Origin of the sequence: Mesorhizobium quangtriensis (assembly GCF_040081925.1) — a bacterium.
Classification (GTDB): Bacteria; Pseudomonadota; Alphaproteobacteria; order Rhizobiales; family Rhizobiaceae; genus Mesorhizobium_K; species Mesorhizobium_K quangtriensis.
In genome coordinates, this window is record NZ_JBEBMF010000001.1 from 779849 (window position 1) to 894456 (window position 114608).

At 62.8% G+C, this 114608-nt stretch carries 107 protein-coding genes and 1 pseudogene (2 of these 108 running past the window's edge); 43 read left to right on the forward strand and 65 right to left on the reverse strand.

Going from position 1 to position 114608, the window contains the following annotated elements; all coding sequences use genetic code 11:
• The 6 genes from ABMA32_RS03970 to ABMA32_RS03995 form a co-directional block, all read right to left on the reverse strand.
• Positions 1 to 113: the start of an HTD2 family dehydratase gene (locus tag ABMA32_RS03970; protein ID WP_349012420.1), read on the reverse strand. The gene continues 733 nt to the left of window position 1, outside the view; 113 of the gene's 846 nt are visible here — the first part of the coding sequence; its start codon is at positions 111 to 113; the stop codon falls past the left edge of the window.
• 14 nt (positions 114 to 127) lie between these two features.
• Positions 128 to 1573, reverse strand: a complete 1446-nt coding sequence (locus ABMA32_RS03975; RefSeq protein WP_349012421.1) for an aldehyde dehydrogenase family protein — start codon at positions 1571 to 1573, stop codon at positions 128 to 130.
• A 119-nt stretch (positions 1574 to 1692) separates the two neighbouring features.
• Positions 1693 to 2634 (reverse strand): LysR substrate-binding domain-containing protein, encoded by a 942-nt coding sequence (locus ABMA32_RS03980; protein ID WP_349012422.1) that lies wholly within the window; start codon positions 2632 to 2634, stop codon positions 1693 to 1695.
• A 329-nt stretch (positions 2635 to 2963) separates the two neighbouring features.
• Positions 2964 to 3884, reverse strand: a complete 921-nt coding sequence (gene rbsK / locus ABMA32_RS03985) for a ribokinase (RefSeq protein WP_349012423.1) — start codon at positions 3882 to 3884, stop codon at positions 2964 to 2966.
• Positions 3885 to 3887: 3 nt separating this feature from the next.
• Complete coding sequence (locus ABMA32_RS03990) at positions 3888 to 4343, reverse strand: RbsD/FucU family protein (RefSeq protein ID WP_349012424.1); 456 nt, start codon at positions 4341 to 4343, stop codon at positions 3888 to 3890.
• 39 nt (positions 4344 to 4382) lie between these two features.
• On the reverse strand, positions 4383 to 5435 hold the full coding sequence (locus tag ABMA32_RS03995; RefSeq protein WP_349012425.1) for an ABC transporter ATP-binding protein: 1053 nt from the start codon (positions 5433 to 5435) through the stop codon (positions 4383 to 4385).
• A 271-nt stretch (positions 5436 to 5706) separates the two neighbouring features.
• Between ABMA32_RS03995 and ABMA32_RS04000 the strand changes: the two genes are divergently transcribed.
• From ABMA32_RS04000 to ABMA32_RS04010, 3 genes are all read left to right on the forward strand, one after another.
• Positions 5707 to 7365, forward strand: a complete 1659-nt coding sequence (locus ABMA32_RS04000; RefSeq protein ID WP_349012426.1) for an extracellular solute-binding protein — start codon at positions 5707 to 5709, stop codon at positions 7363 to 7365.
• Positions 7366 to 7471: 106 nt separating this feature from the next.
• Positions 7472 to 8575: a carbohydrate ABC transporter permease gene (locus ABMA32_RS04005; protein ID WP_349012427.1), complete on the forward strand. Its 1104-nt coding sequence runs from the start codon at positions 7472 to 7474 to the stop codon at positions 8573 to 8575.
• Positions 8572 to 9489 (forward strand): carbohydrate ABC transporter permease, encoded by a 918-nt coding sequence (locus tag ABMA32_RS04010; RefSeq protein ID WP_349012428.1) that lies wholly within the window; start codon positions 8572 to 8574, stop codon positions 9487 to 9489. Before ABMA32_RS04005 ends, ABMA32_RS04010 begins: the two co-directional genes overlap by 4 nt.
• A gap of 23 nt (positions 9490 to 9512) precedes the next feature.
• On the opposite strand, the gene ABMA32_RS04015 is transcribed toward ABMA32_RS04010, so the two are convergent.
• The 4 genes from ABMA32_RS04015 to ABMA32_RS04030 are packed head-to-tail and all read right to left on the reverse strand — an operon-like array spanning position 9513 to position 13502.
• Complete coding sequence (locus ABMA32_RS04015) at positions 9513 to 10079, reverse strand: SIS domain-containing protein (protein ID WP_349012429.1); 567 nt, start codon at positions 10077 to 10079, stop codon at positions 9513 to 9515.
• Positions 10076 to 11569, reverse strand: coding sequence for an FGGY-family carbohydrate kinase (locus ABMA32_RS04020; protein WP_349012430.1), 1494 nt, complete (start codon positions 11567 to 11569; stop codon positions 10076 to 10078). The genes ABMA32_RS04015 and ABMA32_RS04020 overlap by 4 nt, the downstream gene beginning before the upstream one ends.
• The gene (locus ABMA32_RS04025; RefSeq protein ID WP_349012431.1) at positions 11566 to 12693 is read right to left on the reverse strand and encodes a M42 family metallopeptidase; all 1128 of its coding nucleotides are present in this window, start codon (positions 12691 to 12693) and stop codon (positions 11566 to 11568) included. The genes ABMA32_RS04020 and ABMA32_RS04025 overlap by 4 nt, the downstream gene beginning before the upstream one ends.
• The gene (locus tag ABMA32_RS04030; RefSeq protein ID WP_349012432.1) at positions 12690 to 13502 is read right to left on the reverse strand and encodes a BtpA/SgcQ family protein; all 813 of its coding nucleotides are present in this window, start codon (positions 13500 to 13502) and stop codon (positions 12690 to 12692) included. The genes ABMA32_RS04025 and ABMA32_RS04030 overlap by 4 nt, the downstream gene beginning before the upstream one ends.
• A gap of 203 nt (positions 13503 to 13705) precedes the next feature.
• Here ABMA32_RS04030 and ABMA32_RS04035 point away from each other — a divergent pair, with 203 nt between their 5' ends.
• From ABMA32_RS04035 to ABMA32_RS04060, 6 genes are read left to right on the forward strand one after another with little or no spacing between them, the layout of a single operon-like run.
• Positions 13706 to 14824: a sugar ABC transporter substrate-binding protein gene (locus ABMA32_RS04035; RefSeq protein WP_349012433.1), complete on the forward strand. Its 1119-nt coding sequence runs from the start codon at positions 13706 to 13708 to the stop codon at positions 14822 to 14824.
• A 56-nt stretch (positions 14825 to 14880) separates the two neighbouring features.
• The gene (locus ABMA32_RS04040; RefSeq protein ID WP_349012435.1) at positions 14881 to 16446 is read left to right on the forward strand and encodes a sugar ABC transporter ATP-binding protein; all 1566 of its coding nucleotides are present in this window, start codon (positions 14881 to 14883) and stop codon (positions 16444 to 16446) included.
• 3 nt (positions 16447 to 16449) lie between these two features.
• On the forward strand, positions 16450 to 17412 hold the full coding sequence (locus tag ABMA32_RS04045; protein WP_349012436.1) for an ABC transporter permease: 963 nt from the start codon (positions 16450 to 16452) through the stop codon (positions 17410 to 17412).
• Positions 17413 to 17424: 12 nt separating this feature from the next.
• Positions 17425 to 18957, forward strand: a complete 1533-nt coding sequence (locus tag ABMA32_RS04050) for an FGGY-family carbohydrate kinase (RefSeq protein ID WP_349012437.1) — start codon at positions 17425 to 17427, stop codon at positions 18955 to 18957.
• Positions 18958 to 19734 (forward strand): DeoR/GlpR family DNA-binding transcription regulator, encoded by a 777-nt coding sequence (locus ABMA32_RS04055; RefSeq protein WP_349012438.1) that lies wholly within the window; start codon positions 18958 to 18960, stop codon positions 19732 to 19734.
• A 38-nt stretch (positions 19735 to 19772) separates the two neighbouring features.
• Positions 19773 to 21479, forward strand: a complete 1707-nt coding sequence (locus ABMA32_RS04060) for a glycerol-3-phosphate dehydrogenase/oxidase (RefSeq protein ID WP_349013320.1) — start codon at positions 19773 to 19775, stop codon at positions 21477 to 21479.
• Between the two features lie 74 nt (positions 21480 to 21553).
• Here the strand turns inward: ABMA32_RS04060 and ABMA32_RS04065 are convergent, their stop codons facing one another.
• From ABMA32_RS04065 to ABMA32_RS04110, 10 genes are all read right to left on the reverse strand, one after another.
• Entirely contained in the window at positions 21554 to 22384 is an 831-nt protein-coding gene (locus ABMA32_RS04065; RefSeq protein WP_349012439.1) for an amidohydrolase family protein, read from the reverse strand.
• A complete protein-coding gene (locus ABMA32_RS04070; protein ID WP_349012440.1) occupies positions 22381 to 23307 on the reverse strand; it encodes a Gfo/Idh/MocA family protein in 927 nt (308 codons plus the stop codon). The genes ABMA32_RS04065 and ABMA32_RS04070 overlap by 4 nt, the downstream gene beginning before the upstream one ends.
• Positions 23304 to 24248 carry a threonine ammonia-lyase gene (locus ABMA32_RS04075; protein WP_349012441.1) on the reverse strand — a complete coding sequence of 315 codons (945 nt, stop codon included), beginning with the start codon at positions 24246 to 24248 and terminating at the stop codon, positions 23304 to 23306. Before ABMA32_RS04075 ends, ABMA32_RS04070 begins: the two co-directional genes overlap by 4 nt.
• A complete protein-coding gene (locus tag ABMA32_RS04080; RefSeq protein WP_349012442.1) occupies positions 24245 to 25267 on the reverse strand; it encodes a succinylglutamate desuccinylase/aspartoacylase family protein in 1023 nt (340 codons plus the stop codon). The genes ABMA32_RS04075 and ABMA32_RS04080 overlap by 4 nt, the downstream gene beginning before the upstream one ends.
• A gap of 29 nt (positions 25268 to 25296) precedes the next feature.
• Entirely contained in the window at positions 25297 to 26385 is a 1089-nt protein-coding gene (locus ABMA32_RS04085; RefSeq protein ID WP_349012443.1) for a DUF4432 family protein, read from the reverse strand.
• Between the two features lie 9 nt (positions 26386 to 26394).
• A complete protein-coding gene (locus ABMA32_RS04090) occupies positions 26395 to 27879 on the reverse strand; it encodes an amidohydrolase family protein (protein WP_349012444.1) in 1485 nt (494 codons plus the stop codon).
• Complete coding sequence (locus ABMA32_RS04095; RefSeq protein ID WP_349012445.1) at positions 27876 to 28946, reverse strand: ABC transporter ATP-binding protein; 1071 nt, start codon at positions 28944 to 28946, stop codon at positions 27876 to 27878. Before ABMA32_RS04095 ends, ABMA32_RS04090 begins: the two co-directional genes overlap by 4 nt.
• A complete protein-coding gene (locus tag ABMA32_RS04100; RefSeq protein ID WP_349012446.1) occupies positions 28943 to 29725 on the reverse strand; it encodes an ABC transporter permease in 783 nt (260 codons plus the stop codon). Before ABMA32_RS04100 ends, ABMA32_RS04095 begins: the two co-directional genes overlap by 4 nt.
• A complete protein-coding gene (locus ABMA32_RS04105) occupies positions 29719 to 30528 on the reverse strand; it encodes an ABC transporter permease (protein ID WP_349012447.1) in 810 nt (269 codons plus the stop codon). Before ABMA32_RS04105 ends, ABMA32_RS04100 begins: the two co-directional genes overlap by 7 nt.
• Positions 30529 to 30667: 139 nt before the next feature.
• A complete protein-coding gene (locus tag ABMA32_RS04110) occupies positions 30668 to 31831 on the reverse strand; it encodes an ABC transporter substrate-binding protein (protein WP_349012448.1) in 1164 nt (387 codons plus the stop codon).
• 136 nt (positions 31832 to 31967) lie between these two features.
• Between ABMA32_RS04110 and ABMA32_RS04115 the strand changes: the two genes are divergently transcribed.
• Positions 31968 to 32732, forward strand: coding sequence for an IclR family transcriptional regulator (locus ABMA32_RS04115; RefSeq protein WP_349012449.1), 765 nt, complete (start codon positions 31968 to 31970; stop codon positions 32730 to 32732).
• A 329-nt stretch (positions 32733 to 33061) separates the two neighbouring features.
• On the opposite strand, the gene ABMA32_RS04120 is transcribed toward ABMA32_RS04115, so the two are convergent.
• The 7 genes from ABMA32_RS04120 to ABMA32_RS04150 form a co-directional block, all read right to left on the reverse strand.
• A complete protein-coding gene (locus ABMA32_RS04120; protein ID WP_349012450.1) occupies positions 33062 to 34120 on the reverse strand; it encodes an ABC transporter ATP-binding protein in 1059 nt (352 codons plus the stop codon).
• Entirely contained in the window at positions 34110 to 34742 is a 633-nt protein-coding gene (locus tag ABMA32_RS04125) for a cupin domain-containing protein (protein WP_349012451.1), read from the reverse strand. The genes ABMA32_RS04120 and ABMA32_RS04125 overlap by 11 nt, the downstream gene beginning before the upstream one ends.
• A 79-nt stretch (positions 34743 to 34821) precedes the next feature.
• Positions 34822 to 35850, reverse strand: a complete 1029-nt coding sequence (locus tag ABMA32_RS04130; RefSeq protein ID WP_425475494.1) for an ABC transporter substrate-binding protein — start codon at positions 35848 to 35850, stop codon at positions 34822 to 34824.
• 62 nt (positions 35851 to 35912) lie between these two features.
• Positions 35913 to 36743 carry an ABC transporter permease gene (locus ABMA32_RS04135; protein ID WP_349012453.1) on the reverse strand — a complete coding sequence of 277 codons (831 nt, stop codon included), beginning with the start codon at positions 36741 to 36743 and terminating at the stop codon, positions 35913 to 35915.
• The gene (locus ABMA32_RS04140) at positions 36740 to 37621 is read right to left on the reverse strand and encodes an ABC transporter permease (protein ID WP_349012454.1); all 882 of its coding nucleotides are present in this window, start codon (positions 37619 to 37621) and stop codon (positions 36740 to 36742) included. Before ABMA32_RS04140 ends, ABMA32_RS04135 begins: the two co-directional genes overlap by 4 nt.
• Positions 37622 to 37688: 67 nt before the next feature.
• Entirely contained in the window at positions 37689 to 38966 is a 1278-nt protein-coding gene (locus tag ABMA32_RS04145) for an NAD(P)/FAD-dependent oxidoreductase (RefSeq protein ID WP_349012455.1), read from the reverse strand.
• A gap of 88 nt (positions 38967 to 39054) precedes the next feature.
• The gene (locus ABMA32_RS04150) at positions 39055 to 40260 is read right to left on the reverse strand and encodes a M20/M25/M40 family metallo-hydrolase (protein WP_349012456.1); all 1206 of its coding nucleotides are present in this window, start codon (positions 40258 to 40260) and stop codon (positions 39055 to 39057) included.
• A gap of 438 nt (positions 40261 to 40698) precedes the next feature.
• Between ABMA32_RS04150 and ABMA32_RS04155 the strand changes: the two genes are divergently transcribed.
• From ABMA32_RS04155 to ABMA32_RS04165, 3 genes are all read left to right on the forward strand, one after another.
• Positions 40699 to 40950, forward strand: a complete 252-nt coding sequence (locus tag ABMA32_RS04155) for a hypothetical protein (RefSeq protein WP_349012457.1) — start codon at positions 40699 to 40701, stop codon at positions 40948 to 40950.
• A 254-nt stretch (positions 40951 to 41204) separates the two neighbouring features.
• Positions 41205 to 41582, forward strand: coding sequence for an SHOCT domain-containing protein (locus ABMA32_RS04160; RefSeq protein ID WP_349012458.1), 378 nt, complete (start codon positions 41205 to 41207; stop codon positions 41580 to 41582).
• A 156-nt stretch (positions 41583 to 41738) separates the two neighbouring features.
• Positions 41739 to 42065 (forward strand): BLUF domain-containing protein, encoded by a 327-nt coding sequence (locus tag ABMA32_RS04165; protein WP_349012459.1) that lies wholly within the window; start codon positions 41739 to 41741, stop codon positions 42063 to 42065.
• Between the two features lie 100 nt (positions 42066 to 42165).
• On the opposite strand, the gene ABMA32_RS04170 is transcribed toward ABMA32_RS04165, so the two are convergent.
• The 3 genes from ABMA32_RS04170 to ABMA32_RS04180 all read right to left on the reverse strand — a co-directional run bounded on the left by ABMA32_RS04170 (position 42166) and on the right by ABMA32_RS04180 (position 44634).
• The gene (locus ABMA32_RS04170) at positions 42166 to 42468 is read right to left on the reverse strand and encodes an SHOCT domain-containing protein (protein WP_349012460.1); all 303 of its coding nucleotides are present in this window, start codon (positions 42466 to 42468) and stop codon (positions 42166 to 42168) included.
• A 15-nt stretch (positions 42469 to 42483) separates the two neighbouring features.
• Positions 42484 to 42948, reverse strand: coding sequence for a DUF6325 family protein (locus ABMA32_RS04175; protein WP_349012461.1), 465 nt, complete (start codon positions 42946 to 42948; stop codon positions 42484 to 42486).
• Between the two features lie 141 nt (positions 42949 to 43089).
• Complete coding sequence (locus tag ABMA32_RS04180) at positions 43090 to 44634, reverse strand: AbgT family transporter (RefSeq protein ID WP_349012462.1); 1545 nt, start codon at positions 44632 to 44634, stop codon at positions 43090 to 43092.
• A 180-nt stretch (positions 44635 to 44814) separates the two neighbouring features.
• On the opposite strand from ABMA32_RS04180, the pseudogene ABMA32_RS04185 reads away from it, so the two are divergent.
• A pseudogene (locus tag ABMA32_RS04185) lies at positions 44815 to 46609 on the forward strand (SLC13 family permease).
• Positions 46610 to 46717: 108 nt separating this feature from the next.
• Positions 46718 to 48424 (forward strand): hypothetical protein, encoded by a 1707-nt coding sequence (locus ABMA32_RS04190; RefSeq protein WP_349012463.1) that lies wholly within the window; start codon positions 46718 to 46720, stop codon positions 48422 to 48424.
• Positions 48425 to 48443: 19 nt separating this feature from the next.
• On the opposite strand, the gene ABMA32_RS04195 is transcribed toward ABMA32_RS04190, so the two are convergent.
• The 6 genes from ABMA32_RS04195 to ABMA32_RS04220 form a co-directional block, all read right to left on the reverse strand.
• On the reverse strand, positions 48444 to 49136 hold the full coding sequence (locus tag ABMA32_RS04195) for a GntR family transcriptional regulator (protein ID WP_349012464.1): 693 nt from the start codon (positions 49134 to 49136) through the stop codon (positions 48444 to 48446).
• Between the two features lie 84 nt (positions 49137 to 49220).
• A complete protein-coding gene (locus tag ABMA32_RS04200) occupies positions 49221 to 50093 on the reverse strand; it encodes an SMP-30/gluconolactonase/LRE family protein (RefSeq protein WP_349012465.1) in 873 nt (290 codons plus the stop codon).
• Between the two features lie 28 nt (positions 50094 to 50121).
• Positions 50122 to 51057: an ABC transporter permease gene (locus ABMA32_RS04205; RefSeq protein ID WP_349012466.1), complete on the reverse strand. Its 936-nt coding sequence runs from the start codon at positions 51055 to 51057 to the stop codon at positions 50122 to 50124.
• Complete coding sequence (locus tag ABMA32_RS04210) at positions 51054 to 52541, reverse strand: sugar ABC transporter ATP-binding protein (RefSeq protein WP_349012467.1); 1488 nt, start codon at positions 52539 to 52541, stop codon at positions 51054 to 51056. The genes ABMA32_RS04205 and ABMA32_RS04210 overlap by 4 nt, the downstream gene beginning before the upstream one ends.
• Before the next feature lie 15 nt (positions 52542 to 52556).
• The gene (locus tag ABMA32_RS04215) at positions 52557 to 53618 is read right to left on the reverse strand and encodes an ABC transporter substrate-binding protein (RefSeq protein ID WP_349012468.1); all 1062 of its coding nucleotides are present in this window, start codon (positions 53616 to 53618) and stop codon (positions 52557 to 52559) included.
• A 79-nt stretch (positions 53619 to 53697) separates the two neighbouring features.
• Positions 53698 to 54672: an ABC transporter permease gene (locus ABMA32_RS04220; RefSeq protein WP_349012469.1), complete on the reverse strand. Its 975-nt coding sequence runs from the start codon at positions 54670 to 54672 to the stop codon at positions 53698 to 53700.
• 181 nt (positions 54673 to 54853) lie between these two features.
• Here ABMA32_RS04220 and ABMA32_RS04225 point away from each other — a divergent pair, with 181 nt between their 5' ends.
• Positions 54854 to 55732 (forward strand): sugar phosphate isomerase/epimerase family protein, encoded by an 879-nt coding sequence (locus ABMA32_RS04225; RefSeq protein WP_349012470.1) that lies wholly within the window; start codon positions 54854 to 54856, stop codon positions 55730 to 55732.
• On the opposite strand, the gene ABMA32_RS04230 is transcribed toward ABMA32_RS04225, so the two are convergent.
• The 4 genes from ABMA32_RS04230 to ABMA32_RS04245 are packed head-to-tail and all read right to left on the reverse strand — an operon-like array spanning position 55716 to position 58519.
• On the reverse strand, positions 55716 to 56156 hold the full coding sequence (locus ABMA32_RS04230; protein WP_349012471.1) for a GNAT family N-acetyltransferase: 441 nt from the start codon (positions 56154 to 56156) through the stop codon (positions 55716 to 55718). The two genes, ABMA32_RS04225 and ABMA32_RS04230, sit on opposite strands and share 17 nt — an antisense overlap.
• The gene (locus ABMA32_RS04235; protein ID WP_349012472.1) at positions 56156 to 56920 is read right to left on the reverse strand and encodes an N-formylglutamate amidohydrolase; all 765 of its coding nucleotides are present in this window, start codon (positions 56918 to 56920) and stop codon (positions 56156 to 56158) included. Before ABMA32_RS04235 ends, ABMA32_RS04230 begins: the two co-directional genes overlap by 1 nt.
• A gap of 22 nt (positions 56921 to 56942) precedes the next feature.
• Positions 56943 to 57587, reverse strand: a complete 645-nt coding sequence (locus ABMA32_RS04240; RefSeq protein ID WP_349012473.1) for a cysteine hydrolase family protein — start codon at positions 57585 to 57587, stop codon at positions 56943 to 56945.
• Entirely contained in the window at positions 57584 to 58519 is a 936-nt protein-coding gene (locus ABMA32_RS04245) for a MurR/RpiR family transcriptional regulator (RefSeq protein ID WP_349012474.1), read from the reverse strand. Before ABMA32_RS04245 ends, ABMA32_RS04240 begins: the two co-directional genes overlap by 4 nt.
• 231 nt (positions 58520 to 58750) lie before the next feature.
• Here ABMA32_RS04245 and ABMA32_RS04250 point away from each other — a divergent pair, with 231 nt between their 5' ends.
• From ABMA32_RS04250 to ABMA32_RS04265, 4 genes are read left to right on the forward strand one after another with little or no spacing between them, the layout of a single operon-like run.
• Positions 58751 to 60613 carry a branched-chain amino acid ABC transporter ATP-binding protein/permease gene (locus tag ABMA32_RS04250; protein ID WP_349012475.1) on the forward strand — a complete coding sequence of 621 codons (1863 nt, stop codon included), beginning with the start codon at positions 58751 to 58753 and terminating at the stop codon, positions 60611 to 60613.
• A 52-nt stretch (positions 60614 to 60665) separates the two neighbouring features.
• Positions 60666 to 61838, forward strand: coding sequence for an ABC transporter substrate-binding protein (locus tag ABMA32_RS04255; RefSeq protein ID WP_349012476.1), 1173 nt, complete (start codon positions 60666 to 60668; stop codon positions 61836 to 61838).
• A gap of 4 nt (positions 61839 to 61842) precedes the next feature.
• Positions 61843 to 62547, forward strand: a complete 705-nt coding sequence (locus ABMA32_RS04260; protein ID WP_349012477.1) for an ABC transporter ATP-binding protein — start codon at positions 61843 to 61845, stop codon at positions 62545 to 62547.
• A 6-nt stretch (positions 62548 to 62553) separates the two neighbouring features.
• Positions 62554 to 63435 carry a branched-chain amino acid ABC transporter permease gene (locus tag ABMA32_RS04265; protein ID WP_349012478.1) on the forward strand — a complete coding sequence of 294 codons (882 nt, stop codon included), beginning with the start codon at positions 62554 to 62556 and terminating at the stop codon, positions 63433 to 63435.
• Positions 63436 to 63480: 45 nt separating this feature from the next.
• Here the strand turns inward: ABMA32_RS04265 and ABMA32_RS04270 are convergent, their stop codons facing one another.
• Genes ABMA32_RS04270 through ABMA32_RS04280 form a run of 3 tightly spaced genes read right to left on the reverse strand, consistent with a single transcriptional unit; the run spans position 63481 to position 66819 of the window.
• Positions 63481 to 64602: an amidohydrolase family protein gene (locus ABMA32_RS04270; RefSeq protein ID WP_349012479.1), complete on the reverse strand. Its 1122-nt coding sequence runs from the start codon at positions 64600 to 64602 to the stop codon at positions 63481 to 63483.
• A 7-nt stretch (positions 64603 to 64609) separates the two neighbouring features.
• Positions 64610 to 65920, reverse strand: a complete 1311-nt coding sequence (locus ABMA32_RS04275; protein ID WP_349012480.1) for a glutamine synthetase family protein — start codon at positions 65918 to 65920, stop codon at positions 64610 to 64612.
• Positions 65917 to 66819: a MurR/RpiR family transcriptional regulator gene (locus ABMA32_RS04280; RefSeq protein ID WP_349012481.1), complete on the reverse strand. Its 903-nt coding sequence runs from the start codon at positions 66817 to 66819 to the stop codon at positions 65917 to 65919. Before ABMA32_RS04280 ends, ABMA32_RS04275 begins: the two co-directional genes overlap by 4 nt.
• A gap of 276 nt (positions 66820 to 67095) precedes the next feature.
• On the opposite strand from ABMA32_RS04280, the gene ABMA32_RS04285 reads away from it, so the two are divergent.
• Positions 67096 to 69156 (forward strand): oxidoreductase, encoded by a 2061-nt coding sequence (locus tag ABMA32_RS04285; RefSeq protein WP_349012482.1) that lies wholly within the window; start codon positions 67096 to 67098, stop codon positions 69154 to 69156.
• An 18-nt stretch (positions 69157 to 69174) separates the two neighbouring features.
• Here the strand turns inward: ABMA32_RS04285 and ABMA32_RS04290 are convergent, their stop codons facing one another.
• Positions 69175 to 70689 (reverse strand): HAL/PAL/TAL family ammonia-lyase, encoded by a 1515-nt coding sequence (locus ABMA32_RS04290; RefSeq protein WP_349012483.1) that lies wholly within the window; start codon positions 70687 to 70689, stop codon positions 69175 to 69177.
• 281 nt (positions 70690 to 70970) lie between these two features.
• Here ABMA32_RS04290 and ABMA32_RS04295 point away from each other — a divergent pair, with 281 nt between their 5' ends.
• The gene (locus ABMA32_RS04295) at positions 70971 to 72014 is read left to right on the forward strand and encodes a proline racemase family protein (RefSeq protein ID WP_349012484.1); all 1044 of its coding nucleotides are present in this window, start codon (positions 70971 to 70973) and stop codon (positions 72012 to 72014) included.
• Between the two features lie 27 nt (positions 72015 to 72041).
• Here ABMA32_RS04295 and ABMA32_RS04300 read toward each other — a convergent pair whose 3' ends face one another.
• On the reverse strand, positions 72042 to 73829 hold the full coding sequence (locus ABMA32_RS04300; protein WP_349012485.1) for a hypothetical protein: 1788 nt from the start codon (positions 73827 to 73829) through the stop codon (positions 72042 to 72044).
• A gap of 184 nt (positions 73830 to 74013) precedes the next feature.
• Here ABMA32_RS04300 and ABMA32_RS04305 point away from each other — a divergent pair, with 184 nt between their 5' ends.
• The 6 genes from ABMA32_RS04305 to ABMA32_RS04330 all read left to right on the forward strand — a co-directional run bounded on the left by ABMA32_RS04305 (position 74014) and on the right by ABMA32_RS04330 (position 78912).
• Positions 74014 to 75441 (forward strand): DUF1254 domain-containing protein, encoded by a 1428-nt coding sequence (locus ABMA32_RS04305; RefSeq protein WP_349012486.1) that lies wholly within the window; start codon positions 74014 to 74016, stop codon positions 75439 to 75441.
• Positions 75442 to 75561: 120 nt separating this feature from the next.
• The gene (locus tag ABMA32_RS04310) at positions 75562 to 76335 is read left to right on the forward strand and encodes a transporter (protein ID WP_349013321.1); all 774 of its coding nucleotides are present in this window, start codon (positions 75562 to 75564) and stop codon (positions 76333 to 76335) included.
• 23 nt (positions 76336 to 76358) lie between these two features.
• Positions 76359 to 77030, forward strand: coding sequence for a hypothetical protein (locus ABMA32_RS04315; protein ID WP_349012487.1), 672 nt, complete (start codon positions 76359 to 76361; stop codon positions 77028 to 77030).
• A 40-nt stretch (positions 77031 to 77070) separates the two neighbouring features.
• Positions 77071 to 77856 (forward strand): hypothetical protein, encoded by a 786-nt coding sequence (locus ABMA32_RS04320; RefSeq protein ID WP_349012488.1) that lies wholly within the window; start codon positions 77071 to 77073, stop codon positions 77854 to 77856.
• Between the two features lie 41 nt (positions 77857 to 77897).
• Positions 77898 to 78323: a hypothetical protein gene (locus tag ABMA32_RS04325; RefSeq protein WP_425475465.1), complete on the forward strand. Its 426-nt coding sequence runs from the start codon at positions 77898 to 77900 to the stop codon at positions 78321 to 78323.
• 22 nt (positions 78324 to 78345) lie between these two features.
• Positions 78346 to 78912, forward strand: a complete 567-nt coding sequence (locus ABMA32_RS04330) for an OmpA family protein (protein ID WP_349012490.1) — start codon at positions 78346 to 78348, stop codon at positions 78910 to 78912.
• Between the two features lie 5 nt (positions 78913 to 78917).
• On the opposite strand, the gene ABMA32_RS04335 is transcribed toward ABMA32_RS04330, so the two are convergent.
• From ABMA32_RS04335 to ABMA32_RS04365, 7 genes are all read right to left on the reverse strand, one after another.
• Positions 78918 to 81083: an oxidoreductase gene (locus tag ABMA32_RS04335; RefSeq protein ID WP_349012491.1), complete on the reverse strand. Its 2166-nt coding sequence runs from the start codon at positions 81081 to 81083 to the stop codon at positions 78918 to 78920.
• Between the two features lie 4 nt (positions 81084 to 81087).
• The gene (locus ABMA32_RS04340) at positions 81088 to 81897 is read right to left on the reverse strand and encodes an SDR family NAD(P)-dependent oxidoreductase (protein ID WP_349012492.1); all 810 of its coding nucleotides are present in this window, start codon (positions 81895 to 81897) and stop codon (positions 81088 to 81090) included.
• 4 nt (positions 81898 to 81901) lie between these two features.
• Positions 81902 to 82678, reverse strand: a complete 777-nt coding sequence (locus ABMA32_RS04345) for an ABC transporter permease (RefSeq protein ID WP_349012493.1) — start codon at positions 82676 to 82678, stop codon at positions 81902 to 81904.
• Positions 82675 to 83508, reverse strand: a complete 834-nt coding sequence (locus ABMA32_RS04350) for an ABC transporter permease (RefSeq protein WP_349012494.1) — start codon at positions 83506 to 83508, stop codon at positions 82675 to 82677. The genes ABMA32_RS04345 and ABMA32_RS04350 overlap by 4 nt, the downstream gene beginning before the upstream one ends.
• A gap of 57 nt (positions 83509 to 83565) precedes the next feature.
• On the reverse strand, positions 83566 to 84681 hold the full coding sequence (locus tag ABMA32_RS04355) for an ABC transporter substrate-binding protein (RefSeq protein WP_349012495.1): 1116 nt from the start codon (positions 84679 to 84681) through the stop codon (positions 83566 to 83568).
• A 61-nt stretch (positions 84682 to 84742) separates the two neighbouring features.
• Entirely contained in the window at positions 84743 to 85828 is a 1086-nt protein-coding gene (locus ABMA32_RS04360; protein ID WP_349012496.1) for an ABC transporter ATP-binding protein, read from the reverse strand.
• Between the two features lie 20 nt (positions 85829 to 85848).
• The gene (locus ABMA32_RS04365) at positions 85849 to 87003 is read right to left on the reverse strand and encodes a mandelate racemase/muconate lactonizing enzyme family protein (protein WP_349012497.1); all 1155 of its coding nucleotides are present in this window, start codon (positions 87001 to 87003) and stop codon (positions 85849 to 85851) included.
• A 103-nt stretch (positions 87004 to 87106) separates the two neighbouring features.
• Between ABMA32_RS04365 and ABMA32_RS04370 the strand changes: the two genes are divergently transcribed.
• The 4 genes from ABMA32_RS04370 (at position 87107) to ABMA32_RS04385 (ending at position 90723) form a co-directional block, all read left to right on the forward strand.
• Entirely contained in the window at positions 87107 to 87892 is a 786-nt protein-coding gene (locus tag ABMA32_RS04370) for a FadR/GntR family transcriptional regulator (protein ID WP_349012498.1), read from the forward strand.
• Positions 87889 to 88812 carry an SMP-30/gluconolactonase/LRE family protein gene (locus ABMA32_RS04375; protein WP_349012499.1) on the forward strand — a complete coding sequence of 308 codons (924 nt, stop codon included), beginning with the start codon at positions 87889 to 87891 and terminating at the stop codon, positions 88810 to 88812. The genes ABMA32_RS04370 and ABMA32_RS04375 overlap by 4 nt, the downstream gene beginning before the upstream one ends.
• Positions 88813 to 88891: 79 nt before the next feature.
• Positions 88892 to 89812, forward strand: a complete 921-nt coding sequence (locus ABMA32_RS04380) for an ROK family protein (RefSeq protein WP_349012500.1) — start codon at positions 88892 to 88894, stop codon at positions 89810 to 89812.
• 23 nt (positions 89813 to 89835) lie between these two features.
• Entirely contained in the window at positions 89836 to 90723 is an 888-nt protein-coding gene (locus tag ABMA32_RS04385) for a cupin domain-containing protein (protein ID WP_349012501.1), read from the forward strand.
• An 8-nt stretch (positions 90724 to 90731) separates the two neighbouring features.
• On the opposite strand, the gene ABMA32_RS04390 is transcribed toward ABMA32_RS04385, so the two are convergent.
• Positions 90732 to 91733 (reverse strand): L,D-transpeptidase family protein, encoded by a 1002-nt coding sequence (locus tag ABMA32_RS04390; RefSeq protein ID WP_349012502.1) that lies wholly within the window; start codon positions 91731 to 91733, stop codon positions 90732 to 90734.
• Positions 91734 to 91950: 217 nt separating this feature from the next.
• On the opposite strand from ABMA32_RS04390, the gene ABMA32_RS04395 reads away from it, so the two are divergent.
• From ABMA32_RS04395 to ABMA32_RS04405, 3 genes are read left to right on the forward strand one after another with little or no spacing between them, the layout of a single operon-like run.
• The gene (locus tag ABMA32_RS04395) at positions 91951 to 92481 is read left to right on the forward strand and encodes a 2,4'-dihydroxyacetophenone dioxygenase family protein (protein ID WP_349012503.1); all 531 of its coding nucleotides are present in this window, start codon (positions 91951 to 91953) and stop codon (positions 92479 to 92481) included.
• Positions 92482 to 92504: 23 nt separating this feature from the next.
• On the forward strand, positions 92505 to 93284 hold the full coding sequence (locus ABMA32_RS04400; protein ID WP_349012504.1) for an SDR family oxidoreductase: 780 nt from the start codon (positions 92505 to 92507) through the stop codon (positions 93282 to 93284).
• A gap of 11 nt (positions 93285 to 93295) precedes the next feature.
• On the forward strand, positions 93296 to 94420 hold the full coding sequence (locus ABMA32_RS04405; RefSeq protein WP_349012505.1) for an iron-containing alcohol dehydrogenase: 1125 nt from the start codon (positions 93296 to 93298) through the stop codon (positions 94418 to 94420).
• An 18-nt stretch (positions 94421 to 94438) separates the two neighbouring features.
• Here ABMA32_RS04405 and ABMA32_RS04410 read toward each other — a convergent pair whose 3' ends face one another.
• Genes ABMA32_RS04410 through ABMA32_RS04430 form a run of 5 tightly spaced genes read right to left on the reverse strand, consistent with a single transcriptional unit; the run spans position 94439 to position 100641 of the window.
• Entirely contained in the window at positions 94439 to 95263 is an 825-nt protein-coding gene (locus tag ABMA32_RS04410) for a sulfite exporter TauE/SafE family protein (protein ID WP_349012506.1), read from the reverse strand.
• Between the two features lie 56 nt (positions 95264 to 95319).
• Entirely contained in the window at positions 95320 to 96942 is a 1623-nt protein-coding gene (locus ABMA32_RS04415) for an ABC transporter ATP-binding protein (RefSeq protein ID WP_425475466.1), read from the reverse strand.
• 1 nt (position 96943) lies between these two features.
• Positions 96944 to 98083, reverse strand: coding sequence for an ABC transporter permease (locus ABMA32_RS04420; protein ID WP_349012508.1), 1140 nt, complete (start codon positions 98081 to 98083; stop codon positions 96944 to 96946).
• An 8-nt stretch (positions 98084 to 98091) separates the two neighbouring features.
• Positions 98092 to 99009: an ABC transporter permease subunit gene (locus ABMA32_RS04425; RefSeq protein WP_349012509.1), complete on the reverse strand. Its 918-nt coding sequence runs from the start codon at positions 99007 to 99009 to the stop codon at positions 98092 to 98094.
• A 51-nt stretch (positions 99010 to 99060) separates the two neighbouring features.
• Complete coding sequence (locus tag ABMA32_RS04430; RefSeq protein ID WP_349013322.1) at positions 99061 to 100641, reverse strand: peptide ABC transporter substrate-binding protein; 1581 nt, start codon at positions 100639 to 100641, stop codon at positions 99061 to 99063.
• Between the two features lie 370 nt (positions 100642 to 101011).
• On the opposite strand from ABMA32_RS04430, the gene ABMA32_RS04435 reads away from it, so the two are divergent.
• From ABMA32_RS04435 to ABMA32_RS04470, 8 genes are all read left to right on the forward strand, one after another.
• Positions 101012 to 103924: a monovalent cation/H+ antiporter subunit A gene (locus ABMA32_RS04435; protein WP_349012510.1), complete on the forward strand. Its 2913-nt coding sequence runs from the start codon at positions 101012 to 101014 to the stop codon at positions 103922 to 103924.
• On the forward strand, positions 103924 to 104262 hold the full coding sequence (locus tag ABMA32_RS04440) for a Na+/H+ antiporter subunit C (RefSeq protein WP_349012511.1): 339 nt from the start codon (positions 103924 to 103926) through the stop codon (positions 104260 to 104262). Before ABMA32_RS04435 ends, ABMA32_RS04440 begins: the two co-directional genes overlap by 1 nt.
• A 3-nt stretch (positions 104263 to 104265) precedes the next feature.
• Entirely contained in the window at positions 104266 to 105882 is a 1617-nt protein-coding gene (locus ABMA32_RS04445; RefSeq protein ID WP_349012512.1) for a monovalent cation/H+ antiporter subunit D, read from the forward strand.
• On the forward strand, positions 105879 to 106364 hold the full coding sequence (locus tag ABMA32_RS04450; RefSeq protein ID WP_349012513.1) for a Na+/H+ antiporter subunit E: 486 nt from the start codon (positions 105879 to 105881) through the stop codon (positions 106362 to 106364). The genes ABMA32_RS04445 and ABMA32_RS04450 overlap by 4 nt, the downstream gene beginning before the upstream one ends.
• Positions 106361 to 106642, forward strand: coding sequence for a K+/H+ antiporter subunit F (locus tag ABMA32_RS04455; RefSeq protein ID WP_349012514.1), 282 nt, complete (start codon positions 106361 to 106363; stop codon positions 106640 to 106642). The genes ABMA32_RS04450 and ABMA32_RS04455 overlap by 4 nt, the downstream gene beginning before the upstream one ends.
• A complete protein-coding gene (gene mnhG, locus ABMA32_RS04460) occupies positions 106639 to 107034 on the forward strand; it encodes a monovalent cation/H(+) antiporter subunit G (RefSeq protein ID WP_349012515.1) in 396 nt (131 codons plus the stop codon). Before ABMA32_RS04455 ends, mnhG begins: the two co-directional genes overlap by 4 nt.
• A 360-nt stretch (positions 107035 to 107394) precedes the next feature.
• The gene (locus ABMA32_RS04465) at positions 107395 to 107823 is read left to right on the forward strand and encodes a Ros/MucR family transcriptional regulator (protein ID WP_349012517.1); all 429 of its coding nucleotides are present in this window, start codon (positions 107395 to 107397) and stop codon (positions 107821 to 107823) included.
• A gap of 103 nt (positions 107824 to 107926) precedes the next feature.
• Positions 107927 to 108832, forward strand: a complete 906-nt coding sequence (locus ABMA32_RS04470) for an EamA family transporter (protein WP_349012518.1) — start codon at positions 107927 to 107929, stop codon at positions 108830 to 108832.
• Positions 108833 to 108842: 10 nt separating this feature from the next.
• Here the strand turns inward: ABMA32_RS04470 and argB are convergent, their stop codons facing one another.
• From argB to phnC, 7 genes are all read right to left on the reverse strand, one after another.
• Positions 108843 to 109739: an acetylglutamate kinase gene (gene argB, locus ABMA32_RS04475; protein WP_349012519.1), complete on the reverse strand. Its 897-nt coding sequence runs from the start codon at positions 109737 to 109739 to the stop codon at positions 108843 to 108845.
• Positions 109740 to 109828: 89 nt separating this feature from the next.
• Complete coding sequence (yihA, locus tag ABMA32_RS04480) at positions 109829 to 110488, reverse strand: ribosome biogenesis GTP-binding protein YihA/YsxC (RefSeq protein WP_349012520.1); 660 nt, start codon at positions 110486 to 110488, stop codon at positions 109829 to 109831.
• Positions 110485 to 111123: a CatB-related O-acetyltransferase gene (locus ABMA32_RS04485; RefSeq protein ID WP_349012521.1), complete on the reverse strand. Its 639-nt coding sequence runs from the start codon at positions 111121 to 111123 to the stop codon at positions 110485 to 110487. The genes yihA and ABMA32_RS04485 overlap by 4 nt, the downstream gene beginning before the upstream one ends.
• Before the next feature lie 90 nt (positions 111124 to 111213).
• Positions 111214 to 112569, reverse strand: coding sequence for a phosphonate ABC transporter, permease protein PhnE (phnE, locus tag ABMA32_RS04490; protein WP_349012522.1), 1356 nt, complete (start codon positions 112567 to 112569; stop codon positions 111214 to 111216).
• The gene (gene phnE, locus ABMA32_RS04495) at positions 112569 to 113426 is read right to left on the reverse strand and encodes a phosphonate ABC transporter, permease protein PhnE (RefSeq protein ID WP_349012523.1); all 858 of its coding nucleotides are present in this window, start codon (positions 113424 to 113426) and stop codon (positions 112569 to 112571) included. Before phnE (ABMA32_RS04495) ends, phnE (ABMA32_RS04490) begins: the two co-directional genes overlap by 1 nt.
• 62 nt (positions 113427 to 113488) lie before the next feature.
• Positions 113489 to 114394 carry a phosphonate ABC transporter substrate-binding protein gene (gene phnD, locus ABMA32_RS04500; RefSeq protein ID WP_349012524.1) on the reverse strand — a complete coding sequence of 302 codons (906 nt, stop codon included), beginning with the start codon at positions 114392 to 114394 and terminating at the stop codon, positions 113489 to 113491.
• Between the two features lie 55 nt (positions 114395 to 114449).
• On the reverse strand, positions 114450 to 114608 hold the final stretch of the coding sequence (gene phnC, locus ABMA32_RS04505; RefSeq protein WP_349012525.1) for a phosphonate ABC transporter ATP-binding protein. Its footprint extends 669 nt past the window's final position; the window shows 159 of its 828 coding nt (coding positions 670–828); the start codon falls outside the window, past its right edge — the gene reads right to left on this strand; it ends in the stop codon at positions 114450 to 114452.

The following is a 114608-nucleotide window of genomic DNA, read 5'->3' on the forward strand; positions in this document are numbered from 1 at the left end:
TTGTCAGCAGCTTCCGGGGCGAGCGTATCCTCGATTTCCCGGCAGTTGCCGACAAACGCCTCGCATCCGGCACGCACGTCGGCAGAGATGTCCATCTTCGCTTGATCCGACATGATGGTCGATCACCTCAGCCGTGGTTGTGAACGATCGTCTTGATTGTCGAGAACTCGTGAAGGGCAGCGAAGCCTTTCTCGCGGCCGTGTCCGGACTTGCGCCTGCCACCGAACGGCAGTTCGATGCCGCCCCCCGCGCCATATCCGTTGATGAAGACCTGCCCACAGCGCAGCGCCTTCGCAACACGCTGCTGCCGGTTTCCGTCCAGCGTCCATACTCCCGCGACCAGACCGAATTCGGTGCCGTTTGCAATCCGGATTGCTTCTTTCTCGTCGTCGAACGGAATAGCGGCGAGAACCGGACCGAAGACTTCGACCTGCGCTAGGGTGGATTGTGGATCGCAGGGCCCGAAGAGCGCAGGCGCAACGTAAAACCCGTCTTCCGGTGAGCCAGTTGCTACCTTGCCGCGTGCAATCAAGGGAGAGTCCGTTCCGGAAATGAACGCCTGCACCCTGTCGCGTTGTTTGCCCGAGATAAGCGCGCCGAGCTCGCGATCCTGTTCCGAAGGTGCTGCCGTCAGTTCCTTGAAGCGTTCGGCCAGGCGTCCGACAACCTTGTCCCATATGGAGCGCTGGATGAGAGCACGGCTGCCCGCCGAACAGGTCTGCCCTCCGTTCTGGACGATGGCTCCCGCCAACACGGGCAGGACCCGATCCAGATCGGCATCCTCGAAGACGATCTGCGGGCTCTTGCCGCCGAGTTCGAGCGTACAGCCGATGAAATTCTTCGCCGCATTCGTCTGGATGATCACGCCGACTTCGGGCGACCCGGTGAAGGAGATGAAATCGATTCCGGGATGCTCGGACAGTGCCGCGCCAGCCACATGACCTTCGCCCGTGACGATGTTTATCGCGCCCGCCGGCATGCCGGCTTCCATCGCAAGCTTGCCGATCATGAGAACGGTAAGACAAGCCTCCTCGGCCGGCTTCATGATGGTCGCATTGCCCATTGCCAGGGCAGGAGCGAGCGTGCGTCCCACCATCTGCGCGGGATAGTTCCAGGGGATTATGTGCCCGGTTACGCCATGCGGCTCGCGGACCACCTTCACGTCATAACCCTGCATGAAAGGAATGTGTTCGCCATGCACCTTGTCGGCTGCCGCGCCGTAGAATTCGAAATAGCGCGCTGCGGCAACCATGTCCGCGCGCGCCTGGGAAATCGGCTTGCCCGTGTCGAGACTTTCGACCTGCGCGAGTTCTTCGGCGTCCCGGGTGATCAGTTCGGATATCCGGATCATGATGCGCCCGCGCTGCACTGCGCTCATCCGCCCCCACGCGCCTTCCTCGAAAGCGTGGCGCGCAGACGACACGGCAGCATCGATATCGCTGGCTCCGCTGGCGGCTATCGTTGTGAAGACCTTGCCGGTTGACGGCGCTACGACATCCAGCGTCCTACCGCTTTGTGCCGGAACCCAACTTCCACCGATCAGGTTCAGAGGTTCCGGTAGCTGGACGGTCATATCTGCGTTCCTCAAGCGGATCGGGACTCCGGCTAGCCTTCCTCCCCTATCGGAACGACAATAGGTCGGCTGGGCCGACACATCCAATAAGCGCTGCAACGAAGGGGTATAAGAAGGGTCTATGCTTTGTCTGGAAGCTGCGCCTGCCAGATACCACGCGCGACCAGGTTTGCCACGACCTCGCGGCAGGTCTCCTCGGTGCGCCTGCACGCCAGCGTGACCCCGGCGTTGGACGAGCGGACGAGAAAAACGTTACGCCTCAGATGCGGGTTGATGATGGGACTTCCCACCAGCGTGCCGTCAGAGACGAGGTCGTGCATGGAAGCCGGTGACAGGATGGTGTAGCCGCTGCCGCGCGCGACCAGCGCCTTGATCTGGGTGAGGGAATCCATCTCGATGGAAACCTTCGGCTCGAGTTGGTGCGCTTGCGCGATCCGTTCGATGAAGGTGCGCAGTCCGTGCCGCTCTGACGGCAGGACAAGTTCCGTGGCAAGGACGGCCTTCAGGTCCACGGGCTCCAGTGGCGGCGTGCTGAACGGCCAGTCCTCCGCGGCCGAATAGAACCAGAGGTCTTCAGTCAACAGTAGCGAGTTCGAACAGTCGCCGATGTTGGTGTTGTCGTAGAGCAGGGCGAGGTCGAGTTCGCCCCTGATGAGCCATTCGCGCAGATGCCCGGTCATGGCCTCGATAGCGCCGAACTTCACCTTCGGCATCTCGATGCGGATCGTTTCCGCCATTGGAATCGAGAGGGCCATCGAGATGGTTGGCGGCATTCCGAAGACAACTCTGCCGGATGGCTCGGAGCCGACGTTTACCACGTCCTCGCGCGCAGTCTCGATATAATTCTCGATCTGCCGTGCGTGATGGTAAAGGCGCTGCCCCGCCTCGGTCGGCACGATCCCGCGAGCGGTGCGGATCAGGAGCTCGACACCCAGTGTCTCCTCAAGATTGCGCACCAGTTGCGACAGCGACGGCTGCGCGATGCCGAGATTGCGCGCCGCGCCGCTCATGGAGCCGTTTTCCACGATCTCACGGAAGTATTTGAGCTGACGGGAGTCCAACGTTTGTCTTTCTTAAGCCTTGTCCATTGCCATGAAAGAGCGCTTTCAGTGGAGCCAGATGACATAAGACCTTGTGCGTTGTCTGTCACGCTACGTTAGAGGGAATGTCGCGTAGCGGCGCCACACAATGTTCCCCGCGCCGGCAAGGCGAAAGATTAAGCCACCGGGGGCAATGTCTTATGGCGAGCCTTCGCGGTGGAGCCACTAGACCATGAACGCCAGAGAGTAGCCAGTGCATGGACTTGTGCTACTGAAGGCCGATTACCAGCCGGCCTGACGGCAAGGCAAGGATACGGAACGCCCGTTGGCGAACCGCCAAGTTGCCGACTTCACAGCAGCCGTTCGACCTCGTCCCGCGTCGGCATGGAGGGCGCCGTGCCGGGGCGAGTTACCGAAATGCCTGCCACGGCGCAGGCAAAGCGCACGGCCTCCAGGGGGGCGACGCCACGGGCAAGCGCCGCTGCAAAGCCGCCGTTGAACGCATCGCCCGCGCCGGTCGTCTCCACGACGGGGCCGGCCGATATTGCAGGCACGTGCTCCGACTGCCGTGCGGTGTGGAGAAGCGCGCCCTTGTCTCCAAGCGTGATGACCGCCGCGCCCACACCGAGCGAAAGCAGCCTGTCACCAGCGCGCCGGGCGTCGTCGACACTTTCGACCTTCATTCCGGTCAGTTCTTCCGTCTCGGTCTCGTTGGGCGTAAGGTAGTCGCTGAGCTTGTAGATGCGGTCAGGCAGTTTCGCCGCCGGAGCCGGATTGAGGATCGTTGTGACTCCAGCCTCCCTTGCGATCTCCAATGCGCGCTCCGCCGCGTCGATAGGCTGCTCGAGTTGCGTGACAAATACGCCGGCCGAGCGGATAAGCGCGGCGTTTGCGTCGATGTCGGCGGAAGAGATCAGCGATGCCGCGCCCGGCGCGACGATGATGGCGTTGTTGCCGGTGGTTTCCTCGACGAAAATGTAGGCCGCGCCTGTATAGCTTTCGGGTGTCTCGATCACGGCGGCCTTGACGCCGGCATCCTTCCACGTCGCCAGTGCCATATCCGCGAAGGGATCACGGCCGAGCCGTGTGATGAACGTGACGTCCGCGCCGAGGCGACCGGCTGCGACCGCCTGGTTCGAACCCTTGCCGCCAGGGCCAAGCTTGAAGCCGGATCCGAGGATCGTTTCGCCCATGCGCGGCGCGCGGGCGGCACGATAGGCGGTGTCCGCGACGAAAACGCCGAGAATGACGACAGGTTTCTGCACGGCCATGGCTTAAGCGGCGTCCGGCGGAATCACGCCCTTGCGGAAGGCGAAGCAGCCATAGAAGCGACGTTCGCCTGTCTGGATGACGCAATAGGCCTGCTTGGCGCGCTCGTAGAAAGCATAGCGTTCGATCGAGATCATCGGCCAGCGCTTGCCCTCGGCCTTGTCGATCACCTTCTGGACTTCCTTCTGGACCGGCGGGACTTCCTTCGGCTTGCCGACAATCTCCATGCGGGCGGCCGCGTCATCCACGAAGCTGTCGAGGGGATAGACAGAAAGGATCGCTTCCGCTGCCTGCGCGGCGGTCGTGTTGTCCAGCCTCAACAGCTTTCCGAGCCTCGTCTGCCGGGCGACCGAGTCGGCGGGAAAATTAGTATCGCAGATGATCAGGTCGTCGCCATGTCCCATTGCGCGCAGAGCGTAAAGCACGTCCGCATTCAGCAGCGGATGAACACCTTTAAGCATGTGTCGAATTCCTCCCGGATAGATTCTGTTTGCGGGTCTTCAGACCCTCTGCCCGCTTTGCGGGTCGAAGAGATGGACCAGTTCCTCGCGCGGCCGCAGGTGAAGCGTGTCACCGGGCTTGAAATCGTGCCGTTCACGGAAGAGGGCAACGATCTCGCTCTCGCCGAAACGTAGGACGACCGTCGTCTCGGACCCTGTCGGTTCGACCACCGAAATGCGCGCAGCGATACCGTCCTCACCGACGATGTCGAAATGTTCGGGGCGCACGCCGTAGAGAATATCCTGTCCTTCGGAGAGGTTGTGCTCTCCCGTGAAGGGAAGGAGTGCACCGTCTATAAGAACGCCGTTACCCTGAACCTTGCCTTTCAGTATATTCATGGCGGGCGAGCCTATGAAGCCTGCAACGAAGGTGTTGGCTGGCCGGTCGAAAAGTTCGAGCGGCGCACCCATCTGCTCGATCCTGCCGGCCTGCATGACGACGATCTTGTCAGCCATGGTCATCGCTTCGACCTGGTCGTGGGTGACATAGACGGTCGTGGTCTTCAGGCGCTGGTGCAGTTCCTTGATTTCCGTGCGCATCTGCACACGCAGTTTTGCGTCGAGGTTGGAAAGCGGTTCGTCGAAGAGGAAGACCTGCGGGTCACGCACGATGGCTCGACCCATCGCGACGCGCTGACGCTGTCCGCCAGACAATTGGCGCGGATAACGATTCAGATAGGGCAGCAGATCGAGAATCTCGGCCGCCTTGCGCACTCTCTCGTCTATGGTTGCTCGGTCGGCGCCGCGCAATTTGAGCGCGAACCCCATATTCTGCGCGACAGTCTTGTGCGGATAGAGCGCATAGTTCTGAAAGACCATGGCGATGTCGCGCTTGCTCGGGGGCAACTGATTGACGACGCGATCACCGATGGCGATGGTTCCGCCCGTCACTTCCTCGAGGCCGGCGATCATGCGTAGCAAGGTTGACTTGCCGCAGCCCGACGGCCCAACGAGCGCCACGAATTCTCCGTCGGCGATGCCGATGGAGACGCCGTGCAGGACCTTCACTGCGCCGAAGGCCTTTGCCACATTCTGGATTGCGACCTGCGCCATCGTCCCCCCGGGCTGTGTTTCTGGCGGCAGAAGCTAGCCAACACCAAAGACCGAGTCCATCGCCCGTTTTCATTGACAAATCAACTTTGCCAATCGCGTTGACTCCAATCGGGCTTCATCCATAGTGTCGTTCGATTGCCTGCGATGCGTTCGCGGACTTTTCAGGGCCGAGGATGACCGAGGCCAAATAGCAAGGCCGCGTGTTGGGAGTACAAAGGTCTGCCTTGGTGCAATGGACTGAAATCCGATTCAAGCTTGGGAGGTTAGCTAGATGAAAGTGAGTCACTACGAGTATCTGATGCGTGCCGGCGCGACCCGGCGTGCGTTGCTCAAGGGCGCGGCGAGCATGGCGGCGGTTGCTGCGGCCTCGACGGGCACACTTGGTGCGTTGACCCGCCAGGTGTCGGCGCAGGACAATCTGCGCGCCGAGCTTTTGAAAATCCCCGGCGTCGGCGCCGGATCGCCTACTGACGCGGACTGGCAGAAGGTCGGCGAACTGACGCTCGCCGCCACCAAGGCCAATGTCGCCGAAGGCGAGTTCGCCGGCGTCGAACTGACCTTCATGGGTCTGAACAACCAGAACCTGCACAACTTCCTCTTCCGCGGTTTCCTGAAACCGTGGGAGGCCTATACCGGCGCCAAGATCAACTGGATCGACCTTGCGCAGGCCGACTACAACGCCCGCCTTCAGCAGTCGATTGCGACTGGAACGGTCGATTTCGACATCATCGAGATGGGCGCGCCTTTCGAAGGCGATACGGCGAGCAAGGGCCTGCTCGACGAGATGCCGGAATGGGTTGCGAAACAGATCGAAGCGGACGATCTGGTCGGCTATCTGAAGCCGCCGGTCGGCACCTGGGACGGCAAGACCTATCGCATTACCATCGATGGCGACTGCCACACCTTCGCCTATCGCAAGGATTATCTGACCGATCCGGCGATCTCCGGCGCGACGGGCGTTACCGAGATGCCGACGACGTGGCAGCAGGTCAATGAATGGTCGAAGAAGATCAAGGGCCAGAAAGACCCGCTGACCGGTCTCGATGCTTACGGCTTCCTCGATCCGCTCAAGGGGTGGGGTGGCTTCGGCTTCTACTTCCTTGAAGATCGCGCGTCGGCCTACGCGAAGCATCCCGACGACAAGGCCTGGCTGTTCGACCCGGATACGATGAAGCCGCGCGTCAACAACCCTGCCTTCGTGCAGGCCATCCAGGACGTGATGGACCTGATCGCGGCTGGCGCCTACCCGTCGGACCAGATCAACGCCGACCCGGGCACCACGGCCTTCCAGCAATTCCTCGCGGGTACCGGCGCGGGACTGACCTGGTGGGGCGACGTGGGTTCGATGGCGCGGACGTCGGATACTTCCGTGGTCGGCGATGTCGTGGGCTTCTCGATCAACCCTGGCTCGGACAAGGTCTACAACTCCAAGACAAGCGAGTGGGAGACTCCTGACGGCGGCAACTTCGCGCCGAACATGGCCTATATCGGCTGGGGCATTTACGTGACCAGCCGCGTTTCCGGCGATGAAAAGAAGCGAAAGGCCGCGTGGTCCGCTGCCGCCCATCTTGGCGGCAAGGACATCAGCCTCTGGACGTCGGCGTATCCGTCGGGCTTCCAGCCTTACCGCCAATCGCACTTCAACTACGACGAGTGGGAAGCTGCCGGCTACGATCGCGCCTATATCGAAGACTATCTCGGCTCGAACGCGGACAGCTACAACCATCCGAACGCCGCAATCGAACCGCGCATCCCCGGCATCTTCCAGTACTACTCGGTCGCCGAGGACGAACTGGCGAAAGGCTTCGCCGGCCAGTACAAGTCCGCGCAGGAGACGGCGGACGCGATCGCGGCCGCCTGGGAGAAGATCACGGACCAGATCGGACGCGAAAACCAGATCAAGCTCTACAAGGCTTCGCTCGGTCTTTAAGCAAATCGAGGGAGCGCGCAAAAATTTGCGCGCTCCCTCTTTCTCCTAGCAGTTTTCCAGCGACGGTCGTTCCGTCGTGGCGCATGAAGGTGACAGTGGGGACGCATTGAGCCAGGGTGACCTTCTTCACGTCGTCACCGCCGACGATATCTCCGACAGACGAAGGCTCTTCGGCCACGCCATCGTCTGGGGCTCGGCTCTTGTCGTCGCGCTCGTCGCGGCGCTCCAGACCGCCCAGCACATGGGTTATGGCGACTTCGGCTTTCAGACGTGGCGACCGGTGCTCTACGCCTACATCCTGTGGGCGGCATGTCTATGCTGGAGTCAGGTTCTGATCCGCGGAGAACACGGCAAGCGCACGCTGTTCGTGCTGCCGGCAGCCTTGTTCGTCGTTTCGCTGACGGTCTTTCCGCTGCTGTTCGGGCTGGTCATCGCCTTTTCTAGCTGGAACCTGTCCTCGCCGCTTGGCCGACAGTTCAACGGGCTAGACAACGTCCGCCAGATGTGGAGCGACCCGTTCTACTGGAACGCACTGCGAAACATGGTCTGGTATACTCTCGCGATCCTGGTGGAATACGTCATCGCCTTCGGCCTCGCATTGCTGCTGAATTCCGAGATCCGCGCGCGGAAATTTTTTCGTGTCGCTTTCCTGCTGCCCCTGATGCTTTCGCCCGTCGCCGTAAGCTGGATGATCGGCAAGTCGATGCTGGAGATACGCTTCGGGCCGGTGGCCCGCTTCGCGCGCTGGCTCGGATGGGACAATCCGTCCTTCTTCGGCTCGCCGGAGGTCGCGCGGATGACCATCATGCTGCTGGACGCCTGGACCTTCATCCCGTTCATGATGATCATGATCCTGGCTGGGCTGCAGGCCATCCCGAAGGAACTGACGGAGGCGGCAAAGGTTGACGGCGCAAGCCCGTGGAAGAGCTTCTGGGAGGTGACGTTCCCGCTGATGCTGCCGGTGTCGATCACGGCCATCCTCATCCGTCTCATCTTCAAGCTGAAGCTTGCCGATATCGTCATCAACCTGACGGCAGGCGGTCCCGGCGGCGCGACGGACACCGTGACATCGTTCATCTTCCGTGAGTATCGCGACCGCTCGAATGTCGGCTACGGAACGCTGCTGGCGATGGTCTATCTCGTCATCATCATCATCGCCATGACAATCCTGATGAAGCTGGCGGACAGGTTCGCGAGGCCAAAGACATGAGCGAGGCGATCTTTCGCGACGGCGAGACTGACCGCGCCTTCCAGACAAGGCGCATTGCCGGCAAGACGCTCATCTACCTGCTGCTGATCGCCTGGGCGATCGTCTGCCTGTTCCCGATCTACTGGACGATCACCACGAGCTTCAAGACCGCGCCGAATGTCATGCAGGGCGCGCTCATTCCTTGGGTGGACTACAAGCCCGCCTGGCTCGGCTGGCGTTCGCTCGGCCTGTCGCCGGAAACGATCGGAGCCGAAAGCACGGTGCGCGATCAGTTCATGCAGCGTTTCATCAATTCGGCGATCACCGCGATCTCCGCATCCACTATCGCCGTCATCCTCGGCTCGCTCGCTGCATATGGCCTGTCGCGGTTCTCTTACCGGTTCGGCTTCATGCGGAACTCCGACATATCCTTCTTCTTCCTGTCGCAACTGATCCTGCCGCCGGTCGTGCTCGCGCTGCCTTTCCTTGTGCTCTACAAGCAGCTTGCGCTGCTCGACACGCGGATCGGCCTGATCCTGCTCTATACGCTGACGGTGCTGCCGATCGTTATCTGGATCATGCGCGACCAGTTCGAGTCGATCCCGACCGAACTGGAAGAGGCGGCATTGGTTGACGGCCTGTCGATCTGGGGCGCCTTCTTCAGTGTGATCCTGCCGATCGCGCTGCCGGGGATGATTGCTGCCTTTATCCTCAGCCTCGTGCTGACATGGAACGAGTATTTCTTCGCGGCGCTGCTCACGTCGACCCATGCAAATACGCTGCCGGTCATGGTCGCGTCGCAGACGGGCAGCCAGGGCATAAGCTGGTGGTCGATGGCAGCGCTTTCCTTCGCTGCGATCATACCGCTGATCATCATCGGCGTTGTGCTCGAGCGTTACCTGATCAAGGGCATGACTGCAGGTGCGGTGAAGTAGAGCTGCCGCCGCGCGACGGACGGTCATTCCATGTTGGTGTGACGGCCGCGCATGGCTTCTGGCGTGACGTCGAGAATGTCCTTCAGCCTGAGGATCATGATCTCGAAAAGAAGGAACAGCGCGCCTTCGAATACCGAGCCCATCGGCAGGACGGACGTGCGTTTGGCGCCTTGGTCGTCGGCCATTGTCTGAGCCGGAATGAGCACCACATCGTCGGCAAGCGCCGCCGCGCTTGATTTGGGCTGGGCGGTCACGAGCAGGTTCCATGCGCCTGCTTCGCGCGCGACCTTCATCAGGGTCAGCACGGTCGTCGTTTCTCCCGGGCCCGAGCTGGCAAAGAACACGTCGCTTTCGCCGAGCGCCGGCATCGTCACGTCGCCAACCACCGAGACCGGCAGGTCGAGATGAAAAAGGCGCATCGCGAAGCCTTTCATCTGCAGGGCTTCGCGACCACAGCCGTAAATTCCGATGCGCCGCGCATTGGCAAGCGCAAGGCAGGCGCGCTCGATTGCGTCCGCATCGACGCGCGAGAGGACGGCATCAAGCTCGCCGAGCGCCCGGCCGAAAAGAGCATTGGTCGAATCGGTCATGACGGTTCGGCCATCAGGTCGCGGTTGCGGGAATAGAGTTCACGGAAGATGTGGTACTGGCGCGCATATGTGACGCGATGCGAGCGCGATGGGACAATGCGACGCGCCTCCGGGTTCCAGGCGGCGATATCTTTCTTCCTGACGTCACCGACAGCAAGCGCTGCCAGGAAAGCGTCGCCATAGCTCGCCCCGACCGTCTTTGCGCAAACGGTCTGCGCCATGCCGGAAATGTCTGACGTCGCCTGCGACCAGACCTTGTTCTTCGTGCCGCCGCCGACGGCGAGCAGTTTCTTCGGCACCTCGTCGATTTCACGATACGTATCGATGATGTGTGTCGTGCCGCAGGCGATACCTTCGAGCAGGGCGCGATAGAGGTCGCCGCGTGTGTGTGTGAGGTTGAGCCCGAATATCATACCCTTCGCATCGGGATCATGGATAGGCGTCCGCTCGCCGGAGAAGTACGGGAGCATCACCAGTCCCTTCGCTCCCGCCGGCGATGCTTCCGCTTCGCGGGAGAGTTTTGCGAAAGCCTTACCGCGATCAATCTCGCGCGCCGCGATGTCGCGAAACCAGTGGGTCAGCGTCCCGCTTGTGGCTAGCCCCGCCATTGAGGCATGCTCGCCAGGAAAGAGCCACGGCGCGTACCAGAGCCGCCCGTCGGCGATGCGCTCTTTCGACAGCATGATGGTGAAGATCGTTGAGCCGTACATCACCATCATGTCCCCCGGCCGGGTGACGCCGACGCTCAGCGCTTCGGAGGCTGCGTCGATTGTGCCTGCGATCACGGGTGTACCCTTCGCCAGACCGGTCGCGCGGGCCGCCGCCGCGGTAACGTGGCCTGCGATATCCGTTGTCCAGACGATTTTCGGAAGCCGTTCCTGCTCGATAATGTCAGGTGCGAGTTCGCTGCTCCACGCCTGCTTGTCTATCAGGTAGAGCGGCGAAAAATTGGCGGCCGAATAATGATCGATCACGCATTCGCCTGTCAGTTTCTGCACGAGGTAAGTGGTGGAGGTGACGATCTTCGCCGCCTTGGCGAAAATGTCGGGCCGGTTCCTTTTCAGCCACAGGATTTTCGGGCCGACCGATTGCGACGTCAGCGCATTGCCGCAGAGGCTGAGGATACGCTCAGGGCCGATTGCCGCGTTCAGTTCCTCGATTTCCTTGGTAGCACGCGTATCGACGCCGTAAAGCGCCGCGTTGGACAGCGCCTCGCCATTCTCGTCCACCGGCAGCATGCATGGGCCGATTGCACTCGTTCCGACCGCCCGGATCGTCTCGGGCGCGATCGCACTCTCGGCCAGCATCCGGCGGCAGATGTAGGTGAAATCTCCCCACCAATCCTGCTTCGGGCGATGTTCCGCCCAACCCGGTTGCGGAACCAGCATCTTGTGCGGACGGGAAGCGTTGGCGACGACTCGACCTTTTTCGTCGACGATGACCCCCTTCGATTCGAAGGTGCCGATGTCTATGCCGAGATAGTGCCTCATTCGTAGTCGTCCCGATCGAGGCTGAAACTGTCGTCGATCCTGCTGATCGCTTCGACGAGAAGCGTGGTGAGTCCTTCCAGGTCGGACAAGTCGCAGACCTCGAGCGACGAGTGCGAATAGCGCATCGGGAAACCGACATCGACTGAGGCGACGCCTCCGCCGACAAGCTGGACGTAGGATGAGTCCGTCAGCGCACCAACATGCGCGCTTCGCTGCAGTGGGACGCCGATGCTTTGCGCCGACTGGTCGAACAGGGCCACAAGCGCCGGATGCGGGATCGTGCCGTTCAAGGTGCCGCGGCCATGGAAGGAATACATGCTCATAGCGGGCCCGCCACCAAGCTTAATGTCGCCGCGATAACCCATGTCGGGCGTATCGGTCGCCAGCAGCAGGTCGAGCTGGATCGCGATGTCGGGTTGCAGAACCTGTGCCGCCGTGAGTGCGCCGCGCAGGTTGAACTCCTCCTGCACCGAAAACACGAAGTGAACCGTCGGCCGGTCGGGCTGCTCGATGATCTGCCGGGCGGCCTCGATGACGACCGCGCATCCGGCGCGATCGTCGACCGAAGTGCCGGCGATACGCTGGTCCGAAAGCCCCAGCCAGTACGGCCGGTAGACGACAGGCGACCCGATATCGACACCGGCCTCAAGCGCCTCGTCGGCGCTGGCAAATCCGGCGTCGATGTAGAGGTCCTGATAGGGGACGATCTTGTATTTCTCCTCGGGTGTCGTGGCGTGATGGCTCTTGTTGGCAATGATGCCGGGCCGGTCGCGCCCGGGCGCCACGCAGATCAGCACTTCCTGCGAGGGCAGGGCACGTTCCGGTACGCCGCCCAGCCGCTCGATGCGCAAAAAGCCATTCGGCTCAATCTTGCGCACAATGAAGCCGAGCTGATCCATATGCGTAAAGAGCATGACCGATGGCGCGTCGGAGTCGCCGTCGAGCGTGGCGATCAGGTTGCCGAGCCCGTCGGTGCGCGTCACCAACCCGAGTTCCTGCAGACGGCCTGCAAGATATTTCCGCACGCGCCCTTCATAGCCGGACAGGCCGGGGATGAGCATGAGGTCGCAGAGCAGCGTCTTGAGACGCTCTCCGACCTTGCCGAGCCGGACCGTCCCGCTCATGCGCTGCGCGCCGCCCGCGCCAGCCGCATGAATTCGGCGGCACGATCAGGGTCCACTGCGTTCCATGTGTTGCCATCGACCTTGAGCGACGAGCCGACGATGCAGCCATCGGCAATAAGAAGCACGTCGCCGACCGTTGCGTGCTTGACGCCGGTATTGGCGAGAACCGGCGTGTCGGGCAGCACCTTCTTAACGGCTTCAAGGTCAACCATCTTCGCCGCCTCGCCAGTGATCTGGCCGGACACGAGAATGGCATCGGGAATGCTTGAGAACACGGCGCTGCGGGCGCGGTCGGGCAGGCTGCGCTGGTCGAGAGAATGCGCGAACTCCGCCGAGACATTGTAGAGCAGCGCCAGGTCCTGCCGGTGCAGCCGATCGCGGTAGCGCATCGCCTTTCCCGCATCCGGCGTCCAGGGTCCCATGTCGGAAGCATACGTGCCGGTGAAGATCTCGCGGACGAACGCCGCGCCCGTGCCTGCCGCCAGCGCGATCGACGACATCGGATCCCACAGAACATTGACGCCGAAGGGTACGGTGATTTTGTCGCGGACGCGACCGATCGCATAGGCCATCGTCGCGGTCGAGGCCGTATCGACGGCGAATTCGTAAGGACGATCGTTTTCGTTGCCGAACATGATCGCGTCAAAGCCCGCCTGTTGCAGCGCGTCGATATCCCGGCTTATTCCGTCAATGATCCCGTCTAGCCCCCGGTCGGCGTCATACAAGGGCGAGCCCGGCAAGGCGCCAAAATGCACCATGCCGATCACTGGCTTGCCCGCCCCGAATACGCGCTTGAACTTATCAGTCATGAACTCTCCTTGTGTTCCGCGAATGCTAGCAAGCGACTGAATCCATGTCCAACCGTCAACCCTTCCCGGCACGCATGCCCACAACTCGAGCAGCCTTTATTGCGATTTAGGACAAAGAAAATGTAACGCATGTTGACGATATAATATCATCGATATACGTTACATTCGCGCTTAGGGAAGAGACGCGCGTTTGGAGGATCACCATGAAGAAGAGAGCTTTGCTGGCAGCTTTGCCAGCCATGTCGCTTGCGCTGGCCATGTCGGGCGTGGCGATGGCGAAGGATACCTATCGTGTCGCGGTTATCCGCTGGGAACCGAATGACATCTATTTCAACGGCGTCCAGCTCGGCCAGGAAATGGAGAGGAAGAGCATCGAGAACCGCGATGGCGTGAAGATCGAATTTACCGTCTTCGGCGCGAATGATGTGAGCGCCCAGCGCAACGCGCTGGATGCACAGATAGCCCGCGGCGTTGACGGCGTCCTGCTTGTGCCATGGCGCGGCGAGGCAATGATCAAGACCGTTGAGGATCTCGCCGCAAAAAACATACCGGTAGTTGTCTCGAACGCCTTCGTGCCTAAGGCAAAGTCGACGTTCGTGGCCTTCGATAACGAAACGGCCGGTCGCAAGGGCGGTGAGGCAATCGTCGGTTGGCTGGACAAGCATCGCGGTGAAGATTGGCGCAAGCAGGAAGGCGTCATCATCGAACTTCGTTGCATCATCACGGCCTCGTTCGATATTGGGCGCAGCGCCGGCTATCACTCCGCGTTCGAGCCCATCATCAAGGACAATCCCAACATCAAGATCGAAACCCGGGAAGCCGGTTGCGATGGCTCCAAGGCTCGAAAGGCGGTGGACGACCTGATTTCCCGCTACGGCAAGGACAAGATTCTGGCTGTCGCCAGCATCGACGGAACCATGGGTATCGGTGGCGCGATCCCGGCTTTCTCCGCGCAGGGCATGCTGAAGAAGTCCGACGATCCGGCCCATATCCCGGTCGCCACCATCGACGGCACGCAGCCGGAACTCGCCGCGCTGGAGAAGGGCGACCTTACGCACATCTCCGTCCAGCCGGCGACCGGCGAAGGCATCATCACGATGCGTCTGCTCTACGACATGATGAAGAGCGGGAAGCTGCTGGACAGGTCGGCGTCGGCCGGAACCCTGCCGATCGAGGGCGAAGAACTCTGGGCGCCAGTGGAGATCATCCCGTCTTCCGACTTCGACGGTGATTGGTATAAGATTCAGGCGTATTCGATTCCTGAAGATGTTCCCGCAAACGATCCGCGCAATTGGGCCAATCAGATCAAGGCTGCTAACTGATCCAGACGAGACGGCGGCACAGAACGCCGCCGTCTCTCCCCTGCGAGTACATGCCGATGAGCGCGAGCATTCCCCATTCCGCCGGCTCCAAGCGGGCGGCCGAGACGCATTCTTATCGCCTCGCGGGCCTTACCAAGATATTCCCAGGCCTCACGGCCGTCGCCGATGTCGACCTTTCGGTCAGGCGAGGGGAGATTCACGGCATCATCGGCCGCAACGGCGCCGGCAAGTCCGTGCTGATGAGTCTGATTTCCGGCGCCTTGAGAGCGACCTCGGGAACGATCGACATCGGCGGAAAGCTTGTCGGCATCGAAGAATACAATCCCGTGCGCGCACATGCCTTGGGCGTGTCGCTCGTGCCGCAGGAGCCCAAGTTCGCGCCACGATTGTCCATCGTCGACAATATGTTCATGGGCAGGCCGCTGGCTCGTGGCATGGGTTTTCTGCGCAAAGAGGAGATGAAGCGCAGGGCGCGGGAGGTCGGCGAGGCAGTCGGACTTTCGATTGACCCCGACGCCTCGATGTTCACGCTGCCCATCGAGAGCCAGCAACTGCTGGCCTTTGGAAAGGCGCAGTTCATTGACGAAGCGCAGGTGATCCTGCTGGACGAGATCACGGCCTCTCTGTCGCGCGAACGCAAGACCATGCTGCTTGGTCTCCTGCGTGATCTGGTTCGCCGCAATCCCGACCGCTCCTATACGTTGATCTCGCACCATGTGTCCGAGATCATGGAATTCTGCGACCGGGTCACGGTCATGCGCGACGCGCGAGCGGTGGCGACCATCGACGTGGCTGCCACGACGGGTGCGGAGCTTGCCGACTGGATCGTCGGCGATACGCAGGTGATGAGCCTTGACGGCCTTAAGCGAGCGGTCTCCGAAGAGGCTTCCAGGCCGATTGCCAGGATTTCGGGTCTGACGCGTCGGCGCGTTTTCCAGGATGTCGATCTCTCGCTCGGGACCGGTGATGTCGTGGGCTTTGCGGGCCTGGACGGATCGGGCAAGGACGAAGCCGCCGAGGCGCTCTTTGGCCTTGGAGCCATCGACGCTGGCAGCTTCGAAATGGAGGGCAAGGAACTGCATCTGACCTCTCCCAGCGAAGCGATGAAGCGCGGCATCGCCCTGCTTCCAAAGCATCGCGAGCGTCAGGCGGTTATCCAGGGTCGGTCTATCATCGAGAACACGCTCATATCCAGCTATCGCCAGTTTTCCACCGCGCTTGGTCTGATCGACGGAAAGCGTGCAAGGGCCGTCACCGGGGACAAGATCGCCGAGTTCAAGATCAAGGCCAGGGGACCTGATGTAAACATGAGCGGGCTGTCCGGTGGCAACAAGCAGAAGGTGCTGATTGCCCGCCTGACCCTCAATGCACCAAAGCTGCTCATCCTCAACGAGCCGACGCGTGGCGTGGATCTGGCGACGAAGCCGGAGATCTTGAAGGCGATCCGCACCGATCTTTCGCGGGAAAGCGCCGTGATCATGCTCACCGAAAGCGAGGAGGAAATGATAACGGTTTGCGACCGGATCTATGTTTTCTTCCGAGGAAGAATCGTTTCTCTGCTTCGGCGCGGTGATGAGAACTTCAACGTATCTTCGCTCTACAAGGCTATCCAGGGAGTCTGATCCATGCCCAGCACCGTCAGGAACTTATTGGAGCGCCACCTGATCTGGGTTCTTTTGAGCGTCCTCGTCGCTTTCGGGCTGACGGTGCCCGGATTCTCTTCGGTCCAGAACCTGACGAATGTCCTGTGGGCGGCAGCGCCTCTGGGATGCATGGTGCTCGGCCTGTTTCTTGTCCTCTTGATCAAGGAAGTCGATCTTTCGCTCGAATCGACCTTCGCCTTCGCGCCGACAGTCGCCATCATGCTGATGACGGTCTGGGCTCCAGGTCTCGTTCACCCCGTCTTGGCGGTGATCCTCACGCCCTTCATCGGTCTGGCAGTCGGCCTTGCCTCGGGCGCCTTTGCCGTGACCCTGCGCGTCAATGCGTTCCTGGTCACGCTTGCGACACTCCTTGTCATGCGCGGGGCAGTTATTTTCCTGATCCCCGAAGGTGTCTACTACCTGCCATCCGAATATACCTATCTTGGCGAGCAGCGATGGTTCGGCATCCCTGTTGCAATCTTTGTCTGGCTGCTTCTTTACGGTGTCGCCTACATCTTCATGGAGCGCCATCGCATCGGCAAGGAAGTCTACGCAATTGGGAACAACGAAGAGGCCGCATTCCTTGCCGGCGTGATGGTCCACAGGACGAAGATTTTCTGTTTCGGGATCGCCGGCCTTGCCGCAGCCGTTGGGGGACTTCTCGAGGTCGGCCGCCTTCAGTCGGTTGTCGCTGATCTTGGCGAGGGCGATATCCTTATGGTCTTTGCCGGCACCATTCTCGGCGGCACGAGCCTCAATGGCGGAATTGGCCGGCTCTCCGGCGTGTTTGGGGCTGTGATCGTTATCGCCATCATCGAAAACCTGATGAACCTGACCGGGATCGAACCCTCAATCCGCCAGATGGTCTTCGGCAGCGTTCTGCTCATCGCAATTTACCTCGCAAGTCTGCAGGATCGTTTCGCGTCGAAAGCCAGCCGTAGCTGATGGAGGAAGTTGATGGCCTTGCTGCTTGGCATCGACAGCGGTCTCACCGTCACGAAGGCGGTGGTGTTCGAGGAGGACGGAACGCCTGTCGCGGTTGCCCGGCGTCGGGTCCCGCAATCATTTCCTCGTCCACGGCATGTCGAACGCGACATGGGCGCGCTGTGGGAAGCGACTGCGGAAGCCATCCGCGAGGCAATATCGGCAAGTGGACGTTCGTCGGCCGAAATCAAGGGCGTGGCAGCCACGGCGCATGGTGACGGCCTCTATCTTCTTGATCGTCGCGGCGATCCGCTGGGCGCGGGAATCCTGTCGCTGGATAGCCGTGCAGCCTACATAGTCGAGGAATGGGACGCCGAAGGAATTTCTGGCAAGGCCATCGAACTGACCGGCCAACCGGCTCATGCGTCTGCGCCGTCGGCGGTGCTAACCTACATCAAACGGCACGATCCTGAGCGATATCGCAACATCGGCCATATCCTGTCGTGCAAGGACTGGCTACGCTATCGTCTCACCGGAGAGATCGGCACCGACCTCACGGAAGCAAGCACCAGCTTTACGAACGTCCGGACCCAAGAGTACGACGATGCTGCGCTGGAGATCTTCGGACTGGCTGAGTTGCGCCCTGCGCTGATCCCTGTCGCAAGGCCGGACGAGATCGTCGGTGTCGTCACGAGGGCCGCGGTGGAGGCAACCGGCCTTGCCGAGGGCACCCCGGTTGCGGCAGGCCTGCATGATGTGACGGCTTCAGCTCTGGGAATAGGCGGCCACGTCCCCGGAGCGCTCGCTGTCGTTGCAGGCACTTACTCGATCAACGAGGTTGTGACGGAGAAGCCGCTTCCCGACCCCCGTTGGTTTTGCCGAAACGGAATCCGCAAGGGATGGTGGAATTCGATGGCCATTTCGCCCGCCTCTACCGCCAATTATGATTGGTTTCTCGACAATTTTTGCCGCGATCTGAAAGAACGAGCAGTTCGGGAGGGGACTGATATCCACGCCCTCATGCGACCCGAAATCGATGCCGCGATGGAGCAGCCTTCGGACATAATCTTCCATCCTTTCCTGTTTGGTTCGCCGTTCGGCAGTCAGGCGAGCGCGGGATTCTTTGGCGTTCATGGATGGCATGGGCGAGGCGACCTCCTGAAGGCGGTGCTTGAGGGGATCGTGTTCAATCACAAGCTTCACATCGACGATCTCCGCTCCGCCGTCGCGATCGAACGCCTGCGGATAACGGGCGGAGTGTCGCGGAACCCGGTGCTGGCCCAGATGTTTGCGGACGCAACCGGGCTGCCCGTCGATGTGTCGTCGGCCGACGAGGCAGCCGCCTGGGGGACCGCATTGACAGCCGGCGCCGCCATCGGTGTCTTCGGAACTCCGGTTGAGGGGGCGCAACTCACGACCAGGGTTCTTCGATCACACGTGCCCGACAAGGACGGTGGCAAGGCGCTTGCCGACCGCTATGACCTCTACAGACAGATTGCCACTTCGATGATTCCACAGTGGCAGGCGATCGAGCGACTGGCGAAGCGGTCGAGGGAGGGGGCATAGGTGGGGGCTGAGGACCGTCGCGAGAAAATCGCGGACTACATCATGCAGGCCGGGCAGGCCCGGATCGACGATCTGGTTGAGCACTTCGGCGTATCGCGCATGACCATCCACCGGCACATAGATCAACTCGCGCATCAGGGTGTACTGCGCAAGCTGCATGGCATGGTCACCGTTCAGCCTTCCGGCCTCTATGAGAGTGCGTTCCGGTATCGCGAAACCGTCAACAAGGCGGAAAAGGAAGCACTGGCACGCGCCGCCATGGCTTACGTCGAACCGGGGCAGGCGGTGATGCTGGACGATTCTTCCACGGTCTGCACGCTTGCGGAACTCCTGCCCGAAGAGCGCCCGCTTACCATCATCACCAACAGCTATGTTTCCGCAGAAAAGCTGATCGACCTCGACGAGATCGAATTGATCAGCCTCGGCGGCAAATATCACCGGACATACAATGCCTATATCGGCATCGTCTGCGAAAAGGCGATTGCAAGCCTTCGCGCCAATGTCCTGTTCTGTTCGGCTTCCGCCATCGATGGCATCACGGCCTTTATTCAGGACGCGCAGGTTACCAAGGTGAAGCAGGCGATGATGGCCTCTTCCAGCCGGAAGGTGCTCCTTGCCGACTCGTCCAAGTTCGGCAAGGTCGCCCTGAATGCACTCGGCGACCTCACATCCTTCGACGTGGTCCTTGTAACCGATCAGGTCGAGGAACGGCATCTCGCGCATCTCAGGAAGGCGGGAGTGAATCTCGAAATCGTGAGAATGGGCAAGAACACATGACCGCAGTCGGCGCAAATGCGGCTGACTTTCCCGGTGGTATGGGCAAGCGGGCCTCGGCCATGGAGGATCGGGGGGAGATCGACGTCCTCATCATCGGCGCAGGGGTGAACGGGGCAGGCCTGTTTCGGGACCTCGCCAGCCAGGGCCTCGACTGCCTCATCATCGACAAGAATGACTTCGCTTCGGGAACGAGCGCTGCGCCGTCGCGTCTGATCCACGGAGGTTTGAAATATCTCGAGACGGGTGAATTCCGCCTGGTCGCGCAATCGACTTTGGAGCGCAATCTGCTGCTCGCGAATGCTCCCCATTATGTACAACCCCTGCCGACGCTCATCCCGATCTTTTCGTGGACGAAGGGCGTCGGTGCGGCGTTGAGAACGCTTTTCGGATCGAAAAGCGCGCCGCGCAGCCGTGGCGCATTCTTGATCAAGATTGGCCTCATGCTCTATGACTTCTACGGCTCCCGTCATCGCGTTATGCCGCGACATGCCATGGGCAGCCGCAGCGCCTCGTTGAAGGACCTGCCCGCGCTGACACCTGATATCGTTGCGACCGGAACCTACTACGACGCCACGATCACTCACCCGGAACGCCTCGTTCTGGAACTGATCCTCGACGGTCTTTCCAACAGTCCACGATCGGTGTCCCTGAACCATGCCCACGCCGAGCGGTCGGACAATGGCGCGCTGATCGTTCGCAGCCAGATAACCGATGCGACGATGCGGGTTCGGCCGAAACTGGTGGTCAACGCCGCCGGACCATGGATCGACGCGGTGAATGCGACGCTAGGCGAAACCTCGCGGATGATCGGTGGAACCAAGGGCTCACATATTCTTCTCGACCATCCGGAGCTTTTGAAGGAACTTGACGGTCGGATGATCTATTTCGAGGCGGACGACGGTCGCATCTGTCTCGCATTCGGATATCTCGGTCGAGTGCTCGCCGGCTCGACCGACATCAAGGCCAGCAATCCCGATGAGGTTCGCTGCGAGTCGCAGGAGGTAGAATATCTGCTCGAAAGCCTGCGCAAGCTTTTGCCCAAGCTCCGGTTTTCCCGTGAGCAGATCGTCTACGCCTATAGTGGCATTCGTCCGCTGCCTGCCTCGGATGCAAAGGACCCTGGCCTCATCACGCGCGATCATGTGACGCCGGTTCTGGAGTCGACCGAAACCCGACCCTACCCGATCTATTCGCTGGTAGGGGGAAAATGGACGACCTTTCGGGGCTATGCGGAGGAGGTCGCGGAGACCCTGCTGGAGCGCCTGTCGATCAAGCGGGTCGTCTCCACGCGTGAACTCGCGATAGGCGGAGGTCGCGACTATCCGAAAAGCGATGCTGCGCGCCAGGCCTATGTCGCGAATCTCGCGCGCACGACCGGTTTCTCCCCGAAACGGATTGAAGACCTCTTGTTCCGCTATGGAACCAGGGCCGCGGCCATAGCCGCCCATATCGCCGGATATGGCGGCGACCGGGAACTTCCCGACGCTCCCGACTACAGCTCAGGCGAAATCGACTACATCCTTCGTAATGAGCAGGTTGGACGGCTTGCCGACCTTATGTTTCGCCGGACGACCCTCGCCGTCACGGGAAGGCTGACGGCACGGCTTGTCGACGTGCTGGCCGTCCAAGCTGCGCAGACCTTGAACTGGGATGGCTCGCGGCGGCAGAAGGAAATCCAACTTGCGAGCGAGCTTTTGAAGACGTTCCACGGCGTCGATCTGGAACGCACCCGACTCGCTTCCTGAACTTGCGATCTTGAACGATTTCTGCCGGCAGCCCGCCGATCAGCTTTTCCTCGTCGCAGCCAGCGAATGGGAGTTTACAGCCTGACAATCCCGAGCTTCGACGCCAGGCTTTCTCCCATGATCAGGTCGCGCGCGGGAGCCGGAAGGGCTGACAGAAATTCCAGATCAATCGTCTCGGTAAAGCTGAGATAATCGAGGGCAGGACTGAAGTCGGACCCCCAATGCAGGTTAGAGAATTCAAAATGCTCAAGCAGAAGCTCGATGAACGGCTGCGCCGTGACATGCGGCGCGACAGGGTCAACGGCATAAAGGCCGGAAATCTTGACCGCGACATTCTGGCATGTTGCCAGATTCAGGAGCGGCGACAGCCGTTCCGCGGCCTGTTTGCTGGAGGGCAACGTATCATGCCGACCGGGCAGTCCGAGGTGCGAAAACAGAAACTGGCAGGTGTCGGCTTGGCGAACAAGCTGCCCTAGATGACGCGTTGCCTCCGGGCGGGCGTTCAAGGAAACGATGGCGTTCGCGTCCGACAACACACGCCAGCTTTCCGATGGCCAGCCGTACAACGCCTGTGCGGATGCCTCATCGGGAAGATAGAGCGCGATCCCGCTATGTCCGGCCCCAAGCAGTCCTTCAACGCCTTCCGCGCCGAGTGCAGGCGACGGGGATAGATAGGCTACGCTGTGAATCCACGGACGGCTGTCGGCGAGGACGCGCACATAGGCGTTGTTGGAAGGATCAATGCCCTCGGCTTCGTAGCAGACGACCAGTGCCGCCCCGATGCCGTGCTGCTCGCGCAGGCGTTCGTAGGCCCCGATATCCGATTGATCGCCAAGCGGTGACGGCTGTGCGGCAAAGTGGCCATATCCGTCGCGGAACAAATGCAGGTGGGAATCGACGATCATGATCGCAGCGAGCCGACAATCGCCTCCGCAACGACTAGCCCGTCTAGCGCATCTTCCGGCGTCACCGGCGGCTTGAGGACGCCTGAACGAATGCAATCCAGAAAACACTCCAGTTCCGTCCGCAGCGGGTCGTCCTTCGTGTCGACGGGGATGCGTTCGTGGTCTCTGCCGAAGATCTCGATATGGCTTCCAGCGGTAAGTTCCGCGCTTCCATCCGAGCCGACAATCTCCACGATATCGGGCGAGCAGTCCATGCCGGGATGAAGCCATGCCGTCGACAGGCGCCAACCAACTCCCGATGTCGTTTCGAGGCAGGCAGCGGTCAGCGAACGCGGCGTTCCGGCAGGACGTCGCGCGACGCTTATCGGGCGCGCCGGCTCACCGCTGAACCACAGCGCGAGATCGATGTCATGGATCATCGTCATCAGCACCGGATCAATGTCGCGATAGCGGTCCGCGTGGCTGGCATCGCGATAGCGGCGCGAGGTGAACTGGAGAAGTTTGCCGATCCTTCCACTGGCCAGTACCTCTCGCAACTGCCTGTGTTCCGCCGAGAAGCGCAGGATATGGCCGGGCAGCAGAAACGCGCGGCTGGCCTTTACGGCGTCGCAAAGCCCCCGCATCGTCTTGGCATCCGGAGCGACAGGCTTCTCGACCAGCACTGGTATCGGCTTTTCCAGGGCAGCCAGCCCCAGCGGCGCATGGACGTCCGCCGGCGTCGCGATCACGATGCCGTCGGGCCGGAAGCGATCGACCAGCGCGAAGGCGTCGGCATCGGTGTCGGCGAGTGCGAAGTCGGCGTGCAGCTTCTCGCGCGTGTCTTCGCGAGGTTCGGCGACGGCAAGCTCAAGGCCGCCGATTGCCGTGAGCGTTTTCAGATGCTCCCTGCCGAACAGGCCTCCACCCGCCACCAATATCTTCACGGCGCAGCGCCCTCCGCACCAGCGCCGCAGACGATCGCGCAGATCCGCCTGCTGCCTTCAAAGATCGGATCACCGCTGCGCAGCGCCGCTATGGAAGCCGCGCCCGAGAGATCGGCGGCGATCCCGAACTCGAACCACAGCCATTGCGAGGCCTCGAGCATTGCCTCGTCCGAGACCAGCACTACGTGCTCGATGTTCTGCCGCGCGATTTCGAAGATGCGCTCGTCGGTGCGCCGGCAGGACATCGTCGCCACGCGGCTCGTCACCTCCGGCAGTGACACGACATGGCCGGCGTCCAGGCTTGCCTTTATGGTCGGCGAACCGATCGGCTCGACCGCGACCACGCGCACATCGGGACGCCGCGCCTTGATGGCGGTGGAGAGGCCGGCCACCAGCCCGCCGCCGCCGATGGCGACGACGATCGTATCGAAGTCCCAAGTCTGGTCGAGTATCTCCAGGCCGAGCGTGCCCTGTCCGGCAACCACCAGCGGATCGGCGAAAGGATGGAAATAGGACGCGCCGCTGGAGCGCGCGTAGTCATGCGCAGCTTCGTTCGACCCGGACCATTCCGCGCCGACGATGCGCACGTCGGCACCCCAGGCGCGCATCTTCTCGACCTTGGCCGGGGAAACGGTCTCGGGAACGAAGACGACCGCCGGAACGCCTGCGACCTTCGCCGTACGCGCGACCGCGAGCCCATGGTTGCCACCCGATGCCGTCACGATGCCGGCCTTTATCTGGTCGGCCGGCGTGCCGAGCAGCCGGTTCATCGCGCCGCGCGCCTTGAACGAACCCGTGACCTGTTCGAGTTCGAGCTTCATGACGACACTGGCCGATACGGGCAGCGGGTCGCGCGCGTGCAAAGCCTCCATAATCGGCGTGCGGCGGATGTAGGGCGAAATCCGCTCTCGTGCGATCTCGATGTCTTCGATCGTTATCATGCGCGCTGCCCATATGGAGAGGCGACGACGACGCAGCAATTGCCGGGTGCCACGCGCCCCGGATGCCTCTTTCCATAGACGATGCCGTCGATGCCGTAGTGCAGCGTCACGGGCTCCGCGGTGATGTCCCACGTCTGATGGATGCGACCGGCCGGCTGACCCGCCGATACAGCCTCGCCATTCGCATGGAACGGCTCGAATATCCCGTCCACCGGCGCATAGACATAGGCCGAAGGGCCTGCGAGTTCGAGCACTGGCCGGTCGTTCCGTTGCGCGCTGCCTCCCTCCATGACGCCAAGATGGGCGAGCACGTTGCGAACGCCCTTGCGGCACACGTCGAGCGCATCCAGTGAGACAGTCCCGCCCCCGCGCATCTCCGTTCCGATCGTGACGAGGCCTGCGCGGCAGGCGGTCGCTGTTGCGGTGCGCTGGTCTCCGAGATTGGCGACCACGACCGAATAGGGCGCATCGAAAGCCTGAACGGCCGCGACGTTGCGGCGGTGCAGGTCGGGGTCCGTGGTGGGTTCGATGATGGCGCTCGGAAGAATGTCCAGCGACGAGCCACCGGAATGCAGGTCGAGGAAAGCATCCGCCATCGGAAAAATGCATTGCGAGACATAGGCGGCGATCTGCTGTGTGATCGTACCCATCCCGTCGCCGGGCCAGACGCGGTTGAAGTTCAAGCCATCGACAGGCGAGGTCCGCTTCGCGGCGCGCACCGCATGAACGTTGTTGGCCGGCATAAGGATGAGCCGCCCCTGTATGGCGCCGGGGTCGAGCTCACGGGCGAGTTCGCCGATGACGATTGGCCCCTCGTACTCGTCGCCGTGATTGCCGCCTTCGAGGACCACCGTCGGGCCGGTGCCGTTCGCGACAACCGCGATCGGAACCTGCGTCACGCCCCATGCATCGTCATGCGGCGAATGCGGGAAACTGACGAAGCCGAGCTGTCGCCCCTGCTTCTCGAAGTCGATATTGGTGAAGGCGTTTCCCGTGTAGTTCTGCGGAGTGTCTAGCATGGCATCCGTTCTTCTTGTGGGTGGCGGCTTCAAGAGCCGCGAATTGCTTCGATAGTGGACTGCAGGCTCCGGCACGCACGCGCGTCGACGGCGCCGAATCGGAAGTCGGTTCGGAACGCGTGGCCGGGCTCTATCCATACCAGTTGCCCGTTCCTCGTTGCCGCAGCGAGCCCATCCGGCGCGGCCGTTGCCGGCAGGACAAGGCCAAGCGCATCCTGATCACCGCTCCGCGTGATCCAGCGCACTGCATAGGGAAGATCCGCGGGGCGATAGCTCACGAAGTCCCCGCCGCCATCCGGTAGGCGCTGCAGCGCATGTGTCCAGCCGTCATTGTCCGCCGCAGCCTTCATGGTCAGGACGATTTCGGGTTCGATCGCCTGCCCGGCTTCCAGCACCCGGTGGTGTGAAGGGCTCTTCGCGACCGCATCGTGATAGTCGCGGACGGACGGCGTCGCGTCCTCTGCAAGATTCGGCACGCGAACGATCGCATCCCTGGCGTCATCGCGAACGGTATCGATCAGGACGCCGCCATCGATCGGTCGGAAATTGATGTGGGCGAGGTAAAGGAACGGCATCGGCTTCAGCGAGCGGTTCTCGACCTCGATCGTAGTATCGAAAAACGTCGCGCCCTCGTAAATGCGCAAGCGCGGTCGAGCCTCAAAATCATGGCCGAAGGCCCGCCGGTCCCCGCCCGATCCTGTCAACTCGACATAGGCTCCGGTGCTGTCTTCTCCAAGGACAAGGGCAGCCTCCTGATAGGGAAGGTTGGGCAGTTCCCCGTGCAGTGGGTGCGTGTCGTCCGGCCCGGGGTTACCCATCGAGGTGCCGCCGCAGTGGATGAAGAAAGCACCATAGGTGGCAAGGTAGTCTCGCGTGGGCAGCGGCTCATCGAACATGGAGCGCATGGTCAGCCGGCGCCCGAGGAATTCCGCATCCCAGACCTGTTGTCCCTGAAAGGGTAGAAGGATCGCCGATCCGACGCCGTTCTGGATGCGCAGCGCGGCAACGCCCGAGCGATAGCGGAACGCCGATATGCCGAGCGCGCCACTGGCGGCAAGCGGCCGCTCGCTTTCGCCGAACATGCGTTCGTCAAGGTGGAAGGAAACGGGTTGTGCCATGTCGGTTCCTCAGCCCGGCCGCCGCATCCGCGGCACTGCGTTCGCTTCGACAGTGTGTCCCATCCGCGAGAGAAGCGAGCGCGACGCCTTGCGCACCTCGGCGTATATCGCACGCTCGTCCAACTGGGTGAAACGTCCGTCTTCGAGAATCACCCGCCCGTCGATGATGACCGTATGCACGGACTTGGATCGCGACGCATAGAACAGGTTGCGGATCATGTTGGTGCTCGGCACCATTTCAGGACGGTCGAGGGTGTGGATGACGATATCAGCCCGCTTGCCGACTTCCAGCGAGCCGACCTGTTTTTCGAGACCGACAGCGCGCGCGCCGCCGCGTGTCGCCATGTAGAGGCCGTCCTCGGCGATCATGTAGGTCCGATCCATGTGGACATCACGCGCCGCCATGACGGCGAGGTTCGCCTGACGCCAGAGGTCGAAGTCGTTCGACCAGTTCGGCGAATCCGAGCCGAGTGCGATGCTGGCCCCGCGCCGCCACAGCTCGGCATGTCGGCCATGCAGCGAACTGCCGTGTCCCCACATCATCGACGCGGCCGGCGCCCAGGCTATGGACGCTCCCCTGTCCAGCAAGGCGTCGCACTCGGCGTCCGTCAAATGGTTGGCGTGGCCGAAGGTGACATTGCGCGACAGGAAGCCGGTTTCATGCAGGTGTACCAGCGGATCCTTGCCGAAACGGTTGCGGTCGGCCTCGGTGTCCGCCGGGCTATAGGATTGATGGATGTTGAGCGTAACCGAGGCGGCATCGGCGCACGCCTTCGCCTCCATCATCAGTTCCTCGCTTGCCGTCCCGAGCCCGAGCACTGCGACATGGCCCGTCACCAGTGCATCAGGATCAGAATTTCGCCTGAGTTCGTTTCCAAGGACCGCAAGCGCTTCGGCCCGCGTCTTGGGCGCGCGCTCCAGAACCGTATGCAGCTTTGCCTGCGCGGCACAGGTCGAGCAACTGTCCTGCTTGTCGTCGGTCTTGCCCTGCGCGAAACCCTGCGGCTGGTCCCAGATAAAGGGGTCGCCGAGGATTGCCCGCACGCCGACTTCCTTCGCGGCCTTGGCGGCCATGGCGGGCGTCAGGATGGTTCCGGCTTCCATGAAACACGTGCTGCCGTTGCGCACCATTTCCATGCAGGCGAGCAGCACGGAGAAATACTCCTCCTCGTCGTTCACCGTGTTGTAGAAATGCCCTTCGAACGTATCGAAGGACTCGCTCTCCACGAGCTGGTCCGGAAGCACGCTGCGGAACAGATGGTAGGACGCATGCAGGTGGCATTCGACAAAACCCGGATGAACCGGAGCGCCTAACGCGTCGATGGTCCTTGCAGCGTTGTAGGCTGATGCGATCTCTGCATCGTCACCCACTGCCAGGATGCGGCCGTTTTCCCCGACGGCCACCGCGCCGTTTTCGAAGATCGTGCCATTATCATCCATGGTGATGACGTAGCCGTTGAGGATAAGAAGGCTGGCTTGAAGTTTTGCGTTCATGTGCCGTCGTCCTCCAGAATGGTGGCAGCGTCCTCGGCCCAGCCGAGCGCGACCGTGTCGCCGACGGCGATGCCGTCGAACTCGTCGTCGCGTCCTTCCGCCCAGAAGATCGTGTCCGGATCCAGCCGCGTGCCGACCCGGACATTGTTTCCCTGATAGATGATCTCGGTGACGAGGCCGCTGACTCGGGCTCCTTCGCCTTGCAGCCGAACGGCTTCGGGACGAACGGACAGCACCATGAGCTGACCCACCCGCAACGGCGATCCGGTTGCGGGAATTGCATGAGTTCCGCTGCCGGTCTGCAGGAATGTGCGGCCATTTTCCACGCTGGCGACTGTTCCGCGCAGCAGGTTGGTGGCGCCGATGAAATTCGACACGAAAACCGACTTCGGCCTTCGATAGATGTCGCGTGGCGTGCCATGCTGGACGATGCGGCCATTGTTCATGATCGCGATGCGATCGGACATGACCAGCGCTTCCGTCTGGTCGTGAGTGACGAAGACGAAGGTGGCGCCGAGCCGCTTCTGGATGGCGCGCAATTCTAGCTGCATCTGCTGGCGAAGCTTGAGGTCGAGCGCCGAGAGCGGCTCGTCGAGCAGCAGAACCTGTGGTTCGCTGGCGAGCGCGCGAGCCAGCGCCACGCGCTGCGCCTGGCCGCCGCTCAACTGGTCCGGTTCGCGGTCGCCGAACCCTTCCAGCCGGACGAGCGCCAGCATCTCGTCAACCCGGTCGTTGATGCGCGTCCGTTCCCAGCCCTTGACCTTCAGCCCGTAGCCAACATTCTCGCGGACGGTCATGTGCGGGAACAGTGCGCCGCGCTGGAAGACGAGATTGGTGGGTCTTCTCTCCGGCGGCAGGTTGGTCACGTCCTCGCCGTGGATGCGCACGCGTCCTTCACTCGGGCTTTCGAAGCCTGCGATGATGCGCAGCAGGGTGGACTTGCCGCAGCCGCTTGCTCCCAGCAGCGAGACGAACTCGCCTGCGCCGACCTCGAAGTCAACGCGCTCCAGCGCGGTCGTTGCGCCGAACAGCTTGCGCACCCCGATGATTTCAACTGCTGCCGTCACTTGACCTTCTTCCGATTGATGATGTTGGAGGCGATGACGAGGCAGACGAGAACCGAAAGCAACACCGTCGCGATGGCGTTGATCGAGGGATCGATTCCGCGACGCATCAGGCCCCAGACCAGCACGGGCACCGTCTGCTGGTTACCCACGTTGAACCAGGTGACCACGAACTCGTCGAGCGACAGCGCCGCCGCCAGCATCGCCGCGCCGATCACGGACGGGCGGATCAGCGGGAGGGTGATGTCCCTGAAGGCACGCGATGGGGTGGCTCCAAGGTCGCGTGCGGCTTCCAGAACGCTGAAGTCGAACGTCTCCAGCCGCGCGTTCATGGTGAGAACCACGAAGGGCAGACTGACCAGCACATGGCCGATCGCAGCGTTGAGCAGGCCCTGCTGCATGCCGACGCCTCGGAAGAAGACCGCAAGCGCGATGCCGATGACAAGCAGCGGGACGATGGCCGGCATGAGGCTTGCGGTCAGCAGTGTCGCCTGCACCCGTGCTCGCTTCAGGGTGACGAGCCAGAAGGCGAAGGCCGCGCCCATCGCGCCAGAAAGCACGGCGGAGATGATAGCGAGGATCAGGCTGTTGCGCAGCGCGGTCGAGATCAGCGGGTTGGCGAAGGCGTTCGCATACCAGGCCAGCGTCAGCCCCTCAATGGGCATGCTCAGCCGCGGCGAGGTCGTGAACGAGAAAATCACGATGACGGCGATCGGCGCGTAAAGATAGGCGACCACGAGGGAGACGAAGGCCGCCGGCAGGATTTTGCGCAAGGCTACCATCGCGTGATCAACCGGATGAGGCGCATCACCGCGAGATAGGCGAGGAGCATGACGGCAACGACGACGAAAGCCATGCCCGCACCCAACGGCCAGTTCGAACCGATGCCGCGGAACTGGTCGGCGACGATGTTCCCGATGAGCATGCTCTGCGAACCACCGACCAGCGCCGGCGTCACGAAGTCACCTGCCGAAAGCAGGAAGGCAAAGGCGAAGGCTGTGCGGAGGCCGGGGATCACCATGGGCACCAGCACCGTGCGCAATGTGTGCAGCTTGCCGGCCCCAAGGTCGCGCGCGGCCTCAATGTAATCGCGCGATACGTTGAGCATCGCCGAGTAGAGCGGCAGGACCGCAAGCGGCAGCAGAAGGCCGCTCAGCGTGATCACCACGGCGATGTTGCTGTAGATCAGGAACTCGAGCGGCTCTTCGATGATACCGAGCCATTGCAGTGTCGAATTCAGCAATCCCTGTTTTCCCAGAATGGTGCGCCAGGCGTAGATGCGTACGAGATAGCCGCTGAAAAGCGATAGCAGGATGATCTGCAGGATCAGCTGGCCGCGGCGCTCGAAGACGAAACGCATGACATAGGAAATTGCGAAGGCGATCGGCACGACGATCAGGGCCGTCGTGAAGGCCACACCGATGGTGCGCAGCATGAGCGCGCGATAGAGCGGCGATGTGAAGATCTTGTGGTAGTTCTCGAGCGTGAAATCGGGGATCAGCTCGAACCCCTTCGCGCGCCAGAAGCTGAGGACGAGCAGGCACAGCATGGGAATGGCGAAGAACACCACATAGAAGATGCCCACGGGAAGCATCGCGTACAGGCCGCGCCGGCTGGAAGCAGACAATGCTGTAGACGCGCTCGACATTGCACCGTCAGGCCCATGAATTACGACTGATGATAAGCGGCAGGCAGATTTAATCTACCTGCCGCGAAGGCTGGGGTCAGGAGGCCTTGAAGGTCTGCCATGCCTCGACCCACGCCGGCGCGCCGACGACGTCGCCATCCGGCTCCTGTGGGGGAACGACGGTCTGCGTGCCGAGAATTCCGCCGCCGGGCTGGCGGACGTTCTCGTACGGGAACATCGAGCGGATGTTCTCCGGCATGAGGTCGTAGGCCGCCTCGACTGTGCAGCCGGACGCGAGTTCGGCAGCAAGCGCCGCGTTCGATTCCGGCTTGGTCATGAAGTCGATGAAGCCGTAGGCGTTGTCGAGGTTGGGCGCGTCCACGGCGATCGCGTAGGAATCCGACCAGTAGAACGTGCCGTCGACGGACGGCGAGCCGACGACGAGATCGACGCCCTTGTCCTTGGCGATCATGACCTGATAGGCCCAGCCGCCGACCCCGATGGAAGCATCGCCTCGCACGAGCACGTCGGCCATGTCGCCATGCGACGCTCCCACGGTGACGACGTTCGGCTTGACCTTCAGCATCGCGTCCAGCACCTGCTGAAGCTGGGCGGCCGTGAGCCGGCTCGGCTCGGGCATTTCGAGCGACGTCGCCCAGAGCCAGATGTTGCCGAACGGATCGTCGAGCAACACAAGTTCGCCCTTGAATTTGGGATCGGCGAAATCGGTGTATTTCGGCGGCATGGCGTCCCACTTCTTGGGATTGTAGACGCAAGGCTCGTCACCCCAGATGATCGGAATGCCATAGGTCTTGCCGTCACGTACCAGCCATGGCGCATCCTTGAACGCCGGGAAGAGGCCGCCAGCAGTTGGAATGCGGCTGAGGTCGAGCGGCTGGAAAAGCTCCGTTCCCGCGTTCAGGATGGCTGCCTGGAAATCCTTGTTTGGCGTCAGGATATCCATCGAGCCGCGGCCGCCGGTGTTCAGCCGTGTAAGGGCCTCGTCGGCAGCGGACTGGAAGGAGGCGTTCATCTTGATGTTGTTGGCCTCCAGGAACGGCTTGGCGACATTGCCGCCATGCTCGCCGTCCCAGCCGAGGAAGTTCAGTTCACCGCCCAGCTTGCCGTCGGCGGCGAAGGCATGCGTTCCCGCGCCGAGGACCGTCAGGGCTGAGAGGCCGGCGGCGCCCTGCAGGAAGCGTCGGCGGCTGACATCGGCATTGAGCTTTGCGTCGAGAAAGGTCTTCAGTCTGTCGTCCACGATCGTTCTCCACAAATCGGCACGCGTCCAAAGAGGTGCCTTGTTCCCCTGTGCTGATATCCTTCAGCACTGATTGCGATTAAGGGTGGTTTCGCATATGAAGTCAAGTACCGCTGATGAAACTAACGATGTGACGATGACCAACGAAGATCGCGCCGCCTATTCCGCCCCAGCGCTGGAAAAGGGGCTGGATATCCTTGAAGCGCTGGCTGTATCGCCGGAGCCGATGACGGCCAGGCAGATTGCTGAACAGCTTGGGCGTTCGAAGAACGAGATCTTCCGCATGGTCTATGTGCTGGTGGAGCGCGGCTACCTTCACCGCGACCCTGCGACCGACCGTCTGTCGCTCAGCAACCGCCTGTTCGAACTCGGCATGCGCACGCCAAGGTCGAGGACTTTGGTCGAGGTGGCGCTGCCGGCGATGGAGCGTTTCGCCAATGCCATCGGTCACGCCACGCATCTCGTGGTGGTGTCGCGCGGACAGACCGTGGTGATCGCCAACGTCGCGCCGCCCTGGACCGCATTCAACTTCTTCCTGCAGCCGGGTTACGGCAACGCCGCGACGGAGGCGATATCGGGCCAGACCATTATCGCGTTCCAGCCTGAAGAGAAGCGCAAGGCGATGATCGAGGAAAGTCTGGCGCTGCTAGGCGGCAAGTCGTCCTTTGCCCGACTGGACGAGGAGATAGATGCGATTGCGAAGGCGGGTTCCGTGGTTGCGCCGAGCCATTTCCTCGTCGGCGTGATCGATATCTGCGCCCCCATTCTCGACAAGTCGGGGCGCGCGATCGCGAGCGTGGTGGTCCCATGCATCCAGCATCGCGAGCGCACGGAGGACTACGAGCAGATCAGGGCGGCGCTCGTCGAAATATGCGCGGAGATATCGGCGGGACTGGGGTAAGGTTCCTCGCCCCTACGAAGCGGTGGAGAGGGGGGGCGTGGCCGGACTCAACCTCCCCCTTGAGCGGAGGTCGGCCGGATGCAGTCCGGCCGGGTGGGGTTGCCTCGGTGCGCACCAGGTTCCCGTGAGGATGCGACGAAGTATGCGAGAGGTCTGGACCACGTGAATCCAGTTGCGAAGGAAAAATCGAAAAGCGAGCGATTTCAGTTCGCTGCGTTTCCAGTTGCGAAAAACTATCCACGCCTAGCGCTGTGGCTCATCCCCTCCGTCATTCCGGGTCCGCTGCCCGTCCCGGGATGACGAAGCCACCTTTTATCCTCAACCGGAGCTCAGGCTAGGACGGTGCCGACGGCGCCAGGGCGCAGGCGGATGTTTGCGATGTCGCCGGGCATGAAAGAGACCCCATCGCCGCGACGCGGGACGTCGATGACGATTTCGGCGCTTCCGAGCAGAGCATGCAGGCGCAGCAGGCGACCGTGGAAGACGACGCTGGATATTGTGGCCGGGGCCGTGTCCGAGCCCGCCTGCGGTTCGACCTCCAGGTCCTCAGGACGGATTCCGACGGTGATGGAACCCGGGGGCATTTCGCTGCCAGGGATCGCCACTGGAAGGCCCTCTGCGACCATGGTCGGAGGATCGCCTTGCAGGCGCGCCTGCAGGATGTTCATGGTGCCGATGAAGCCGGCGACGAAGCGGGTCGCGGGACGGTCGTAAAGCTCGGGCGGCGAGGCGACCTGTTCGATGCGGCCCTTGTGCATGACGACGATGCGGTCGGAGATCGACAGCGCCTCGGTCTGGTCGTGGGTGACCATGACGAAGGTGGTCCCGAGGCGCGCCTGCAGGCTTTTCAGTTCGACCTGCATCTGTTCGCGTAGATGGGCGTCGAGCGCCGAAAGCGGCTCGTCCAGCAGCAGAATGCGCGGCTCGCAGACGATCGCCCGCGCCAGCGCGACGCGCTGCCGCTGGCCGCCGGACAGTTCGGAAACTCTGGCGCTGATTTTTTCCGCCAGCCCGACAAGGTCGAGCGCGTCGCGAACGCGTTTTGAGCGCGCGGCGGCGTCGATCTTGCGGAGCGACAGCCCGAAGCCGACGTTTTCGGCGACATCCATGTGCGGGAATAGCGCGTAGTCCTGGAAGACGGTGTTGACCGGGCGGTCGTGGGGGCGCAGCGCCGTGATGTCGCGGCCGTCCAGCATGACGCGTCCTTCGGTCGGGGCCTCGAAGCCCGCGATGACGCGCAGGCTGGTCGTCTTGCCGCAACCGGAGGGGCCGAGCAGGCTGACGAACTCGCCGGGGAAGATGTCCATGTCGACGGCATCGAGCCCGACCACGCCGCCCGGAAAGCGCTTGCTGAGGTTCTGGAGTTTCAGGAGCGGTTCAGGCGCCATCGCGCGCCTCCGACGGCCGGGTGGTGTTGACCCACAGGATCGTGCAGCGCTCGGCTCCATCGTTGCGGAACTCGTGCGGCAGCGTGCTCTTGAAGGCGAAGCTGTCGCCGGCCTTCAGTGTGTAGCGCGCGGTGTCGATCGTCAGTTCGACGACGCCCGACAGCACGCAGCCGAATTCGTGACCTGCATGCGAATAGGCCTCCGCCGTGCCGCCTCCGGGTTCGACGACGACCATGAGGCCGGTGAGTGCGGCGCCGGGCGGCGAGAGAAGCTGCTTGGCGATCCCCTCCGAATGGACAGGCACGGACTTGCGCGCGCTTGCCCGCACGCAGAAGAGATCGCTGGCCTCGTCGTTCTCCGCAACCAGCGCGGAAGGCTCGACCTCGAGTGCGGCCGCCAACGGCCAGATGACGCGCACACGCAGCGAGGACATGCCGCGCTCGATCTGGCTGAGCGCGCCGATCGAAATGCCCGCCCGCGCGGCGAGCTCTGCAAGCGAAAGGCCTCTTTCCAGCCTGAGCGCCCGCACCCGCCGCCCGACAAGCAGGTCGGCATGATGGGTGTCCTTCGCGCCATCTGCGGCGAGGGCGTCACGGACGTTGGCCACGTCTTCAGTCGTCATTGGGTATCCGGAGCGGGTTTGCAGTAGCAGTTCTCAGCCTCCCGACGCCATGTGCCGGGAGGCTGCACAGGTTTGGCGATCAGCCGCCGGCCTTGACGCGCTCGAACATCTTGGCGAGGTCGTCGTTCTGTTTCATCGGGCCGGTGAAGATGGTCGTCTTCAGCATCACCTCCGGATCGTCCGGCAACTGAAGTTCATCGAGCGTCGCCTTAGGCACCTCTGCGAAGGCCGATTTCATCGAGCTGCCGTAGCCATAGGCCTCGATCAGGTATTTGCCGGCGGCGGCCTCGAGGCGGCTGTTGATGAAGTCGTAGGCAAGGTCGACGTTCTTGGCGTCCTTGAGCAGGACGAAGCCGCAGGACCAGGTCAGCATCCCTTCCTTCGGCTTCATGAACTCGACGGAGACGCCCTGCTTTTTCAACGAGGTGGCCGACGCATTCCACGTCATGGCGGCGACCAGCGCACCGCTGGCCAGCGACTGCTCGACCGATGTCATGTCGGTCGTATAGGCGGACAGCAGCGGGCGCTGCTCGCGCAGCTTCTCGGCGACCTTGTCCATTTCCTCCGGCGTCATGTCGAAGGGATTGACGCCCGCAAGGATTGCCGCGACCAACGGCGTGTCGTGCACCGCGTCGATGGTGGCGAGGCGGCCCGCATACTGCTTGTCCCACAGCATGTTCCAGCTCATCTCGGGGTTCTCGATCAGGTCGGTGCGGTAGAGGATCGACGTGTTGCCCCAGTCCCACGGCACCATCCAGACCTTGCCGTCGCCGGCCTGGATGTCGGGCAGGTCCTTGAACACCGGGAAGATGGAGTCCCAGTTCTTGATCCTCGACGTGTCGATCGGCTGCAGCAGGCCTTCCTTGTTCCAGCGCGCGACCTTGTCGTAGCAGGGATGTGCGACATCGGGGCGGAAGCCGGCCTTGACCTTGGTGAAGGCGTCGTCGTCGTCGCCGAACATCGTGGCTTCCACACCATCGGGATGCGCGGCGAGGAAGCCCGGATTGAACTCCGGCAGTTCGTAGCCGGACCATGTGAAGTACTGGAGCTTCTCCTGCGCCAGCGCCGGCAGGGCGGTGGCCAGAAGCAGCGTCGCTCCGGCCAGCATGGGCAGGCTTTTGCGGTTGAAGGTGTGGGTCATGCTCGTTCTCCTCTTTCGGTTTGTTGTTGTCATGCGGTTGTGGGAATCGCGCGTCTTGCGCCTGCGGCAAGGCCGCGCCGGCGCAGCAATTCGGCCGCCGTCGCGATCAGGATGGAGCCGGCCAGGATGACCGTCCCGAGCGCCATGACGGTGGGCAGCGACTTCGGGAAGCGCAACTGCGCCCAGATGTAGAGCGGCAGCGTCGGCTCGGTGCCGGCGAGAAAGAAGGCGACGATGAACTCGTCGAAGGAAATCAGGAACGCCAGCATGAAGGCCGAGCCGATGGCCGGCAGGCTGAGCGGCAACATCACCCGCCGGAAGGTGGCGAAATCCGACGCACCGAGATCGAGCGCGGCTTCCGGGATGCTCTTCGGGATGGCGCTGAAGCGGCCGCGCATGATCACCACCGTCGTCGGCAGGGCGACAAGGATGTGGCCGAACACGATCGCTGTGCGCGACGGGCCGATGCCGATAAGATTGATCAGGATGAGGAGCGCGATGCCGACGATGACGCCGGGGATGAGGATCGGCAGGCGCGCGAGGTTCGAGATCGCGGTGGAAAGGGAGGAGCGGCCGTAGAGGTCGGCATAGGCGATGGTGATGCCGCAGAGCGTCGCCGCCGAGGCGGCGACAAAGCCGACCATCAGGCTGTTGGCGAACGCGCCTGACAGCGCCGAATTGCCGAGCAGGGTTCCGTACCAGGCGGTGGTGAAACCCTGCAGCGGGAAGGCCGCCTGGATCGAGTCGTTGAAGGAAAAGATCGGGATCAGCGACACGGGCAAGTACAGGAACAGGATGTAGACGAGCACGTAGAGACCGAGCCAGCGGCCTGCGTTGGATGATGCCGACGCGCCGCTCATGTGCGGCTCCCGAAGCGCCGGTCGGCGCCGCGCGCGATGAGCACGACGCAGAGGATGACCAGCATGACGGCGACTGCGAGCGCTGCGCCGAACGGCCAGTCGTTCGCCTTGCCGAACTGCGCCTGGATGAGCGAGCCGATCATGGTGCTGGACGGTCCGCCGACGAGGGCAGGGGTGACATAGTCGCCGACGGTCGGCACGAAGACGACGAGGGCGGCTGCCAGCACGCCCGGCATGGAGCAGGGCAGAATGACGCGCCTGAATACGGTCCAGGGTTTCGCGCCGAGATCAGCTGCCGCTTCCATTTGAGACCGGGGGATCGTTTCCAGCGCCACGTAGATTGGCAGGATGGCGAAGGCCGCATAGGCATGCGCCAGCGTGACGACCACGGCCGCCGGCGTGTTGAGGAACGCCAGCGTCGGCTCCGACAGGATGCCGCTGCCGACCAGCGCCGAGTTGAGGACGCCGTTGTAGGCGAGCACGACCTTCCAGGCGAAGACGCGCAGGAGATAACTCGTCCAGAACGGCAGGGTCACGAGGAACAGGATCAGGCCGCGGCGCTGGCCGGCATGAAAGGCGAGATAATAGGCGACGGGGTAGGCGGTGGCGACTGTCGCCACGGTTACGAGCGCCGCGATCGTCAGCGAGCGCAGCGTGACCGTACAGTTGAGCGGGTCGGTGGCCACCGAGAGCAGATTGGCAAGTGTGAAGCCGGCGCCGAGCAGCGAACCGTCATTTATGCGGAACGCGAGGAAGACGACCAGCCCGAGCGCGAAGAGGACGAGGAAAAGCGTGACGACCGCGCCGGGCAGCAGCAACGCGAAACGGAAGCCCGCTTCGGTGCGCGATGAGTCCGTCCTAGTGATGACGGCGTCCATGGTCCCGCCCGGTCAGAAAATTGAAATGCAGACAGATTTCTTCACATTTGTGAAACTGTCAAGCGGATTACCGCTCAAGCGCATCCAGCGTGCGATACCAGGTGATCGCGGCGGCGACGCCGAGTTGCCGGAATGCATGGAACGGTATCGGCCGGATCGGCGTCAGCGGGAACGGCAGCGAAGCGGGATCGCCGGTCAGCAGGTGGTCCGCGAGGTGTTTGCCGAGCGATGTCATCAGCCCGACGCCGCGCCCCTGGCACCCGACCACGGCGATCAACCCCGGTTCCGGCGAATGGATGTGCGGAAGGTGATCGGGCGTGACCGCGACGCGGCCGAACCAGCGCTTTTCGATCGGAATGCCGGCGAGGAACGGGTAGAGGCGCACCATGGCGTGTCGCAGATGCGCCCAATCGCCTTCGTGTCGCGGCAGCGACATGCGCCCACGCCCGCCGAGAATGAAACGCCCGTCCGGCGTCTTGCGATAATAGACGAGAATACGTCGGGAGTCTGAGACGGCCTGGCCCTCGGGCAGGATGGCGCTCGCAATACCGGCCGGGAGGACTGCGGTCGCGATTTGAAAGGAATGCAGGGGGACGATGGTGCGGGCAAGGCCCGGGACCAGACCGTCGCTGTAGGCGTTGGTAGCGACGACGACGGATGTGGCCTTGAGCTCGACGCCGCTGCTGGTAGAAATTCGCCACGCGCCGCCTTCCTGCCGGAGCTTTGTCGCCTGTTGCTGTTCGGCGATGCCGACGCGTGCTGCCGCCGCGATGCGCGCAAGTTCGGTCGTGAAGGAGAGGGGATCGATCACGCCCGCGCGGCGGTCAAGCCAGCCGCCGAGGTAACCACTGGTGCCGGTCAGGGCGGCGATCCCTGCGCTGTCGAGCAGCCGGACGTCTGCGCCGCGCAGACGCCACTGCCTGTCGCGGGCTTCGGCGTTCTTCAAGGCGGTCTGTGTATGCGCTGCCTGAATCCAGCCATTGCGGGTGAAGGGAACGGCAAGGCGCTCGTTGGCGATCAGGTCGAAGACGCTATCGGCCGTGGACGCCGCGAACCGCACCAAAGCCTTGCCGGCTTCTGGCCCGAAATGCTCCAGAAGCCAGTCGGGATCGTATTTGAGGCCGGGTATGACCTGACCGCCATTGAGGCCGGAAGCGCCTTCGCCGATAAGTCTGGCTTCGAGCACCTGTACCGAGAGACCGGAGCGCGCCGCATGCAAGGCGGTCGACAGGCCAAGGATTCCGCCCCCGATGACAACGACATCGAACAGGCGATTGCCTTCGAGGTCAGGTCCGAACGAAAGCGCGGACCCGGAAGGCCGCCATACTGACTCTGTGAAGCGCACCAAAACATCCTCGTGCTATCTGGAAATTCATAGCACGAGTTTCACGAATATGAAGAGCTGTACGTTTCAGATGGTCGCTGGCCGGGTTTCAGTCGTCCAGCGTGGCCGCCAGCACGGCGATTTTGCAGCCGATGACATATTCCGGGACGTTCACGTATTCCTTGACGGTGTGGATTTCCGCCTGTCCCGCCGAGATGGTGACGGTCGGAATGCCTGCCTTGTCGAGCCAGTTGGCATCGAGGCCGCCATTCGAGAAAACGTGGTTTGGCGTGATGCCGAGGATGCCGAGCGCGCGATCGGCGCGCTTTACGACGGCCTCGTCTTCCTTCAGGCGGAAGGGCGGGTAGGAGGTGGTGCGGGTGAACTTCACGACGGCTGTCTCGCCGCCGCTGTCCTTGACCTCCGCGCCGGCCTTCTCGAACGCGGCGCGATAGCCCTCGGCGATCTCGACCGCGAAGGCGGCATCCGGGCTGCGGGCCTCACCCTTGAGCCAGGCGTAGTCGGTGACGACATTGGTGGCGTCGCCGGCGGCCACCGCGCCGTCCTTGCCACCGAAGATCCCGACATTGCTGCTGCCGAAGTGGTCGCCCTTGACCACCTTGCCGAACCAGCCGGCCTTGCGCGCCTCGACGAGGCCGATCGACGCGACCATGGTGGCGGAGATGCCCTTCTCGGGCGCCACGCCAGCATGAGACGCCTTGCCGGTGATCTCGACCTCCCAGTTCTCCTGTCCGACCGCACCGATGATCAGGTCGGCCGGCTTCTGGCCGTCGATGTTGATGCACATTGCAACGTCGCCAAGATCCTTCGCGTTCATCTCGCGCGCGCCGTGAAGGCCGCTTTCCTCGCGCACCGTGAAGAGGAAGGTGAGCGGCGGGTGCGGCAGCTTGTGCTTGATGAGGGTTTCGGCAACGGTCACCAGTACCGCGCAACCGGTACGGTTGTCGCCGCCAAGGGCCGTATTCCCTTCGGAGACGATTTTGTCGCCATCACGCTTCGGGACCGCGCCTGCGCAAAGTGGCACGGTGTCGAGATGGCAGGAGAACAGAATGCCCGGTCCCGGCCTTGTGCCGGGCAGAGTCGCGATGAGGTTGCCGGTTTCTGTCGGAACAGGAATCCGCTTGTTGACATCATCGAAGCGGATGTTCGCTGCCGGGACCCCAGCCTTCTCGAGCGCCTTGCGAACCGCTTCGGCGATCTTCGCCTCCTTGCCGGTTACGCCTTCAACGGCAAGAAGATGCATGAGGAGGTCGACAGCCTTTTCTCCATCGACCAGATCGGCGGCATTGCTCATGACTACATCTCCCTCACTTGCATTTGTTCTTTGGGTTGCTCGACCTGGCGTCCAGATGAGAAATTCCGCCCGGCTTGCCCGGGCGCGCCGTCATCGTCGCGGCACGTCAGCGATGCTGCCGAGCTTTGAATAGAACTTTCGGCATTAAAAATTGAACCCGGACAGCGATCCCAGCCAAAGCACGGGACTGCCAGACGGTTGGCTTTCTCTAACGAGAATACTCATATTTTTTCTTGCGCGACAACAATTACGGCGCCTCCGCCGTACGATTTAATGATCGCATGGATTGCGGCTGGCGCTCTTTCATCCTATCGATTGGCCGCGTGGCTGCGGGCAAGTAGTTTCTTCTGGAAAAGCTTGCCTTGTCGCTATGTCCATCGGAGTTGCGGCCCATCCGGATGTGCGCCGCGCTTGTGTTAAAACGGGAAAAACACGGCCATGAAGAAGACCTTGATTGCTCTTTCGCTCGTCGGCGCGCTTGCAGGCTGCACCACGACCGAGCGCGACGTGGTGACGGGCGCGGCGGTGGGTACCGCAGTCGGCCTGGCAGCGGGCGGAGATGCAGGCAGCGCGGCTATCGGCGCGGCTGCCGGTGCGGCCGGCGGCCTGCTGGTCCGCAACCTGCGCAACGGCTATTGCGAATACCGCAATCCGAACACCGGGCAGCTCTACACGGCCCGTTGCAACTAGATCATCTGACCGCTTAATCGGACGATTCCGGGGCTGAGTTAGCCCCGGACAGGACTTTTACGGCGTAAATTCCCAGACGAATTCGCCGACATTTCCTTAATATGTCTTTTGAAGCATGACATTGGAATCCCGTGTGGTCGTCGTATGACGGACACATGCGAAGGCTACGCAGTGACTGGTGGCCACGAAAGCAGGAAGTGACTGCGACACTCCTGTCAACACGAAATGAATTAATCAACTGATGGAGAAATACAGTGCTGTTTGAGGGCGGTTTTACTTTCACCAACTTCCTGGTGGATGTCTTTGTCATCTTCCTGTTCGTGATGTGGTTCTGGCTGCTGATCACGGTGTTCAGCGATCTGTTCCGCCGCAAGGACATTTCAGCGGGCGGCAAGATTCTGTGGCTGATCGTGCTTGTCGTGCTGCCCTATCTTGGCGTGTTCGCTTACCTCCTGACCCAATCCGGGAACATGGCCGAGAGGAGCGAGGCGGACGCCAAGAAGGCGCGTGAGGATCTGCGCGAGATTGTCGGCTTCAGCGTGGCTGACGAAATCACCAAGCTCGACCAGCTCAAGGCTTCCGGCTCGATCACCGCCGCGGAATATTCCAAACTGCGCGCCAAGCTGGTCTGAACCGACCGCCTTACAGAAAATCAAAGAAAGCCTGCCACGAAATCCGTGGCGGGCTTCCTTACGCCTGGGGCATCGGGTGCGCCCAGGCAATTCGAGCCGAAGCGGAGCCATTGTCGACCAAGTTGATCGATGCGGGGCAGACTGATATCTGGGGGCATGCTGCTTCGCCTCGCCTACGTATCCCGTCTCAATTCGGACATGACTGAAGAGCGTATCGCTGAAATGATCGAGGCGGCCGCGTCAGCCAACGCCAGTCACGATGTGACCGGCGTCATAGCCCTTGAGGGCCTTCGAGTCTGCCAGGTCATCGAAGGCGACGGCGCGGACATCGACCGTCTGTTCGACAACATCCGCGCAGATCCGCGCCATGCCGAAGTCATCGAGCTTGACCGCGCGGAAGTCTCCACTCGGCGCTATCCGGAATGGTCAATGGTCCGCCTGCCGATGGTCGATATGGTGCTGCACGCCTACGCGGTGCTTTAGAACAGCCATACTCAACGCGACCGCGATCGGAGCAAGGCGTGTCGCGCTCGCGGTAGGCAGTCTTCTTTCGAAACCGGTTCAGAGGTTCAGAAGACAGCCCTTAGCCCAGAATACGGGCCTTCTGCGCCGCGAACTCTTCCTCGGTGAGGATGCCTTGCTGTTTCAGCTCGGCAAGCTGCTTGAGCTGCTCGATGGCGTCTGGAGCCAGGCCGGCTGCAGGGGTAACAGCGGCGGCCGGAGCGGCACCTGCCGGTGGCGGTGCCGCTGGCGCTGCCTTGGCAGCCTGGCGTCCGGCAACGGCGCCGGATACCGCAGTGGCGGTGCCGGCGATGACGGCAGTGCGGGCAGCGGTGTGGGCGGCTCGCCCGATGAGGCTCGGACGATTGCGACGCGATCCAAACATGTCAGTCTCCTTGATCTAGCTGCGGACAGCCTTGCCGGCTTCGATGAGCGCGGCGCGAGCCTCTACCGCGACATCGTGCGGAATCCTCTCGGCCAGCAGCAACTGGCCGTTGGCCTTGCGCAGGGCGGTGGCGAAACGGTCGAGCCAGAGGTGTTCGACCAGGATCGAGGCAGCGGTCTGGCCGGGATCGATGTCGTCCGCGATCTCCATGAGGTCGCCCTCGCTGAGCAAGCCGACGGGTTCGCCGGCGAGTGCGTGGATCGCCTCGCCAAGCTCCTTGCTCAGTTCCTGCGCCTCCAGCACGGTGACCGTTCCGTCGGCGAGCTTGCTGACGAAGGCCAGGTCGACGATGCGGACCATACCGCTGTCGGCGAGTTCTCCCAGAGCGCCCAGTATGTCACCCTCGAAAGCGTCGCCCTCGAAAGCAATGAGGACGAGTTCGAGTGGGCTGAGGCGTGAACTGGATAAGGGCGGCAGCATCGACGTCTCCTGTTTCTAGGCCTGTCGGGAACTTCGATGTTGAGCCAGAAATTCCTGACGGCGGTATGACATTCTTTCGGAAATCGTCTGCAATGCCCGGCGGGCGCAAGACAGCAGTCGGCCGAGCGTCCCAAAGCGAACTCACGCCGGGCCGAGCGGGATTCCCAGCAGGTACCAGGCTATGAGCAGGATCGTCCAAAGCACCAGCAGGACCACTGTGTAAGGCAGCATCAGCGCGATGATCGTGCCCATCCCAGCGTCCTTCTGGTACTTCTGCGCGAAGCCGACCATGACGGCCAGATAGACGTTCAGCGGCGTGATGACGTTCATCGGGCTGTCGCCCACGCGATAGGCCGCCATCACCAGATCCGGGTCGCCGCCGAGCCGCATGAACAGCGGCACGAAGACCGGCGCAAGGATGGCCCATTTCGCCAGCGCGCCGGTCAGGATGATGTCGATGATTGCGACGACAATGACGAACAGGATGATGTACGTCACCCCGCTGATCGGCATGGTCTGCAGGAAGTCGGCGAGATTGACCGCAAGCACCGTCGCGAGGTTGGTGAAATTGAAGAAGGCGATAAAGTTCGCGATCACGAACAGCAGGAACAGCATTCCCGCCAGATTGCTCCATGTCTTGACGACGAGGCCGATCGCGGCGGTTACGTTGGCGATCGTACCGGCGCCGCGGCCGTAGGCATAGCCGACGACGAGGAACAGAAGGCTGATAAGCACGATCAGGCCACTCATGAAGGGCGAGCCGGCCATGATGCCGCCGGTCTCCTGATTGCGCAGGATGCCGTAGGGCAGGGGCGGTGCGGTCAAGAGCCCCACGACGATCACGAAGCCAAGCAGCGCCCGCCCGGCGAATTTCAGGCCCCGCGCCTCCGCTTCGGACAGTTCCACGCCGCCCTCGACGGGGACACCGCCCTTGTAGGGGCCAAGCCGCGGTTCGACGAAGCGCTCCGTGATGATCGTCACGATGATCGCCATGACGATGGACGAGGCGATCATGAAATAGAGGTTGCCGACGTCGGTGATCGCGGCATTCGGGTTGACCGTGGCGATCGCGTCGTTCGTGACGGCAACCAGCAGGGCGTCGGTCGGCGTGATGAACACGTTGACGAGAAATACGGCCGCGACGCCCGCGAAGGCGGCGGCAAGGCCCGCCAGCGGGTGCCGCCCCATCGAATGGAACGCCGCCGCGCCGAGGGGAACGAGGACAAGGTAGCCTGCGTCGGCGGCGATGGAGGACAACACGCCGACCATGACGATGATGAAAGTGAAGAGCGAGACGGGCGCGATGGCGACGATCTTGCGCACCAGCGTGGCGATGAGGCCCGACTCCTCGGCAAGGCCGACGCCGATCATGGCGACGAGAATGACGCCGACGCCAGCAAACCCGAGGAAATTCGACACCGGCGAGGTGACCAGGAAGCGGATGCCGTCGCCGGACAGCAGGCTGCGAACCGCCGTCGTCTGCTCGACGATGTCGCCCAAGGCCGCGTCATATCCTTCATAGGTCACGCTCGTGCCGAGTGCGGCAAAGATGACTGACAGAAGAATGACGATGCCGATCAGGATAAAGAAAATGATGGCCGGGTGCGGCACCATGTTGCCGACACGCTCGATCGTGCCGAGGAAGCCGGACATGCCCGCTTGGTCAGTTTGCTTGGATTTGGCCACCTTACCGCCCCTCAACGATTGGTCGCGACTAGCCGCAGCCAGTAGTAAAAACACTTGGCATGAAAGTAGTTTTTGTTGCAAGCGCTGCGAGGAGTTTCCGGCAATTTGCAATGAAGCATGGCTTGCCAGAATCGTGGCGTTTCGTCCAATATCAACCATTAGTACGCGAGGGGCCACGATTTGAGCGATATCTGGATTGTCTTCGCGATTATCGTGGGCATCGTCGTCCTTTTTATCTGGGACCGGATTCCTGTCATCGCGGTTTGCATTGGCGCGGCGCTTGCGATGTGGGCTACAGGTATCCTGACGCTGCCGCAGGCGCTTGGTGGCTTTGGCGATCCGGCGGTCATCTTCATTGCCTCGCTCTTTGTTGTTTCTGCCGGTCTGGAAGTGTCCGGCGTGACCGCCTGGGCAGGCCAGATCCTGATCGGCCAGGCGGGAGAAAGCCGCACGCGGCTGATCGTGCTCATGATGGTCTTCGTGGGCGTCCTGTCGGCGCTGATAAGCGTCAATGGCGCGGTCGCCGCCCTGCTGCCGGTGGTCGTCGTCATGGCGATCAGGCTCGGCCGATCGCCTTCGCAGCTTCTGATGCCGCTGGTGTTCGGGGCCCACGCAGGCTCCAAGCTCATGATGACCGGAACGCCCGTCAACGTGCTGGTGGTCGAGGCATCCGAGAACGCCGGGGGCGGCGGCTTCGGCTATTTCGGTCGGTATCCCGCTTGTCATGGGCTGCATCGCCATTGCGGTCCTGTTCGGTGAAAAGCTCCTGCCGCACCGCACCAGTCCCAGCTTGCCGCCAGACCTGAGCAGGCACTCCTCGACCCTGGTCGAGCAATACCGGCTTTCCAACGACGTACATCAGTTGCGCGTGCGCGCTGACTCTGCCCTTGTGGGCACTGATCGCGCCGAACTGGGAAATTCAGACGCAGACGGCCTAACGCTGGTCACGCTGAAGAACGAACGCGGCGAGTCGCTGCGAACCTCGAAAATCGCCGCCAGCGATATTCTGGTGATGCGTGGTCCTGCCGACGCGGCGGCGAAATTCGCGCACGACATGGGGCTCGCCTTTCGCGACGATGCGCCGGAAGGCAGCGTGCGCGATGACCTGTTCAACCGCGATTCGGGACTTGCGGAAGTCGTGATACCGCCGCGATCGCCCTTGATAGGCCAGCGGTTTTTCCCCGGCATGGTGACCGAAAGCGGAGACCTGATCGTGCTTGCGATCCAGCGCCAGGGCAGCGAACTCGCGCCCGGCGAGGCGCTGGCGTCCGGCGACACGCTGCTGCTGCAAGGCACCTGGTCGGCACTCGACCAAAGACTGCATCCGGCCGAGGTGCTGGTGGTGAACTCGCCCGATGTCGTGAGGCGTCAGGCGGTGCCCATGGGCCCGGGCGCATATACCGTCTTGGCGACCTTGGCCCTGATGGTGTTCTTGCTCGCCACGGGGCTGGTGCCGCCGGCGGTGGCGGGCCTGATCGCGGCCGGCATCATCCTGATATCGGGAGTGCTGTCGGTCGAAGGCGTGTATCGGGCGATCAACTGGACGACCGTCATCCTGGTCGGCGCGCTGACGCCGCTTTCATTGGCCATGCAGGAGACAGGCGCCGCCAAGCTGCTTGCAACGGGGCTGGTGAACGCGGTCGGTGACGCGGGACCCTACACGCTTCTGGCCGGCCTGTTCCTGTTTTCGGCAGTCATGGGCCAGGTGATCTCGAATACCGCGACCTCGCTGATTGTCATCCCCATCGCAGTCGTCGCGGCCAACGAGATGGGGATTTCGGTACAGCCCGTGCTGATGTCCGTGGCCATAGCCTGCGCGGCGGCCTTCCTGACGCCTGTGGCGACGCCGACGAACCTCATGGTCATGGAACCGGGCGCCTACAAGTTTGGCGACTACTGGAAATTCGGCCTGCCGATGATGATCTGGTTCTTCATCATCGCAGTGTTCCTCGTGCCCGTGTTCTGGTCTTTCTGAAGACCGCCGTCAGGCGGCTAACGTCAGTATCGGGAGGGTTTCGCATGCATGATTTCCAAAGGGGGCCGGGGGGCCGGTCCCGCATTCCGGCGAGGCTTTGAGGCCAACGTGTCGGACCAGGACAGGCATTCCGATCTGATCCGCCGTTTCGGCGCGTTGTCGGCTGCCGAAACGGTTCTGGTGGAGAACATCGGCGGCGGCCATGTCGATCAACTCGGTGAAGGCAAGGTGCCCGAACCGGACGACACCGAACAGCAGGTTCGCGCCGAACTGATCCGCTACCTCCTGCTCGGCGGCAAGCACGCGCCGCGGATGCACGAAAAGGGCATTCGCCTTTCGGGCGTGACGGTGACGGGCATCCTCGATCTGGAGGGATGCCGCATTCCGCATGACATCGGTCTGCTGGACTGCCGCTTCGAGATGAAACCCGTCCTGCGCTCCGCCCAACTGGACACGGTTTCCTTCGACGGTTCGATTCTGCCCGGGTTGGCGGCGGACCGCCTTGAAGCGCGCGGCGACCTGCTCCTGCGCGCGGCGCGGGTGCGTGGCCCTGTCGCTCTTCGCGGCGCGCGCATCGGTGGCGATCTGGCGTTCGACGGCGCGGAACTGGCTCACCCCAATGACCGCGTCGTTCGCGCAGAGCGAATATCGATACGGGGCAGCGCAAGCTTTCGAGGCGCCCGCGTCCAGGGCGGCATTTATATCCCTGGCGCGCGGGTGGGCGGCGATCTCGATTTCGTCGGCGCGCATGTCGATCGGCCCGGAGACGTCGCCATCGACGCCGACGCGGTGCATGTCAACGGCGACCTGATATTGCGGCATGTCGGCGTCGATGGCCGGGTCAGCGCGACATCGGCGCAGATCGATGGCGACGCGGATGCGTCCGGTGCGAAAATTCGCGCGAAGGGCGACATGGCTCTGAACCTGAACCGCAGCGTTGTCGGCGGTGCATTCTTTCTGCGCGACGAAGCGACAGTGGAGGGCGCGCTCAGCCTGAACGGCTCGACGCTGGGGGCAATCGTCGATGAGGTGGCGTCCTGGCCCGGGCCCGGTGATCTTCTGCTGAACCATTGTCGCTATGGTGGGTTTCTTGGCTCGTCCGTGGACGCCAGCGAAAGGCTGAACTGGTTGTCGCGGCAGGATCCTTCCCGTTGGGGCGAGGATTTCTGGCCGCAGCCATATGAACAACTCGCGCGCGTCATGGCCGAGATGGGTCATCCCGAAGACAAGCGCCGTGTTCTGATCGAGAAGGAGAGGTTGCAGCGCACATCGCGACGGCAGCGCACTCCGGGCAAGGTGACACGGGCGCTGCTTTGGCTGTCCGACCGCGTTCTTTGGGTGACGACCGGGTATGGGCGTCGGCCGCTGCTAGCAGTGATCTGGATCGCTGTCTTCTGGGTGGCGGGCGGCGTGTACTACGAGTGGCTGGAGCACACCGATGCCATTCGGCCCAATTCGGTGGTGGTCCTGCGCTCGCCGGAATGGGTGCTCTGCAGCATCCCTGCGAACGAAACGACATTCCTTGTCTCGACCGGCACGGAGAGGCAGGGTCTCGCGGCGGCAGGGCAAAGCCAGCTGTCGTGCTTTTTCGAACAGCCCGAGGCCGCAACCTTTCCGAAGTTCAGCCCATTGATGCTGTCTGCCGATATGATCTTTCCGGGGCTGGGGAGTGGGCAGCGGGAGTACTGGTCGCCCGATACGCGCACGACGTCCGGCTACATCGGCAGGCTCTACGCCTATTTCCAGGCGCTTGCAGGACTGGGCCTCGGCCTGCTTGCCGTTGCCGGCTTCAGCGGGATCGTACGCTCGGACTGACGGGGCGCGGAGCGCGTTCTCAGGCGGGGACGGGACGCGGCGCGGGCTTGGCCCGCATTTCCTCCTGCCGGGTGATGAGTTCGTCGCTCCAGGCGATGTCGTCCTGCATGGCCGTCCTGGCGGCCTGCGGATCACCGGCCTTGAGCGCAGCGATGAACTGGAAATGGAGATGATTGTCGGCAGTCAGCCGGCGAACAGGCACCTGTTCATGGAAGGTTCGCAGGAACGGCCCCATCAACGTCCACATGTTTTCGCAAATCGCCTCAACATAGGGCATTTCGGCAAAGCGCAGGATCAGGAAATGGAAGTCGCGATTGGCCTGCGCGGCGTCTCGCGGATTGGAAGCGGCAGCCTTGATGAAGGTTGCATTCTGGGCCTCAAGTTCGTCGATCATGGCAGAGGTGGCGATCTGGCCAACGCGAAAGGCCGCCATGCCTTCGAGGTCCTTGCGGATGGAAACGATCTCGCGCAGGTCGCGGCTGGTCGGATCAGGCACGATCACCGACGTCGCCGCCTTGACCTCCAGCGCCTGTTCGCTGACCAGCCGGAAGATCGCCTCGCGCACCGGGGTTATCGACGTTCCGTATTGCTCGGCGACAGTGGAAATCGTCAGCCGCTCGCCGGGACGATACTCGCCGTCCATCAGGGAAAGACGCAGGCTGCGATAAATCTGCTCCGACAGGTTTTCCTTGACGACGGCTTTGGGCGGCATTCAGGTCATCCCCGCGAGTTGCACCATGATAGGCGAAGCGAACCGGCTCCGCCAAGGTCTGCCTGTGGAACGATAGCGCAGCAATCAGCCGCCATAGCGATATTCGGGCAATCCCTTCACGCCGAGCCCGTCGATCACGAACAGCGATCCCGCCAGCGGGCCCGTCTCGACCACGCCGGGCACCGGAGCGCGCAGCATCGTCGTGACATAGAGCCGGTCGAGGTTGGCGCCGCCGAACATGACCGACGCCACGCAGACCGTCGGGAAATCTATGACCTGGATTCGCTTGCCCGAAGGGTCGAAGCGGTGAATTTTGCTCTTGTAGACTCCGGCGCTCCAGACGCAGCCCTCGGCATCGACTGTCGCGCCATCGGGAAGGCCGTCCTCGGGGCCGAAATCGCAGAACTTGCGCTTGTTGGTCGCTGCACCCGTCTCGATGTCGTAGTCATAGGCCCAGATGGCGCGGGACCGGCTGTCGGCGAAATAGAAGATCTTCTGGTCAGGGCTCCAGCACGGACCATTGGAGACCGTAATGTTGTCGTCGATCTTCGTCACCTTGCGGTCAGTGCCCAGGCTGTAGATCAAACCGAGCGGCGCTTCTTCCGTTGTGTCCATGCTGCCAGCGACGAAGCGGCCCTTCTTGTCGACCTTGCCGTCGTTCATGCGCACGGTAGGGCCCTTGTGGGCGATTTCCTCGATGACCTGGGTCTTGCTGGTCTCGAAATCGAACAGATAGAAACCCTGCGCCAGCGACAGGACGGCTCCGCCGGACCTGCGCAGCGCCATGGAGCCGATGTGCTGCGGCACAGGCCAGCTTTCGACGCCCTTGCCGTTCTCGTCGGCGCGGAAGATGCGATCACCGAGGCTGTCGATCCAGTAGATCTTCTGTTCGGCCACGTCCCAGAGCGGTCCCTCGCCGAGGACGGTCTTGCAGTCGACGATTGCCTTGATTTCCATGACGCTTCCTTTCGATTTCGGTCCGGGTTCAAAGGCCCGGTTGACTGCGGCGATGCGCACTGACGGCGAGGATCAGCAGGGCACCCTTGATGATCATCTGGTAGTAGGTCGAGATGTTGAGCAGGTTCAACCCATTGCCGAGCAGTGCCAGGAACAGCACGCCGGTCACCGGCCCGGTCACGCCGCCGAGGCCACCGGAAAGCTGGGTGCCGCCAAGTGCGGTCGCTGCGATCGAATCGATGGCGAAGGATGTGCCCACCAGTGGGTCGCCGCTGGCGAGGCGGGCAGCGAGATTCAGGCCTGCGAGGCAGGCGAATAGGGAGGACATCAGGTAGGCGATCAGGATGATGCGGCCTGTGTTGACGCCGCCGAGCAGGGCACTCTCTTCCGATGCGCCGACGGCCATCAGGTGAAGGCCGAAACGGCTGCGCGAGATGACCGTGCCTGCGATCACCACGAGGACTGCCGCGCAGATCACCGGCAGGGGTAATCCGAAATAGACGGCGGAGGCGTAGTCCGTCATCCAGCCGGAAACCTGGCCGCCCGGAATGGGGCGGATAAAGAGCGCGATGCCTTGCACGGCCGTCATGGTCGACAGGGTCATGAGGATCGGGTGGACGCCAAGGCGCAGGATGCCGATCGCATTGATGAGGCCAACTGATAGCGCGGCGGCGATCGCAAGCGGCACGGCGAAGGGAATGTCGTGGCTGACGATGGCTGTCGTCATCGAAACGACCGAGCCGACCGAGAGATCGAGGCCGGCAGTCAGGATCACCATGACCTGGCCGACGGTCACGAGGATGAGACTGACCTGCTGATTCAGGATGTTTATGAGGTTCTGCGTGGACAGCGCATACGGCGAAGAAAAGCCGAGCACCGTGCCGAGCACGAGGATGAGCAGGATCACCGGAAGCGCGGACCGGCTGCGCTGGCGCGTCGCGGTAATGGCTTTTGCGGTCTTCATGCGCCGCCTCCATGAATGGCAGTCGCCATGATCTTCTCTTCCGTGGCGTCCTCGCCGGGAAACTCGGCAACGGTGGCTCCCTCGCGGACCACAATGATGCGGTCGCAGAGGCCGATCAGTTCAGGCAGTTCCCGCGACGTGACCAGCACCGGGACACCGCTGTCGGCAAGCTCGCGCAGCAAGGCGTAGATTTCGGACTTCGCGCCGATGTCGACGCCGCGCGTCGGTTCCTCGCAGATGAGCAGACGCACGCCTCGGACAAGCCAGCGCGCCAGCAGCACCTTCTGCTGGTTGCCGCCGGAAAGCTCACGGATCGACTGCTTGACGTCACGGAGCCGGATGCGCAGCCGCTTGACCTGCTCGGCGATGTCGGCGCGGGCAGTCGGCGCCACGCTTGCAAGGTTCTTTCCGGGCAGCAGTCCGGCCGAGATGTTGCCTTCGACGCTGAGCGAGAGGAAGAGGCCTTCCACCTTGCGGTCTTCCGGAATGAGGCCGATGCCGGCGCCGATGCCCTCCGAGGGACCGGAATGCGCCAGCGCCTTTCCGTCGAAAAGGATTTCGCCCGAAACGAGCGTGTGGCCTTCGAAGATCGCGCGCGTGATCTCGATCTGGCCTTGGCCCTCAAGGCCGGCAAGACCAACGATCTCGTTTCGCCGGAGCGTGAAGTTGACCGGTCCCTTCAAACCCTCGACGACGACGTCGCGCAGTTCCAGTGCCGGGCTGCCGGCGGATTCTTCCGTACGGCGGGGCGGATAGAGTTGGTCGAGCGAACGGCCGACCATGGTGGTCACCAGTTCCTCGGCGTTGGTGTCCTTCATCATGAAGTGGCCGGCGAACTGGCCGTCCTTGAGAACGGTCACCTCGTCGCAGAGCTCGAAGAGTTCGGGCAGTCGATGCGAGATGTAGAGGATGCCCTTGCCTTGGGACTGGAGCCTGCGGATCAGTTCGAAAAGTTTCTGCGCCTCGCGGTCGCCGAGCGCGGCGGTCGGTTCATCGAAGACGAAGACGCGCGCGTCGCGCATCACGCCCTTGGCGATCTCCACCATCTGCTGCTCGGCCACGCGCAGGCTGCCGGTCAGCACCGCGGGGTCGAGGTCCAGCCCGACGCCGTCGAGGATGCGCCGGCTTTCCGCATGCATGCGCTTGCGGTCGATCAGGCCGAGCGCCGACCGGGGTTCGCGGCCGAGAAACAGGTTCTCGGCCATGGAAAGGTTCGGAAGAAGGATGAACTCCTGGAAGATAGTCGAGACGCCAGCGGCGCGAGCCTGCTCGGAATTATGAAATTCCACGCTGTCGCCGCCGATGCTGATCGTGCCCGAGGTGGGCGGGAAAACACCTGAGATGATCTTCATCAAGGTGGATTTTCCCGCACCGTTCTCGCCAAGCACGGCATGGACACTCCCGGGCTTCAGGCCGAGCGAGACGCCTCGCAGCGCCTGCACTGGCCCGAAGGACTTGGTGATGTCGCGAACTTCCAGAAGCATCCGTACGCCTTGCTTCTACTTCTTGTACATTTCGAGAAGCTTGTCGTCCGGCAGAGTCGAGCCGACCCAGTAGGAGTCGTTCAGATCGGCGCGGTAGAACTGGTCGATCTGGTCCTTGGTGATCGGAGCCGGGTTGACGAGGTTGTCCTTGGCGATCGGCGCGCCCTTGAGCACGCGCAGCGCGGCGACGACGCCCTGCTGGCCAAACCATGTCGGGCTGATCGGCGCCACGCTCTGCAGGTCCTTTTCCTTCCAGATGCGCAGGAAGCCGTTGTTGGCCTCGCCGGTCATCGGGATCAGGGGAAGGCCATTCTCTTCGGCGACTTCGGCGCAGGCCTGCGTCATGGCGCCGCCCGACGACCAGATGCCCTGGACGTCAGGATGTGCGACGAGCAGGGATTCGCAGACCTGCTTGCCCTTATCGTAAGCCCAGTCGCCGAAGCCCTGATCAACGACCTTGATATCCGGATAGTCCTTGAAGACTTCCTCGACGCCGCGCCAGCGATCGTTGTCGATGGAGTTGCCGGAGATGCCGCGGATCGACAGGACGTTGCCCTTGCCGCCCAGCGCTTCGGCGAGATACTTCGCGCCGTCGCGGCCGAACTGCGCGTCGTCGGCGAGCAGCTTCACGGTGTAGTCCTTCGGCGTCGCGTTGGACGAGAAGATGATGACCGGGATGCCGGCTGCGTAAGCCTTCTCAAGCGCGCCGTTGAGGGCGACTTCCGAGCCCGGAGCGACGAGCAGCGCATCGACGCCGCGCGCCGTCAGGCTCTCGATGTCGGCAACCTGCTTGTTCACGTCGCCGCCGGCGTCCGCGATGATCACCTCGGAGATTTCCGGATGCAGCGAAGCCTCGTGCTTCAGTTCCTCGACCATCTGCACGCGCCAGGTGTTGACGACCGAGATGTTGGAGAAGCCGAGGACGAACTTGTCCTTGGTGGACGCCGGCTTGTCGACCATCGGAGAACCGGCGACAGGCGAGAGCGCGGAATTCAGCTCCGGAACCTGCGCCAGCGCCGGTGTGGCGGCAAGCGCGACCAGCATCGAGCCGGCCAATAGAAGATGTTTCAGTTTCATTGTCTTCCTCCTGTAATCGCGCACTTCCCGCACGCATTCCTTCCCCGCCCGGTGCGGAGAAATTTCTAAGCAAAGTTGCCTATCCCTCGCGCCAGCGCGCCAGCGCGGCCGCGCCGGCAATGATGATGCCCTGCACGATGAGCTGGGCCGGCTTGCCGACGCCCATGCCGGTCATGAGATTGGCGAGAAAGGTCAGCGCGAACGCGCCGGCGAGGACGCCGACCACACCGCCGGCACCGCCGCCGAACGTGGTGCCGCCGAGCACGACCGCGGCGACCGATGCCATCACGAGATCGGCGCCGAGATTGAGCGTGCCGGTGCCGATGTAGCCGGTCAGCACGATGCCCGCGAGACCGGCGAAGATGCCGCTCATGACATGCGCGACGACAAGTTCCTTGCGGACCGAGACGCCGGCCAGCCATGCGGCGGGATAGCTCGCGCCTGTGGCGTAGAGCGCGTGGCCGAATGTAGTCCGGCGCAACACAAACCACGTTGCGGCGGCGATGACGATAAGCAGGATGCCCGCGACCGGAATCGTTGCCATGCGGCCGATGGCGATTTCACGCACGAACGGATGCACCGAGCCGCCCGGCGCGCCGCCGCTGATGAGATAGCTGACCCCGACCAGGATCACCGACATGCCGAGCGTCACTACGACGGCCGACGCCCGCACAAAGGCGATGAGGCCGGCGTTGAAAAGCCCGACGAGGGCGCCGAACGCCAGCGGAAAGGCGAGGGACATCCACACAGGGCCGCCCGAAAACATCGGCAGCGCCAGCGTGACGTTCACGACCGCGATCACGCCAGCGGGAGACAGATCGATCGAGCGGCCGATCATCGGCAGACACTGCCCGAGCGCGACGAGCGCCAAAGGCACCGCCTGTCGCAACACGATGAGAAGGAAGGGGATGGTCAGCAGGCGAGGCTGCACCACCGCTGCCGTCGCGAAAAGCAGGAACAACGCCGGCCATGCGGGTATCGCGAACGCACCGCGGACAAGCGTGGAAACAAACGATCCACCGCTCCGACCTTGAGCCGCTTCGCCCACCGTCATTGATTGCTCCTACCCTAACAGACCTTCGCTGCGACCTGTTTCCTCACCGGCGAAAGTTCTCTCGGGAAAACTGCACTATATGTCCATCGCGGTCAAGTATCATACATGATGCATCTTGTGTCAGGTATGATATCCGGCTATTGGCCGGCCGAAACTCGCGACGGCCTGGGCCGGGAGGAGCATGGTACGGACTTCTATTCACGCCGGCGTCTGGTCGACGGATCCCGATCCGGAAAACGTGGCGCGCGTTCTGGCGGAAGTCGCCGCCGCCGGGTTTGAATGCCTTGCGCTGCCACTGCGCAACCTTCCGTCCTTGCAAACGGCCGCACTGTCGGCGCGTTTCAGGCAGGCCGGCATCGCGGCGTTGGCAACGACCGGCCTGCCTGCGGGCACCGACGTATCATCCGCCGATGCAGATCGGCGAAACAAGGGCGAGGAACATTTGCGGCGCGTCGTCGCAGCAGCGCGCGACATCGGCGTCGAGCAGGTCAACGGCGTTCTCTACGGCCCGCTCGGGCATGCCGGGCAACCCGTCGATGCCGATGCGCGTCGTCGCAGCGCCGAGGTCGTCGCGAGGGTCGCCGACGTGGCTGCTGCTGCCGGTGTCCGCCTGTGCGTCGAACTGGTGAATCGCTACGAAACTGCCATGTTGAATTCCGTCGAGCAGGGACGCGAGTATCTTGCGCTGGTCGACCATCCCAATGTGCGGCTGCATGTGGACACCTATCATATGGCGATCGAGGAACGCGATCCGGTCGGCGCGGTCAGCGCCGCGCTGCCTGTCCTCGGTTATTTCGAATTCGACCAAAGCCATCGCGGGAGGCTGGACGAGGGATCGCTGGACCTCCGGGCATTTGCCGAGCCGGTGCGGGCTTCCGGATACGACGGGCTTGTCGGCGTCGAGGCCTTCTCGCGCTCCGGTCTCGCACCTGACCACGCCAACGTGCTGTCGATCTGGCGCGACCAATTCGAGGACGGAACGGCACTTGCCCATCAGGCTATGAGTCTCATCCGCGAGATTTTCGGCACGTCCCAACCGGGCGCTATCTCTGGTATTTGACGAAGGGGGTCAACCTGGCGACGCGGTCATAGAGCGCGCGCGCCCTGGTGTTGAAATCCTGCGTCAACCAGTAGACCGAAGGTGAGCCACGCCTGTCAGCCTCGGCATAGACGGCTTCGATCAAGGCGTGGCCAACGCCTGCCCCGCGCACAGACGGATCGACGAACAGATCCTGCAGGTAGCAGACGTCTTCGACGCGCCAGTTGTGCGCATGAAAGATGAAGTGCACGAAGCCGACCAGTTTTCCGTTCTGCTCCGCGACCAGCGCATCCTGCTGCGACCGCTGCGGGTCGAGGAGGCGGGCAAACGTCGTCTCGGTCACGGTCTCGGGAACCGAACTTTCGTAAAAGGCGAGATAGGCGGACCAGAGCCGACGCCACTCAGGCTCATCCTTCGGTGCGACAGGGCGAATTGCAAACGACATCAGCCGGTACCGGCATTCAGAGGCGGCAGGGCATTCACCAGCCGGTCCGCCCATTCCTGTATCCCGTCTTCGTCGCTGACGAGATCCTGTCTGATCTCGATGAGTACGGCCGGAATGCCCCGGTCGTCGCCATGCACGGGGATGGCGTAGTCGCCGTCGCGGGCGATCACATAAGGCTCATTGGCTGCTGCATTGAGCGCAGGGTCCTTGCGCAGGCCCGAGAGGATCGCCTCTCCGAACTCCCGTGCTTCCGCGTAGAGAACACCTGCATGCCACGGCCTCTTCTCGCCGAGGAAGACCGGCGTGAAGCTGTGGATCGTGACGAGACGAGTCGGCCTGCCAGCTTTCGCGCGACGGTCGAGATGAGCCGCGACCTTCTCGTGGAACGGCGTGAACATGATCTTTGCGCGGCGCGCTTTTTCGTCCGCGTCGATGCCGATGTTGCCGGGGATGTCCGTTGCCTCCGACCGCACGGGGATGCTGCTTTCGGCGCCCAATGGACGGTTGACGTCGATCAGCAGGCGCGAATAGCCGCCCAGAAACGCGGGCGCGTCCAGGGCGCGGGAGACAAGACGCGTGACGCCTGCCGCACCGATGTCCCATGCAATGTGGCGCTGCAATTCACGCGCTTCCAGCCCGAGCCCGCGATACTCCGACGGAATATGGTTCGACGCATGCTCGCACAGAAGCACGATGTCCGAGGCCCCATTCTCGTTGAGCACCTCGACGGCCGGCGGCCAGTCGCCTTTCGCGTGTGACGTCATCGGTCGACTACCCGCCTTGTGTTCATGCGCGCTGACCTATCGTTTCGAAACGACCGACGATGGTATCGGTGTCCGTGACCCAGCAATAACCGCCGAAGGCGCGGAGCGCGGCGTCGTGGCGCTCCTGGCTGCGGGTGGCGCAGGCGTCCGCGACGCAGGTGACGAGATAGCCCCGGTCGGCGGCGTCGCGAACGGTCATGTCCACGCACTGATCGGTCAGCACGCCTACCACGACGAGATGGCGGATGCCGAGATTGCCGAGCACATAGTCGATGTTGGTGGAGTTGAAGACGCCGGACGACGTCTTGGGCAGCATGATCTCGTCGCCTACGGGTGCGAGCGCGGCCACCGGCAGTCCCTCCGGCAGGCTCGGCGGGATGTGGATCGGCGTCAGCTTGTGGTCGAGGGAACGATCGCGCCCGTCCTCGGTGAGGCTCTGGATGATCGTGTGCAGCACTTCGACGCCGTTCGCGCGGGCCGCTGCGAGCAACCGCATCTGGTTGGGGATCGTTTCCTGCGCGGTGCGGCGGTAGAAGTAGCTGGCCGGATCGCCCGGATGGGCTGGGTCCGCGCCGGGCTCGAGCCAGATGCGCTGCATGTCGACCAGAAGCAGCGCGGTCTGGCCGGCGGTGAAAGGTCCGTCGCGCCTCGGCAGCGATGCGTTCATGATTTCTGTCCCTGTCTGGCAAGTCCCTCGCGCGCCGGTTTCGAGGCAACCGCGGGAGCGCTGTCGAAATCTGGCGTCAGGCTGTCGAGGGTCACTGAGTTGGCGTGGCGGACTTCTTCCAGTCGCTCGATGCGCGCGGTCGCCTCGTCGCCAAGGGTCGAGACGATTCGCGCCACCAGCGCCTCCGCCTGCGCGAGGGCAGTCGCAAGCGTGTCGTAGGGTGACGCCACCTCGATCGGGCTGACGATCGTGGCCTCCGCCAGATCGGCGATGGGAGAGAGCCAAGGGTCGGTGAACAGCACGATTCTCACCCCTCGTGCCGACGCCTGACGCGCATAGGCGACGACGTCGAGCTGATAGCGCCGGTAGTCGAAGACGACCAGCACGTCCTTGCGGCCGAGGTCGGCCAGCGTATCGAAGGCCGGCGGCGACAGGATGCCGAGGTCGCGCACGCCGGATCGGAACTGGACGATGTGGCTCGCGAGCATGCCCGCCATGTGGCGGCTGAAGCGGCCTCCCAGAATGACGACCTCGCCCTTTGCCTCCATGATCAGCGTCGCGGCTCTGTCGTAGCTCTGCAGCGGCGTTGCGCTGACGGATTTCTCGATCGCCTCGCCGACAGAGTGGAGATAGGAGAGGATGGTGTTGTCCTGCGAACCGGAGCCGCGCTTGGTCTCCATCATCAGAAGCGGGGAATGAAGCCGCGCTTCCACCTCCGCCAGGAGCTTTTCCTGGAAGTCGGCGAAGCCTTCATAGCCGAGCTTCATGACGAGACGCACGACGGTCGGGTCGCTGACGCCGGCTCGCCGCGCAAGACTGGCGGCCGTGCCGAGGCCGGAGGTCGGATAGTCGGTCAGAAGCAGCCGGACGATCTTCTCTTCCGAAGGCGTCAGCGCAATATCCTGGCTGATCAGAACATCGCGTATTGCCATGGCCTCCCGCCACATCTCGACTTCGTTTTGTTTGTTGAAGTCATTACAGAGAATTGATTATCCGTCAATCATGAAGAGAGATTGACATAGCCCGCAGGCTGGTTTTAGCTTTGTCCAGAAGCAGCAGAGGCTGTGGGGAACAATGTTAAACGGGAGCGGCGTGATCGTCGCAAGGATCAGCGCTTTCCGGGCCGGTGGCATATCCAGCGCAATGCTGGGCCGGGCCGGCTGATGGCGTCCGCGCAGGGCGACAAGGCAACGGCGCGGCTTTTGCCCGCTGCATTTCGCATCGCGTCCGTAGATGCGCTCGTGATGATCGGCTGCCTCGTGTTTGTCGCGATGGCGGTTGCGTTTTTCGCTGGCGCGCCCATGCAGCGCGTCGTGACGCATGCCGCGATCATGCTGACTGCGGTGCTCGGCCTCCAGATATTCTCGGGCAATACGGGCATCGTCTCGTTCGGCCATTCCGGCTTTCTCGGCCTCGCCGCCTATGCGACGGGGATACTGACGATGCCCGCCGCCCTGCAACGCACCGCGCTGCCGGCACTCCCTCATTTCCTCGCCGGGAATGAACTGCCCTTCTTCGCCGCGCTTTGCGTGGTGCTCGTCTTCGCTGTGGTCGTCGGTCTCGTCACGTCCGCGCCGCTGCTGCGGCTGGGCGGGTCGAGCGCTGCGATCGCGACGCTGGCCATGCTCATCATCATCTACACGCTGCTGGTGGCTGGGCGCGAGATCACGCGCGGCAGCCAGCCCTTCTATGGCGTGCCGCGCGAAGTCGGCCTGTGGACGGCCATCGCCATCGCCTCCGGGGCGATCATTCTTGCGCGGCTGTTCCGCGAGACATCGTACGGGCTGGCGGCCCGCGCGGCAGCCGACGACGAACGCGGAGCCGCCTCGGTCGGCGTCGACCACCGCACGGCGCGCGTGGCATCTTGGGTACTCAGCGCGTTCGTGGCGATGGCGGCGGGTGCGATGATGGCGCAGTTCGTCGGCGCGTTCTCGCCGCGCGATTTCTATTTCGACCTCGGCTTCACCATGCTGGCCATGCTGATCGTCGGTGGCATGCGCTCCTCTCTGGGCGCGGTGGCCGGGGTGACGGTCATCGTTGTCATGATCGAGATCGTCCGCCGTTTCGAAGGCGGAGGGGAATTGCTGGGCATGCAGATGCCCATGCTGTTCGGCCTGACGAACGGTGTGCTGGCCGTCGCCATGATCCTCATCATCTGGCGCAGGCCGAACGGGCTGTTCGGCAAGTCTGAACTCAACCTGCTGCGGAAGAAGGAGAGCAGTCTTGCAGCGCTGGCGACGGACCTCGAACCCAGGTTGACGGCGACCACGAGTGAGATCTCCATCGCCCGGCTGACGCGCCGTTATGCCGGCGTGGTTGCCGTCGACAATGTGACCCTACGCTTTCACACCGACAGCATTACCGGCATCATCGGCCCGAATGGCGCAGGCAAGACCACGCTGCTCAACATGATGGCGGGCGATGTGACGCCGAGTTCGGGAACGGTCGCGTTGGATGCCGCGCCCATGCAGGCCTCCGCCTTCCATTTCGCACGGCACGGCATCGCGCGCACGTTCCAGAACATACGCATCTTTCCGCGCATGACCGTGCTCGAGAATGTCGTTGTTGCGGCGCGGCAGGTGGAGTCCGGGCTTGCGGCAGCGGAAAACGCGGCGAAGCGCGAACTCGCGCGCATGGGACTGGACAAGCATGCCGGCCAACTCGCGTCTAGCCTGCCTTATGGATTGCGCCGCAGGCTGGAGATCGCACGGGCGCTCTCACTGAAGCCGCGCTTCCTGCTGCTCGACGAGCCGGCGGCCGGCATGAATGCGGTCGAGACGGCGGAACTGGTTACCATCCTGTCTGCCGTGCGCGCCGAGCGCGGCATCGGCATCGTGCTGATCGAGCATGACATGCGGCTGGTGATGAACCTTTGCGAGCGGATCGTGGTCATCGACCACGGCCGCGTCATCGCCGACGGCGCGCCCGCCGACGTGCAGAAGAATCCAGATGTCGTGGCCGCCTATCTGGGCAGCCGCACCGCTCGCGCCCGGACGGAAAACCGGACCGAAAAACAGGACGCATGAACGAAAAAAAGCAAACCACGGAAGGGAAATCGAGATGAGAAGGAACACGAAGATGACAGGCATCAATCGACTACGGCAGACGGCGCTGGGCGCTGCCGCCTTCGGTCTTGCGGCAGGCGCTGCGTCGATGGCGTCGGCGGAAGAGATCAACGTTGGCGTGGCCACGGCGCAGACCGGATACCTCGCGCCGTATGACCAGCCCTCGCTCGCCGGCCTGCGCATGGCGATTGACGAGATCAACGCCAAGGGCGGTCTCGGCGGCAAGTACAAGGTCAACCTGATGATCAAGGATACGCGCACCGACACTGCGCAAACCGTCACGGTCGCGCAGGAACTGATCGATGCCGGAGCCAAGATCATGCTGACGCCCTGCGACGCCGATCCGACGATCTCGGTTGGCCAGTTGACCGGTCCGCTCGGCATTCCGACGATCACGCTCTGCGGCACGGCTCCCGTGCTGGTCGTGGCCGGTGGCGACACCGTGTTCGGCGCGTATCCCGGCGACAATATCGCGGCGACCGCCGTTGCCGACTTCGCCATCTCGGAAGGCAAGAAGACGGCCTATCTGCTCGTCTCGCCGGACTCCACCTACACGGCGAACCTGCCGGAATATTTCGGCAAGGTGTTCGAGGCCAAGGGCGGCAAGGTCGTCGGTCGCGGCTCCTTCACGATGGGCCAACCTGACTTCTCTGCCGAGATCACCAACATCAAGGGACTTGCCGAACAGCCGGATCTCATCATGACCGCTGCCTACGAGCCCGACTTCCCGGCCTTCGTGCAGCAACTCCGGGCCGCCGGTGTGACAATTCCGGTGTATGGTGCCGACGCGATCGGAACCCCGACCGTCAAGGCGCTAGGCAGCCTTGTGGACGGGACGGTCTACACCTCGGCAGGCTATGCTTCGCCGGGCAGCAAGCTGGAAGCCTTCAACGAGGCCTTCACCAAATATGCCGGCCACGCGCCGGAATCGACCTATGAGGCGAACGGCTACGAGATCGGCTACATTCTGGATGCCGCGGTGGCGGCTGCGGGCTCTGACGATCCCAAGGCAATCCGCGACGGCATTGCCGGCCTCAAGGACTTCGAGGGCGTCACCGGCAAGATCACGTATGCCGGGACGAACCGCATGCCGGTTCGTCCGGTCGTGCTGATGCGCTACGAAGGCGGCGAGCCCAAGTACATCGCCACGATCACGCCTGATCCGGCCGAAGTTCCCGAGCCGTGATCCCGTGCTGAAGGTCGAGGCCCTCAGGATACGGTACGGCGAAGTCGAGGCGGTCAGACGCGTCGACCTCGCCGTCGGCCGGGGCGAGATCGTCGCTCTGGTCGGCGCGAACGGCGCTGGCAAGAGCTCGACGCTCGGAGCCATCGCCGGCCTCATACCCGTGTCCGGTGGCAAGGTGACCTTCGATGGCCGCGACATGACCGGCGCGGCGGCCGAAACGATGTCGCGTTCCGGCATCGCGCTGGTCCCCGAGGGCCGTCGCATCTTCGCAAGCCTCACCGTCGCCGAGAACCTGCGTCTCGGCGGCGCCATGCATCTTAATGCATCGGAAGCGAAGGCGCGCGAGGAGGAGATGGTCGAACTCTTCCCGATCCTGAAGACATATTACCGCGTGAAAGGTGGCAACCTGTCCGGCGGCGAGCAGCAGATGCTGGCGATTGCCCGCGCGCTGATGTCCAAGCCGCGCATGATACTTCTCGACGAGCCGTCGCTCGGCCTCGCTCCGCAGATGATCGACACGGTGTTCGACCTGATCGCCAATCTGCAGGCCAGCGGCCTCACCGTGTTGCTGGTGGAACAGAACGTGGCGCTGGCGCTCGAAATCGCAGATCGCGCGACGGTGCTTGCCAATGGCGAGGCCGTGCTGGCGGGCACGGCAAAAGAGCTCGCGAGCTCCGAACTCGTCCGCCAAGCCTACCTCGGAGCCTGAAGTGACATGATCGCGCAGCAGATCATCAATGCGGTCAGCCTTGGCGGTGTCTATGCGCTGTTGGCGCTCGGCCTCGCGATCGTCTTCTCGATCATCGGTCTGATCAACTTCGCCCATGGCGAACTGATGACGATCTCGGGCTATTCGCTGCTGGCCGCGCTGCTGTTCGGCTTTCCCTTTCCTGTTGCGGTCGTGATCGCGATCGGCTGCGGCGCGATTGCTGCCGTCCTCATGGAGCGCATCGCGTTCCGGCCGATGCGCGGGGCGGACGTGACCAGTCTGTTGCTGACGAGTTTCGCCGTATCCAGCCTGCTGAAAGTCCTGTTCCAGAACGGCGTCTCGGCGCGCGGCCAGGCAGTGACGATGCCGCAGTGGATGACAGGGGCGTTCTCGTTCGGCGATTTCACCGTCGGCGTCGGGCCGACGATCTCGATCGTTGTGTCGCTGCTTGCTCTGGTGGCGCTGGAGATATTCCTGCGGCGCACCAACACCGGCACCGCGATGCGCGCCGCCGCAGAAGACTTCGATGTCGTGCGGCTGATGGGCATATCGGCCGGGCGCATCATCGCAACCGCCTTCCTCCTGTCAGGCATACTGGCAGGACTGGCCGCCATGCTGTGGGTGGCGCAGCGTGCTTCGGTCGATCCCCTGATGGGATTCACGCCAGTGCTGAAGGCGTTCATCGCCGCCGTCGTCGGCGGGCTTGGCAGCCTGCCCGGCGCAGTGGCGGGCGGCTTCCTGCTTGGCATCATCGAGGTTTTGCTGCAGGCGACGCTGCCGGCGGCCTACGCGCCATACCGCGACGCGATCGTGCTGTCGGGCGTTATCGCGGTGCTGCTGGTCCGCCCGCAGGGGCTGATCCCGGCCATCCGCGTGCAGCGGAGCTGAGCGTCGGCTTTCACGGGCGCTCCTAATTTCAGGGCATCGCGCTTGTCAGAGACGATAAATGCGCTCGGTGTTGCCGTGCGTGATCATCGCGACGATGCGGTCGGCGTCCTTCAGCGTACAGTCGCCCGCCGCGATCCAGTCAGAGAGCACCGCGCCAAGCGTGCGCTGGAACTGGATGCGGCCGAGATAAAACAGCTCCGCAAGACCGAAGGCGTCCGAGCTGTAGAGGTGCTTGAAGAACGGCCCCATGCCCATCGCCTGCTCCATTATCTTGCGCGCTTCGGGACCGGTGAAGTTAAGCGTGAAGCCGATGTCGTAGTAGACGTTGGAGAAGACCTCGGCCATCCAGGTGCTTTCCTGGATGAACGGATAGCAATGCAGCAGCGCCAGCGGCACGTCTTTTGCCTCGGCCTGCAGCACGAAGGGGATGAAGACCGTCGGATCGCATTTCGGCATGTTGACGTCGCGGTCACCGACGCCGACGTGAAGCTGGAGCGGGAACCTGCGCTGCTGGCAGATATCGAGCGCCACATAAAGCGCGTGGCGGATCAGCGTCGCGTCTTCCAAACGCCTCCAGCCTGACGCGGCATTCGACTTCAGCCACGCATCGCCGGCCGCCGCTGCCTCGGCGCGCGTCGGAGCGCTCTGGTCGATGTCGAAGGTGGTACGGTAAGCGACGATGCTCTTCAGCGCGATAGCATCGGCGGAACGCTCTTCCAGCAAAGCCTCGAATGCGGACAGCAGTTGCTCGCCCGAACCGGCGGTCCGCGCGGCGGTCTCCATCACCGCCTCGATGCGAACCACCTCGCGCGCATAGGCGCCGGAGTAGTCGGCCATCTGCGGCACATCCAGAATGTCGTCCGCACGGTGGCCGGTATCGATCAGGACGCCTGTGAGGCCACTTGCCCGCAGAAGTCGGCGCGAGGCTTCCTCGCCGCCGAGCTCGGTGCGTCGCGCCATATAGTCTTCCGGCGATGCATGCGGCTCGAGGCCCAGCACCGGTGCACAGTAGCGGCGCAGGACCATGCCGACCGGCTTGTCGAAATTTGTGCAGCCTGGCACAGGACGATGCCCTTCCGAGATGATCGCTTCCAACTGTGCGCGCGACAGCGTGCCGGGCATGACGCCATGGCAATGGTGGTCGATCAGGCGTTCGAATTCGAGCATGGGAACCTCAGTATGCGGTCAGGTAGCGCGCGAAAGTCTGCCCCGCGCCAATTTCGGAAGCCTGGTTGATCTCCCAGCGCTTGAGCGCGACATAGGTGTCGAGCAGATCCTTCGAGAACCAGCCGCGCGCGACGTCGTCCGAAAGAAGAGCCTCCAGAGATTCACCGAGCGAGGTGGGAAGAGCCTTGACGCCTGCCGCTTCGCGTTCGGCATCCGCCATTTCGGCTGGATCGACGGTGATGCCGGGTGGGCAGGCAAGCTTGCGCCGGATGCCTTCCAGGCCAGCGCGCACGATGACGGCAAGCGCCAGATAGGGCGAGGCGATGCCGTCGCATGGGCGGTATTCTATGTTGTGACCCTTCCGGCGGGATTCTTCGGCGCCCAGGCCCGGAGTGATCCTGAGCGACGCCTCGCGGTTCTGCAGACCGATGGCGCGGAAACCCGCACTCCAGTGATGCGGGCCGAGACGGAAGTACGACACCGGCGCGGGTGCGGTGAAGGCAAGCAACGCCTCGATATGCGCCAGCACGCCGGCACAGAAATGCGCCGCGACGGGGCTGAGGTTCATCGGCCCGTTGGCGTCGTAGGTCTGGTTTTCGCCGGATGCGTTGACGAGGCTGAGATGGATGTGCGCGCCATTGCCCACGGCATCCGCCGCCGGCTTCGGCGTGAACGAGGCGGACAACCCATGGCGTCTCGCGATCTCCCGGATGGTCTCGCGCGCGATCAGACAGGCATCCGCCGCGCGCACGCCGGTCTCCGGTGCGCAGGCGACTTCATACTGGCCGACACCGTATTCGGGTTCGATCGTGTAGGTGGTGACGCCCGTGGCCGTCAGCGCCGCCTCCAGGTCGGTGAGGAAGCGGTTCTGCTGGCGGGCAGCAGTCATTGAGAACGGGGTTGCCGGCCGGAAGTCGGGTCCGGTCAGCAGGAACTCATGCTCGAAGCTGGCGAAGATGGTGACGCCGGCCTCAGCCTTAAGGTCGTCGAGGGCGGCGCGCAGGAAGCTGCGTCCGCAGCAATCCCACGGTGTTTGCTCGTCCACCTTGCTGTCGCAGATGACGGCATGGAGGTCCGGTTCGTCGCCGCTTCCGGGAATTGTGAATTTGGCTGCCGGGTCCGGCACCTGGCGCACCTCGTCCATCGGACCCCAGGGGTTGTCGACGATGTCGGTGAAGGCCGTCAGCGCCTGTCCGGCGCGCGCCCATCCGAGGCCATTCGCCATCCGTTTCTGCAGGTCGCGTGTCGGGACACCGCGCGTGCGGGTGACGCCAACCAGATCATGCCACAGAAGATAGGTTATCCCGTCTGCGCTCACTGTTCCGTTGCTCCGTTTGCTGCGCGCTGGCTCGACGCGTTCCACTCGAAGCCAACATTGTCCGATTCGAATTGGGAAAGTCGCTGCGCCGCCGCCTCGCCGAAGCGACGGTACAGTTCGCCGATCAGCACGTCCACGATGGCCATGGCGGGCACCAGCGTGTCGAACGGCGAGACGTTGCGGACATCGGCGACGAGAACGGCGTCCGACCAGTCCGCGATCGGCGACATCCACTGGTCGGTGACAAGCACCAACTTGGCCCGCCTTTGCTTGGCCGCGCGCGCGAACTCGACCGTGCCGCGCTGGTAGCGGCGGAAGTCGAAGACCGTCAGCACATGGCCGCGCCCGACATCGACCAACCGGCTCGATCGTCCGATGCTGGTGAAGGCGGCCAGTTCGCAGCCGGGGCGAATGAGGTTGGCGTGTGCGAAGAGCTGCTCGGCAAGCGACTGGCTGAACCTCCCGCCCGTGAAAATCTGGCGGCGCTGCGTGTCGGCGAGGAGGTCGATGGCGCGCTCCAGTTCGCCGACATCGAGCCGGTCCAGCGTGCCGCCGACCGCTTGCGTCAGGCTGCCGCGGAACCGATGGAGCTGTCCGGCGGTGCTCGAGGCGGAGCCCTGCCGGCTCATCTGGGCAAGCGCGGATTCGCGCTTGTGCGCCAGTTCGGCGACGGCGAGGTCGCGGAAATCGCTGAACCGCTCGAAGCCGATCTTGTCGAGACAGCGCAATACGGTAGGAGAACTGACGCCGGCCATGTCGGCAAGGGTCGACAACGTCGCCACCTGTTCCGGCGAAGAGATCGAGAGGAACAGGCGGACGATGCGCCGCTCGCCCGGGCTCATGCCCGGCAGCGCCGCTCTCATGCGCTCGGCAAGGGTTCTTGAGTCCCTCGACGCCATTCCAGTTCCTTCAATATCTGTCCTTTCTGAAACTTCGCACAACACGGGTGATCTGTCCAGTTGAGCAAGCGTCGAGACCGCCGAGAAGACAAGATTTCTTTCATGATGTGGGATGCCTTCTGCTTAACGGTGCCGGGCTTGGCGAAAAGCAGGAGGTGATTTTACCGCGGCGAGGAATTGCGTTTGTGCCGGATATCGTTAATCCTGAAACTTCTTTCGAGACGCGCTGGCCTGCTGCGGCAGCGGACGTATCGACACACCCAATGGGGGCATGACATGCGCGATCCTCGCTACGATATCCTGTTCGAGCCGGTCAGGATCGGTCCTGTCACTGCCCGCAACCGCTTCTACCAGGTGCCGCACTGCTCGGGCATGGGCCATCGCTATCCGCAGACCGACGCGACGATGCGCGGCGTCAAGGCGCAGGGCGGCTGGGCGGTGATCTGCACTCAGGAAACGGAGATCCACCCTACATCGGACATTTCGCCGTCCAATCAGGCGCGCAACTGGGACGACAGCGACATTCCGCGATTGGCGAGCGTGGCCGACGCCGTGCACGAGCACGGGGCGCTTGCGGCGATGGAACTCGTGCACAACGGGCTGCATGCGCCGAACCGCTACAGCCGAATGCCGCCGCTTGCGCCCTCCCATGCCGTGCTCGACAGCGACGACCCTCAGCAGGCGCGCGCCATGGACAAGGCTGATATCGCGGAGATGCGCCGCTGGTATCGCGAGGCTGCCCTGCGCGCACGCAAGGCCGAATACGACATCGTCTATGTCTATGCCGGACACGACATGTCCCTGCTTCAGCATTTCATGTCGAAACGACATAACCACCGGACCGACGAATATGGCGGCAGCTTCGACAACAGGCTGCGCCTTTTTCGCGAGGTAATCGCGGACACGCGCGATGCTGTAGGGGACCGCTGCGCGCTCGCGGTGCGGCTGATGGTGGACGAACTGCTCGGTTCCGAGGGCATCGGATCGCAATCCGAGGGGCGCGATATCGTCGCGGCGCTGGCGGAGGAACCGGACCTCTGGGACGTGAACGTGTCGGACTGGTCGAACGACAGCCAGACCTCGCGCTTTTCCGAAGAGGGATACCAGGAGCCCTATATCGGCTTCGTCAAGTCGCTCACCAGCAAGCCGGTCGTCGGCGTCGGCCGCTACACCTCGCCGGACAGCATGGCGCGCGTGGTGCGGTCGGGGATCATGGACCTGGTCGGCGCGGCCCGTCCGTCGATCGCCGACCCGTTCCTGCCGAAGAAGATCGAGGAGGGCAGGATCGACGACATTCGCGAATGCATCGGCTGCAACATCTGCGTGTCGGGTGACAACACATGCGTACCCATGCGCTGCACGCAGAACCCGACGGTTGGCGAGGAATGGCGGCGCGGCTGGCACCCGGAGATCATCCCACCGGCATCGCAGGCGGAACCGGTGCTTGTGGTAGGCGGCGGGCCGGCAGGGCTGGAAGCAGCCCGCGCGCTGACGCAGCGCGGAGTGCCGGTCGTCGTCGCCGAGGCCAGCCAGGAGTGGGGCGGTCGCGTCGGCCGCGAAGCGCGGTTGCCGGGCCTGGCCGCCTGGGGTCGCGTGCGCGACTGGCGCATGGGACAGTTGCAGAAATCGTCCAACGTCGAGATGTATCTGGCAAGCACGCTGACGGCCGACGACATTCTTCAATATGGCATCCCGCATATCGCGCTGGCGACCGGCGCGACATGGCGACGCGATGGAGTGGGACGCGCCCATCGCCTGCCGCTGGACTTCATGGCGGCGGGGGCTATCGCTACACCTGATGAATTGATGAAAACCGGAAGCGCGGCCATCTCGGCTGGCGGCCCTGTCGTCATATTCGACGACGATCGCTACTATCTGGCGAGCGTGCTGGCCGAGCTCGTTGCGCGGGCCGGTCACGAGACGATCTATGTGACGCCGGCGCCAGTTGTTGCGGCGTGGACGACAAACACGCTCGAACAGTCGCGCATCCAGCTTCGCCTGATGGAGCTCGGCGTTGCCATTATGCCGCTGAAGAAGCTCGGCGGCAGGACAAGCGACACGCTGACGCTCCACTGCGTGTATTCCGGCCTGCCGTCAGAGATTTCCTGCTCGACGCTGGTGCCGGTGACCGGGCGACTGCCGGTGGACGATTTATGGCACGCGCTGCAGTCACGAACGGCGGACTGGCCGGATGCCGGAGTGCGCAGCGTGACGCGGCTTGGCGACTGCCTTGCGCCAGGCACGATCGCGGCGGCAACCTATGCTGGCCATCTCTATGCGCGCGAATTCGATGCGGGAGACGACGGGACCAGTCCGCTGGCGCGGCGCGAGGACTGACGGTGTTTTTACCTGGGATCAACCGAGGCGCGTTGCGGGCGCTTCGGACCCGGCGATCATCTTCGCAAGGGCCTCCATGTCTGGGCCAAGCGCACGGTCGTCGTCGAGCGGCTGTACGTGCGTGCGGACCATCCTAAAGGCGTTGCCCATGACGGGACCGAGGCTATGGGCCACATTCCTCAACTCGATGGCCGTGCAGGCGGCCATCAGTTCGATAGCGACGAGGTAACGCAGGCGCTGCACGATCTCTGCCGTTTTTGCCACGACGCGCGGGGCCATGGAGGACTGATCCTCGCTCCAGTCGGAGATCGGCATGGGACTCAACGAGATCGGGTTCGCCAGGTGCCTGATCTCGGCCTCCAGCGCCGACAGGGTTTTTTGCAGCTGGGCGTAGGCGATGTAGTTCTGGCCCCGGGCGGAAAGGAAACGTGGCAGGCCCGAGAAGGTCGGCGACATCTGCTTCACGGAGCGGTTGACGATGGCAACCGCGCAATGGGCGAGCGCCTGTCCGAGCTGTTCCCAGGTCAGTGCAAAGGCGGTCATATCGAAGTTGCCATTCGCGACCGCCCGCCCCTCGCCAGAAAGGATGACGGGGTTGTCGCCCGAATGGGCGAGTTCGATCGATGTGGCCGCCTCGGCCTGCGCATAGGCGTGCAGAAGCGCGCCCCAGACCTGTGGCGCACAGCGAAAGCTGAGCGGATCCTGCAGCCGCCGTGCTGCGCCCTCCTGCCAGAGCGAACTACCTTCGAGTGCCAGCCGCAACCGCGCGGCCGCCTCGCGCTGTCCGAAGGCCGGACGCGCCGCCATGCCGCTGTCATCGAGCGCGCTGAGGGACGAGCGGAAACCCTCGTAGCTCAGCCCAATGGCAGTGAACGACCAGTCGATGAACCGGGCGATGTCTTCGAGGACAAGGCATGCGGCTCCGGTCGACAGGCTGTTGGCAACCACCAGTGCGTGGCCGTCCTTTTCCCTGATGTCCAGCGGGTCCAGGCCGGCTCGCTTCAGGGCTTCCATCGCTGGCAAAATTTCGCCGCGGTACTCGACGTCTCCGTTCCCCATCAGCGAGCGCGCCATATGCGCAAGCGGCGCGAGGTCGGCGGCGCCGACGCTGCCCCATGCCGGGACGAGCGGATGGATACCGGCGTTGAGCGCGGTGACCAGCCCCGATATCACGCCGACCGACATGCCGGTGCCTCCCGCAGCCGCACCGGAAATGCGCGCCGCAATCATGGCGCGAACCTGCTCGGTTGGTAGAAGAGGGCCGACGCCGACGCTGTGGCTTGGGGCCACGCGACGCTGAAATGCGATCATGTCGTCGCCACCCAGAGGCGTGTCCACGCTGGCGCCCAGGCTGGTGTTCAGTCCATAGACCGGACGGCTGCCGGATGTCATCGCCTCCAGCGCGGAGCGGCTGTCGCTGATGCGCCGCAACGCATGGTCTCCGAGCACCAGCCGTGCGTTTCGGCGCGCGACCGCGACGACCCCGGCCGGCGTCACCGGCGCGTCGTCAAGAACGATTTGTCCGTCCGGCATGGGGCCTCTCTCCGGGTCGCATCAACTGGTGGTCTCAGGTTCAGAAGGTGTGTCATTTGCATTCATGCGAGCGCCACGCGTCAAGTGCGGCGAGTTGACCGGAAGGTCTGAGCCCATCGCTTCGTCAAACGGTCTGATTGCGTCATGGGTGATGCAGGCAGCATGTTGCTGCGCCCTGCCGGATGCTGCATCATTCAGGCGGTGCATGGCGCGTCGCTTCCCTCATCGACCCGCACGCCCCCGACGAGATTGCATGTGTAGAAGGGTGAAGGCTGAGGCATATGGTCAAGCTGGTTTCCGGCGCTCCCGTCCGGTTCGAGGACACGATAGAGACGGTTGACATGCACACCGGCGGCGAACCGGTTCGCATCGTCGCATCCGGCTATCCGCAAATTCCCGGCGCCACCATTCTGGAGAAGCGCCGCCACGCCCGCGAGCATCTCGACCATCTGAGGCGCATGCTGATGTTCGAGCCGCGCGGTCACTACGACATGTATGGCGTGCTGCCCGTCGAACCCGACCTGCCGGGCGCGGACATGGCGGTGCTCTTTATTCACAACGAAGGCTACTCGACGATGTGCGGGCACGCGACCATCGCGCTGGGCCGCTATGCGGTCGACACGGGAATCGTCGCTCCGGTGGCTCCGGTGACGCGCATGGCGCTGCAATGTCCCTGCGGGCTGGTGACGGTCAGTATCACGGTGGAGGAAACGCCGGCGGGATTCGTGACCGGCGCGGTGTCTTTTGAGAGCGTGCCGTCCTTCGCCTTTGCTCTCGACCTGGAAGGTGAGCTGCCGGGACTTGGACGTTTCCGATACGACATCGGCTACGGCGGGGCCTTCTACGCGCTGGTCGACGCCGGCGCGATCGGGCTCGACCTGGCGGACACGCCGCTCGATATTCTTGTCGATGCCGCCGACCGCATCACGAAACAGGTCTCGGCGACCGTGCCGCTGGAGCATCCCGACGATCCGGACCTCGCCTTTCTCTACGGCACGATCCTGACCGACGGCGGCGATGGGGCCGAACGGCCAAGCCGCAATGTCTGCGTTTTCGCCGAGCGGGAGGTCGACCGTAGCCCCACCGGAAGCGGCGTTTCGGCACGGATCGCCGTGCAATGCGCGCGCGGACTTGCGGTTGGAACGGACCGCACGTTCCAGAGTCTGACAGACGCCGTGTTCACCGCGAAGGCGACGCGGCGCGATCACGTCGGACGCTTCGACGCGGTGCGCGTCGAAGTCGGCGGCCGGGCCTATTATTCGGGTCGGTCGAGTTTCACGGCGGAAGCCGACGATCCGCTCGGCGGCGGCTTCCTGCTACGCTGATTCTCGCGTCGGAATGGCCTGACAAGCTTACTGGCTGCGGACCCCGTCTGTAGCCATTCCTGCCTTGTGCAGACCGTCTAGAAACAATTCCTGGTCCTTCGGCTGGATCAGCCGCATAGCGACTTCGCGACGGATGTCCTTCAGCATTCCCGGCACATGGGTTTCTATCCAGGAACGCGAACTTTCGATATCGTCGTGCTTTCCAAGCTGCCCTGCAACAGCGGCGGCAACGAAATGGTAGATCGGATTTCCCGTTGCGGGAGCGACTTTCAACCAATCCTCCGCAGCCTGATATTTGCCCTGGAGATAGGCGCACACTGCAAGTGTGACCTCGAAATATCCCGGGGGCGCAGAACTGCTGTTGCGGGCCTCAAGCATCATGGCACAGCCTTCGGTCCAGCTTCCCGACATGGCCAACCGGATGCCATACTCCCCAACGAACTCCATGTCGTTGGGATTTGTCTCATAGCCCATCTGGCCGACACGCAGCGCTTCGTCCACTCGACCTGAGAGGTAGAGAGCGATCAGCATGGCCTCAAGCCCGCGGACGTTGGCGGGGTCTGACTCCCTAGCGCGTTCTGCCGCCGCAACAGCCTCCGCAAGCGCCTTCGGATCGTTCGTGCCGAGACGGTATTTGAACCGGACTTCATCGGAATAGGTCAGCGAGAGCATCGCCCACGCGGTCGCATACTCGGGAAATTCTTGCGTCGCCCGGATCAGGCACTGCTGGATCGCTTCGTGTCCTTCCGGTTTCAGTTCCACTCGGTAGGTGTAGTAGGCCAGCGTACACTCGTACGCTTGCCAGTCTGCTGGTGGCATCCGCCGGGGGGTGTCCGAATCGGCGCGGAAGATGACCCCATAAGGCTGGGCGAGGGCCAATGAGACATCGCGGGCCAGCGATTCCTGCAGCTCGACGAGCTGCCTGACGTCCAGCTTCTCGTCGTAGATGTTGCTCCAGATGATCCGATCGTCGCCGATCTCCACCAGTCGCGCGACGAGTCGCAGCCTGTCCGGCGAGGTCCGTACACTGCCCTCAAGGCGGAAGCGCGCTGCGTCGTTGCCCGAGGCGATGGAACCGAGGGGTTCGCCCGCCCGCGACGGAGCCATAACGGTGATCTCGCGAAACCGCGCGAGCTGGCCGATGAGCTCCTCGGTCAGGCCTCTCGCCACGACAGCGGAACTCGGAGTTCCAGTGAGATCCTCAAACTGCTCAACCTGCAGTTTTGGCGCTGGCAGGGCGCCAATGGTAACGGGTTTCGCCGTTGGGGAGGACGAATCGCTGGTCGAGATCGGTACGAAATAACCTACGAGAACGGCAACGGCCAAAATTGCTGCGGCGCACAAGCTCGGGTAAGCGAGAAAGATTCTTCCGAGATGTCCGCGATCGGCAACAGGGCGGTCCTCGGATTTCGCGGTTTCAAGAGTTTCGGCATCGGCCATGGCCTCGAAGAGCGGGACATAGCCCCCTTTCGGAACTGTGATGCGAATCGGGTCTTTCACTCCTGCGGTAAGATAATATTTCTCGAGCGCCTGCCGGATACGGCCAGCTTCGATGCGGACGATCGGATCGTTCTGCGCATCGAAGGTCGCATCCCTGCCGAAGACTTCAGTCGCGATGCTATAGGCCTTGATTCGGTCCGAGCGCCCGGCAAGCGTCTGTTCGACGATGTAGGAAAGGAAGCTGCGCGCCCGTTCAGGCACGTGGAACTCGGCGCTGGACCGAATGCGCTCCAATTGCGCGCGAACCGCCGCCTCGTCCAACTTTCCGTCAGCGATGCTGGCAGCCGGATTCACGTCCATCCCGGTGTAACCCATGCCGTCCCCTCGCACGACCTCGGCCAATAACCGCATTTTACGTGGTTCTCATACACGTAATTTACGTCCCAATCTTGATCTAAGGCAAATAATCTTCGCGCCGATCGTGAAGATTGAAGATGTCATGCCGCCAATGGCAATTCCGATCGACGTCCAACGAAGCTTATTGATTAGGGAGACGAAGGTGAACCTTACCCGTCGAGACGCACTCGGGGCTATCATGCTCCTGACAACGACAAGCTTGCCCTCCATTGCCCGTGCGCTGGACGGCCCCATGGACCTGGCTGGCATTGGCGAAGATTTCTCTATTGCCTCAGATGCTTATGTCTACGGATATCCGCTCGTCACCATGGAGATGACGCGTCGCGTTATTTCCAATGTGGCCAAGCCTGAGGGCACCAGGGCCCCCATGGGCACCCTGATCAAGCTGCGCGAATATCCGGATGCCACTTTCCGCGATGTCACCGCGCCAAACGCGGATACCCTTTACACGACAGCTTTCTTCGATGTCGGCGAAGAGCCGTGGGTTCTCGACGTTCCGGACATGAAGGACCGGTACTTCCTGCTTCCCATGCTCGACGGATGGACCAACGTCTTTGCTGTTCCCGGAAAGCGGACGACAGGAACGGGCGCCCAAACATATGTCATCACCGGCCCCGGCTGGTCTGGTTCCATTCCGGAGGGGATGAAGGAGATCAAGGCGCCGACCTCTCTCGTCTGGCTGCTGGGGCGCATCTACTGCACCGGCACCAAGGAGGACTACGCCGAAGTTCATGCGTTGCAGGACGCTTTCAAGCTGCAGCCGCTCAGCACCTGGGGCCAGGCTTACGAACCCCCGGCAGGCACGGTCGACCCATCGATCGACATGAAAAAGCCGGTGCGCGACCAGGTGAACGACCTGTCCACGGACGATTACTTTGCGATGCTTGCCGACCTGATGAAGCGCAATCCGCCGGCGGCTGCGGACGCGCCGGCTCTGGCTCGCTTCGAAAAGATCGGGCTGGTCGCGGGTAAGGACTTTGATCCCCAGTACTTGAAGCACGACTGGGCCAAGCGCCTTCCGCAACTCTCCTACGACCTGATCATGTTGCATTTCCTGTCGCGCGACGGTGAATTCACGCGCATCAATGGCTGGACCTACACGACAAAAGCTGGAGAGTATGGGACTAACTACATCCAGCGCGCCCTGATCACGGCGATCGGGCTCGGGGCCAATCGTCCCGAGGATGCCGTATACCCGACGTCGCTGAAGCCCTCGCTGGTCGAGAGCTATGACGGCGCGCACAAATACACGATGCGCTTCGAAAAGGGACAACTCCCGCCGGTAGAGGGTTTCTGGTCGCTGACGATGTACGACGAACAGATGTTCTTCATCGCCAACCCGATCAACCGCTACTCGATGAGCGTCCGCACAAACCCGACCTATGAGCCGGATGGTTCGCTCATCATCTACATCCAGAACGAGAGCCCCGGGGCCGACAAGGAAGCAAACTGGCTTCCCGCTCCGAAGGGCAAGTTCCATCTGATGTTGCGTCTCTATTATCCGAGTCCAAAGGATCCCTCGATCCTCGACGGATCCTGGACGATTCCATTGGTGTCGAAAGTCGGCTGATCCGTTTGTCGGTTGGACGGGAGGCTTGGTTCCTCCCGTCCGCCCTCGGCAGTGATTGCTTAGGCAAGGGGGGATATGTGCATGGCAAGGGTTCTCACGGCTGTGTCCGCATCGGTCACGATGCTGGCGGCAATTTCCGTCTCGCCGGCACTCGCCGACGACGATGCCGAGGAACTGGCCAAGAAATTGTCCAATCCCATCGCTTCGCTCATCAGCGTGCCCTTCCAGTTCAATTATGACAGCGGCTACGGAACTGACGACGGCCACAAGGCCTATGTGAATATCCAGCCGGTTATCCCGATTTCACTGACTGACGAATGGAACGTCATCTCGCGCACAATCCTGCCCGTTGCTTGGCAAAGCGATATCGCAGGACCGTCCGGCGACCAGTCCGGACTTGGTGACACGACGCAAAGCCTTTTCTTCTCGCCGAAGGAGCCAGGCCCGGGCGGCCTCATATGGGGCTTCGGGCCCGCAATGCTGCTGCCGACTGCCACGGATTCCATGCTCGGCGGCGGAAAATGGGGTGCGGGTCCAACGGGCGTCGTCCTGAAGCAGAGCCATGGCTGGACGGCCGGCGTATTGGCCAACCACATCTGGTCTTTTGCCGGCGACGACGACCGCAACAACATAAGCTCGACCTATATGCAGCCGTTCCTCTCCTACACGACGGCGAAGGCGTGGACGTTCACGCTAAATACCGAGAGCACCTACAACTGGGAGACTGAGGAATGGTCTGTCCCCGTAAACGTCACGGTCTCGAAGCTCGTCAAACTGGACAAGATGCCCGTCAGTCTGACGGCGGGTGTGCGCTACTGGGCCGAAAGCCCGGAAAGCGGCCCGGACGGATGGGGCTTCAGGACCGCTGTCACCTTCCTCTTTCCGAAGAAATAAACACGACGCCAAAGGACCGGATCATGACAAATAAGCTTCTCTACGCCGCACTGACCTGTGCGGCCCTCGCATTCTCCACGCATTCGAGCAGCGCCCAGGACGCCATCTCAGCGCCGGCCGCCAAGCAGATCGGTGTCGCCAAGACCGAGATGGTGCCGTCCCTCATCGTGCTCAACTCGGATGGCGCCAAGCTTGTCGACGGACAGCTTGTGCTTTCCGGCGTTTCCACGAATTCGATCGTGTTCGCGGATCGTCCGGTCAGGTCCGCCGGCCACGTGCTGACGGCGCATCTGCTGGAAGAATGGGCCGACGGTTCCGACAGCTTCGCCAAAGATCCGCCGAACGCGACGGTTTCCGTCTTCAGCAAGGATGGTTCCTCGGTGGTCGACGCGGTCGTAACGCTGAAGTCGCCGAAGCTTGAGGGTAACACCCTGGCCTTCGCCGTCGACGTGCTGGAAGGCGACCTTGGCGCCGCAGACGGCCCGGCTTCGGTGTTCATCGACATCATCGGCATGCCGCGCACGCCGCTCTCGTTTGCGGGCGCTGCACGCCGAACCGCCTATCGTGGAGCCTGGTACGCGGGGGCAGCGACCGGAGCGGCCGTCGCCGGTGCGGCAATCGGCGCTGCTGCGGCTGCACCCTACTACTATGGCCGCCCGATGTGCGGTTATTATCCGTATCCGCCCTGCTACTGAGACCGATCGCGCGGGGATTATTTGAATGAGGGAGCTTTCCATGAAGAACCTGGCCAAGGTGTGCCTGATCTCGGCGGCACTTTCATCAACCCCGGCTCTTGCGGCCGACATCGTGTCCGCCGCCGCGCCGGAGCCGGTGCCGGTAACGGAAAGCGGCTGGAGTTACGCAATCACTCCGTACTTCTGGGCGGCCGGACTGTCGGGCGATACGTCGCAGTTCGGTCTGCCCGTCGTAGAGATGGACGCCAGCTTCAGCGACATATTCGACAATCTTGACTTCGCAGCCATGGCGATCGGCGAGGCGCGCAACGGGCCTTACAGCCTGTTTGGCGATATCATCTACACCAAACTCTCCGCCGAGAACCCGACGCCTCGGGGCGAACTCGCGACAACGGTGGAGGTGGAGACTTCCACATTCGCCGGATTGGCCGGCGTAGGCTACTCCGTTCTGGAGGGCGCAAGCGGACGCCTTGATGTCGTCGGCGGCATCAGGGTCTGGTCGGTCGACACAGACATTACCCTCAATGGCGGCGTCTGGAATGGTGAAACGCGCAGCGACGGCGCCACCTGGGTCGACGGCCTGGTCGGCGTGCGCGGCAATTTCGCTTTCACACCGCGCTTCTACGCAATGGGCTGGGGCCTTGTGGGTGCCGGTGGCGCGGACATTGATTGGGATGTCGCAGCAGGCGTCGGCTACAACATCAACGACACGTTCTCGGCGACCCTCGGGTACCGCGCACTCGGGGTCGACTACAGCAACGATGACGGCTTCCTGTTCGATGCGGTCCAGCAAGGGCCGATTGCCGGACTGACAATCCGCTTCTGACGTCAAGAATTCACTGTTCTGTACTTCGAGGGGAAGGCAACATGTCGAAAAGACCTCGTATTTTGGGGGCCCTAACGCTCCTGCTTTTTGTCGCCGGACAAACAATGGCTTCAGCGCAAACGATCAGCTACGCCGATGCGATGACGGTGCTGGCGAGGGGCTGCGGCCCCGATGTGAAGAAATTCTGCAAAGGCCTCAATCTCGGCAACAACGAGATCAGGAATTGTCTCGAAGGCAACCAGGCGGAAGTGTCGCCCCAGTGCACGGCGACGCTCGCTTCTGTGACCGCCTCGATCGAGCGCAGGCTGGCCGCGCAGGCGTCGGTATTCAAGGTTTGCGCGGGCAACGTCAAACAGCACTGCAAGGGCGTGGTCGGAGAAGTGCACATCTTGCAGTGCCTCATCAAGACCGAGCGGATCGACAGCGAGAAATGCAACCAGGCGATCACCGACGCCGGGTGGCGCTGAGCGTCGAGAGGGGATCAAGATCATGTTTTCTCGTTTTCTCGTGACATTGGTGCTGGCCTCAGGCCTAAGCGCCGGAATGGCCGCAGCACAGGAGATCACCGACCGGCAGCTTGTCGGAAGTCTCGACCAGTTGGCGGCCGAGGCTCCCGCGGTCGATGTCGGCCTGCTGGTGGACGAAGTGAACGCCAATGTCGGCAAGGGGGTGGGTCAGTTGCCGAACTGGAGTCTGCTGGCGCAACTTCCGCAATTCGCGGTCGACATCGAGTTCGAGAACAATTCGGTGGCAATCGTCCCGGAGTCCTACAGGACGCTGGGCGTGATCGCGGACGCGCTCCACAACCCTATGCTGCGGCACTACAAGTTCCTGATCGTGGGGCATACCAACGCGACAGGCAAACCCGACCACAATCTGGATCTTAGCCTGAAGCGCGCGAATGCGATCATGGTGGCGCTGGCGACGACCTTTTCCGTTCCGAGCAGCCATCTGGCAGCGATCGGTGTCGGACAGGAGCTTCCGCTCAACGCCACAAATCCGAAGGACGCCGCAAACCGCCGCGTCCAGCTGATCAATCTGGGTGTCGCGAAGTAGGCGATCTACAGTGCGGGCAACGCGCCCCAGACGGGCTGTTCCCGTTTGAAGGGAAGGGCGTGGTGCGGGTCGCCTGAGTCGATCTCGCGGCCAATGCGATGGCCGTCGAACACCACGTCCGCGATGTAGCGCGGCGCGAGGCAGTCGCCGGCTCGGTATACGTCTTTCAGCCCGACTGCGTCCCATTCTCCGGCGCGGGAGCGAAGCGCGCGATAGAGGTCGTTGTTTGACCGGCGGCCGGTACACAGCACCACGCTATCGCAATTCAGCATGGAGACGCTCGTGCCGGGCTTGCGGGGAGCCTCGCCGGCCGCGGGCGTGGTCGTTCGACGTGAACCATCGCGATAGACGTCGAAGAGCCGTATCTGGATGTCGTCGCCAGCCTTCACGCCTTCGACCCAATGGCCGGTGATGGAGGCGATGTTTTTCTCGCGCAGCATCCGGCGCAGATTGGCCGCCTCAAGGGTGAAGTCCGTATAGGGTGCGACCCTGTCAAAAGACGTGACGATAGTCACGTCGTGGCCGGCATCGGCTAGCCGCTCTGCAAGGCTGACGGCCATGAAGTAGCCATCCGAGTCCAAAACCGCCACGCGCTTGCCGAGTTCCTTGCCGGCAAAGACCTGCTCTGGCGTGGCGAAGGTGGCCAAGGCGGCATCAACGCCGGGGATCGCCGCGTGTCCCATGCTTCCGGACCCATCGCCAACCCATGACGCGCCGGTGGCAAGGACGATCCTGTCCGCGCCGTAGGACAGGAGGTCCTCTGCCTCGGCCATACCGGTGCCGATCATCATTTCGACATTGGGCATCTGCCGGAGCTGGATTTCACGCGCTGAAACCACCCGCATCCATTCGCTAAGGCCGGGCAGGCCGGCGACGTTGCGCAAATGACCGCCGAGCTGCGTCGTCGCCTCGATGAGATGGGTGCGGTAGCCACGCTTGCCCAGTACGCGCGCTGCCTCCAGACCCGCAGGCCCGCCGCCGACCACCAGCACGAGTTCGTCCTGTGCGCGCGAGGCGAAGCGTTCGGGATGCCACCCGCGACGATACTCTTCCAGGGCTGTCGGGTTCTGGGTGCAGACGATGGGAACGCCGTATTCGAAGCGCGCGATGCACTGGTTGCAGCCGATGCATTCGGTGATGTCGTCGGTGCGCCCTTCGTCAATCTTCCGGGGGAGCCAGGGGTCAGCGATCGAGGGCCGCGCACAGCCGACGATGTCATACTGGCCGGACCGGACGACGCGCAGCATCTCGTCGGGGTCGGTGAACCGTCCGACGCCGACGACCGGAACCTTGGCGATGCTCTTGACGTCGCGCGTCCAGGGAGCCTGGTGATTGGACTTCTGGAATCGGGACGGGGCCGCGTCCTCGCCCCATTCGTGCAGAGAGGAGATGTTCACGTCCCAGAGATCTACCAGACCCAGCCGGGTGATGTATTCGACGAAGCGCAGGCCGTCCTCGCCGGTCTCGACACCCTCGGGGCCAGACAGCTGGTCGATGGAAAACCGGTTGGCCACCGCGCATTGGCCGTCGACCACGTTGCGAATCGCGTGGAGGACTTCGACCCAGAAGCGCGCCCGGTTCTCGAAAGATCCTCCCCAGCGATCCGTGCGGCGATTGTGGAATGGCGAGAGCATCTGGACGGGAAGGGCACCATGCGTGCCGTGCACGTAGACGATGTCGAAGCCGGCCTGAACGGCTCGCTTCGCTGCCTCCCTGTAGAGGTCGATGAGGCGCAAGAAGTCGCCGTCTTCGGCTTCATAAGTATGTGCGGCCGGCACCCAGGGCGTGGCGAACTGGTGGGCGGTTGCCGACACCGCGCGGCTGGACAGCGCATTGGACAAGCCGCCTGCGTGACAAAGCTCCACGCCCGCCAGCGCGCCCCATTTGTGGACGCTGTCGGTCATGTGCCGGTGATTGATGATGTCGGCTTCGTCGTAAAGCGTCGAGACGTCTGCGACAGGCTGGTCCGTCTCGGGATGGATCATGCAGGATTCGGTACACAACGCCGCCCAACCGCCTTCGGCCTTCACCTCGCGATGCATCGCATTCGCGCCCGGTTTTCCCGAGCCGGCGCCCGTGCATTGCGGCACCTGGAAGAAGCGGTTGCGCAACGTCTTCGGGCCGATCGTTATAGGCTCGAAAAGCGGATCGTATCGGGGATCCCGGGCCATGCGGTCAAGCCTCGCGCTTGAAGACCGAGGCGGGATCGACGGTGGTCTTGAAGGCCGTGTAGCCGCTGTCGACGACATGGATGCCGCCGGTCATCGAGCGCGCTTCGTCGGAGGCCAGGAAGACGGCAAAGGCCGCGACCTCCTCGGGATCCATGATACCCATGAGATGCAGCGCCTCGATCGACGCGCGCTCCCGCTCGTCATCGAGAAAGACGCTCTGGTGCGGCGTCTTCACGAAGCCGGGGCAGATCGCGTTGACACGCACGCCTTCCGGTGAAAGGCCGGCAGCCATGGAGCGGGTCATGGCTACGACCCCACCCTTCGCCGCCGTGTAGGCGTCGAGGCCGGCCTGGCCGATCAAAGCATCCACTGTTGCAGTCAGGATGATCGAGCCGGATTTCTGTTCCAGCATCCGGCGCGCCACGTATTTTGCGGTGAGGTACGTTCCGGTCAGCACGAGGCCAATGATTGCGTCCCAGGTCTCCTCGGGCAGTTCGGTTATGCGGCGGTCATGCTTGTTGACCAGCGGGACCGACACGGCATTGTGGAACAGGATGTCGATGCGCCCGCAGCGTTCGACCACCTCATCGACCATGGTCTGAACCGAGGCGGTGTCGCGCACGTCGAGGCGGATGCCGATCGCTTTGCCGCCGGAACTCTCGATCTCCCTGGCGAGCGCGTTCGCCCGTTCCGTGTCGATGTCCGCCACAACGACGCTGGCGCCTTCGCCGGCCATCAGGATCGAACCGGCGCGGCCTATGCCAGACGCGCCTCCGGTGAGGATGGCGACCTTGCCTTTCAGACGGTCGGCCATTCTCTCAGCCCCGGTAGCGCGTGAGCTGCAGCGCGATGATGGTCGAGCCGATCGTCAGCAGCAGGATGAGCGTTCCGATGGCGTTGACCGCCGGCGTCAGGCCGGTGCGGATCATGCCCCAGACGAGTGTCGGCAGCGTGTTTCCGGTGCCGATTGTGAAGAAGGTGATGATGAAGTCGTCGATGGAGAGCGCGGCGGCGATCAGCGCGGCGCCGATAACCACAGGCTGGATGATCGGCAGCGTCACGGTGAAGAACGCCTGCATGGGCGTTGCGCCGAGGTCGCGAGCGCTCTCCACCACGCGCGGATCGAAACTGATCATGCGCGCATGGACGATCAGGATGACGAACGGCTGGGCGAAGAGGACGTGGCTGAGGATGACCGTCGTCAACCCGAGTTTCAGGTCGATCGAGACGTAGAAGGACAAGAGCGCGACGCCGAGGACAAGTGGCGGCAGCATGACCGGCAGCGTGAGCAGGCCCATGATGATCGACGCGCGCCGCTTGGGCATCGCGGCCAGACCCATCGCCGCGAGCGTGCCAACGACCGCCGAGACGACCGCCACGCAGACGCCGATGATGAGGCTGTTGGTGAGGGCGGGCCAGAATTGCCGGGTCGCCACCATCTCCTGCCACCAGCGCAACGACAGACCTTCGATCGGAAAGTTGGTCAGGCTGCGTGACGTGAACGAGAAGATCACCAGCAGCACGATCGGCGACAGCAGGAAGACGATGAAGGCGAAGGCGATGATGCCCCAGAGGATTTTGGAGCGGGTGTTCATGGGCGGCTCCCGATGGCGACGAGAAACCGGAAGAGATAGATGATCACAACGGCCGCAAGCAGCATGACCAGCGACATCGCAGCGCCGAGCGGCCAGTTGAACTGCGCGCCGAACTGCGGCGCAATCAGGTTGCCGATCATCGTGATCTTGCCGCCAACGAGCAGCGGCGTGACATAATCGCCGCCGACCATCAGGAAGACGAAGCTGAAGCCCGCGACGATGCCGCTCTGGCACCTCGGCACGATGACTGTGGACAGGATAGGCCAGCGTCCGGCTCCGAGATCGCGTGCGGCCTCGACTTCAGCGTCGGAAATGCCGCGCATCGATGCGTAGATCGGGAGTACTGCGAAGGGCAGGCTGAAATGCATGAGAGTGATGATCACCGCCTGCGGGCTGTAGAGCAGCGAGGTAATCGGCGACGAGATGACGCCCATAGCCATAAGCGCGCTGTTGAGGACGCCTTCATTGCCGAGAATCGTCTTCCACGCGTAGATCTTCATCAGGTAGCCGCCGAACAGCGTGATCAGCACGATGAACAGCAGGGCCTGCGCCCATTGGCCGGCGCGGAAACGGGCAAGGAAGGAAAACACGAAGCCGAGGAAGGTGGTGAGCAGCGCGGTCGCGGTGGCGACGGCGACGGTGAAACCCATCACGCGCCAGTAGTTGACGAACACGTCACGGTAGTTGGCGAGCGTCGGCTCGGTGCTGAGTTCGAAATACTCGACCTGCCAGAAACTAAGTACGACGAAGAACGTCATCGGCGCGATGAAAAGCACCACGAAGATCAGCGCCGACGGCGCGACGAGCCAGTAGTTGGATCTGCTTTCCATCAGTCCCGAACCTGCCGAGGAGGAGGGAACTCCGGCTGGTGCCGGAGTCCCGCTTTTTCAGGCGGCCTTGAAGCGTTCGTAGGCCTTCAGCCAGTCGCTGAAGGTCGTGAGATCGCCCTCGGGCTCAACCGGCGGGAAGCCGAAGAAGCTGGCCTTCTTGCCGTAGTCCTCGATCTCGCCATACGGATAGAGCGACTTGATGTCCTCCGGCAGGGCCGCGACCGCTTCCGAGTTGACGATCGCCTGCAGCGCGACCTCGGCGAGGCGCTTCTGGCCCTCGACGCTGATGACGCGATTGCAGAGTTCGTAGGCTGCGTCGAGGTTGGGCGCGTCCTTGGCGATGCAGTAGTTGTCGAGCCAGGCATGCGTGCGCTCGGAGGGGTAGGTGTACTTCACCACCTTGCCCTTGTCGGCGCAGAACTTGACCATCGTCTCCCAGCCGTTGAAGGTGATCGCGACGTCGCCGCGCGCGATCGCGTCGGAGAGATCGCCCCAGCTTGCTGCGACGACGCGCGACTGCTTCTTCAGCTCGATCAGGAAGTCGATCGTCTGCTCGAGCTGCGCTGCGGTGAGCTTGGTCGGGGTCTGCGTTCCCGTGGCGACTAGTGCGCCGATCATCATGTTGCCGAGCGGATCGTCCATCATGCCGACCTTGCCGGTGAATTCCGGCTTCAGCAGGTCCTTCCACGAGGTCGGCGGCGTTGGGATGACAGCGGGGTCGTAGACCATTGGTCCACCGCCCCAGGTGAAGGGCACGCCGTAGAGCTTGCCGTCGACCACGATGTTGGGGTCGTTGCGGAAGATCGGCATCACGTCCTTGAGGTTCGGCACCCGCGACTCGTCGATCGGCTGGATCAGGTCGAGCTTCACCAGCAACGGGATGTAGCCCATGTAGGGCGTGACGATGTCGATCTGCCCGATGCCGCCGCCACGCAGCTTGGCGACGATCTCGTCGTTGTTGCCGATGTAGGTGGTGTTGAGCGTGATGCCCTTTTCCTTGAGAAAACCGTCGAAGGCGACAGGGTCATCATAGCCCTGCCAGCCAAGGAAGGTGACAGCGGACTCGGCGCGCGCCATCGACGGAATACCAACTGTTCCGGCCAACGCCGTGGCTGCGAGCCCCTGCGTGAAATGCCGCCTCGTCAAGGCGAATTCAGAAATCTTTCTTCCCATTTCTTTTCTCCTGTTCTGGTTTTAGTTCCCGTTCCTAACTTCCCCTACGACCTCCCGCCGGTCACGCGCTGACGACGCGTTGTTGCTGGAGCGACCAGCCGAGCCTTGCGTTTTCACCCACCGCCGGCCGCGGCGTCACGGCCACGTCGAGGTGAACGACCACGTCCTGCTTGTCCGAAACGGCGACCACACATTTGATGTGGTCGCCGAGATAGACGACCTCGGTGAGACTGCCTGAAACCTCGACGTCCGCTTTTTCATCAGATCGCAGCAGGCGCACTGCCTTCGGCCTGACGACCGTGGTCACCGGGCCGTCTTGCCCTGCATCCGCAAAGGCGGGGCCGGCTTCCAGTTTCACCTGGCCGGCCTTGCGGTCGCCGGGCAGCAGGTTAGCCTCGCCGATGAACGTCGCAACGAAACGCGTGGCGGGGGCCGTATAGATGGTCTCGGCGTCGCCTTCCTGCTCGATGCGGCCGGCGTTCATGACCGCGATGCGGTTGGCAAGCGACAGCGCCTCGCCCTGGTCGTGCGTGACGAAGACGAAGGTGCCGCCGAATTCCTGATGGAGACGTCGCAACTCGTCCTGCATGGCGTGGCGAAGCTTCAGGTCCAGCGCGGCCAGCGGCTCGTCGAGCAACAGCACCTTCGGCCGCAGGATCAGCGCGCGCGCCAGCGCAACGCGTTGCTGTTGGCCGCCGGAGAGGGCGGTTACAGACCGGTCGGCGAATTCGGTGAGGCGCGATTGCCTGAGCGCCTCGGCGACACGATCTGCGATCTCGGATTTCGGCTTCTTCTGCAGGCGCAGACCGTAGCCGACATTCTGCCGGACGGTCATGTGCGGAAACAGGCCATAGCCCTGGAAGACGGTGTTTGTCGGCCGCTGCTCCGGGCCGATGCGCGTGACATCGCGACCGTCGATCTCGACTGTTCCGCTGGTCGGTGCGACGAAGCCGCCGATCATGCGCAGGAGCGTTGTCTTGCCGCATCCGGAGGGGCCGAGAATGGCGACGAAGTCATGCGCGAAGATGTCGAGGTCCAGTGGCTGCACGGCGACCGCGTCGCCATAGCGTTTCGAAATTCCGCGAAGCTTCAGCAATGCCAACGAGCCGGTCACGGGGGGCTGCATCTCTGTCCGGCTCTGCGTCATTTCTCTTGGTACCAAAACACTCAATTAGGCAGGAACTGGCCGTCCTTGCGATAGGCTTCGACGTAACGGGCAAGCTTATCTTCGTCGACTTCGACGCCCAGCCCAGCCCCTTCGATCAGCCCCCATTCTGGACCGTCGGCGATGGGCAGTCTATCGACAAGAATGTCGTCCGCCATCATTGCCGCTGTCTGCTGGACGCCCTCCTCGACATTGGGCAGGGCCAGCATCATGTGATGTCCGGCCGCCGCGGCAAGGCCGAACTCGCCGTGCGTATGCTTGAGCACACGCTGGCCGTGCAACGCGGCGAGGTTGGACAGCGTATGGAAACGCCTGAGCGTGCCGACCCAGTAACTGCTGAAACATAGGATGTCGGCGGCGTGGCTCTCGATCATGGACACGACGTCCGATTGCCGGCTCAACCCCTCGTTGGCGCAGAGCGCAACCGGAACGCGCGGCCTGAGATCGAGCATCAGCGCATGCGGCACGGCGCGAACCGGGGCCTCCGCGAAGTCGATGTCGAACCGGTCGTGCCAGCGCGTCAGCAAGCGCGCCGCCTCGGGCACGGACCAGGCTTCATTCGCGTCGATCCTGATTCGGGCTGACGGTCCGATCGTGTCGCGGATGGCCGCCAGCATGTCCTCTTCGGCCGCCGCGTTCACGCCGACCTTGAGATAGAAGCAGTCATATCCCCTGGAGACCGCCTCGCCGCACTGCGTGGCGAGGTCTTCGGGCGCTCCCTGCGACAGGTAGTAGAAATAGTTAGCGCTCTGTCGCTGCGCGCCGCCGAACAGCCGGAAAAGCGGCTGATTCGACGCCTTGCCGCACAGATCCCACAGCGCCATGTCGATACCGGCGAAGGCGAAGTTGCCGGTCATCGGACGGTAGTCCCACAGGCCTGCGCCGAAAACGTCGCCTGCGATCGCCTCGGTGTCCCATGCGTTCCGACCGAGGACAAAGCGTGACATCGAGCGGAGCGCCGCTTCGATGGACGCCGTGTCCGCACCGCTGCAGGATTCGCCCCAGCCAACGAGACCGTTTTCGGTTGTCAGCTTCACGATCACGTCCGTAACGCCGCCTCGGTTGACGCGGCTGCTGCGCTCGACGTGGCTGTAGGCGATACTTGCCGGGTAGACGTCGAACCCTACGACCTTCAACCCGTCGGACGAACTGTTCACGGACCCGTTTACCCTTGCCCCGGAAACGTATTTCAAGGTAATGATACAAACATAGGATGATTGGTCAATAGCCGGGAACGTCTTGCCCAGATCGACAGCTTTGATGGATCGAGCCCCGGAGACGAGGGAGCAGGCCGGCCCTTCGGTCGTCGGCGTGGTGCCTCGCCGGAGCCTCCACGACGAGGTCGTGGCGACGCTCGGGCGCAGCATCGTCAGCGGCGGTTTTTCCGAGGGTGCAAACCTTCCGAACGAGGCCGACCTCGCCTCCGACCTCGGTGTCAGCCGCAACGTCCTGCGCGAGGCCGTCAAGGTGCTCATCGCCAAGGGCATGCTGGATGTCCGCCCCAAGACCGGCACGACAGTCCGCGCCAAGGAAAACTGGCATATGCTGGACCCGGAGGTGCTGGCGTGGGAAGCAGCCGGCGACCTGCATCTGCCCTATGCCTTCAACTTCACCGAATTCCGGCTCATCGTCGAGCCCAAGGCGTCGTTCCTGGCGGCAAGGCGCGCGACCGACGCCGAAATCCAGACCATCCGAGACAACTGCGATGCGCTCGAAGCCTGTGTCGGGCATCTCGAACGCATGCCGGATGCCGATATCGCCTTCCACCAGAGCATCCATCGTGCATCGCATAATGCATTGCTGCAGCATCTCGGCGTTTTGACCGCGTCGATCATGCGGGTGCAGGTCAAATACACTGGAAGCAAGCCCGGCGATTTCGAGCGCGGGCTGCCGCTGCACCGCGAACTGACCGAAGCGATCACCGCGCGAAATCCCTTCCTGGCGGAGCGGGTGTCGAAGGCCCTGTGCGAAATGCCCTATCTCGATCTGGCCGGCCGGGTGGATATTGATCAATTGCGGTTGCTGACGGGCGGGGAAGACGCATGAATTCAACTTTTCCGATAGACGACCGGCCCGTGGTTTGTCTGGTCGACAGCCGCGACAAGATTGGCGAGGGCGCTTTCTGGTGCCCGAAGGAAGGGGCGGTCTACTGGCTCGACGTGCCGATGCCATCGCGCATCCATCGCTACACTCCCGCGACAGGCGCCCATGCCACATGGCCGATGAGCGAGATGGTGAGCGCGATGGCGAAGCGGCCGGACGGCACGCTGCTCGTCGCATCCGAGAACGGCATCAATGTTTTCGATCCGGCCACGGGCAAGCTGCGCCGCATGTTCGAGCTCGAGCCGCATCTGCCCGGTAACCGCAGCAATGATGGCGCGCCCGATGCGCGGGGCCGCTTCTGGATCGGAACGATGCAGAACAATCTCGGCCCGAACGGCGAGGGGATCGCCATCAAGGGTCCGGTCGGGAACCTGTGGCGCGTCGAGCCCGGCAAACCGCCGGTGGCTGTCATGGGCGATCTCAGCATCACCAACGGCGTGGCCTGGAGCCCGGACTCGACGAAGCTCTACGTCGTGGACTCGATGCTGGACCGCATCTACGTCTGCGATTTCGATCTCGACACAGGCGAGGTCGGTCCGCGTCGCGTGCTCAACAATCTTGCAGGTCTCGGCACACCGGACGGCAATGCCGTCGATGCCGAAGGCTTCCTGTGGAGCGCGCGCTGGGACGGCCATTGCGTCGCGCGGATATCCCCAGCCGGCAAGGTTGACCGCATCGTCCCCATACCGGCGTCGCTGGTAACTTCCTGTGCCTTCGGGGGACCGGAACTGGATACGCTCTACGTGACGACGGCGCGCCTCGGGATCGATGATGAAACTGCCGGCAGATATCCGCAGCAAGGCGGCCTGTTTGCTTTCCAACCGGGAGTGCGTGGACTAAGACGGCCGGAATACGCCGCATGACGCAAAGTCATGCGGCGCCCGGAAAGCACCTTTCGTCGACAAGGTAGTGAGATTGCAGACCAGTAGCGCAGTGTCCCCGATGGGCAGCCAATATGCCATCGGCGTCGATGTCGGGGGCACCAAGACCAAGGCATGCCTCGTTGGCATGGAAAGCGGCGAGGTGCTGATCGAACGCACGCGGTCTACTCCCTGCGAGCAAGGTGGAACCGCGGTCCTCGATCTGGTGGTGGCGATGGCCACCGAAATCCAGAGGGAAGCCGGCGAAATCATCCGCGGCGAAGTTTGCCCCGTCGGCGTCTGCCTGCCTGAACTGGTCTCGAATGAAGGCGAGGTCGGTTCGGGATGGAATTTCGAATGGCGAGGGCTGGATTATCGCAAGCCGCTCGCCGCTTTCGGAAAGCCTTATATCGAGAGCGACGTACGCGCGGCAGCCTTCGCCGAAGGCTGGATCGGCGCAGGCCGGAACGCCGACATATTCGTCTATGTGACGTTGTCGACGGGCATGTCGCACACGCTCGTCGTCAACGGAAAGCCGTATGGCGGCGCGCGGGGTTTTGCGATCCATTTCGCTGGCGCCGAACTCGTGGCCTGGGCGGGTGAAAACAAGGATATCGAGGTGCGCCAGCACATCGAGGTCTTCGCCAGCGGCAAAGGCATGGGCGAGCGCTATGGCAAGCTGATCGGTGATCCGACCGCTACGGCGCGCGACCTGTTCGAGGCCGCGAAATCCGATGCGGATGCGCGGCTGCTGGTTGACAATTCGCTGCTCTCGATCGCCTCCTATCTCGGCCAGTTGATCAACATTCTCGATCCGTCGATGATGGTCATCGGCGGGGGGATCGGCGGCAATCCGGAGGTCAATACGAGGCTGGGAGAGCTGGTGCGTCCGTTCATCTTCGCGGATACGGCGCGCGACCTGCCGATCGTGCCGGCGGCACTGGGCGACAATGCCTCGGCGATCGGGGTCGCCGCGCTGGCGTCCCACGCCGCCGTTTCATAACAAGGAAGTGTCTGGAGACGATCATGGGATATAAGCCATCGCCTCGCCCGGTTTTCGACAAGCCGACGCATATTCCCTACGCCGCCGTCACGCGGCATCTATGGGGCGAAGAGGATGCAGGCCTCGTCGATGACTGGATCTATGCGTCGACAGACAAGATCCACCAGCTTGTCTTCGGCCTGCAGCCGGGCGGCTTCTTCAAGCACACCGACGCCTTTCGCACGATCTTTGGCGCCGACGAGGTGTTGTACGTGCTGACCGGCACCTTCGGCCTTGCCAACCCGCAGACAGGCGAGATGCAGGTGGCCAAGGCGGGCGAGGCGCTCTTCTTTCGCAAGGACACCTGGCACCACGGTTTCAATCTCGGCGACGAGCCTGTCCGCGTGCTGGAATACTTTTCCCCGCCGCCGTCGCAGGGAACATCAGGCCCCTATGCGCGCACGAAGGAACTGATTTCGGAAAACCGGTATCTCCAGGACAAATGGATCGGGCGGTTTCCGATGGAGGACGCTGCCGAGCGCGCCGGGCGCACCATCCACCCGATGGGCGACACGGACCTTCTGTGGAGCCTCGATCGCGAGACGCAGGGAGCCTACACCGGCTTCTATTGCGCCACCGAGCACCTGACGGTCGGCCGTACCTCGATCCTGACGGGCAAGCGGACTGGCATGGAGACGCACGCAGGGGATGAGAGCATCTACGTCCTCTCGGGGTCGCTCAACATCCATGTCCCTGACGCCGAGGGACAGGTCTGGTTCGAGCTTAACGCGCGCGATGGCTTCTACATCCCGGCCGGCTACCGCCACCAGTATTACAACATGGGGCAGGGCAAGGCAGAGTTTGTCTTCGGCGTGGCCCCGGGAGAGCAGGGAGGATTTGGAACCGCGCCTGTTCGCCAGATGCCTGAATAGGGCAGCGCCTAGTTTGCGCTCACGGCCGAATGAGGGTCTGCAAGCGCCGCGTCGGGCCGGCTGACCGGAACCTTCGTCTTCGAGGTCTTGCGCGCCAGCTTGTCGGGGCCACCGCTTTCGAGCATTTTGCGGAAGACCGGGTGCATGCCGCCGTCGGAATATGCGTAGGCGCTGGCGGAAACACCGCGTTCCACAAGCGCCTGCACCTTGCGTTCGTCCGCTTGCTGCTTCGACGCGATGAGCGGGTCGGTTGTCAACTCGGTGGCCGGGCAAGCGGCCATCGGGTCCGTAGGAAAGCTCTGGAGCGGCTTCGACTGGAATGCGTAGCCGCCGCCGCAATAGCCGACCTGCGGCGGTTGGCGGGTGACCTCGAACAGGTCGTAGCCCACCTTGATGTTCTGCCAGAAGGCATAGTTCGGGTCGTTGCGGTTCTTCGCCATGTTCTGCGGCGTCATCCGGAACGGGAACGCCTGAACCTGGAACGAGCGCTGCCCGCCTTTCAATGCGTCGCGGACCACGGCGTATATTTCTGCGACGCCATCGTCGGTCAGCGCATAGCAACCCGAGGACGAGCACGCTCCGTGAACCATCAGCGCCTCGCCGGAGTAACCGAGCGCTTCCTCCAGCCTGTTGGGGTACCCGAGGTCGAAAGACAGATAGTATTTCGACTTCGGATTGAGCATGTTTGCGCTGACCGTGTAGAAGCCTTCCGGCGCCTGGCGGTCGCCGTTGCGCTTCTTCGGCCCGAGTTTTCCCGACCAGCGGCACATCGGATAGGTCTTGAGCAGCGCATATTTCCCGTTGCGGTCGCGCTTCCAGATTTCCAGTTCGCTTTCCTGCTTGAAGATGCGCACCACAATCGGGTCTGACGGCTTCATCGAACGACGCTTCATGTCGGCGACCAGAGACGCTGGGATCGGCTGCGACGCCTTCGTGTCAACGTCGAGCACGGTGGATACGCATCCCGACAGGGCCATAGCCACGAAAATGAGGATCAGTCGGGACAGCATACCATTCTCTGCGATGCGAAGGGTCCGAGGCGGCGTACGCGTGGACTTCGTCCTGAATCTGACGCCGGTTGGTTAACGCAACGTTTCTCCCTTATCCCGGCGATGTGGCGTGGATGGGGCGAATGATGCGATGTGGAACAGCGCAGGGCTCCTTCGACGATTGCCCGGACAGGCCAATATGCTTAGACCTTGTCCGGAACGTCGTGGGAGAAGCAGGATGTCGGGTCAAAAGCCGGCTGCGGATGAGAAGTGGCTGCCCTATCGTAAGCCGCAGCCTGCGGATTCTCCGCCGGAACTGGTGATACCGGACGCGATACCGCTCGATGACCGCGTCTGGGTGCCGGTCGACGAGAACGTCTGGTTCCGCCCGCTCCTGATGTGCGCGTCGCGCGGCTACTGGACAAACCTGCTGAAGGTGCGCAAGTCCGGCGTCCTGTCGCGCCACCGGCACCCGCAGCCGGTCCATGGATTCGTGCTCAAGGGCGAGTGGCGATATCTCGAACATGACTGGGTGGCCCGGGAAGGCGGCTATGTCTACGAGGCGCCGGGCGAGACCCATACCCTGGTCGTGGACGAGCATGTCGAGGAGATGATCACGCTGTTCCAGGTCAACGGCGCGATGATCTATGTCGATCCGGACGGGAACACGGTCGGCTATGACGACGTCTTCACCCGCATCGAAAAATGCCGAGCTCATTACGCCAAGAACGGGTTGGGCGCGGACTATATCGATCAGTTCATTCGCTAAGGCGAAAAGGTCAGGACAGGCATATGGATCTCGGAATCAAAGGCAGGACCGCCATCGTTTGCGGAGGCTCGAAGGGGCTGGGTCGCGGTTCGGCCGAAAAACTTGCCGAGGCGGGCGTTGACATCGTCCTCAACGCACGTTCGGCAGGGCCGCTGGAACAGACCGCCAGCGAGATTGCCGGCCGGTATGGCGTCAAGGTGACGCCCTTGGCGGCCGACGTCACGACTCCGGAGGGCAGGGCGAAACTGCTCGAGGCCGCGCCCGCGCCCGATATCCTCGTCAACAATGCGGGCGGGCCTCCTCCCGGCATGTGGAACGAATGGGGCGAGGACGAGTGGCAGGCCGCGATCCGCGCCAACATGCTCTCGCCGATCCATCTGATCACCGCAGTCCTGCCCGGGATGATCGAGCGTAAATGGGGGCGGATCGTCAACATCACGTCCGGCTCGGTGAAGTCGCCGATCCCGCAACTCGGACTTTCGGGCGCGGCGCGCAGCGGGCTGACCGGCTTCGTCGCCGGCACGTCGCGGCAGGTCGCCCGCTACGGCGTCACCATCAACAATCTGCTGCCCGGCTCGCACGAGACCGCGCGCATCGAATCGCTGATGAACACCACGGCGAAAGCCAAGGGGATAAGCGTTGATCAGGCACGGGAGGCGGCCTACGCCGCCAACCCTACCGGTCGTTTCGGTACGATCGAGGAGTTCGGCGCGGCCTGCGCTTTCCTGTGCAGCGCCTACGCCGGCTACATCGTCGGGCAGAACATCCTGCTCGACGGCGGCGCCATCAATACAACGCTTTAAGGCTGCCTGACATGGACGTGATCAACTACCTGACGACGATCAACTTCGGCGCAGGCGCGCTCGCCTCGCTTCGCGATGTTCTTCGCGACCTCAACATCGCGCGCCCATTGGTGGTCAGCGACCGTGGCATCGCCTCGACCGGATTGCTGGACAGGCTGAAGGAGCTTCTGCCGCCTGACGCCGCCATCTTCCTCGACGTGCCCACGAACCCGACCGAAAGCGCATTGCGGGAAGCGCTGGCGGCCTATCGGCAAGGCGGCTGCAATGGCGTCGTGGCCTTTGGCGGCGGTTCTCCGATCGACCTCGCGAAAGGCGTCGCCTTGCTCGCAACCCATCCGGGCGAACTTGAGCAGTATGCGGCGATCCTCGGCGGCGTGGCGCGCATAACGCCGGCCGTCGCGCCGCTGGTCGCCATTCCGACGACGGCGGGCACGGGTTCGGAAGTCGGCCGTGCCGCGCTGATCACCCTGGACGATGACCGCAAGCTCGGCTTCATCAGTCCGCATCTGATCCCGAAGCGCGCCATCTGCGATCCGGAGATGACGCTTGGCCTGCCGCCGAGCCTCACTGCTGCGACGGGGCTGGACGCCTTGTCGCACTGCATCGAGACGTTCCTGTCTCCGCGCTACAATCCGCCCGCCGAGGCCATCGCGATCGACGGTTTCGCGCGCATATGGAAGGCTCTGCCGAAGGCCTTCGCGGATGGTTCCGACATCGCGCACCGGAGCGAGATGATGATGGGCGCGCTGCAAGGTGGCCTGACCTTCCAGAAAGGTCTGGGCGCCGTCCATGCCCTCAGCCACGCTCTTGGAGGGTTGAAATCGCTAAAGCTACACCATGGCATGCTGAACGCGATCCTGATGCCGCCGGTATTGCGGTGGAATGCGGAGGTCGCGCAGGAGAAGATCGCCCGGCTCGAACGTGCGATCGACCTGCCAAAGTCGGTCAAGCTTGCCGATGCGCTTGACGACCTCAACCACAGGGTTGGCATGCCCGCAAAGCTGTCGGGGCTTGGCGTTACGCGCGATGTCTTCGACTGGACATGCGAACGCGCCCTTGCCGACCACAGCCACCAGACCAATCCGCGAAACCTGACGGCCGCCGACTACAGGGCGATTCTGGAAAGCGTGATGTAGGGAGCCTTGTGGCTCGCCTCAGGCGAAGAATCCCCACAGCATCTTGATTGCCGTGATGACCAGGAAAAAGCCGAAACCGTAGGCGAGATACTGGCGCGGGATCGTGTGTGCGACGCGGGCTCCGTAAGGCGCGGTCAGGATCGAGAGCGGGATGATCGCGGCGACCGCGATGAGGTTCACGTAGCCAATGGAACCGGGCGGAAGGTCGGGCACGCCCCAGCCAGCGATCATGAAGCCGATCGTGCCCGGCACGGCAATGATGAAGCCGATCGCGGAGGCGGTTCCTACTGCGCGGCGGATATCCCAGCCAAAGGCTGTGAGGATGGCGACGCCGAGCGTGCCTCCGCCCACGCCCATCATCGCAGAGACCGTTCCGACGACAAAGCCGAGCGCGCCCTTGACGATCATGTTTGGAAAACCGTCGGCGAGCTTCTGGCTCTTCGAGCGGAGGAACATGTTGGCGGCGATCAGAAGTGCTACCGTTGCAAACACCAGCTTGAGCACCCGCGCGTCGACGATGCCGGCGAGATAGGTGCCCAACACCACGCCGATGAAGATCATCGGCCCCCAGCTTTTCAGGAGATCGAAATCGACTGCGTCATGCGCCTTGTGCGAACGGGCCGAAGCCCACGACGTCGCGACAATGGTGGCGAGCGACGAGGCGACCGCGACCTTCATGCGCAATGAAGGGTCGACATCGAGCGTGGCAAGTATCGTATCCAGCACCGGCACGATGACGATGCCACCGCCGACGCCCAGGAGGCCGGCGACGAAGCCGGCCAGAAGGCCAGCCACGATCATGGCGATGGCCCACGGAAGATAGTGGAGAACGAGGTCGATCAAAGTGCGCTACCCGGCGGTGACGGCTGAAAGTTCCATGCGCTGTTCGACGCTGGCGATCAAGACGCTTGTGCTGCTCGAAACGAGCTATCGTCCAGCGCGGCTGCCATGAGCACCTTTGTGTAGGGATCGCGGGGGCTGTCGAAGATGACGTTCGTCGGTCCTTCCTCAACGATGCGCCCAGCTTTCATCACGATGATATAGTCGGCCATCGCGCGAACGACCGCGAGGTCGTGGCTTATGAACAGGTAGGACAGGCCATGCTCGCTTTGCAGGTCGCGGAGCAGGTCGACGATCTGCTTCTGCACCGATCGGTCTAGTGCTGAGGTCGGTTCGTCGAGCACCACCACACTCGGCCTCAGGATCATGGCGCGGGCGATGGCGATGCGCTGTCGCTGGCCGCCTGAGAATTCGTGCGGATACCGGTTGCGCATGGCGGGATCGAGCCCGACCTCCCGCAGCGCCTCACTCGCTCTCCGGTCGCGTTCGCGCGCGGGCAGCTCCGGCGCATGGACCGTCAGGCCCTCGGTGACGATCTGGCCGACCGTCATGCGCGGCGAAAGCGATCCAAAGGGGTCCTGGAACACAAGCTGGAGCCGCTTGCGCAAGGGCCGCATCGTCTGCTTGTCGGCATGGCTGATGTCGATGTCCTCGAAGCGCACGGTCCCAGTGCCGGGCAGGAGCCGCAGCAACGCCCGCCCCAGTGTCGATTTTCCGGAGCCCGATTCGCCGACGATGCCGATGGTCTGGCCCCGCCGCAGTTTTACGGAAGCGTCGGCGACGGCGCGCAGTTCGAACGAGGACCCTGAAAGCCAGCCGCCACCGAGATGGAACGATACGCCGACATTCCTTCCCTCAAGCAGAATAGGCGCATCCTGCTGCGGCAGCGATGTACGGCCTGAAGGCCCGGCTTCAAGCAGCATCTTCGTGTAGGGATGGTTAGGCGACGAAAAGAGCGTCTTCGTGGGAGCCTGCTCGACGACCTTGCCCGCCTGCATGACATAGACGCGATCGGCGAAGCGCCGCACGATGCCGAGGTCGTGCGTGATGAAGACGATCGCCATGCCAAGCTTCTTCTGGAGGTCTGCGATCAGCGCAAGAATCTGCGCCTGGATCGTCACGTCGAGTGCGGTCGTCGGTTCGTCCGCGATCAGGATGTCGGGCTCGTTGGCGAGCGCCATCGCGATCATGACGCGCTGGCGCTGCCCGCCTGAAAGCTCGTGCGGATAGGAGCGGATGCGCGTCTCCGGATCCGGGATGCCGACCAGACGCAGCAGTTCGATCGCTCGCCCCCGCGCTGCCCGGGCCGACAGCCCCCGATGGTGGATCATGGGTTCGGCGATCTGGCGACCGATCCGATATAGCGGATCGAGGGATGTCATCGGCTCCTGGAAGATCATCGTGACCTTGCCGCCGCGTATCCGGTTGAGGGCGCGTTCCGGCAGGCCGATCAGCTCCTGGCCACGATATTTCGCAGAGCCTCTGACCCGTCCATTGGAAGCGAGCAGGCCCATGATCGCCATCATCGTCTGGCTTTTGCCGGACCCGGACTCGCCGACGATCGCGACCGTCTCGTTGGCGTTCACGTCGAGGTCGATTCCGCGCACCGCATGCACTGGTCCGTCGTTGGTTTCGAAATCGACGTTCAGGTTGCGAACTTCGAGAAGGCGGCTCTTCTCCATCTCAGCGATCCTTGGGGTCGAGGGCATCGCGCAACCCGTCGCCAAGGAAATTCAGCGCGAACAGCATCGTCGTCAGCGTGATCGCCGGATAGATCAGAAGCCAGGCGGCGCCGCGCATGTTGGCAGCGCCTTCCGCGATGAGCAGGCCGAGACTGGTCAGCGGTTCCTGCACGCCGAGGCCGAGGAACGAGAGAAGACTTTCCAGCAGGATCGCCTTTGGCACCAGAAGAGTCACGAAAACGACGACCGGTCCGAGCGTGTTCGGGATGATGTGGCGACGCAGGATACCGACATCGGAGACGCCGAGCGCCTCTGCCGCCTGCACATATTCCTGCCTCTTGATGGTCAAAGCCTGTCCGCGCACGATGCGCGCCATATCGAGCCATTCCGTACACCCTATCGCGATGAAGATGAGCACGAAGCTGCGGCCGAAAAACACGACCAGCAGGATGACGAAGAAGATGAAGGGCAGCGAGTAGAGGATATCCACCACCCGCATCATCACATTGTCCGTCCGTCCGCCGAGATAGCCCGCGACGGCTCCATATGACACGCCGAGCAGCAGTGACATCGCCGAGGCAAGCACGCCGATGGCAAGGGATATCCGGATACCGATCAGGATGCGCGCAAGCAGGTCGCGGCCATTGGCATCCGTGCCAAACAGGAACCGGACCCTGTGGACGTCCGCGACCATCACTGCGCGGGTAGCTCCCTCCTTAAGCTCGCCACCATCTTCGCCCTCCAGACGGGCATTCGAAAACATGTCCGAGCGATCGACATAGCGGACGATGCGCAGATCGAGCGGTTCCGTCGAGCTGACCGGCGCACGGACGACGTTACCTGAAACCTCGACGTCGCCGATCTCGACACGGGCCCGCTCCAGTGCGCTCTTGAATGATGGCGCTATTGTATCCGCCTTCGGATATGCCTCGAGGCTGGCGGGTGTGCGGACATAATGGGGATAGATGCGGTCGTAGGGATGCGGTGTCAGGTAGGGGCCGACGATGCCGGCGAAGGCGAGGAGGAAAAGCACGATTGCGCTGGCAACGGCCGCCCGGTTACGCTTCAGCCGCAGCCACGCATCCTGCCCTAACGAGCGGCCTGCAACGGGGCGTTCAGCGGAGATGGCGGCGTCGCTCATCGGCGGGCTCAGTCGAACCGCACGCGCGGGTCGAGCCACGCATAGAGAATGTCGACGATCAGGTTGAAGACGATCACGAAGCAGGCGATCACGACCACGGTCCCCATGACCAGCGTGTAGTCGCGTCCGAGCGCGCCCTGCACGAAGTACCGTCCGATTCCCGGGATTCCGAAAATGGTTTCGACGACGACCGAGCCCGTCAGCAAGGCCGCGGCCGTCGGGCCGAGGTAGGAAACGACCGGAAGGATCGCGGCACGAAGCGCGTGGACGCCGACGACGACATGGGCAGGCAAGCCATATGCCCGCGCGGTCCTGATGTGGTTCGAGCGCAGCGTCTCGATGGTCGCGCCGCGTGTCAGTCGCGCGATGATCGCGATCTGCGGCAACGCCAGCGTAGCGACGGGCAGGACCATATGCCTCCAGGTTCCCCAGCCGCCGGCAGGCAGCCAGCCCATCATCACTCCGAAAAACAGCGACAGCAGCGGCGCAATCACGAATGTCGGAACCGTAATGCCCAGCGTGGCCGTGCCGACGACCATGTAGTCCACCCAGCTGTTCTGCCTCAGCGCGGCGAGCGCACCGAGGAACACGCCGACGACGAGCGCGATCGACAGCGCGATACCGCCAAGCTGGATGGAGACTGGCAACCCTGTGCGGAACAGGTCTCCGACAGAAAAATCGCGGCGGGTGAAGGACGGGCCAAGGTCGCCCTGCGCGAGATTTCCGAGATAGATCAGGTACTGCTGCCACAGCGGCTTGTCGAAGTTGTAGGCGCGTTCGAGGTTCTGCATGATGAGGGGATCGAGCGGCCTCTCCAGCGAGAAGGGGCCGCCCGGTGCCAGACGGATCATGAAGAAGGCGATCGTCACGATGATGAACAACGTCGGTATCGCGCTGGCGAGCCGCCGCAGCACGTAAAGGATCATGGCTCGCCCTCGAGGGAACTGCGAAACCCGCGTCTAGCGGGCTCGCGCATGCTATGGCTCAATCGAGAGCCAGCGGCTGCCATGGACATTCATGACGTTGTCTTCCCAGCCCTTCAGCTTGTCTGAAACCAGCGAGCCCGAGGAATAGTACATGATCGGGATGATAGGCAGTTCCTTGAGCAGGATTTCCTCTGCCTGCTTCAGGATGCCAGCGCGCTCTTCGATGTTGTTCGTGACCGCGGCCTTCTTCATCAGCGCATCGTATTCGGGATTTACCCAGCGCGGATAGTTGAAGCCGAGATTCTGGCTCTCGAATAGGAACAGGAAGTTCTGCGGGTCCGAATAGTCGCCGATCCAGCCAGCGCGGGTGATGTCGAAGTCGCCGTCCTGCTTCATGTAGTCGAAATAGCCGGTACCCTCCATTTCGACGATGGTGGAGCTTATGCCGATGTTCTTAAGCATGTCGCTCAACGCGGTCATCGTGTTCTTGTGGTTTTCGCCGGTGTTGTGCCGCAGTTCGATCGAGAGCGAGCCGTCCGCGACCCCGGCTTCCTTGAGCAGGGCCTTGGCGGCGTCCTCGCGATCGAGGAGATCGTCCTTGGCGTAAGGCAGCACCGGGCTCTCGGTATAGTTGCCGATGCCCGGCGGCACGAACGACCATGCCGGCAACATCGAGCCGCGCCAGATCTGGTTGGCCAGGAAGTCGCGGTCGATGGCCATGGAGATCGCCTGCCGGACGCGAGGGTCGGCGAGCTTCTCCTTCTTCACCTTCACCGGCAGATAGTAGGTTCCTAGATAGGGCGCGATGCGAAGCTGGTCGCCCAAATTAGCCTTCATGTAGTCCATCTGCTGGTTGTCGAGGTCCGAGCAGGACTGGACTTCCCCGGCTTCGAAACGGCGCAGGCAGGTGGCCCTGTCCTCGAACGGTATGAAGTTCACGACATCGATCTTCACATTGGCCGCATCGTGGAACTGCGGGTTCTTGCGCATCGCGATCTTGTCGTTGGGCGTAAAGCTTTCGAGCATATACGCGCCGTTGGTGACCATGTTGCCGGGACGCGTGAACTCCTCGCCGAACTTCTCGACCGAAGCCTGATGCAGCGGGTAGCCGGTCTGGTGGGTCAGCAGTTCGAGGAAATAGGGCGTCGGGGCGTTGAGCGTGATCTCCAGCGTATGGTCGTCCACGGCCTTCACGCCGAGCTCGGACGGCTGCTTCTCGCCCTTGTTGATGGCTTCGGCGTTGACCATCGGAAACAACATGTTGGCATAGGGCGCCGCCGTCTCCGGCTTCTGGATGCGCTGGTAGGCGAACACGAAATCGCCAGCCGTGATCGGGTCTCCGTTGGACCATTTTGCATCAGCGCGAAGCTTGAACGTGTAAACGAGACCATCGTCCGAAACGGTCCAGCTCTCGGCCACGCCTGGAACGACGGCGGCCTTTGCGTCCTGCACGACGAGACCTTCATAGAGGTCCCGCATGATGTTGCCCTCGGCGACTGTCGAGGTCTTCTGGTGGTCGAGCGTCGTCGGGTCGGTATCGTTGCCGCGATTGTAGACGACCTCGGCCAACGCGCCGCCGACAGTCAGGGTCCAGCCTGCCACGAGTGCCGTCGATAGCAATGCTGCCTTCATCAGTTGATGCATCATCGTGCGTCTCCTTGAATGAACCTGCCCGCCACAGCCATCATCGAGACTATGGGTCAGTCGAACGGAAGGGCAAGGTGGAATCTGCTTTTCGCAACGGAACGACGGCCAGATTTTCTATCGTTTTTGGAGCGCGCTGGAGCTGCGGCTGCAGCCCTGCGATCCCTTCCGGACATCAACAGCTTGCCCAAAAGTCGGCTTGCGGCCCCACCGCTTGTAGCGCCGCGGCGATAAGCCTGCTTTTGTCACGAAACAAAGGGCTGTCTTTTCTCGCGGCGAATGCTAGGTCGGGATTGGCATCCTGCGTCGCGGGAGGTGGCCCTGTCGGCTATGACAACAGGAGAAATCAGGCTGGTGAATGTGGTATAGTGGTCTTCTGGCGGTCATCGTAGCACTCCCTTTCGCGGGCGCCGTCCTGGCAGCGCTCCTGTCATCGAATGCGCGCAACGCCGAAGCCTGGCTTGCAGGCACAGTCGCAGCCTCAGCGCTCGCCATTACCATCACCGCCTTCCCCCACGTGTCGAATGGCGGAGTGATCCGCCACACGATCGAATGGGTTCCCGCGCTAGGCCTGTCGCTTACCTTCCGGATGGACGGCTTTGCATGGCTGTTCTCCACAATGATCACCGGCATCGGCCTGCTGGTCGTCATCTACGCGCGCTATTACATGTCGCCGAAGGATCCGGTCGCGCGCTTCTACGCCTTTTTCCTGGCCTTCATGGGCGCCATGCAGGGCCTCGTCCTGTCCGGCAACCTGATCATGCTGGCCATCTTCTGGGAGCTGACCAGCATCTTCTCCTTCCTGCTGATCGGCTACTGGCATCACAACCAGGCGGCTCGCGACGGCGCGCGCATGGCGTTGACGATCACCGGAACCGGTGGCCTCTGTCTGTTGCTTGGGTTCATCCTCATTGGACAGATGGTGGGCAGCTACGATCTGGATGTAGTGCTTGCCTCGGGGGACCTTATTCGCTCGCATGATCTGTATCTGCCGGCGCTGGTGCTGATCCTGGCCGGCACGCTGACCAAAAGCGCGCAGTTTCCCTTCCATTTCTGGCTGCCGAACGCGATGGCGGCGCCGACTCCAGTTTCCGCCTATCTACATTCGGCGACGATGGTGAAGGCCGGAGTTTTCCTGCTCACGAGATTTTGGCCCGTTCTCTCGGGAACGCCGGAGTGGTTCACCCTTGTAGGCCTTGCCGGGCTGAGCACGCTCCTGCTCGGGGCCTATTTCGCCATCTTTCAGCAGGATATGAAGGGCCTCCTTGCCTATTCGACCATCAGCCATCTCGGGCTGATCACTGCGCTGTTGAGCTTCGGGAGCCCGCTTGCTGCGGTCGCGGCAATTTTCCACATGGTCAATCACGCGACTTTCAAGGCCTCGCTCTTCATGGCCGCCGGCATCATTGACCACGAGGCAGGCACCCGCGACATGCGACGGCTGAGCGGGCTGTTCAGCGCCATGCCGATCACCGCGACGCTTGCCATGGTGGCAAGTGCGGCGATGGCCGGCGTGCCGCTTCTCAACGGATTCCTCTCCAAGGAGATGTTTTTTGCGGAGGCTATCGAGGAGCATCAGCGGTCGCTGCTCGATGGTGTCGCGCCGTATGTGGCGACCGTCGCCAGTGCTTTTGCGGTCACCTACTCGGTACGCTTCATCCATACGGTGTTCTTCGGCCCGAAGCCGACCGACCTTCCGAAGGAGCCGCACGAGCCGCCAAGCTGGATGCGCCGTCCGATTGAACTGCTGGTGATTTTGTGCCTCGTCGTCGGCACGATCCCGGCGCTCAGCATTGGGCCCTTGCTTCATGCCGCTGTGATCTCGGTCCTGGGCGACCGGACACCCTACTATAGCCTGTCGATCTGGCACGGCTTCAACATTCCGCTTCTGATGAGCTTCATCGCGCTCTCCGGCGGTTGCGTGCTGTACTGGCTGCTGCGCAACTATCTCAAGACCTGCGAGGAGGGGCCTCCCTACTTCAGGAGGATCAAGGGTCAGCGCATCTTCGACAAGGTGCTGGTCACGGTGAGTTGGCGCTGGGCGAGGTGGCTGGAGGGCGTGCTGGCGACCCGCCGGCTTCAGCCCCAGATGCGCTTGCTGGTGGCCGCCGCTGTCGGAGCCGGCGTGTGGGCAATGTGGGGCGCAAGCAGCGTGCTGCCCCAACTGACGGCGCATGGGCTTGACCCTGTGCTTGGCGTCCTTTGGGCGATCGGCGCGTTTTGCGCCGTTTCCGCCGCCTATCAGGCAAAGTACCACCGCCTTGCTGCCCTTATCCTGATGGGCGCCACCGGCCTGGTGACGTGCATGTCCTTCGTCTGGCTGTCCGCGCCGGACCTTGCCGTAACGCAGTTGCTGGTTGAAATCGTCACCACTGTGCTAATTCTGCTTGGCCTGCGCTGGCTGCCGAAGCGCGACGAAAGCATCCCTCCTAAATTCGACTACGCCTCACGGTTCCGCCGTCATCGTGATTTCGCTCTGGCTCTGGCGGCAGGCATGGGTGCCGCGGTGCTGGCCTATTTCATGATGCTCACGCCGGTGCCGAAGTCCGTGGGCGACTTCTACCTGCAGCGCGCCTACTCGGAAGGCGGCGGCACCAACGTCGTCAATGTCATCCTTGTCGATTTCCGTGGCTTCGACACGATGGGCGAAATCGTCGTGCTTGCGATTGTCGCGCTGACGGTCTTCGCATTGCTGCGACGGTTCCGGCCCGCCGAGGACAGCGCCCAGTTGCCCTACCAGCAGCGCGAGCAGAATGAGCAGGACAGCGTCGCCCAGGATCGCGAAGTCGGCGAAACGCTGCAGGATTACCTGCTGGTGCCGTCCATCATCATGCGATGGATGTTCCCGGTCGTCGTTCTTTTCTCGGCCTATCTTTTCATCCGCGGTCACGATCTCCCCGGGGGAGGTTTCGCTGCCGGCGTAACGATGGCGATAGGCTTCCTGCTGCAATATCTCGCCGGCGGGACGCGCTGGGTAGAGGATCGACTGCGCATCCTGCCCATCCGCTGGATCGGCGTGGGCCTCATCGTGGCCGCGATGACAGGCATGGGATCGTTCTTGTTCGGCTACCCGTTCCTGACGTCGTACTTCCAGTACACCGAGATTCCGTTCATCGGTAAGGTGCCGACGGCATCGGCGCTTCTCTTCGATCTCGGAGTATTCAGCCTCGTCGTCGGCGCGACCGTGCTGATGCTCATCGCCATCGCCCACCAATCTCTGCGTTTGCGGACGCGCTCCTCCCGTGGCGGCGTCGAGGGAGGCCAAGGCTGATGGAGCTGGTTATCGCCGCCGCAATCGGCATCCTCACCGCATCTGGCATCTGGCTCATCCTCCGCTCGCGCACGTATCAGCTGGTCATCGGCTTCGCGCTGCTGGCCTATGCGGTCAACCTTTTCATCTTCAGCATGGGGCGCCTACGCGTCAACGCGCCCCCGGTTTTGAACGGTTCGGGTCCGGTGGACGTCACGGCATATACCGACCCGTTGCCCCAGGCATTGGTGCTGACCGCCATCGTCATCAGTTTTGCCACAACCGCGCTGTTCCTCGTCGTGCTGATCGTCTCGCGCGGCATCACCGGCAGTGACCACGTAGATGGCAGGGAGGGCTGACCGGTGTCCTTCGCTCCCGTACATATGACGATCGCGCCGATTCTCATCCCGCTGATCGCCGGCGCGCTCATGCTGTTCTTCGACGAGCGCGAGCGGCGCCTGAAGACGGTTCTTTCGATTGGTTCGATCTTCAGCCTGCTTGGCGTCGCCACGTCCTTGCTGATGACGGTCCATCTCAACGGAGAGCCTCTCGCCCTGGTCTATCTCCTGGGCAACTGGCCTGCACCGGTGGCCATCAATCTCGTGGCGGACCGGCTGGCATCCGTGATGCTGGTCCTCACGGCAGCCCTGGCCTTTCCCGCCATCCTTTATGCCATGGAGCGGTGGGACAAGGTCGGGCCGCACTTCCACTCTCTTTTCCAGTTCCTGCTCGTCGGCCTGAACGGCGCGTTCCTGACCGGCGACCTGTTCAACCTCTTCGTCTTCTTCGAGGTCATGCTGGCCGCGTCCTATGGGCTGGTGCTGCATGGCGGCGGACCGCAAAGGGTACGATCCGGACTGCACTATATCGCAGTCAATCTTGGCGCTTCGCTGATCTTCCTCGTCGGCATTGCCATGGTGTTCGGCGCAACCGGCAGCCTGAACATGGCCGAGATCGCATTGCGCGCGGAATCGCTTGAGGGTTTCGCGCGGCCCGCATTGCATGTCGGGCTCGCCATGCTCGGGCTGGCGTTCCTCATCAAGGCCGGCATGTGGCCGCTATGCCACTGGCTGGTTCCGGCCTATTCCGCCGCGGCCGGCCCCGTCGCGGCGGTCTTCGCCATGCTGAGCAAGGTTGGCATCTATTCGCTGCTGAGGCTGGCGCTGCTCCTGCCTGGCGACGGCGCGGCGTTCGGCTCGCGAGTTATCTTCATCGGCGGCGCCGTGACGCTCGCCTTTGCCTCGATAGGGTTGCTGGCATCGCAATCGATGAAGCGCGCCAGCGCCTATTTCATTCTCATGTCGTCCGGGACACTGCTTGCGGCGTTCGGCATATCCGTGCCTGGCGGCACCGCGGGAGCCCTTTTCTACCTGCTAAGCTCGACGCTGGCGGTCAGCGCCTTCTTCATGCTGGTTGAATTGCTCGAGCGCGAGCAGGATGCCGCCTCTGGCATTCTTGCCGTTACGCAGGAGGCGTATGGCGATGGCGAGGAAGTCGAGGAGGAGAATCAGGAAGTCGGGCAGGTCATGCCCAGCGCGCTCGCTGTCCTTGGTGTAGGCTTCGCGCTTCTGGCGCTCGTCCTGATAGGCCTCCCGCCCCTTTCGGGTTTTCTCGCTAAACTCGCTATCCTGACGGCGGTACTGGGTCCCGGTGCTGGCGATCTCGGTGCGCTCGGTGCGAGGCGCACTGTCCTCGCTATCCTGCTGCTGGTATCAGGACTTGTCGCGCTTGTTGCGCTTTCACGCATGGGGATCAGGACGTTCTGGGCTCCGGTCGAGCCGTTTTCTCCGCGCGTGACCGTTGTGGAGGCCGCACCGATCCTGATCCTGCTCGCCATGCTGGTTGCGCTGGCGCTGATGGCCGGTCCTGTCATGAACCTGCTTCTGGCGGCTGCGGAGGACCTGCATCATCCGGCCCGCTATCTCAGCGCCGTCCTCGGCGCGGAACGGGTGCCGCCTTACGCCGGAGGCGGACAATGACCCGCCTCCTGCCCTATCCGATCCTGACGGCGTGTCTCGCGCTGATGTGGCTCCTGCTGGCAGGGTTCACCAGCGGACAACTGGTGCTGGCCGTTCTCGTGTCGATTGGTGCGGCCCGCGCCCTGAAGGCGCTCGGCGAAGTCAGTCCGCCAGTGAAACGCTGGATCCGGATAGCCGAATTCACAGGCATCGTGCTTTACGACATCCTGCGATCCAACATTGCGGTCGCTTTCATCCTGATTTCGGGTCAGCGCAGGGCAAGCAAGTCGGGCTTTGTAACGATGCCGCTCAAGCTGCGGAATCCGGCCGGGCTCGCAACCCTTGCGGTGGTGCTCACCAGCACCCCGGGTACGGCGTGGCTGGACTACAACTCCGCGCGAGGTGAATTGCTGATCCATGTCTTCGACCTGGTCGACGAGCAGGTATGGGTCGATCAGATCCTGAACCGGTACGAAAAGCCGTTGCTGGAGATTTTCGAATGAACGTTCTGATTCTATCCGTCACGCTGTGGATCGTTCAGGCTGCTCTCGCACTGGCAATGTGTCTCTGCGTGTACCGGATGGTCCGCGGCCCACGTGCCCAGGATCGTATTCTTGCGCTCGACTCGCTCTATGTTTGCGCCATGCTGGTTCTCTTGTCTTTCGGCGTCAGGACCGGCAGCACCATATATTTCGAGGTGGCCCTGATCATCGGTATGCTGGGTTTCGTAGCAACGGTTTCGCTGGCCAAGTTCCTGATGCGCGGCGAGGTGATTGAATGATCACCTTCAGCCATGCCGATGTCCCCCTTTGGGCTGCGATCGTGGGATCCGCGTTCCTACTCATCGGAGCCGGGCTGACACTCATCGGGACATTCGGCCTCGTCAGGCTTCCCACCTTCTATGAGCGCATCCACGCGCCGACTCTCGGCACGAGCTGGGGCACGGCTGGTATGGTCATGGGATCTACTATTATCTTCACGGCGGCTTCCGCACGGCCGGTATTTCACGAGATCCTCATAGGCATTTTCGTGACCGTGACCACGCCCGTGACGCTGATGATGCTCGGACGCTCCGCGCTCTATCGCGACCGGTCCGAGCTCAATCCGGGCGTGCCGCCGAAGGGAGCAGATTTTTCCGCCACCGAACAGGATGCGGCCGAAACGCGGTCCTAGTTCCCCGCAGCGATCTTGTCTTGGGGCAGCCGCAGGCGATCTTACAGCCTCCAAGTCCGGCGGGCGTGTCTGCAGCTTCCAAATTGCCTGCCGACAACCATTTTACGACGCCAGGCACCAATATATTGCTGCGCCAAGGTTACTTCGGCCGGAATATTATCAGTTCGCAACCGATAGGATTGATGATGAACATTCAAATCGATCGGTGCGTATTCCAGAACTCTAACAACGACGAATCGCGACCCGTATCACGGTTATCTGAAACGATATCCGTTTTTTTGCTGATGAATTTGTTCAAGATATTGAGGAAATCGAATTTCCAGAATAGATACCGATGGGGCGCATTGGGGAGTTGGGATATTGGGCGATATCGACAAGACTGAACTGATTGAGCTGACTGCCGGGATCGTCTCGGCATATGTGGCGAAAAATATGGTGCCGCCAACTGAGTTGGCGGGATTGATCGGTAGCGTCAGTGACGCAATCCGGAAACTGGGTGACCCGGCCCCGGAGCCTGAACCGGAACTGGTCCCGGCCGTAAATCCAAAACGGTCGGTCCATCCGGGACATATCGTCTGTCTGGAAGACGGAAAGAAGTTCAAGTCCATGAAGCGCCACCTCGCTTCGCATGGGCTGACGCCGCAGCAATATCGGGCGAAGTGGGGCCTGCCCGCCGACTATCCGATGACGGCGCCGAACTACTCGGCTACGCGTTCTGCAATGGCCAGGGATATCGGGCTCGGCCGCAAGCCGGTGGCTAGGAAGCCGCGACGCAAAAAGGCGTCCTAGCAGCGTCTGGTAGTCCTCTCAGGCGCAACTGGGGCATTGACCGCGCACGCGCGGGGTGGGATTGGCGCGCGATCGACAGCCACTCCCGCTCTGATACGCTCCCATGGAACTCTGGATTCCAATCACGATAGTCGCGGCCTTTCTGCAGAACCTGCGTTCGGCGGCGCAAAAGCAGCTCAAGGGCGTCATGGGCACGACCGGCGCGACCTTCGCGCGGTTCGGTTTCGGCTGTCCGGTGGCCATTGCCATCGTCCTGGCTCTGCATTTCGGCCGAGGCGACGTTCTGCCCGACGCCAATGCGTGCTTCATCTTCTGGATGGCGTTCGGCGGGGTGACCCAGATCACCGCGACCTTCCTGCTGGTCTACCTTTTCTCGTTTCGCAATTTCGCGGTCGGAACGGCCTATTCGCGCACCGAGCCCGTTCAGGCAGCCTTGTTCGGGTTGATCTTCCTCGGCGAGACGGTAACCGCCGGGCTCATGGCTGCAATCGCGATCAGCGTCTTCGGCGTGATGATGATTTCGCTCGCGCGGGTGCAGATGACATGGCGCGGCGTCGCGGAGGCGCTGGCAAGCCGCGTTGCGGGCATCGGCATTGCGTCGGGCGCGTTCTTCGCCCTTTCGGCCGTCTCCTATCGCGCGGCCTCGACGTCGCTCGGTGGTCCAAACTTCATGATGCAGGCTGCCTATACGCTGGCCTGGACGACACTGTTCCAGACAATCCTCATGGCTGGCTGGATGCTGCTGCGCGATCGCGCCGAACTCGTGCGGGTCGCAAAAGCCTGGCGATGGTCCATGGTAGCCGGCGTTGCCGGCGGCCTGGCGTCCTTCGGTTGGTTCATGGCCATGACTATTCAGCAGGCCGCGCTGGTGCGCTCGCTGGCGCAGGTCGAGATGCTTTTCACCTTCGCCACGACGGTCTTCTTCTTCAAGGAGAAGATAAACCGCATGGAGATGGGCGGATGCCTGCTGATCGTCGCAGGCATCGTCGTACTGCTGATGTTGCGCTAGGCTTCGTCCCTCAAGGCACGAGCAGCGTGCCTGCGCCGTGCTCTGTGAACAGCTCCAGCAGCACGGCGTGCGCGGTCTTGCCGTTGAGGATGACCACGCCCTCGACGCCGCGCTCGATCGCCTCGATGCAGGTTTCGACCTTGGGGATCATGCCGCCCGAGATCGTGCCGTCCGCGATCAGCGCCTTGGCTTCCGCGACGGTCAGTTCGTCGATGAGCTTCTTGTCCTTGTCGAGCACGCCCGGAACGTCGGTCAGGAACAGCAGGCGCGAGGCCCTCACAGCGCCGGCAATCGCTCCGGCGAAAGTGTCGGCGTTGATGTTGTAGGTATGCCCGTCTCGACCCGGTGCGACCGGCGCCAGCACCGGGATCATCTCGGAGCGGGCGAGCAGGTCGAGCAGCGTGCGGTCGACCTCGACCGGCTCGCCGACGAAGCCCAGGTCGAGCACGCGCTCGATGTTGGAATCCGGGTCGCGGTACGTCTTCTTCGCCTTTTCGGCGAAGACCATGTTGCCGTCCTTGCCGCAGAGGCCGATCGCCCATTCGCCCTCGGCGTTGATCAGGGCGACGATCTCCTTGTTGATGGAGCCCGCCAGCACCATCTCGACGATCTCGACCGTGCGCTGGTCGGTGACGCGAAGCCCACCCTCGAACCTCGACTCGATCCCCATCGACTTCAGCATGGCGCCGATCTGCGGGCCGCCGCCGTGTACCACGATCGGATTGACGCCGGACTGCTTGAGCAGCGCGATGTCGCGCGCGAAGGCGCGGCCGAGTTCGATATCGCCCATGGCGTGGCCGCCATACTTCACCACGACCGTCTTGTTCTCGTAGCGCTGCATGTAGGGCAACGCCCGCGAAAGCAGGGCAGCCTGCATCTCGGCGGTGGCGGCGAAATCCGTCGACATCGGTATCCTCGGAAGGTTTCTGGGCGTTGTTGTCGGGCTGGCGCGTCTTAGCGGGAAACGCCTGTTCGGGCAAATGGTTCGATGGCGGATCAGCCGCCGTTTGCGGCCAGCACGATGGCCGCCCGCAGGTCCTCCATGCCATCCCCTTTTTCAGATGACGTGGCGATGACTTCCGGGAAAGCCGCTGGGCGCTTCTTGATCTTCGCGAGCGTCTCAGTGATCAGCTTCGGCACGCCGGCCGCCTTGATCTTGTCGGTCTTGGTGAGCACGACCTGATAGGAGACCGCAGCCTTGTCGAGCAGCGAAAAAACCTCGTCGTCATTCTTCTTGATGCCATGCCTGGAATCGATCAGCACATAGACGCGCTTCAGCGTCACGCGACCCTGCAGATAGTCGAAGATCAGCTTCGTCCATTGATCGACCTTCTCCTTCGGCGCGCTGGCATAGCCGTAGCCAGGCATGTCAACAAGCGCCATCGGCGGCAGGTCGCCGGATTCGCCGGAAAATCCGTCCGGAACGAAATAGTTGAGTTCCTGAGTCCGCCCCGGCGTGTTGGACGTGCGCGCCAGCCCACCTTGGCCGACCAGCCCGTTGATCAGCGACGACTTGCCGACATTCGACCGCCCCGCGAAGGCAACTTCCGGCGGTCCCTCGGGCGGCAGGAATTTCATTGCCGGCACGCCGCGGATGAACACCCAGGGCGTTTTGAATATTTCGACGTCGATCTTCGTGACGGTGTTCGCGTTCAAAATGCTGCCTCCAGCGCCGCGATGTCGGCGCCGCGAATGGCATTCAGGTTGCGGCTGATCTTGTCAACAGGCCAATCCCACCATGCGACCCTGAGAAGGCGGGCGATAGTTGCGTCGTCGAACCGCATCTTGGCTACTTTTGCCGGGTTGCCGGCCACCACCGCATAGGGCGGCACATCGTGCGACACCACTGATTTGGCCGCCACGATTGCGCCATCGTCGACCTTAACGCCGGGCAGGACGACAGCCTCCATCCCGATCCAGACATCATTGCCTATGACTGTGTCGCCGCGCACCTCGCGCTGCCATGTCGCGGTGTCGAAGCCTTCCTCCCAGCCATGGCCGAAGATGTTGAACGGGTAGGTCGAGAAGCCCGACAATGCGTGGTTGGCGCCGTTCATGATGAAGCGCGCGCCCTCGGCAATGGCGCAGAATTTTCCGATCACCAGCCTGTCGCCGATGACGGGATAATGGTGCAAGACGCATTTTTCCTGGAATTTGTCAGGGCCGTCGGGGTCGTCGTAGTAGGTAAAGTCGCCGACCTCGATGTTTTCGGCGGTCACCAGCGGCTTCAGGAAGCCGACGCGTGGATGCATCGAAATAGGGTGCTTGATTTCCGGGTTCGGTCCGTTCATGGCGCTGCCTCCGTCGATGCGTGACGGAACTATAGCGCCCGAAAGGTTGTCCGAAAACTTGGCCGCGGATATTTCGACCTTAGGCCGGCATCAGTGCCTGACGGTGGTCGGGGAGCGCCCGATCAGCTTGGCGCGCAGCCATCCGGACAGGATATCCATCATCGAAACCATCAAGAGCGTCAGCACGATGTAGTACGTCACTTCTTCCCAGTCCTTCTGGGTCTGGATTGCCTGGGTAAGGAGAAGGCCGATGCCGCCCCCCACGATGGCGCCAATGACGGTTGCGCTGCGCGTGTTTGATTCAAGGTAGTAAAGAACCTGGCTGACGATCACAGGCGCAACTTGGGGGATCACGCCGAAGCGCACCCGCTGCAGGCCGTTGGCGCCCGTGGATCGCAGGCCGTCGACCTGCTTGCGGTCCACGTTCTCGAGTGCTTCCGAGAAAAGCTTGCCGAACGTCCCGGTGTCGGTAAGCAATATGGCAAGCGACCCCGTCAGTGGCCCCGGCCCAAAGGCACGCGACAGAACGATCGTCCAGATCAGCCCATCGACACCGCGCAGGAAATCGAAAAGGCGGCGCGCACCGAAGCGAAAGACCCGGCTCGGCGTGAAGTTGTGGGCGGCGGCGAAGCCGAGCGGGAAGGCAGCGAGCGCTGCTCCCATTGTCCCGAGAAAGGCCATCAGGATGGTCTCGAAAATCGCCCAGGCGACGTCGCCGTGCCGCCACATGGCGTTATTCCAGAAGTCGGAGAGCATTGCCCAGAGATTGCTCTGTCCCGGCCTGATCTGTTCGGCAGATACAGCGAGAGACGCGAGTTCGGACCATGATTTGTCGTGGAACGGACTGTCCAGCGTGAAGAAGAAGAGCTCCCAGCCGGCGAAGTAGCGAAAAACCTCGGCGCGATTGCGGGTTACCGACACGCGGGCTTCCGGACGCGTCACCGACACGCGCGTCGGCGACGCGTTGACCCAGTCGGGAAGCGGCTCGACAGGCGAGCGCACGATGATTCCGCTGTCTCCGCGGGCGATCTCCAGAACACCGAAATCCGGAATGTCGAAACGTACCGCGCCTGGATCGAAACGCACCGTGGCACCGTTGTCGAGGTCGACCACGGTGGAGTCACCCTCGGTTCGCACCCAGTTAGGCCAGGCGTCGGCGGCATAGGTGCCCTTGTTTTCTCCCTCGATCGCCACCGTCACCTGGCCGACCCGTTCGTCGCGCGTGACATGCACCTTGTGACTGTAGGCATCGGCCAGCAGGATCTTCGCGTTGTCCATGCGGGCGCGCGCCGCGAGGCCGGGAATGTCGAAGGAAAAGAACACGTAGGTCAGGTAGGCAAGTATGAGTGCGGGAACACCAAAGGCGACGAGCCGCTTGCGCGCGAACAGCCGGGCGATCTCGCCGCGCTGGATCGACAGGTCAACCGCAGTTTGCGCCATTGCCATCAGTGCGTTCCCACGAGACGGTTTCGGTAGTAGCTCGACAGCTGGTCGATCGCCACGATGGTCAGGAACAGCAGGATGAAGATGGCGGCGGCGGCGTCGTAGCGCCCGGTCCCCCAACTGATCGCTACGCGCAGTTCCGCGCCGATGCCACCCGCGCCCACGAATCCCAGTATGGCCGAGGCGCGTACGTTGATCTCCAGGCGCAGCAAAGCATATGAAAGATAGTTCGGCGCAACCTGCGGAAGGACGCCCAGCCACATGCGTTCCAGCCAGGAAGCGCCAACAGAGGACAGGCCCTCGACCGGCTTCAGGTCTGCGTTTTCGTTGACCTCTGAGAACAGCTTTCCGAGAGCGCCTGCGCTGTGGAAGGTGATGGCGATCATCGCTGGAACCGGGCCGCCGCCCATGACGAATATCAGGACAAGAGCGATGACGATCTCCGGCACCGCGCGCATCACGTCCATCGCCCGGCGAAACAGCGGTATCAGGCGTGGCCAGCGCGCAAGGCCGCGTGTGGACAGAAGCGAAAGCAGGACTGCAAGCAATGCGCCCACCAAGGTGGACACCGCAGCGATATTGATGGTCTCGATCAACGCCGGCAGGTAGTCCAACAGGTTTCCGGGCATCGCCGCGGACTTGTCTATCGCCTCTGAAATCAGTTCCGCCGGAAAGTCGAAGATCTTGGGCAGGCCCTGCCAGAATCCCCCGGCGTTGCGGCTGTCGGCCAGACCGAAACCGGCAACCAGAACCATAACGAACAGGACCGTGATAAGCCCGGAGTACATACGGCGTCGGCGAACCAGCGTGATGTATTCCGCCTTCAAGCCGCCGAGGTTGCCCGTTGCCAGTCCCGCCATCGATTGCCTCTCGGAAAAAGGCGACGGGCCTCGAAAGGCCCGTCGTGTTTATGCCGCGTTACTCAGTTGGTCTGAGCTTTCCTGAGGTCGATCATGGTCTGGTAGGCGTCATGCCCGATCGGTTTGAAGCCGGCCGTCTCGCCAGCCGCGATGCTGTAGGTGCAGTCCTTGTCTTTTTCGTACATGCCGCCAACCAGTTCTGTCATCTTGGTCTTGACGTCATTGGGCAGCGCCCTGCGCAGCACGATCGGGCCTTCCGGAATCGGCTTCGAGCGCCAGATCTCGACAATGTCGTTCATGTCGACAATGCCGGAATCCACAGCCTTGCGCAGCGCGCCCGAGTTGTAACCGTCTTCCCATTCGCCCTGTCCATCGGCCCAGGTCACGCCGGCGTCGACGTCCTTGTTGACCACTGCTACGATGGTCTGTTCATGGCCACCGGTGAAGACGACCTCGCCGAAATAGACGCCGTTGTCCATCGTTGCACCGGTTTCCTTGGGGATCTCGATGGAGGGGATCAGATAGCCGGAAGTCGAGTTCGGATCGCCGAAGCCGAACTTCTTGCCTTTCATGTCGGCCAGCCCGGTTACACCGGAATCCTTACGGGCGAAGCCGATCGAGAAATAGGTGAATGAACCGTCCAGGTTGGTCTTGACCAGCACCGGCTCGACCGCCTCGGGGTCGGTCAGATAGGCCTTCGCGTAGGCCGAGGCACCGAGCCATGCCATGTCGAGCGATCCGCCGACGAGCCCCTGGATGACGCCGTCATAGTCGGCCGGCGTGAAAAGCTTCACCGGGACCCCGATCGCTTCTTCGGTGTACTTCCGCAGGCACTCATAGGAGGTAAGGCGATCCTGCGCGTTCTCTCCGCCGAGGATGCCGATACGGAACTCGGCAATCTTGTCCTCGGCGAGGGTGGGGGCCGTCAGTGCGACGGACGTGATCAACGCTGCGAGCAGTCTCTTCATGGGTTCTCTCCTTGGCTTGATGAAGCCATCGTGCTGCGATGGCGAATGCTTTCGATCAGTCGGCGAAAGCCGGTTCCCGGATCGGAACCGGCGTAAACAGCGGTTCGAGCGTCTCGATTGATGTCGACGTTGATGCTTCCGAGAATGTTTCGCCGGCGCCATAGATGTCGCGGGCGACCCGGGTCGTTAGATATTCCGGATTGCCGTCAAACAC

Coding starts and splice junctions, on each gene's coding strand:
- ABMA32_RS03975 (WP_349012421.1), bottom strand. CDS start 1,573: ATGACCGTCCAGCTACCGGAACCTCTGAACCTGATCGGTGGAAGTTGG.
- rbsK (WP_349012423.1), bottom strand. CDS start 3,884: ATGGCCGTGCAGAAACCTGTCGTCATTCTCGGCGTTTTCGTCGCGGAC.
- ABMA32_RS03990 (WP_349012424.1), bottom strand. CDS start 4,343: ATGCTTAAAGGTGTTCATCCGCTGCTGAATGCGGACGTGCTTTACGCT.
- ABMA32_RS03995 (WP_349012425.1), bottom strand. CDS start 5,435: ATGGCGCAGGTCGCAATCCAGAATGTGGCAAAGGCCTTCGGCGCAGTG.
- ABMA32_RS04000 (WP_349012426.1), top strand. CDS start 5,707: ATGAAAGTGAGTCACTACGAGTATCTGATGCGTGCCGGCGCGACCCGG.
- ABMA32_RS04010 (WP_349012428.1), top strand. CDS start 8,572: ATGAGCGAGGCGATCTTTCGCGACGGCGAGACTGACCGCGCCTTCCAG.
- ABMA32_RS04015 (WP_349012429.1), bottom strand. CDS start 10,079: ATGACCGATTCGACCAATGCTCTTTTCGGCCGGGCGCTCGGCGAGCTT.
- ABMA32_RS04020 (WP_349012430.1), bottom strand. CDS start 11,569: ATGAGGCACTATCTCGGCATAGACATCGGCACCTTCGAATCGAAGGGG.
- ABMA32_RS04025 (WP_349012431.1), bottom strand. CDS start 12,693: ATGAGCGGGACGGTCCGGCTCGGCAAGGTCGGAGAGCGTCTCAAGACG.
- ABMA32_RS04030 (WP_349012432.1), bottom strand. CDS start 13,502: ATGACTGATAAGTTCAAGCGCGTATTCGGGGCGGGCAAGCCAGTGATC.
- ABMA32_RS04035 (WP_349012433.1), top strand. CDS start 13,706: ATGAAGAAGAGAGCTTTGCTGGCAGCTTTGCCAGCCATGTCGCTTGCG.
- ABMA32_RS04040 (WP_349012435.1), top strand. CDS start 14,881: ATGAGCGCGAGCATTCCCCATTCCGCCGGCTCCAAGCGGGCGGCCGAG.
- ABMA32_RS04045 (WP_349012436.1), top strand. CDS start 16,450: ATGCCCAGCACCGTCAGGAACTTATTGGAGCGCCACCTGATCTGGGTT.
- ABMA32_RS04050 (WP_349012437.1), top strand. CDS start 17,425: ATGGCCTTGCTGCTTGGCATCGACAGCGGTCTCACCGTCACGAAGGCG.
- ABMA32_RS04060 (WP_349013320.1), top strand. CDS start 19,773: ATGGGCAAGCGGGCCTCGGCCATGGAGGATCGGGGGGAGATCGACGTC.
- ABMA32_RS04065 (WP_349012439.1), bottom strand. CDS start 22,384: ATGATCGTCGATTCCCACCTGCATTTGTTCCGCGACGGATATGGCCAC.
- ABMA32_RS04075 (WP_349012441.1), bottom strand. CDS start 24,248: ATGATAACGATCGAAGACATCGAGATCGCACGAGAGCGGATTTCGCCC.
- ABMA32_RS04080 (WP_349012442.1), bottom strand. CDS start 25,267: ATGCTAGACACTCCGCAGAACTACACGGGAAACGCCTTCACCAATATC.
- ABMA32_RS04085 (WP_349012443.1), bottom strand. CDS start 26,385: ATGGCACAACCCGTTTCCTTCCACCTTGACGAACGCATGTTCGGCGAA.
- ABMA32_RS04090 (WP_349012444.1), bottom strand. CDS start 27,879: ATGAACGCAAAACTTCAAGCCAGCCTTCTTATCCTCAACGGCTACGTC.
- ABMA32_RS04100 (WP_349012446.1), bottom strand. CDS start 29,725: ATGGTAGCCTTGCGCAAAATCCTGCCGGCGGCCTTCGTCTCCCTCGTG.
- ABMA32_RS04115 (WP_349012449.1), top strand. CDS start 31,968: ATGACCAACGAAGATCGCGCCGCCTATTCCGCCCCAGCGCTGGAAAAG.
- ABMA32_RS04120 (WP_349012450.1), bottom strand. CDS start 34,120: ATGGCGCCTGAACCGCTCCTGAAACTCCAGAACCTCAGCAAGCGCTTT.
- ABMA32_RS04125 (WP_349012451.1), bottom strand. CDS start 34,742: ATGACGACTGAAGACGTGGCCAACGTCCGTGACGCCCTCGCCGCAGAT.
- ABMA32_RS04130 (WP_425475494.1), bottom strand. CDS start 35,850: ATGCTGGCCGGAGCGACGCTGCTTCTGGCCACCGCCCTGCCGGCGCTG.
- ABMA32_RS04135 (WP_349012453.1), bottom strand. CDS start 36,743: ATGAGCGGCGCGTCGGCATCATCCAACGCAGGCCGCTGGCTCGGTCTC.
- ABMA32_RS04140 (WP_349012454.1), bottom strand. CDS start 37,621: ATGGACGCCGTCATCACTAGGACGGACTCATCGCGCACCGAAGCGGGC.
- ABMA32_RS04150 (WP_349012456.1), bottom strand. CDS start 40,260: ATGAGCAATGCCGCCGATCTGGTCGATGGAGAAAAGGCTGTCGACCTC.
- ABMA32_RS04155 (WP_349012457.1), top strand. CDS start 40,699: ATGAAGAAGACCTTGATTGCTCTTTCGCTCGTCGGCGCGCTTGCAGGC.
- ABMA32_RS04165 (WP_349012459.1), top strand. CDS start 41,739: ATGCTGCTTCGCCTCGCCTACGTATCCCGTCTCAATTCGGACATGACT.
- ABMA32_RS04170 (WP_349012460.1), bottom strand. CDS start 42,468: ATGTTTGGATCGCGTCGCAATCGTCCGAGCCTCATCGGGCGAGCCGCC.
- ABMA32_RS04175 (WP_349012461.1), bottom strand. CDS start 42,948: ATGCTGCCGCCCTTATCCAGTTCACGCCTCAGCCCACTCGAACTCGTC.
- ABMA32_RS04195 (WP_349012464.1), bottom strand. CDS start 49,136: ATGCCGCCCAAAGCCGTCGTCAAGGAAAACCTGTCGGAGCAGATTTAT.
- ABMA32_RS04200 (WP_349012465.1), bottom strand. CDS start 50,093: ATGGAAATCAAGGCAATCGTCGACTGCAAGACCGTCCTCGGCGAGGGA.
- ABMA32_RS04205 (WP_349012466.1), bottom strand. CDS start 51,057: ATGAAGACCGCAAAAGCCATTACCGCGACGCGCCAGCGCAGCCGGTCC.
- ABMA32_RS04210 (WP_349012467.1), bottom strand. CDS start 52,541: ATGCTTCTGGAAGTTCGCGACATCACCAAGTCCTTCGGGCCAGTGCAG.
- ABMA32_RS04215 (WP_349012468.1), bottom strand. CDS start 53,618: ATGAAACTGAAACATCTTCTATTGGCCGGCTCGATGCTGGTCGCGCTT.
- ABMA32_RS04220 (WP_349012469.1), bottom strand. CDS start 54,672: ATGACGGTGGGCGAAGCGGCTCAAGGTCGGAGCGGTGGATCGTTTGTT.
- ABMA32_RS04225 (WP_349012470.1), top strand. CDS start 54,854: ATGGTACGGACTTCTATTCACGCCGGCGTCTGGTCGACGGATCCCGAT.
- ABMA32_RS04230 (WP_349012471.1), bottom strand. CDS start 56,156: ATGTCGTTTGCAATTCGCCCTGTCGCACCGAAGGATGAGCCTGAGTGG.
- ABMA32_RS04235 (WP_349012472.1), bottom strand. CDS start 56,920: ATGACGTCACACGCGAAAGGCGACTGGCCGCCGGCCGTCGAGGTGCTC.
- ABMA32_RS04240 (WP_349012473.1), bottom strand. CDS start 57,587: ATGAACGCATCGCTGCCGAGGCGCGACGGACCTTTCACCGCCGGCCAG.
- ABMA32_RS04245 (WP_349012474.1), bottom strand. CDS start 58,519: ATGGCAATACGCGATGTTCTGATCAGCCAGGATATTGCGCTGACGCCT.
- ABMA32_RS04250 (WP_349012475.1), top strand. CDS start 58,751: ATGGCGTCCGCGCAGGGCGACAAGGCAACGGCGCGGCTTTTGCCCGCT.
- ABMA32_RS04255 (WP_349012476.1), top strand. CDS start 60,666: ATGACAGGCATCAATCGACTACGGCAGACGGCGCTGGGCGCTGCCGCC.
- ABMA32_RS04265 (WP_349012478.1), top strand. CDS start 62,554: ATGATCGCGCAGCAGATCATCAATGCGGTCAGCCTTGGCGGTGTCTAT.
- ABMA32_RS04270 (WP_349012479.1), bottom strand. CDS start 64,602: ATGCTCGAATTCGAACGCCTGATCGACCACCATTGCCATGGCGTCATG.
- ABMA32_RS04280 (WP_349012481.1), bottom strand. CDS start 66,819: ATGGCGTCGAGGGACTCAAGAACCCTTGCCGAGCGCATGAGAGCGGCG.
- ABMA32_RS04285 (WP_349012482.1), top strand. CDS start 67,096: ATGCGCGATCCTCGCTACGATATCCTGTTCGAGCCGGTCAGGATCGGT.
- ABMA32_RS04290 (WP_349012483.1), bottom strand. CDS start 70,689: ATGCCGGACGGACAAATCGTTCTTGACGACGCGCCGGTGACGCCGGCC.
- ABMA32_RS04295 (WP_349012484.1), top strand. CDS start 70,971: ATGGTCAAGCTGGTTTCCGGCGCTCCCGTCCGGTTCGAGGACACGATA.
- ABMA32_RS04300 (WP_349012485.1), bottom strand. CDS start 73,829: ATGGGTTACACCGGGATGGACGTGAATCCGGCTGCCAGCATCGCTGAC.
- ABMA32_RS04310 (WP_349013321.1), top strand. CDS start 75,562: ATGCTGGCGGCAATTTCCGTCTCGCCGGCACTCGCCGACGACGATGCC.
- ABMA32_RS04315 (WP_349012487.1), top strand. CDS start 76,359: ATGACAAATAAGCTTCTCTACGCCGCACTGACCTGTGCGGCCCTCGCA.
- ABMA32_RS04320 (WP_349012488.1), top strand. CDS start 77,071: ATGAAGAACCTGGCCAAGGTGTGCCTGATCTCGGCGGCACTTTCATCA.
- ABMA32_RS04325 (WP_425475465.1), top strand. CDS start 77,898: ATGTCGAAAAGACCTCGTATTTTGGGGGCCCTAACGCTCCTGCTTTTT.
- ABMA32_RS04330 (WP_349012490.1), top strand. CDS start 78,346: ATGTTTTCTCGTTTTCTCGTGACATTGGTGCTGGCCTCAGGCCTAAGC.
- ABMA32_RS04335 (WP_349012491.1), bottom strand. CDS start 81,083: ATGGCCCGGGATCCCCGATACGATCCGCTTTTCGAGCCTATAACGATC.
- ABMA32_RS04340 (WP_349012492.1), bottom strand. CDS start 81,897: ATGGCCGACCGTCTGAAAGGCAAGGTCGCCATCCTCACCGGAGGCGCG.
- ABMA32_RS04345 (WP_349012493.1), bottom strand. CDS start 82,678: ATGAACACCCGCTCCAAAATCCTCTGGGGCATCATCGCCTTCGCCTTC.
- ABMA32_RS04350 (WP_349012494.1), bottom strand. CDS start 83,508: ATGGAAAGCAGATCCAACTACTGGCTCGTCGCGCCGTCGGCGCTGATC.
- ABMA32_RS04355 (WP_349012495.1), bottom strand. CDS start 84,681: ATGGGAAGAAAGATTTCTGAATTCGCCTTGACGAGGCGGCATTTCACG.
- ABMA32_RS04360 (WP_349012496.1), bottom strand. CDS start 85,828: ATGACGCAGAGCCGGACAGAGATGCAGCCCCCCGTGACCGGCTCGTTG.
- ABMA32_RS04370 (WP_349012498.1), top strand. CDS start 87,107: ATGGATCGAGCCCCGGAGACGAGGGAGCAGGCCGGCCCTTCGGTCGTC.
- ABMA32_RS04375 (WP_349012499.1), top strand. CDS start 87,889: ATGAATTCAACTTTTCCGATAGACGACCGGCCCGTGGTTTGTCTGGTC.
- ABMA32_RS04380 (WP_349012500.1), top strand. CDS start 88,892: ATGGGCAGCCAATATGCCATCGGCGTCGATGTCGGGGGCACCAAGACC.
- ABMA32_RS04385 (WP_349012501.1), top strand. CDS start 89,836: ATGGGATATAAGCCATCGCCTCGCCCGGTTTTCGACAAGCCGACGCAT.
- ABMA32_RS04390 (WP_349012502.1), bottom strand. CDS start 91,733: ATGCTGTCCCGACTGATCCTCATTTTCGTGGCTATGGCCCTGTCGGGA.
- ABMA32_RS04395 (WP_349012503.1), top strand. CDS start 91,951: ATGTCGGGTCAAAAGCCGGCTGCGGATGAGAAGTGGCTGCCCTATCGT.
- ABMA32_RS04400 (WP_349012504.1), top strand. CDS start 92,505: ATGGATCTCGGAATCAAAGGCAGGACCGCCATCGTTTGCGGAGGCTCG.
- ABMA32_RS04405 (WP_349012505.1), top strand. CDS start 93,296: ATGGACGTGATCAACTACCTGACGACGATCAACTTCGGCGCAGGCGCG.
- ABMA32_RS04415 (WP_425475466.1), bottom strand. CDS start 96,942: ATGGAGAAGAGCCGCCTTCTCGAAGTTCGCAACCTGAACGTCGATTTC.
- ABMA32_RS04420 (WP_349012508.1), bottom strand. CDS start 98,083: ATGAGCGACGCCGCCATCTCCGCTGAACGCCCCGTTGCAGGCCGCTCG.
- ABMA32_RS04425 (WP_349012509.1), bottom strand. CDS start 99,009: ATGATCCTTTACGTGCTGCGGCGGCTCGCCAGCGCGATACCGACGTTG.
- ABMA32_RS04430 (WP_349013322.1), bottom strand. CDS start 100,641: ATGAAGGCAGCATTGCTATCGACGGCACTCGTGGCAGGCTGGACCCTG.
- ABMA32_RS04435 (WP_349012510.1), top strand. CDS start 101,012: ATGTGGTATAGTGGTCTTCTGGCGGTCATCGTAGCACTCCCTTTCGCG.
- ABMA32_RS04440 (WP_349012511.1), top strand. CDS start 103,924: ATGGAGCTGGTTATCGCCGCCGCAATCGGCATCCTCACCGCATCTGGC.
- ABMA32_RS04450 (WP_349012513.1), top strand. CDS start 105,879: ATGACCCGCCTCCTGCCCTATCCGATCCTGACGGCGTGTCTCGCGCTG.
- ABMA32_RS04455 (WP_349012514.1), top strand. CDS start 106,361: ATGAACGTTCTGATTCTATCCGTCACGCTGTGGATCGTTCAGGCTGCT.
- mnhG (WP_349012515.1), top strand. CDS start 106,639: ATGATCACCTTCAGCCATGCCGATGTCCCCCTTTGGGCTGCGATCGTG.
- ABMA32_RS04470 (WP_349012518.1), top strand. CDS start 107,927: ATGGAACTCTGGATTCCAATCACGATAGTCGCGGCCTTTCTGCAGAAC.
- argB (WP_349012519.1), bottom strand. CDS start 109,739: ATGTCGACGGATTTCGCCGCCACCGCCGAGATGCAGGCTGCCCTGCTT.
- ABMA32_RS04485 (WP_349012521.1), bottom strand. CDS start 111,123: ATGAACGGACCGAACCCGGAAATCAAGCACCCTATTTCGATGCATCCA.
- phnE (WP_349012522.1), bottom strand. CDS start 112,569: ATGGCAATGGCGCAAACTGCGGTTGACCTGTCGATCCAGCGCGGCGAG.
- phnE (WP_349012523.1), bottom strand. CDS start 113,426: ATGGCGGGACTGGCAACGGGCAACCTCGGCGGCTTGAAGGCGGAATAC.
- phnD (WP_349012524.1), bottom strand. CDS start 114,394: ATGAAGAGACTGCTCGCAGCGTTGATCACGTCCGTCGCACTGACGGCC.